The sequence below is a fragment of the Catenuloplanes atrovinosus genome, from assembly GCF_031458235.1.
GTDB lineage: Bacteria > Actinomycetota > Actinomycetes > Mycobacteriales > Micromonosporaceae > Catenuloplanes > Catenuloplanes atrovinosus.
In genome coordinates, this window is the sequence record NZ_JAVDYB010000001.1 from 6,313,565 (window position 1) to 6,425,445 (window position 111,881).

General features: G+C 72.4%; 113 protein-coding genes, 3 tRNA genes and 2 pseudogenes (2 of these 118 running past the window's edge). 75 read left to right on the plus strand and 43 right to left on the minus strand.

What is annotated here, in order from left to right:
- Positions 1-152, plus strand: partial view of an MHYT domain-containing protein gene (locus J2S41_RS27920; RefSeq protein WP_310371973.1) — the final stretch only. 760 nt of this gene lie to the left of the window's left edge; only the last 152 of its 912 coding nucleotides appear in the window; its start codon lies beyond the left edge, outside the window; its stop codon occupies positions 150-152.
- Positions 153-415: 263 nt separating this feature from the next.
- On the plus strand, positions 416-1,621 hold the full coding sequence (locus J2S41_RS27925; protein ID WP_310367110.1) for an IS110 family RNA-guided transposase: 1,206 nt from the start codon (positions 416-418) through the stop codon (positions 1,619-1,621).
- A 416-nt stretch (positions 1,622-2,037) separates the two neighbouring features.
- On the opposite strand, the gene J2S41_RS27930 is transcribed toward J2S41_RS27925, so the two are convergent.
- Entirely contained in the window at positions 2,038-2,532 is a 495-nt protein-coding gene (locus J2S41_RS27930; RefSeq protein ID WP_310371974.1) for a TspO/MBR family protein, read from the minus strand.
- Between the two features lie 29 nt (positions 2,533-2,561).
- Positions 2,562-3,293 carry an HD domain-containing protein gene (locus J2S41_RS27935; RefSeq protein WP_310371975.1) on the minus strand — a complete coding sequence of 244 codons (732 nt, stop codon included), beginning with the start codon at positions 3,291-3,293 and terminating at the stop codon, positions 2,562-2,564.
- A 267-nt stretch (positions 3,294-3,560) separates the two neighbouring features.
- Here J2S41_RS27935 and J2S41_RS27940 point away from each other — a divergent pair, with 267 nt between their 5' ends.
- From J2S41_RS27940 to J2S41_RS27960, 5 genes are all read left to right on the plus strand, one after another.
- Positions 3,561-4,901, plus strand: coding sequence for an ABC transporter substrate-binding protein (locus J2S41_RS27940; protein WP_310371976.1), 1,341 nt, complete (start codon positions 3,561-3,563; stop codon positions 4,899-4,901).
- Positions 4,902-4,995: 94 nt separating this feature from the next.
- Positions 4,996-6,057 (plus strand): carbohydrate ABC transporter permease, encoded by a 1,062-nt coding sequence (locus tag J2S41_RS27945; RefSeq protein WP_310371978.1) that lies wholly within the window; start codon positions 4,996-4,998, stop codon positions 6,055-6,057.
- A gap of 1 nt (position 6,058) precedes the next feature.
- On the plus strand, positions 6,059-7,036 hold the full coding sequence (locus tag J2S41_RS27950; RefSeq protein ID WP_310371980.1) for a carbohydrate ABC transporter permease: 978 nt from the start codon (positions 6,059-6,061) through the stop codon (positions 7,034-7,036).
- A 98-nt stretch (positions 7,037-7,134) separates the two neighbouring features.
- Entirely contained in the window at positions 7,135-8,148 is a 1,014-nt protein-coding gene (locus J2S41_RS27955; RefSeq protein ID WP_310371982.1) for a LacI family DNA-binding transcriptional regulator, read from the plus strand.
- Positions 8,149-8,184: 36 nt separating this feature from the next.
- The gene (locus J2S41_RS27960) at positions 8,185-9,849 is read left to right on the plus strand and encodes a glycoside hydrolase family 13 protein (RefSeq protein WP_310376571.1); all 1,665 of its coding nucleotides are present in this window, start codon (positions 8,185-8,187) and stop codon (positions 9,847-9,849) included.
- 35 nt (positions 9,850-9,884) lie between these two features.
- Here the strand turns inward: J2S41_RS27960 and J2S41_RS27965 are convergent, their stop codons facing one another.
- Together J2S41_RS27965 and J2S41_RS27970 are read right to left on the minus strand one after the other, a co-directional pair.
- Positions 9,885-11,312 carry an MFS transporter gene (locus J2S41_RS27965; RefSeq protein WP_310371984.1) on the minus strand — a complete coding sequence of 476 codons (1,428 nt, stop codon included), beginning with the start codon at positions 11,310-11,312 and terminating at the stop codon, positions 9,885-9,887.
- A 16-nt stretch (positions 11,313-11,328) separates the two neighbouring features.
- Positions 11,329-11,946, minus strand: coding sequence for a GNAT family N-acetyltransferase (locus J2S41_RS27970; RefSeq protein ID WP_310371986.1), 618 nt, complete (start codon positions 11,944-11,946; stop codon positions 11,329-11,331).
- A 156-nt stretch (positions 11,947-12,102) separates the two neighbouring features.
- On the opposite strand from J2S41_RS27970, the gene J2S41_RS27975 reads away from it, so the two are divergent.
- Together J2S41_RS27975 and J2S41_RS27980 are read left to right on the plus strand one after the other, a co-directional pair.
- Positions 12,103-12,960 (plus strand): helix-turn-helix domain-containing protein, encoded by an 858-nt coding sequence (locus J2S41_RS27975; protein ID WP_310371987.1) that lies wholly within the window; start codon positions 12,103-12,105, stop codon positions 12,958-12,960.
- 89 nt (positions 12,961-13,049) lie between these two features.
- Positions 13,050-13,247, plus strand: a complete 198-nt coding sequence (locus J2S41_RS27980) for a DUF397 domain-containing protein (RefSeq protein WP_310371988.1) — start codon at positions 13,050-13,052, stop codon at positions 13,245-13,247.
- Between the two features lie 60 nt (positions 13,248-13,307).
- On the opposite strand, the gene xylB is transcribed toward J2S41_RS27980, so the two are convergent.
- The gene (xylB, locus tag J2S41_RS27985) at positions 13,308-14,705 is read right to left on the minus strand and encodes a xylulokinase (RefSeq protein WP_310371990.1); all 1,398 of its coding nucleotides are present in this window, start codon (positions 14,703-14,705) and stop codon (positions 13,308-13,310) included.
- A 3-nt stretch (positions 14,706-14,708) separates the two neighbouring features.
- Entirely contained in the window at positions 14,709-15,896 is a 1,188-nt protein-coding gene (gene xylA, locus J2S41_RS27990) for a xylose isomerase (protein ID WP_310371992.1), read from the minus strand.
- 75 nt (positions 15,897-15,971) lie between these two features.
- On the opposite strand from xylA, the gene J2S41_RS27995 reads away from it, so the two are divergent.
- Both J2S41_RS27995 and J2S41_RS28000 read left to right on the plus strand, forming a co-directional pair.
- Positions 15,972-17,174, plus strand: a complete 1,203-nt coding sequence (locus J2S41_RS27995; RefSeq protein ID WP_374728176.1) for an ROK family transcriptional regulator — start codon at positions 15,972-15,974, stop codon at positions 17,172-17,174.
- Between the two features lie 38 nt (positions 17,175-17,212).
- Positions 17,213-17,731: a MarR family winged helix-turn-helix transcriptional regulator gene (locus tag J2S41_RS28000; RefSeq protein ID WP_310371994.1), complete on the plus strand. Its 519-nt coding sequence runs from the start codon at positions 17,213-17,215 to the stop codon at positions 17,729-17,731.
- A gap of 325 nt (positions 17,732-18,056) precedes the next feature.
- Here the strand turns inward: J2S41_RS28000 and J2S41_RS28005 are convergent, their stop codons facing one another.
- The 4 genes from J2S41_RS28005 to J2S41_RS28020 all read right to left on the minus strand — a co-directional run bounded on the left by J2S41_RS28005 (position 18,057) and on the right by J2S41_RS28020 (position 23,801).
- Positions 18,057-19,541, minus strand: a complete 1,485-nt coding sequence (locus J2S41_RS28005) for a sugar transferase (protein WP_310371995.1) — start codon at positions 19,539-19,541, stop codon at positions 18,057-18,059.
- A 165-nt stretch (positions 19,542-19,706) separates the two neighbouring features.
- Positions 19,707-21,416, minus strand: coding sequence for a substrate-binding domain-containing protein (locus J2S41_RS28010; protein ID WP_310371997.1), 1,710 nt, complete (start codon positions 21,414-21,416; stop codon positions 19,707-19,709).
- A gap of 293 nt (positions 21,417-21,709) precedes the next feature.
- Entirely contained in the window at positions 21,710-22,771 is a 1,062-nt protein-coding gene (locus tag J2S41_RS28015) for a lactonase family protein (RefSeq protein WP_310376576.1), read from the minus strand.
- A 40-nt stretch (positions 22,772-22,811) separates the two neighbouring features.
- Positions 22,812-23,801, minus strand: coding sequence for an aldo/keto reductase (locus J2S41_RS28020; RefSeq protein WP_310371999.1), 990 nt, complete (start codon positions 23,799-23,801; stop codon positions 22,812-22,814).
- A gap of 71 nt (positions 23,802-23,872) precedes the next feature.
- On the opposite strand from J2S41_RS28020, the gene J2S41_RS28025 reads away from it, so the two are divergent.
- The 4 genes from J2S41_RS28025 to J2S41_RS28040 are packed head-to-tail and all read left to right on the plus strand — an operon-like array spanning position 23,873 to position 27,282.
- Positions 23,873-24,508 carry a GntR family transcriptional regulator gene (locus J2S41_RS28025; RefSeq protein ID WP_310376578.1) on the plus strand — a complete coding sequence of 212 codons (636 nt, stop codon included), beginning with the start codon at positions 23,873-23,875 and terminating at the stop codon, positions 24,506-24,508.
- A gap of 4 nt (positions 24,509-24,512) precedes the next feature.
- Positions 24,513-25,247 carry a (Fe-S)-binding protein gene (locus J2S41_RS28030; RefSeq protein WP_310372001.1) on the plus strand — a complete coding sequence of 245 codons (735 nt, stop codon included), beginning with the start codon at positions 24,513-24,515 and terminating at the stop codon, positions 25,245-25,247.
- On the plus strand, positions 25,244-26,662 hold the full coding sequence (locus tag J2S41_RS28035; RefSeq protein WP_310372003.1) for a LutB/LldF family L-lactate oxidation iron-sulfur protein: 1,419 nt from the start codon (positions 25,244-25,246) through the stop codon (positions 26,660-26,662). Before J2S41_RS28030 ends, J2S41_RS28035 begins: the two co-directional genes overlap by 4 nt.
- On the plus strand, positions 26,659-27,282 hold the full coding sequence (locus J2S41_RS28040) for a LutC/YkgG family protein (protein WP_310372005.1): 624 nt from the start codon (positions 26,659-26,661) through the stop codon (positions 27,280-27,282). The genes J2S41_RS28035 and J2S41_RS28040 overlap by 4 nt, the downstream gene beginning before the upstream one ends.
- Before the next feature lie 70 nt (positions 27,283-27,352).
- On the opposite strand, the gene J2S41_RS28045 is transcribed toward J2S41_RS28040, so the two are convergent.
- A complete protein-coding gene (locus J2S41_RS28045; protein ID WP_310372007.1) occupies positions 27,353-28,147 on the minus strand; it encodes a hypothetical protein in 795 nt (264 codons plus the stop codon).
- 162 nt (positions 28,148-28,309) lie between these two features.
- Between J2S41_RS28045 and J2S41_RS28050 the strand changes: the two genes are divergently transcribed.
- Positions 28,310-29,869 carry an AfsR/SARP family transcriptional regulator gene (locus J2S41_RS28050; protein WP_310372009.1) on the plus strand — a complete coding sequence of 520 codons (1,560 nt, stop codon included), beginning with the start codon at positions 28,310-28,312 and terminating at the stop codon, positions 29,867-29,869.
- Here J2S41_RS28050 and J2S41_RS28055 read toward each other — a convergent pair.
- Genes J2S41_RS28055 through J2S41_RS28070 form a run of 4 tightly spaced genes read right to left on the minus strand, consistent with a single transcriptional unit; the run spans position 29,844 to position 33,907 of the window.
- The gene (locus tag J2S41_RS28055) at positions 29,844-30,446 is read right to left on the minus strand and encodes a GTP-binding protein (RefSeq protein WP_310372011.1); all 603 of its coding nucleotides are present in this window, start codon (positions 30,444-30,446) and stop codon (positions 29,844-29,846) included. The two genes, J2S41_RS28050 and J2S41_RS28055, sit on opposite strands and share 26 nt — an antisense overlap.
- Positions 30,427-30,816: a DUF742 domain-containing protein gene (locus J2S41_RS28060; protein WP_310372013.1), complete on the minus strand. Its 390-nt coding sequence runs from the start codon at positions 30,814-30,816 to the stop codon at positions 30,427-30,429. Before J2S41_RS28060 ends, J2S41_RS28055 begins: the two co-directional genes overlap by 20 nt.
- On the minus strand, positions 30,806-31,216 hold the full coding sequence (locus tag J2S41_RS28065; protein ID WP_310376580.1) for a roadblock/LC7 domain-containing protein: 411 nt from the start codon (positions 31,214-31,216) through the stop codon (positions 30,806-30,808). The genes J2S41_RS28060 and J2S41_RS28065 overlap by 11 nt, the downstream gene beginning before the upstream one ends.
- A 12-nt stretch (positions 31,217-31,228) precedes the next feature.
- Positions 31,229-33,907 (minus strand): sensor histidine kinase, encoded by a 2,679-nt coding sequence (locus tag J2S41_RS28070; RefSeq protein WP_310372015.1) that lies wholly within the window; start codon positions 33,905-33,907, stop codon positions 31,229-31,231.
- A 260-nt stretch (positions 33,908-34,167) separates the two neighbouring features.
- Here J2S41_RS28070 and J2S41_RS28075 point away from each other — a divergent pair, with 260 nt between their 5' ends.
- Both J2S41_RS28075 and J2S41_RS28080 read left to right on the plus strand, forming a co-directional pair.
- Positions 34,168-34,764: a hypothetical protein gene (locus tag J2S41_RS28075; protein WP_310372017.1), complete on the plus strand. Its 597-nt coding sequence runs from the start codon at positions 34,168-34,170 to the stop codon at positions 34,762-34,764.
- 12 nt (positions 34,765-34,776) lie between these two features.
- Entirely contained in the window at positions 34,777-36,600 is a 1,824-nt protein-coding gene (locus J2S41_RS28080; protein ID WP_310372018.1) for a hypothetical protein, read from the plus strand.
- A gap of 295 nt (positions 36,601-36,895) precedes the next feature.
- Here J2S41_RS28080 and J2S41_RS28085 read toward each other — a convergent pair whose 3' ends face one another.
- From J2S41_RS28085 to J2S41_RS28175, 19 genes and pseudogenes are all read right to left on the minus strand, one after another.
- Entirely contained in the window at positions 36,896-38,179 is a 1,284-nt protein-coding gene (locus tag J2S41_RS28085; protein WP_310372020.1) for a LysM peptidoglycan-binding domain-containing protein, read from the minus strand.
- Between the two features lie 23 nt (positions 38,180-38,202).
- A complete protein-coding gene (locus J2S41_RS28090; RefSeq protein WP_310372022.1) occupies positions 38,203-38,643 on the minus strand; it encodes a pilus assembly protein TadG-related protein in 441 nt (146 codons plus the stop codon).
- A complete protein-coding gene (locus J2S41_RS28095) occupies positions 38,640-39,083 on the minus strand; it encodes a TadE/TadG family type IV pilus assembly protein (RefSeq protein ID WP_310372024.1) in 444 nt (147 codons plus the stop codon). Before J2S41_RS28095 ends, J2S41_RS28090 begins: the two co-directional genes overlap by 4 nt.
- Positions 39,080-39,529, minus strand: a complete 450-nt coding sequence (locus tag J2S41_RS28100) for a TadE family protein (RefSeq protein ID WP_310372025.1) — start codon at positions 39,527-39,529, stop codon at positions 39,080-39,082. Before J2S41_RS28100 ends, J2S41_RS28095 begins: the two co-directional genes overlap by 4 nt.
- 8 nt (positions 39,530-39,537) lie before the next feature.
- The gene (locus J2S41_RS28105; protein ID WP_310372027.1) at positions 39,538-39,753 is read right to left on the minus strand and encodes a hypothetical protein; all 216 of its coding nucleotides are present in this window, start codon (positions 39,751-39,753) and stop codon (positions 39,538-39,540) included.
- Positions 39,754-39,782: 29 nt separating this feature from the next.
- Positions 39,783-40,670, minus strand: coding sequence for a type II secretion system F family protein (locus J2S41_RS28110; protein ID WP_310376581.1), 888 nt, complete (start codon positions 40,668-40,670; stop codon positions 39,783-39,785).
- Complete coding sequence (locus tag J2S41_RS28115) at positions 40,670-41,614, minus strand: type II secretion system F family protein (protein ID WP_374728277.1); 945 nt, start codon at positions 41,612-41,614, stop codon at positions 40,670-40,672. Before J2S41_RS28115 ends, J2S41_RS28110 begins: the two co-directional genes overlap by 1 nt.
- Positions 41,575-43,131 carry a TadA family conjugal transfer-associated ATPase gene (locus tag J2S41_RS28120; RefSeq protein ID WP_310372031.1) on the minus strand — a complete coding sequence of 519 codons (1,557 nt, stop codon included), beginning with the start codon at positions 43,129-43,131 and terminating at the stop codon, positions 41,575-41,577. The genes J2S41_RS28115 and J2S41_RS28120 overlap by 40 nt, the downstream gene beginning before the upstream one ends.
- A gap of 484 nt (positions 43,132-43,615) precedes the next feature.
- Positions 43,616-44,392 (minus strand): annotated as a pseudogene (locus J2S41_RS28125) (CpaE/TadZ family protein); the annotation flags it as partial.
- 2 nt (positions 44,393-44,394) lie between these two features.
- The gene (locus J2S41_RS28130) at positions 44,395-45,069 is read right to left on the minus strand and encodes an SAF domain-containing protein (RefSeq protein WP_310372033.1); all 675 of its coding nucleotides are present in this window, start codon (positions 45,067-45,069) and stop codon (positions 44,395-44,397) included.
- Entirely contained in the window at positions 45,066-46,010 is a 945-nt protein-coding gene (locus tag J2S41_RS28135; protein WP_310372034.1) for a hypothetical protein, read from the minus strand. The genes J2S41_RS28130 and J2S41_RS28135 overlap by 4 nt, the downstream gene beginning before the upstream one ends.
- Complete coding sequence (locus J2S41_RS28140; RefSeq protein WP_310372036.1) at positions 46,004-46,582, minus strand: hypothetical protein; 579 nt, start codon at positions 46,580-46,582, stop codon at positions 46,004-46,006. The genes J2S41_RS28135 and J2S41_RS28140 overlap by 7 nt, the downstream gene beginning before the upstream one ends.
- Before the next feature lie 742 nt (positions 46,583-47,324).
- Entirely contained in the window at positions 47,325-48,365 is a 1,041-nt protein-coding gene (locus J2S41_RS28145) for a DNA polymerase ligase N-terminal domain-containing protein (RefSeq protein ID WP_310372037.1), read from the minus strand.
- Positions 48,366-48,436: 71 nt separating this feature from the next.
- A complete protein-coding gene (locus J2S41_RS28150; protein WP_310372039.1) occupies positions 48,437-50,011 on the minus strand; it encodes a methyl-accepting chemotaxis protein in 1,575 nt (524 codons plus the stop codon).
- A 59-nt stretch (positions 50,012-50,070) separates the two neighbouring features.
- Entirely contained in the window at positions 50,071-51,294 is a 1,224-nt protein-coding gene (locus tag J2S41_RS28155) for an SGNH/GDSL hydrolase family protein (RefSeq protein ID WP_310372041.1), read from the minus strand.
- A gap of 45 nt (positions 51,295-51,339) precedes the next feature.
- Complete coding sequence (locus tag J2S41_RS28160; RefSeq protein ID WP_310372043.1) at positions 51,340-52,032, minus strand: L-ribulose-5-phosphate 4-epimerase; 693 nt, start codon at positions 52,030-52,032, stop codon at positions 51,340-51,342.
- Entirely contained in the window at positions 52,029-53,702 is a 1,674-nt protein-coding gene (gene araB, locus J2S41_RS28165; RefSeq protein WP_310372044.1) for a ribulokinase, read from the minus strand. The genes J2S41_RS28160 and araB overlap by 4 nt, the downstream gene beginning before the upstream one ends.
- A 20-nt stretch (positions 53,703-53,722) precedes the next feature.
- The gene (locus tag J2S41_RS28170; RefSeq protein WP_310372045.1) at positions 53,723-54,766 is read right to left on the minus strand and encodes a LacI family DNA-binding transcriptional regulator; all 1,044 of its coding nucleotides are present in this window, start codon (positions 54,764-54,766) and stop codon (positions 53,723-53,725) included.
- 214 nt (positions 54,767-54,980) lie between these two features.
- A complete protein-coding gene (locus J2S41_RS28175) occupies positions 54,981-56,753 on the minus strand; it encodes a glycoside hydrolase family 6 protein (protein WP_310372046.1) in 1,773 nt (590 codons plus the stop codon).
- Positions 56,754-57,197: 444 nt separating this feature from the next.
- Between J2S41_RS28175 and J2S41_RS28180 the strand changes: the two genes are divergently transcribed.
- The 5 genes from J2S41_RS28180 (at position 57,198) to J2S41_RS28200 (ending at position 63,209) form a co-directional block, all read left to right on the plus strand.
- A complete protein-coding gene (locus tag J2S41_RS28180) occupies positions 57,198-57,440 on the plus strand; it encodes a hypothetical protein (RefSeq protein ID WP_310372048.1) in 243 nt (80 codons plus the stop codon).
- Positions 57,437-58,633 (plus strand): cytochrome P450 family protein, encoded by a 1,197-nt coding sequence (locus tag J2S41_RS28185; RefSeq protein ID WP_310372049.1) that lies wholly within the window; start codon positions 57,437-57,439, stop codon positions 58,631-58,633. Before J2S41_RS28180 ends, J2S41_RS28185 begins: the two co-directional genes overlap by 4 nt.
- A 219-nt stretch (positions 58,634-58,852) precedes the next feature.
- Positions 58,853-59,653 (plus strand): FAD binding domain-containing protein, encoded by an 801-nt coding sequence (locus J2S41_RS28190; protein WP_310372050.1) that lies wholly within the window; start codon positions 58,853-58,855, stop codon positions 59,651-59,653.
- A gap of 296 nt (positions 59,654-59,949) precedes the next feature.
- Positions 59,950-62,745, plus strand: coding sequence for a molybdopterin-dependent oxidoreductase (locus J2S41_RS28195; protein WP_310372052.1), 2,796 nt, complete (start codon positions 59,950-59,952; stop codon positions 62,743-62,745).
- Positions 62,742-63,209 (plus strand): nucleoside deaminase, encoded by a 468-nt coding sequence (locus J2S41_RS28200; protein WP_310372054.1) that lies wholly within the window; start codon positions 62,742-62,744, stop codon positions 63,207-63,209. Before J2S41_RS28195 ends, J2S41_RS28200 begins: the two co-directional genes overlap by 4 nt.
- A 371-nt stretch (positions 63,210-63,580) precedes the next feature.
- Here the strand turns inward: J2S41_RS28200 and J2S41_RS28205 are convergent.
- Together J2S41_RS28205 and J2S41_RS28210 are read right to left on the minus strand one after the other, a co-directional pair.
- Positions 63,581-63,955, minus strand: a pseudogene (locus J2S41_RS28205) (class I SAM-dependent methyltransferase); the annotation flags it as partial.
- 53 nt (positions 63,956-64,008) lie between these two features.
- Positions 64,009-64,260: a hypothetical protein gene (locus J2S41_RS28210; protein ID WP_310372056.1), complete on the minus strand. Its 252-nt coding sequence runs from the start codon at positions 64,258-64,260 to the stop codon at positions 64,009-64,011.
- A gap of 120 nt (positions 64,261-64,380) precedes the next feature.
- On the opposite strand from J2S41_RS28210, the gene J2S41_RS28215 reads away from it, so the two are divergent.
- Both J2S41_RS28215 and J2S41_RS28220 read left to right on the plus strand, forming a co-directional pair.
- Positions 64,381-69,066: a diguanylate cyclase gene (locus J2S41_RS28215; RefSeq protein WP_310372058.1), complete on the plus strand. Its 4,686-nt coding sequence runs from the start codon at positions 64,381-64,383 to the stop codon at positions 69,064-69,066.
- A gap of 127 nt (positions 69,067-69,193) precedes the next feature.
- Positions 69,194-70,930, plus strand: a complete 1,737-nt coding sequence (locus tag J2S41_RS28220; protein WP_310372060.1) for a protein kinase domain-containing protein — start codon at positions 69,194-69,196, stop codon at positions 70,928-70,930.
- Here J2S41_RS28220 and J2S41_RS28225 read toward each other — a convergent pair.
- Positions 70,923-71,684, minus strand: a complete 762-nt coding sequence (locus J2S41_RS28225; protein WP_310372062.1) for a GntR family transcriptional regulator — start codon at positions 71,682-71,684, stop codon at positions 70,923-70,925. The genes J2S41_RS28220 and J2S41_RS28225 overlap by 8 nt on opposite strands.
- Before the next feature lie 348 nt (positions 71,685-72,032).
- Here J2S41_RS28225 and J2S41_RS28230 point away from each other — a divergent pair, with 348 nt between their 5' ends.
- The 4 genes from J2S41_RS28230 to J2S41_RS28245 all read left to right on the plus strand — a co-directional run bounded on the left by J2S41_RS28230 (position 72,033) and on the right by J2S41_RS28245 (position 76,625).
- Positions 72,033-73,091 carry a M20 family metallopeptidase gene (locus tag J2S41_RS28230; protein ID WP_310372064.1) on the plus strand — a complete coding sequence of 353 codons (1,059 nt, stop codon included), beginning with the start codon at positions 72,033-72,035 and terminating at the stop codon, positions 73,089-73,091.
- A gap of 120 nt (positions 73,092-73,211) precedes the next feature.
- Positions 73,212-75,032: a lectin-like domain-containing protein gene (locus J2S41_RS28235; protein WP_310372066.1), complete on the plus strand. Its 1,821-nt coding sequence runs from the start codon at positions 73,212-73,214 to the stop codon at positions 75,030-75,032.
- Between the two features lie 38 nt (positions 75,033-75,070).
- Positions 75,071-76,342 (plus strand): serine hydrolase domain-containing protein, encoded by a 1,272-nt coding sequence (locus J2S41_RS28240; RefSeq protein WP_310372068.1) that lies wholly within the window; start codon positions 75,071-75,073, stop codon positions 76,340-76,342.
- A gap of 28 nt (positions 76,343-76,370) precedes the next feature.
- Positions 76,371-76,625, plus strand: coding sequence for a hypothetical protein (locus J2S41_RS28245; RefSeq protein ID WP_310372070.1), 255 nt, complete (start codon positions 76,371-76,373; stop codon positions 76,623-76,625).
- A 325-nt stretch (positions 76,626-76,950) separates the two neighbouring features.
- Here the strand turns inward: J2S41_RS28245 and J2S41_RS28250 are convergent.
- Positions 76,951-77,026, minus strand: a tRNA-Lys gene (locus J2S41_RS28250).
- Between the two features lie 213 nt (positions 77,027-77,239).
- On the opposite strand from J2S41_RS28250, the gene J2S41_RS28255 reads away from it, so the two are divergent.
- The 3 genes from J2S41_RS28255 to J2S41_RS28265 all read left to right on the plus strand — a co-directional run bounded on the left by J2S41_RS28255 (position 77,240) and on the right by J2S41_RS28265 (position 80,196).
- Positions 77,240-78,508 (plus strand): L,D-transpeptidase, encoded by a 1,269-nt coding sequence (locus J2S41_RS28255; protein ID WP_310372073.1) that lies wholly within the window; start codon positions 77,240-77,242, stop codon positions 78,506-78,508.
- A gap of 328 nt (positions 78,509-78,836) precedes the next feature.
- Positions 78,837-80,036, plus strand: coding sequence for a L,D-transpeptidase (locus J2S41_RS28260; RefSeq protein ID WP_310372075.1), 1,200 nt, complete (start codon positions 78,837-78,839; stop codon positions 80,034-80,036).
- Between the two features lie 87 nt (positions 80,037-80,123).
- Positions 80,124-80,196: transfer RNA gene (locus tag J2S41_RS28265), tRNA-Lys, on the plus strand.
- Positions 80,197-80,202: 6 nt separating this feature from the next.
- Here J2S41_RS28265 and J2S41_RS28270 read toward each other — a convergent pair.
- The gene (locus J2S41_RS28270) at positions 80,203-80,754 is read right to left on the minus strand and encodes a hypothetical protein (RefSeq protein ID WP_310372077.1); all 552 of its coding nucleotides are present in this window, start codon (positions 80,752-80,754) and stop codon (positions 80,203-80,205) included.
- A gap of 153 nt (positions 80,755-80,907) precedes the next feature.
- On the opposite strand from J2S41_RS28270, the gene J2S41_RS28275 reads away from it, so the two are divergent.
- Positions 80,908-82,086, plus strand: a complete 1,179-nt coding sequence (locus J2S41_RS28275) for an FIST signal transduction protein (RefSeq protein WP_310372078.1) — start codon at positions 80,908-80,910, stop codon at positions 82,084-82,086.
- A gap of 36 nt (positions 82,087-82,122) precedes the next feature.
- Positions 82,123-84,777 (plus strand): putative bifunctional diguanylate cyclase/phosphodiesterase, encoded by a 2,655-nt coding sequence (locus tag J2S41_RS28280; protein WP_310372080.1) that lies wholly within the window; start codon positions 82,123-82,125, stop codon positions 84,775-84,777.
- A 107-nt stretch (positions 84,778-84,884) separates the two neighbouring features.
- Here J2S41_RS28280 and J2S41_RS28285 read toward each other — a convergent pair whose 3' ends face one another.
- From J2S41_RS28285 to J2S41_RS28295, 3 genes are all read right to left on the minus strand, one after another.
- A complete protein-coding gene (locus tag J2S41_RS28285) occupies positions 84,885-86,099 on the minus strand; it encodes a DUF1996 domain-containing protein (protein WP_310372083.1) in 1,215 nt (404 codons plus the stop codon).
- 306 nt (positions 86,100-86,405) lie between these two features.
- A complete protein-coding gene (locus J2S41_RS28290) occupies positions 86,406-87,551 on the minus strand; it encodes a tyrosine-type recombinase/integrase (protein ID WP_310372085.1) in 1,146 nt (381 codons plus the stop codon).
- Positions 87,551-87,967: a helix-turn-helix domain-containing protein gene (locus tag J2S41_RS28295; RefSeq protein ID WP_310372087.1), complete on the minus strand. Its 417-nt coding sequence runs from the start codon at positions 87,965-87,967 to the stop codon at positions 87,551-87,553. The genes J2S41_RS28290 and J2S41_RS28295 overlap by 1 nt, the downstream gene beginning before the upstream one ends.
- 250 nt (positions 87,968-88,217) lie before the next feature.
- Here J2S41_RS28295 and J2S41_RS28300 point away from each other — a divergent pair, with 250 nt between their 5' ends.
- The 23 genes from J2S41_RS28300 (at position 88,218) to J2S41_RS28410 (ending at position 98,754) form a co-directional block, all read left to right on the plus strand.
- The gene (locus tag J2S41_RS28300) at positions 88,218-88,490 is read left to right on the plus strand and encodes a hypothetical protein (RefSeq protein WP_310372089.1); all 273 of its coding nucleotides are present in this window, start codon (positions 88,218-88,220) and stop codon (positions 88,488-88,490) included.
- Entirely contained in the window at positions 88,487-88,774 is a 288-nt protein-coding gene (locus J2S41_RS28305; RefSeq protein WP_310372091.1) for a helix-turn-helix domain-containing protein, read from the plus strand. The genes J2S41_RS28300 and J2S41_RS28305 overlap by 4 nt, the downstream gene beginning before the upstream one ends.
- A gap of 72 nt (positions 88,775-88,846) precedes the next feature.
- Positions 88,847-89,233 (plus strand): hypothetical protein, encoded by a 387-nt coding sequence (locus J2S41_RS28310; protein WP_310372092.1) that lies wholly within the window; start codon positions 88,847-88,849, stop codon positions 89,231-89,233.
- A complete protein-coding gene (locus J2S41_RS28315; RefSeq protein WP_310372094.1) occupies positions 89,230-89,394 on the plus strand; it encodes a hypothetical protein in 165 nt (54 codons plus the stop codon). Before J2S41_RS28310 ends, J2S41_RS28315 begins: the two co-directional genes overlap by 4 nt.
- Entirely contained in the window at positions 89,391-90,143 is a 753-nt protein-coding gene (locus J2S41_RS28320) for a DUF2786 domain-containing protein (protein WP_310372095.1), read from the plus strand. The genes J2S41_RS28315 and J2S41_RS28320 overlap by 4 nt, the downstream gene beginning before the upstream one ends.
- Positions 90,140-90,583: a hypothetical protein gene (locus J2S41_RS28325; RefSeq protein WP_310372096.1), complete on the plus strand. Its 444-nt coding sequence runs from the start codon at positions 90,140-90,142 to the stop codon at positions 90,581-90,583. Before J2S41_RS28320 ends, J2S41_RS28325 begins: the two co-directional genes overlap by 4 nt.
- Complete coding sequence (locus J2S41_RS28330) at positions 90,580-90,714, plus strand: hypothetical protein (protein WP_310372098.1); 135 nt, start codon at positions 90,580-90,582, stop codon at positions 90,712-90,714. Before J2S41_RS28325 ends, J2S41_RS28330 begins: the two co-directional genes overlap by 4 nt.
- Complete coding sequence (locus J2S41_RS28335) at positions 90,711-90,965, plus strand: hypothetical protein (RefSeq protein WP_310372100.1); 255 nt, start codon at positions 90,711-90,713, stop codon at positions 90,963-90,965. Before J2S41_RS28330 ends, J2S41_RS28335 begins: the two co-directional genes overlap by 4 nt.
- On the plus strand, positions 90,959-91,345 hold the full coding sequence (locus tag J2S41_RS28340; RefSeq protein WP_310372102.1) for a hypothetical protein: 387 nt from the start codon (positions 90,959-90,961) through the stop codon (positions 91,343-91,345). The genes J2S41_RS28335 and J2S41_RS28340 overlap by 7 nt, the downstream gene beginning before the upstream one ends.
- Positions 91,342-92,205 (plus strand): PD-(D/E)XK nuclease-like domain-containing protein, encoded by an 864-nt coding sequence (locus J2S41_RS28345; protein WP_310372105.1) that lies wholly within the window; start codon positions 91,342-91,344, stop codon positions 92,203-92,205. The genes J2S41_RS28340 and J2S41_RS28345 overlap by 4 nt, the downstream gene beginning before the upstream one ends.
- Positions 92,202-93,053 (plus strand): hypothetical protein, encoded by an 852-nt coding sequence (locus J2S41_RS28350; RefSeq protein WP_310372107.1) that lies wholly within the window; start codon positions 92,202-92,204, stop codon positions 93,051-93,053. Before J2S41_RS28345 ends, J2S41_RS28350 begins: the two co-directional genes overlap by 4 nt.
- Positions 93,046-93,213 (plus strand): hypothetical protein, encoded by a 168-nt coding sequence (locus J2S41_RS28355; RefSeq protein ID WP_310372109.1) that lies wholly within the window; start codon positions 93,046-93,048, stop codon positions 93,211-93,213. Before J2S41_RS28350 ends, J2S41_RS28355 begins: the two co-directional genes overlap by 8 nt.
- Entirely contained in the window at positions 93,210-93,470 is a 261-nt protein-coding gene (locus J2S41_RS28360) for a hypothetical protein (RefSeq protein ID WP_310372111.1), read from the plus strand. The genes J2S41_RS28355 and J2S41_RS28360 overlap by 4 nt, the downstream gene beginning before the upstream one ends.
- Positions 93,467-94,021, plus strand: coding sequence for a hypothetical protein (locus J2S41_RS28365; protein ID WP_310372113.1), 555 nt, complete (start codon positions 93,467-93,469; stop codon positions 94,019-94,021). Before J2S41_RS28360 ends, J2S41_RS28365 begins: the two co-directional genes overlap by 4 nt.
- Positions 94,018-94,239 carry a hypothetical protein gene (locus J2S41_RS28370; protein ID WP_310372114.1) on the plus strand — a complete coding sequence of 74 codons (222 nt, stop codon included), beginning with the start codon at positions 94,018-94,020 and terminating at the stop codon, positions 94,237-94,239. The genes J2S41_RS28365 and J2S41_RS28370 overlap by 4 nt, the downstream gene beginning before the upstream one ends.
- Positions 94,229-94,840 carry an ANTAR domain-containing protein gene (locus tag J2S41_RS28375; protein WP_310372115.1) on the plus strand — a complete coding sequence of 204 codons (612 nt, stop codon included), beginning with the start codon at positions 94,229-94,231 and terminating at the stop codon, positions 94,838-94,840. Before J2S41_RS28370 ends, J2S41_RS28375 begins: the two co-directional genes overlap by 11 nt.
- The gene (locus J2S41_RS28380; protein WP_310372117.1) at positions 94,833-95,090 is read left to right on the plus strand and encodes a hypothetical protein; all 258 of its coding nucleotides are present in this window, start codon (positions 94,833-94,835) and stop codon (positions 95,088-95,090) included. The genes J2S41_RS28375 and J2S41_RS28380 overlap by 8 nt, the downstream gene beginning before the upstream one ends.
- Positions 95,087-96,088: a hypothetical protein gene (locus tag J2S41_RS28385; RefSeq protein WP_310372119.1), complete on the plus strand. Its 1,002-nt coding sequence runs from the start codon at positions 95,087-95,089 to the stop codon at positions 96,086-96,088. Before J2S41_RS28380 ends, J2S41_RS28385 begins: the two co-directional genes overlap by 4 nt.
- 101 nt (positions 96,089-96,189) lie before the next feature.
- Entirely contained in the window at positions 96,190-96,528 is a 339-nt protein-coding gene (locus tag J2S41_RS28390) for a hypothetical protein (RefSeq protein WP_310372120.1), read from the plus strand.
- A gap of 83 nt (positions 96,529-96,611) precedes the next feature.
- Complete coding sequence (locus J2S41_RS28395; RefSeq protein WP_310372122.1) at positions 96,612-97,556, plus strand: hypothetical protein; 945 nt, start codon at positions 96,612-96,614, stop codon at positions 97,554-97,556.
- Complete coding sequence (locus tag J2S41_RS28400) at positions 97,553-97,690, plus strand: hypothetical protein (RefSeq protein WP_310372124.1); 138 nt, start codon at positions 97,553-97,555, stop codon at positions 97,688-97,690. The genes J2S41_RS28395 and J2S41_RS28400 overlap by 4 nt, the downstream gene beginning before the upstream one ends.
- Before the next feature lie 70 nt (positions 97,691-97,760).
- Entirely contained in the window at positions 97,761-98,078 is a 318-nt protein-coding gene (locus J2S41_RS28405) for a hypothetical protein (protein WP_310372125.1), read from the plus strand.
- A gap of 25 nt (positions 98,079-98,103) precedes the next feature.
- On the plus strand, positions 98,104-98,754 hold the full coding sequence (locus J2S41_RS28410) for a hypothetical protein (RefSeq protein WP_310372127.1): 651 nt from the start codon (positions 98,104-98,106) through the stop codon (positions 98,752-98,754).
- Positions 98,755-98,795: 41 nt separating this feature from the next.
- On the opposite strand, the gene J2S41_RS28415 is transcribed toward J2S41_RS28410, so the two are convergent.
- The gene (locus J2S41_RS28415; protein WP_310372129.1) at positions 98,796-99,047 is read right to left on the minus strand and encodes a hypothetical protein; all 252 of its coding nucleotides are present in this window, start codon (positions 99,045-99,047) and stop codon (positions 98,796-98,798) included.
- 400 nt (positions 99,048-99,447) lie between these two features.
- Between J2S41_RS28415 and J2S41_RS28420 the strand changes: the two genes are divergently transcribed.
- The 18 genes from J2S41_RS28420 to J2S41_RS28505 all read left to right on the plus strand — a co-directional run.
- Positions 99,448-99,678, plus strand: coding sequence for a hypothetical protein (locus J2S41_RS28420; protein ID WP_310372130.1), 231 nt, complete (start codon positions 99,448-99,450; stop codon positions 99,676-99,678).
- Between the two features lie 186 nt (positions 99,679-99,864).
- Positions 99,865-99,938 (plus strand) — tRNA-Met (locus J2S41_RS28425).
- Positions 99,939-100,045: 107 nt separating this feature from the next.
- Positions 100,046-100,318, plus strand: coding sequence for an HNH endonuclease (locus J2S41_RS28430; protein WP_310372132.1), 273 nt, complete (start codon positions 100,046-100,048; stop codon positions 100,316-100,318).
- Between the two features lie 133 nt (positions 100,319-100,451).
- Positions 100,452-100,676, plus strand: a complete 225-nt coding sequence (locus J2S41_RS28435) for a hypothetical protein (protein WP_310372134.1) — start codon at positions 100,452-100,454, stop codon at positions 100,674-100,676.
- Complete coding sequence (locus tag J2S41_RS28440; protein ID WP_310372136.1) at positions 100,673-102,142, plus strand: terminase large subunit domain-containing protein; 1,470 nt, start codon at positions 100,673-100,675, stop codon at positions 102,140-102,142. Before J2S41_RS28435 ends, J2S41_RS28440 begins: the two co-directional genes overlap by 4 nt.
- A gap of 10 nt (positions 102,143-102,152) precedes the next feature.
- Positions 102,153-102,389, plus strand: coding sequence for a hypothetical protein (locus J2S41_RS28445; RefSeq protein WP_310372137.1), 237 nt, complete (start codon positions 102,153-102,155; stop codon positions 102,387-102,389).
- A gap of 42 nt (positions 102,390-102,431) precedes the next feature.
- On the plus strand, positions 102,432-103,667 hold the full coding sequence (locus tag J2S41_RS28450) for a phage portal protein (RefSeq protein WP_310372139.1): 1,236 nt from the start codon (positions 102,432-102,434) through the stop codon (positions 103,665-103,667).
- The gene (locus J2S41_RS28455) at positions 103,660-104,454 is read left to right on the plus strand and encodes a head maturation protease, ClpP-related (RefSeq protein ID WP_310372141.1); all 795 of its coding nucleotides are present in this window, start codon (positions 103,660-103,662) and stop codon (positions 104,452-104,454) included. The genes J2S41_RS28450 and J2S41_RS28455 overlap by 8 nt, the downstream gene beginning before the upstream one ends.
- Before the next feature lie 91 nt (positions 104,455-104,545).
- Complete coding sequence (locus J2S41_RS28460; protein ID WP_310372142.1) at positions 104,546-105,796, plus strand: phage major capsid protein; 1,251 nt, start codon at positions 104,546-104,548, stop codon at positions 105,794-105,796.
- Between the two features lie 38 nt (positions 105,797-105,834).
- The gene (locus J2S41_RS28465) at positions 105,835-106,239 is read left to right on the plus strand and encodes a hypothetical protein (protein ID WP_310372143.1); all 405 of its coding nucleotides are present in this window, start codon (positions 105,835-105,837) and stop codon (positions 106,237-106,239) included.
- 72 nt (positions 106,240-106,311) lie between these two features.
- Positions 106,312-106,863, plus strand: coding sequence for a head-tail connector protein (locus J2S41_RS28470; RefSeq protein WP_310372145.1), 552 nt, complete (start codon positions 106,312-106,314; stop codon positions 106,861-106,863).
- Positions 106,863-107,342: a hypothetical protein gene (locus J2S41_RS28475; protein WP_310372147.1), complete on the plus strand. Its 480-nt coding sequence runs from the start codon at positions 106,863-106,865 to the stop codon at positions 107,340-107,342. The genes J2S41_RS28470 and J2S41_RS28475 overlap by 1 nt, the downstream gene beginning before the upstream one ends.
- A 39-nt stretch (positions 107,343-107,381) precedes the next feature.
- Positions 107,382-107,708 carry a hypothetical protein gene (locus tag J2S41_RS28480; RefSeq protein ID WP_310372149.1) on the plus strand — a complete coding sequence of 109 codons (327 nt, stop codon included), beginning with the start codon at positions 107,382-107,384 and terminating at the stop codon, positions 107,706-107,708.
- Positions 107,709-107,726: 18 nt separating this feature from the next.
- Positions 107,727-107,993 (plus strand): hypothetical protein, encoded by a 267-nt coding sequence (locus tag J2S41_RS28485; RefSeq protein ID WP_310372151.1) that lies wholly within the window; start codon positions 107,727-107,729, stop codon positions 107,991-107,993.
- Positions 107,993-108,571, plus strand: a complete 579-nt coding sequence (locus tag J2S41_RS28490; RefSeq protein ID WP_310372153.1) for a phage tail tube protein — start codon at positions 107,993-107,995, stop codon at positions 108,569-108,571. The genes J2S41_RS28485 and J2S41_RS28490 overlap by 1 nt, the downstream gene beginning before the upstream one ends.
- Positions 108,564-109,127 (plus strand): hypothetical protein, encoded by a 564-nt coding sequence (locus J2S41_RS28495; protein WP_310372155.1) that lies wholly within the window; start codon positions 108,564-108,566, stop codon positions 109,125-109,127. The genes J2S41_RS28490 and J2S41_RS28495 overlap by 8 nt, the downstream gene beginning before the upstream one ends.
- 77 nt (positions 109,128-109,204) lie before the next feature.
- A complete protein-coding gene (locus J2S41_RS28500) occupies positions 109,205-109,351 on the plus strand; it encodes a hypothetical protein (RefSeq protein WP_310372158.1) in 147 nt (48 codons plus the stop codon).
- 12 nt (positions 109,352-109,363) lie between these two features.
- Positions 109,364-111,881: the 5' portion of a phage tail protein gene (locus J2S41_RS28505; protein WP_310372160.1), read on the plus strand. 740 nt of this gene lie beyond the right edge of the window; 2,518 of the gene's 3,258 nt are visible here — the first part of the coding sequence; it begins with the start codon at positions 109,364-109,366; the stop codon falls past the right edge of the window.

Consider the following 111,881-nt stretch of genomic DNA (forward strand, 5'->3'; position numbering starts at 1 on the left):
CGTCCCCCGGCCGGCACGGCGCCCACGCGGAGCAGACGTGGTCCATCCGCGAGACCGAGCCGGTCATCCCGCCCGCGGCCGCGGTCGACCGGCTCGCCACCTCATCCGCGGCAGCGGCCGCCACCGCCGGCGCCAGCCGCGCCCGCACCTGAACCCGACTCCACCGGCACCTGCCCCGTTACCTTTTTGATCAACCCCTTCGGGGTTGCTTGGTCGCTCGGCCCGGTATGGCTCTTGCCCCCTGTCGTACGCATGATCCGGGGGGTGTTGCCGCCGGTCCGGGTGGCGTCGACGGACCGCTGATAGGGACCCGGCCGCCCCGCACGCCAGGGGTTGGTCTCTTCGTAACGTGGGTGCCGGCAGTTCGACGCCCGACCCGTGACCAGGCTCTGTGACCTGCGGTGGAAGGTAGTCGGTGTTCAACGAGTACGACGTGTTCCTCGGGCTCGACGTCGGCAAGAGCGACCATCACGCGGTCGCTCTCGACCCCGGCGGGAAGCGGCTGCACGACGCGCCGCTGCCGAACACCGAGAAACGCCTGAAGACCCTGTTCGGCAAGCTGTCCAGGCACGGGCGAATCTTGGTCGTGGTCGACCAGCCTGCCTCGATCGGCGCTCTGCCGGTCGCGGTCGCCCGCGCGACCGGCTGCCAGGTCGCCTACCTGCCCGGCCTGGCGATGCGCCGCATCGCCGACCTGCACCCGGGCACCGCGAAGACCGACGCCCGGGACGCCTTCGTCATCGCCGACGCCGCCCGGACCCTCCCACACACCCTGCGCCGGGTCGACACCGGCGACGAGGCCCTAGCCGAACTCGAAGTCCTGATCGGCTACGACGACGACCTCGCCGGCGAAGCCACAAGGGTCAGCAACCGCATCCGCGGCCTACTCACCCAGATCCACCCGCCACTGGAACGCGTCCTGGGCCCGAAGATCGCCCACCCGGCGGTGCTGGAACTGCTGTCACGATGCGGCGGCCCGGCAGGCCTTCGCCGGACCGGCCGCGACGACCTCGCCGCGATCGCCGCGGCCAAGGCACCGCGGATGGGCGACCGGCTCGTCAAGGCCGTCCTGGCCGCATTGGACGAGCAGACCGTCACCGTCCCCGGCACGACCGCAGCCGAGACGGTCCTGCCCAGGCTCGCCGACAACCTCCGTCAGGTGTTGCAGCAGCGTGACCAGGTCGCCGACGAGGTCGAACGGATGCTCGATGCCCACCCTCTCGCCAAGGTCCTGACCTCGATGCCCGGCATCGGCGTCAGGACCGGCGCCCGGATACTGCTCGAAGTCGGCGACGCCACCGCGTTCAAAACCCCAGGCCACCTCGCCTCCTACGCCGGCCTCGCCCCGGTCACTCGGCGCTCCGGCAGCTCCATCCGTGGTGAACACCCGCCGAAGGCTGGAAACAAGCAGCTCAAACGCGCATTCTTCCTCGCCGCGTTCGCGTCCCTGTCCCACCCGCCCTCACGCGCCTACTACGACCGGAAACGGGCCGAGGGCAAGAAACACAACGCCGCGATCATCTGTCTCGCCCGCCGCCGCGCCGACGTCCTACACGCCATGCTCCGCACCAAAACCCCCTACCAGGCGAAAACTTCCGAGGAAGCCAGCCCTGAGGCTTGACGAAACCCATAGGGACACCCCCCCCCGCCCGCCGTGGCCTTGAATCCGTCCCGACCCGACTTTCCCGCTTCCGGCGTGGTCGCGGTCCGCATGCTCCCGCGGGCACCGGTCGGCCGTGGCCGGCCTCCCTGCCGGAGCCGCGGTGGTCCGGAAGAGCGGGCGTGACGCATGCCGGTGTGGTCGCCGTGCGTGAAGGTGGGCGCGGCGGCGAACTCGGGCACCGCGGGAGTCGCGGGGTCTCGGTGACCACACGGACACCGGCTCCGACCGGCGGACCGGAGCGGAGCGCCAGCGGAGTCGGAGGGGAGCCGGAGGTTTGCCCGCGGGAGCATGCGGGCCGGACCACGCCGGGAGCGGGAAAGTCCGGGTCCGGGACGCATGCCGTGGGCCGCGCCGGGTGGGAAGCGGAAGACGGGTTAGTTCATGGACCAGATGGCGGCGTTGAGGGCGGTGGCGTAGGTGACCCAGAGCAGATATGGGACGAGGAGCAGCGCGGCGAGGGTGGAGATGCGGCGGAAGAGGGCGGTCACGGCGGCGATGGAGAGCCAGAGCAGGATGATGTCGATCAGCGCGAGACCGTACTGGCCGGCGCCGAAGAAGAGTGGGGTCCAGACGGCGTTCAGGCCGAGCTGGACGGCGTAGACGGTGAGCGCGGTGGTCCAGCCGGCGCGGCGCCAGGCGAGCCAGCCGGAGAGCGCGATCATGGCGTAGAGCACGGTCCAGACCGGGCCGAAGAGCCAGTCCGGCGGGGCCCAGGCGGGCTGGGCCAGCGAGTTGTACTCGGCGGCGGTGCCCTGGACGCCGAGGCCGCCGATCGCGGCGGTGACGAACGCGGCGGCGGCGAAGCCGGCCAGGGCGAGCCACTGGCCGGGTCCGTGGTGCGTGCGGTGGTGTGCGCTCAGCGTGGACATGAGGACATGGATTCCCGCTGGAGGCGGCGTCAATCCAGGATGGCGGCGAAGCGTTCCTCGGCGAGGTCGAGCTGGTCCATGATGTGCGACTTGGCCTCCGGTTCCAGCGGGGTGTCGGCGCGTGCGATCAGGTCGCGGAACGTGGGGACCAGGGGGCGGTACTTGCGGGCGCTGGACGTCATCTTCGGCCCCGTGGTGTGGATGATGCCGACGCCGTTGTCGGTGAAGTCGCTGACCTTGATGACGCGGGCCCACGGGTCGCGCTCCAGGCTCTCGGCGACGTGCTCGCGGTACTGCTCGTAGCGGTCGCGGCCGGGGTCATACGCCGGGTTGGTGACGGATCGGACCAGGTCGGCGACGCGCTTGTTGAAGCGGCGGGCGACCTCGGCGAGCGCGGCCTCGGTGGCGACGTCGTGCGGCTGCGGCTCGGGCAGGCCGGCCAGTTCGCACGGGTGGTCCTCGACCGCGTCGTGCAGCAGCGCCGCGACCAGCACGTCGACGTCCTCGACGCGGTAGTAGCACATGATCCGCAGCGCGACGCGGAGCAGGTGGTTGAGGTAGGGCTCGCGCACCCGGCGGTCGTCGCGGTGCAGATCGGTGGCGAGCGTGAGCGCGGCGGTGAGCGCGTTGCGCCGTTCGTCGTCGAAGCGCCCGATCTCGTGGAGGAATCGCTGACGGAGGCCGCGCTCGCCGTACACCTCGGTGATGGCGTGCAGCGGCATGGTGCGGAGGATCTCGGGCTTCAGGTTCTCGCCGGGCATGGCGCCCACATATACCCGATATTGCCTGGTCAGGGTAGCCACCGTATCGGCGCGAACCCACACGAAATCCCACGTTTGCGACGAGAATGGCACTGTGTCGCAGAGCGGTCGTGCGCCCTTTCCAGGTTTCTGAATTGTTACCGATCAAGGTTCGCCGACCGCTGGACTAAAGATCCTGCAAGCGCTTACATGTGAGGACGCCCACAGGAACGGGATCCGGCGAGCGGGCTTCGAGTGCCTCATCCGCCGGCTAGGAAGGAGGACGCCATGGCGGTCATTTCCCGACCTCGCCAGGCCCTTGCGGTCGCCAGCGCACTCGGGCTGGTGCTGACCGCCGCCGCGTGCGGCGGTGGAGGAGACGACGACAGCAGCGCCGGCACCGGCGACTGCTCGGTGTACGACGCATACAAGCACGACGGTACCGAGGTGTCGATCTACGCCTCGATCCGGGACACCGAGGCGGATCTGCTGGAGGAGTCCTGGGCCGAGTTCAGCGAGTGCACCGGCATCACGATCAAATACGAGGGCAGCGGCGAGTTCGAGGCGCAGCTGCAGGTGCGGGTGGACGGCGGCAACGCGCCGGACATCGCGTTCATCCCGCAGCCGGGTCTGATCAAGCGCTTCGCCGACTCGGGCAAGCTGAAGGCCGTCGCCGCGGAGACGAAGACCCAGGCCGAGGCGAACTACTCGGCGGACTGGCTGAAGTACGCGACCGTCAACGGCCAGCTGTACGGCGCCCCGTTCGGCTCGAACGTGAAGTCCTTCGTGTGGTACTCGCCGAAGACGTTCACCGAGAAGGGCTACAAGGTCCCGACCACCTGGGACGAGATGATCGCGCTGAGCGACCAGATCGCGGGTGCCGGTGGCAAGCCGTGGTGCGCGGGCATCGAGTCCGGTGACGCGACCGGCTGGCCGGCCACCGACTGGATCGAGGACGTCATGCTGCGCACGCAGACGCCCGAGGTCTACGACCAGTGGGTCAACCACGAGATCCCGTTCAACGACCCGAAGGTCGCCGAGGCGGTCGACCGGGCCGGCACGATCCTGAAGAACGACAAGTACGTCAACGGTGGCTTCGGTGACTCGAAGTCCATCTCGACGACCGCGTTCCAGGAGGGTGGCCTGCCGATCCTCGAGGACAAGTGCACGCTGCACCGCCAGGCCTCGTTCTACGCGAACCAGTGGCCCGAGGGCACCAAGGTGGCCGAGGACGGCGACGTCTACGCGTTCTACTTCCCGGCGATCGACGCGTCCGGCGGCAAGCCGATCCTGGGCGCCGGTGAGTTCACCGTCGCGTTCGCGGACCGGCCCGAGGTCCAGGCCGTGCAGACGTACCTGGCCAGTGGCGAGCACGCGAACACCCGGGCCAAGCTCGGCAACTGGGTCTCGGCGAACAAGAAGCTGGACATCAACAACGTCCAGAACCCGATCGACAAGCTCTCCGTGGGCATCCTCCAGGACCCCACGACCGTGTTCCGCTTCGACGGCTCGGACCTGATGCCGGCTTCGGTCGGCGCGGGCACGTTCTGGAAGGGCATGGTCGACTGGATCAACGGCAAGGACACCGCGGGCACGCTCTCGTACATCGAGGGCTCCTGGCCCAAGTAGGGCACCCCATCCGGGCCGGGCGCGCTGAGCGTCCGGCCCGGATCTCTATTCCGGTACCGAAACACCCCGCACGGGTGAGCTCTGGGGAGCGGTGATGAACTTCGACCTCGCCGATCAAGCCGACAAGTTCGTGATGCTGCTGGGCGGCCTGGTCGCCTTCGTGGCGCTGGTCGGCGGCCTGCTGCTGGTCCTGGACGTGATCCCGACCAGGCTGGCCGAGCGCCGGGAGGCCCGGCTGGCGGCCGCGGCGGACGCCGGCACGCCGATCAGCGTCGCGTCCGTACGCGGACGCGAGGGCTGGCTGGCGTTCGGCTTCCTGGTGCCGGCGCTGCTGCTGCTGGCGATCGGCCTGATCTTCCCGGCGATCCGCACGACGATCCTCTCGTTCATGAACGGGGACGGCAGCGCGTTCGTCGGCTTCGACAACTACACGTGGATGTTCGGGCAGCCGGACATCCAGAGCGTGCTGCTGAACACGCTGATCTGGGTGCTCGTGGTGCCGACGCTGGCCACCACGATCGGCCTGATCTACGCGATCCTGGTGGACAAGGCGCGCGGCGAGGCGTTCGCCAAGGCGCTGATCTTCCTGCCGATGTCGATCTCGTTCGTCGGCGCCAGCATCATCTGGAAGTTCGTGTACGCGTACCGGTCAGGCGAGCAGGAGCAGATCGGCCTGCTCAACCAGATCGTGGTCTGGTTCGGCGGCGAGCCGCAGCAGTGGCTGCTGGAGCAGGGCTCCAAGCTCAACACGCTGCTGCTGATCGTCATCATGATCTGGATCCAGGCGGGCTTCGCGATGGTGATCCTGTCCGCCGCGATCAAGGCGATTCCGGGCGAGATCGTGGAGGCCGCGCGCATCGACGGCACGAACGCGTGGCAGATGTTCTGGCAGATCACGCTGCCGGCGATCCGGGCCGCGGTGATCGTCGTGGTCGTCACGATCACGATCGCCACGCTGAAGGTCTTCGACATCGTCCGCACGATGACGAACGGCAACTACGACACCAGCGTGATCGCGAACGAGATGTACAACCAGTCGTTCCGGTACGGCGAGACCGGCCACGGCTCGGCGCTGGCCGTCTTCCTCTTCGTACTCGTGATCCCGATCGTGATCTTCCAGATCCGGAACATCCGCAAGCAGCGGTCGGAGGCCTGACATGACGACTACCAACCCGCCCGCCGCCGCGGTGCCGCTCGCGAAGGCCGACCCCGACCGGCCGCGCACGTCGGCCGGTCGCGTCCGGCAGAAGCTCTCCACCCGGGTGGCGACCGGCATCGCGCTGGTCATCGCGCTGTTCTGGAGCGTGCCGACGTTCGGGCTGCTGATCAGCTCGTTCCGGCCGGAGAACGACATCAAGACCAGCGGCTGGTGGACGTTCTTCTCCGATCCGGCGCTGACCCTGGAGAACTACCAGGAGGTGCTGTTCGGCGGCGGCGCCAGCTCCGGCCAGTTGGCCGGCTACTTCATCAACTCGCTGGTCATCACGATCCCGTCGGTGCTGTTCCCGATGGCGGTCTGCGCGCTGGCCGCGTACGCGCTGGCCTGGATCGACTTCCGGGGCCGGGACTGGGTCTACATCCTGATCTTCGCGCTGCAGATCGTGCCGTTGCAGATGGCGCTGGTCCCGCTGCTGCGCTTCTTCTCGCAGGGCGTGGAGCTGTTCGGCGTGCAGGTGCTGCCGGCCTGGGGCCTGACCGGTGAGGGCCTCTTCATCCAGGTGTGGTTCGCGCACACCTGCTTCGCCATCCCGTTCGGCGTCTACCTGCTGCACAACTTCATCTCGGAGCTGCCGCGAGACGTCATGGAGGCGGCCCGGGTCGACGGCGCCAACCACCCGAAGATCTTCCGCACCATCGTGCTGCCGCTGATCACGCCGGTGCTCGCGTCGTTCGCCATCTTCCAGTTCCTCTGGGTCTGGAACGACCTGCTGGTCGCGCTGATCTTCGCCAGCGGCGGTGGCCGGGACACGAACCCGATGACGGTACGGCTGGCGGAGCTGGCCGGCACGCGCGGCAACGAGTGGCAGCGGCTCACCTCCGGCGCGTTCGTCTCGATGATCGTTCCCCTGATCGTCTTCCTGTCGTTGCAGCGGTACTTCGTCCGAGGTCTCCTCGCCGGAAGCGTCAAGGGCTAACTTTCTCGACAAACAACAGGAACGGGGCATGACGGCCGGTCGCGGGCAGAAGCGGCCGGCCGTCGTCCTCGGTGCGCCCTTTCGGAGAAGGTGGCGACGTGACCAGGATCGATGATGTGGCCCGGGCGGCCGGTGTCTCCACCGCCACCGTCTCCCGGGCGTTGCGCGGCCTGCCGATGGTGTCCGAGTCCACCCGCCGCCGGGTGCTGGACGCCGCGACCCGGCTGGGCTACTCCGCCTCACCCAGCGCCTCCCGGCTGGCCGGCGGCCGTACCGGCGGGGTGGCGGTGGTGGTCCCGAGGATCACCCGCTGGTTCTTCTCCACCGTGGTCGAGGCGGCGGAGGAGAGCCTGCACGAGGCCGGGTACGACGTGTTGCTGTTCAACCTCGGCGGCAGCGAGCAGGCCCGGCTCAAGCTGCTGCACACCGGCGCGCTGCGGCAGCGCGCGGATGCGGTCATGCTGATCTCCATGCCGCTGCTGGCCGAGGACTTCGCGGCCGTGAGCCAACTGGAGCTGCCCGGCGTGACGGTCAGCTCGGGCACGCCGGTGCCGGGCTGGCCGAGCATCCGGATAGACGACGTGGGCGCGGCGCGGAAGGCGATGGACCACCTGATCGGGCTGGGCCACACCCGGATCGCGCGGATCTGCGGCGAGTCCTCGGACGAGTTGGCGTTCACCACGCACGTGGACCGCCGGCGCGGCTACCTGGAGGCGCTGACCCGCGCCGGGATAACGCCGGACCCGGCGCTGGAGGTGGAGGGCAGCCTGGACCTGGCCGGCGGCGCGGCCGCGACCGAGCAGCTGCTGGCCCGCGACGCCGGGTTCACCGCGATCTTCGCGACCTGTGACGAGGCCGCGATGGGCGCGCTGACCACGCTGCGCCGGCACGGCCTGCGGGTGCCGGAGGACGTGAGCCTGGTCGGCATCGACGACCACGACCTGGCCCCCGCGATCGGGCTGACCACGGTGGCGCAGCCGGCCGCGGAGCAGGGACGCAGGGCGGTGCAGACGCTGCTGGCGCCGGCCGCCCCGCAGCGCGATGTGCTGCTGCCGACACACCTGACCGTTCGCGAGTCGACGGCGGCGCCCGCCCGCACACTTGACGGGTAACGGAACGGAACTCTCAACACCGGAACGGAGAAGGCCCTGAACACGCAGCCGAACAAGCAAACGGGCAGCGAGTGGTGGCGGCACGCCGTGATCTACCAGGTCTATCCCCGGTCCTGGGCGGACAGCGACGGCGACGGCCTCGGTGACCTGCCCGGCATCACCGGCCGGCTGGACCACCTGGTGGAGCTGGGCGTGGACGCGCTCTGGCTGTCCCCGTTCTATCCGTCGCCGCAGGCGGACGCGGGGTACGACGTGGCCGACTACCGCGACGTGGACCCGATCTTCGGGCAGCTGGAGGACGCGGACAAGCTCGTCGCCGAGGCGCACGCGCGCGGCCTGAAGCTCATCGTCGACCTGGTGCCGAACCACACGTCCAGCGAGCACGTGTGGTTCCGGGAGGCGCTGGCGTCGCCGCCGGGCAGCGAGGCGCGCGACCGGTACATCTTCCGGGACGGCAAGGGGCCGAACGGCGACCAGCCGCCGAACGACTGGAGCGCGGTCTTCGGCGGGTCGGCGTGGCAGCGGATCACCGAGGCGGACGGCACGCCGGGCCAGTGGTACCTGCACCTGTTCGACCCCGCGCAGCCGGACCTGAACTGGGACAACCCGGAGATCCGGGCGGACTTCGTGAAGACGCTGCGGTTCTGGCTGGACCGGGGCGTGGACGGGTTCCGGGTGGACGTGGCACACGGGCTGATCAAGCAGCGGGACCTGGCCAACTGGCACTACCCGATCCACGGCGCGACCGGCGACGGCGTCGAGGGGCGGCGCGCGCCGATGTGGGACCAGGACGAGGTGCACGAGGTCTACCGGCAGTGGCGCGCGGTGCTCGACGAGTACGAGGGCGAGCGAATCCTGGTGGCGGAGGCGTGGGTGCAGCCGGCCGAGCGGCTGGCCGCGTACGTGCGCCCGGACGAGATGCACCAGGCGTTCAACTTCGAGTACCTGGAGGCGCACTGGACCGCGCCGGACCAGCGCTCGGTGATCTCCCGCTCGCTGGCCGCCAACGGCGCGGTGGGCGCGCCGACCACCTGGGTGCTGTCCAACCACGACGTGCTGCGGCACGCGTCCCGGCTGGGCCTGCCGATCGGCACGCCGCGCCCGGACGGCATCGGCATCGGCGACCCGCAGCCGGACCCGGCGCTGGGCCTGCGCCGCGGCCGGGCGGCCACGCTGCTGATGCTGAGCCTGCCCGGCGGCGCCTACCTCTACCAGGGTGAGGAGCTGGGCCTGCCGGAGCACATGACGATGCCGGACGAGGCGCGCCAGGACCCGACGTGGGAGCGGTCCGGGCACTCCCGGCGCGGCCGGGACGGCTGCCGGGTGCCGATCCCGTGGGAGGCGGACGCGCCGTCGTACGGCTTCGGGCCGACGGACGCGAGCTGGCTGCCGCAGCCGGAGCTGTGGGCGGAGTACGCGCTGGACCGCCAGCGCGGCGTGCCCGGCAGCACCTACGAGCTGTACCGGGAGGCGCTGCGCCGCCGCCGCGAGCTCGGCCTGGGCAGCGGCGACCTGGCCTGGGACGAGGCGCTCACCGGCGAGACCGCGCTGTCGTTCGTCAACGGCGGCGTGCGGGTGGTGACCAACTTCGGGCCGGGCGACGTGGAGCTGCCGGCCGGCGCCGAGGTGATACTCACCAGCCACCCGCTGGAGACGCCGGGGCGCCTGCCGTCCGACGTGACCGTCTGGCTGCGCGCCTAGGACCGCGACCGCTCGGGGGTACGGACGCGGGGCCGTCAGTTGGAGGCTCTGGCCGTACCCTCGGCGGTCCGTGGGTCCTGGTTCGCGGCGGCCCGGGCCAGGAGCGTGTCGTGCACGTCCGCGATGTCCTTCGGCACGGTCCGCGAGGCCAGCCAGTACATGACGCCGGTCGGCACGAAGAAGAGCTGGAACAGCGCGAGCCCGGCCGCGTAGTTCAGCGGCGGCGGGAACGCGCCGGCCAGTGCCCGCGCGGCCACGCCGATCAGCACGTTGCCGCCGGCCCGGCCGAGGCTGTTGACCAGGTTGCCGATGGAGTAGACCGTGCCGCGGTGCTCCGGCAGATTGACGTCGCCGATCAGCGCGAACCAGTTCGGCGAGTTCGCGGACGTGAACGCCAGCGCGGTGAACGCGGTGAGCAGGCTCAGCGCCACGGTCGGCTCGGTGACCACGCTGGACAGCACGGCGGCGGCCACCGCGCCGCTGGAGCCGCCGTTCGGCACGTCGATCCGCATGGGTACGTAGAACAGGATCGCGTAGAACGGGAGCGCGCCGAGCACGCCCACGGCCGCGACCAGCGCCCGGCCGCGCGGGGTGCGCCGCTGGAGGCGGTCGCCGATCACGCCGCCGATGATCGACAGCGCGCCGCCGAGCTGGAACAGCGTGGTGAAGATGGTGCCGACCACGACCGCGGTGCTGTCGTCGTACCCCTGCGCCCTGGCCCGCTCGGTGAACAGCACCGGCAGCCAGACCAGCGAGCCGAACGCGACCTGCGCGGTGAGCCCCTGCGCGACCAGCCAGACGTTCGACCGGTTGCGCAGGATGCGGGGCAGGTCGCGGCGGGAGATGCGGTAGTCGTAGTCGGCGGTGTCGGCCAGCTCCGGCTCCGCCTCGCCGCGCCGGATGTCGTAGGTGAACAGGTACGCCACGGTGGCGACCAGCCCGGCCACGGTCAGCACCACGAACGGGCGCCGCCAGTCCGCGTTGCCGACCAGGCCGCCGAGCAGCGTGCCGGTCAGCGACCCGACGCCCTGCGCCAGCCCGAAGAACGCCATCACCAGGCCGCGCCGGCGCGGCGTGATCAGGTCGGTGACCACGGAAAAGCCGACGGAGGAGACCGCGCCGAGCCCGGCCGCCGCCACCAGTTGGGCGAGCGCGAACATGACGAAGTTGGCGGAGAGCGCGGTACCGGCCGTGCCGGCGGCCCAGACCAGCGTGCCGGACATCAGCAGCCGCTTGCGGTCGGTGCGGTCCCCGCTGTACGCCCAGGCGACCGACGCCACGGCGCTGGCCAGGTACGCCACCGAGATGACGCCGGCGATCTCGCCCCGGCCGACGCCGAGCCCGTCGCCGATCCGGCCGTAGAGCGGCGGCGCGATGCCGATCACCACGTTGTCCAGCGAGGCGAGCACGACGAAGACGACCACGCTGTACGAGCGGTGCACTCGCCCGCCGCCGCCCCTCATGACTCGGGAGGGTAACTCAGTTCCTGGTCGTTTCGGGCGTTCCGGGACGGCTCGGTCGCCACATCGGCCAGAACGGCGCGCCGTCCGGGAGCAGCAGCGGATCGGCCGCGCGGTACCCGTGCCGGGCGTAGAGATCGCGGGCGGCGGGATTGCCGGAGACGAGGTAGGCGGGAATGCCCTCCGCGTCCAGCCGCGCGTGGTGCGCCCGCAGCAGCGCGCTGCCCAGCCCCTCACCGCGCCGGTTCGGCTCCACGGCCATGAACAGCAGGTGGTGGTGCGGCTCGGCCGGGTGGTGGGCGGCGAGCAGCGTGGCCAGCCGGCCGAACCGGTCGCGGAACTCCGCGGTGATCGCGTCGACCCGGGCGTCCCACCGGCCGGGCAGCGTGGGCCAGGCGTCGCCGGCGCCGTGCGCCAGCCAGACCGCGACCGCGTTCCGCTCCGGCGTGCACAGCACCTCGCCGTGGACCAGCGCGGCGTCCACGGCGGTGCGGATCGCCCTGCTCAGGATCGCGTGCCGGCGGTCGCGCGGCGGGATCAGCCAGACCGCGGGCGCGTGCCCCTCCAGCGCGCGGGTGATCAGATCGGTCGTCCAGGCCGCGTCGGACGCCTCGGCCCTCGTGATCGTCGGATGCACGCCCGCTCGCCTCCCCGTTGTCGGCAGCTAGCAGATTCGCACCTGTGAACGCGTCCTGCAACTCCCACTATGGAGGAACTTCCAAGCATGGATCTTCTCCGAAATGTGCGGGAGGCGGTTACCCGCCCATGACCTGCATCGGCGAGACTCTGCGCTATGGGAACCCATCCGACGGTGCGGCGGCGCCGGCTCGCATCCGAGCTGCGGCGGCTGCGGGAGGCGGCGGACCTGACCATCGAGCAGGCCGCCGCCGAGGCGAAGGTCAGCAAGTCCACGCTGTCCCGGATCGAGACGGCACAGATCCGGGTCCAGCCGCGCACGGTCGGCACGCTGCTGCGCGTCTACGGCGTGGGCGGCGAGGTGCGCGCCGCGCTGGTGCAACTGGCGCGGGACGCGCGCGAGCACGGGTGGTGGGTGGACTACTCCGGCTCGATGCCACAGTGGTTCGCCGGGTACGTGGCGTTCGAGGACGAGGCCTCCGGCTTCCAGATCGTGGACATCCAGCTGGTGACCGGCCTGTTGCAGACGCCGGACTACGCGCGGGCCGTGATCGCCGCGGAGTTCCCGGAGGACTCGCCGGAGCGCATCGACGAGCGGGTGGAGCTGCGGCTGGCGCGGCAGGCGATCCTGCGCCGGGAGACGCCGCCGAAGCTGTGGCTGATCCTGGACGAGTCCGTCACGGAGCGCGTCATCGGTGGGCCGGAGGTGATGGCGGCGCAACTTCGGCATCTCGCGGACACCAGCCAGTTACCTAACGTGACGATTCAGGTCCTACCCTTCAACCAGGGGCCATATGCCGGGATGGGGGTTGGTTTCACCATTATGGAATTCGCCAACCCCGGCGATCCCACCGTCGTCTACCTGGAGAATCTCTCCGGAGCGTTGCTTTTGGACAGTCCGGAGCACGTCGCCACGCATGCCACCGCATATGACCATATGCGGGCGATTGCGCTCTCCCCCGTGGACAGCGTTAAACTACTAAGCGTGAAGGCGGACGCGTTCGCTCCCAGGTGAAGACTGCCTGGGGACGGGCGACCTCTGTTGATCTCTGTCCGGCTTCACAGCACAACGTCGGCGAGATCAACAGAGTAGGAGGGCGCACTATGGCTGCGCCGAATCCGTCCGAGGCCACGTGGCGCAAGAGCAGCCGCAGCAACGGCCAGGGACAGTGCGTGGAGTTCGCCCGGCTCGGCGACCAGGTCGTCGGGGTGCGTGACTCGAAGGACGCGCAGGGGCCGATGCTGACGTTCGCCCCGGCGAGCTGGCGGACCTTCCTCACCAGCGACCTGATCCAGCGATAACGACTTACGAGAGGGCCCGCCGTCCGTGTTCCGGTGGACGGCGGGCCCCTTCGTGCGTGCTCAGTGGCGGTCGACGGTCAGCTCGCGGGCCGCGGCGTACTGCTCCCGGATGGCGGGGACGGGCGTGCCGCCGTACTCCTGAGTGTCCTTGACCGTCCACTGCGGAGCGGTGCCGGTGGCCACCCAGGCGGCCTGGCGCGCGGCGCCGTCCGCCACGTACTCCCCCGGCGGCGGGACCACGACCGGCAGCCCGAAGACCTCCGGCGCGATCCGGCGGACCGCCTCGGACCGGGCACCGCCGCCGACCAGGATCACCCGGTTGACCGTGGCACCCTGCGCGCGCAACGCGTCCAGCCCGTCCGCGAGCGCGCAGAGCATGCCCTCCACCGCGGCGCGGGCCAGGTGCGCGGGCGTGCCGGTGCGCAGCGTCAGGCCGTGCACCGCGCCGGACGCGTGCGGCTTGTTCGGCGTCCGCTCACCCTCCAGGTAGGGCACCAGCACCAGGCCGTCCGCGCCGGCCGGCGCGTCCAGCGCCAGCTCCGACAGGCGGTCCACGTCCACGCCGAGCATGGCCGCGGCCGTGGTCAGCACGCGCGCCGCGTTGAGCGTGCAGACCAGCGGCAGGAACCGGCCGGTCACGTCCGCGAAGCCGGCGACGATGCCGCTCGGGTCGTTCGCCGGCGTGTCCGCCACCGAGAAGACGGTGCCGGACGTACCGATGGAGACCAGCACGTCACCGGGGCGCGCGCCGGCGCCGAACGCGGCCGCGGCGTTGTCCCCGGCGCCGGGACCGAGCAGCGCGCCCGCGGCGGTCGTGCCCGCGCTCTCGGCCGGGCCCAGCACGACCGGGACGATCGGCTGGTGGCGGTCGTGGAAGGCGAGCCGCAACAGGTCCGTGCGGTACTCCCCGGTCGCGGCGGCCCAGTAGCCGGTGCCGCTGGCGTCGCTGCGGTCGGTGCGCAGGCCGTCCAGGCCCGGGCTGCCGGCCAGCCGCCAGGTCAGCCAGTCGTGCGGCAGGCAGACCGCGGCGGTCCGGGCCGCGTTCCCCGGCTCGGCGTCGGCCAGCCAGCGCAGCTTGGTGACCGTGAACGAGGCGACCGGCACCAGGCCGACCGCGTCCGCCCAGGCCTGCGGGCCACCCAGCTCCCGGGTCAGGTCCTCGGCCGCGCCCGCGGACCGGGTGTCGTTCCACAGCAGGGCGGGGCGGACCACCTCGCCCTGCTCGTCCAGCGCGACCATGCCGTGCTGCTGCCCGCCCACGGAGATCGCGGCGACGTCGTCCAGGCCGCCGGCCTGCTCCGCCGCCTCGGTGAGCGCGCTCCACCACGCGTCCGGGTGCACCTCGGTGCCGTCCGGGTGGGCCGCGCGGCCCTCCCGGACGAGCGCGCCGGTCTCCGCGTCCCGGATCACGACCTTGCATGACTGGGTCGAGGAGTCGACCCCGGCGACGAGAGGCATGTGTTATCGGGCTCCCAGCACGTGCTCGACCGCGAGCTGGTTGAGGCGGACGAAGCCGAAGCCGCGCTGGGCGGCCGCGTCCACGTCGTACTCGTCGAAGCTGCCCTTGTCCGCGAGCAGGTCGGCGAGCGTCTCGCCGTCGTTCAGCGTGGACCGGTTCAGCTCCGCGACGCCGCTGGCCGCGATCGCCTCCTGCACCTCCGGGTCCGCCCGGAACGCGGCGGCGCGCTCCTTGAGCAGCAGGTACGTCCGCATGTTCGCCGCGGCGGAGGCCCAGACGCCGTCGTAGTCCTCGGTGCGGCTCGGCTTGTAGTCGAAGTGACGCGGGCCGGAGTAGGCCTCGCCACCGCCGGGCGCGCCGTTCTCCAGCAGGTCGACCAGCGCGAACGCGTTGAGCAGGTCGCCGTGGCCGAAGACCAGGTCCTGGTCGTACTTGACGCCGCGCTGGCCGTTGAGGTCGATGTGGAACAGCTTGCCGTGCCACAGCGCCTGCGCGATGCCGTGCGCGAAGTTGAGGCCGGCCATCTGCTCGTGGCCCACCTCGGGGTTGAGGCCGACCAGCTCCGGCTTGTCCAGCTCGTTGATGAACGCGATCGCGTGGCCGACCGTGGGGAGCAGGATGTCGCCGCGGGGCTCGTTCGGCTTCGGCTCGAGCGCGAAGCGGATGTCGTAGCCCTTCTCGGTCACGTACTGCGTGAGGAGGTTCAGGCCCTCCTTGTAGCGGTCGAGCGCGGCGCGCACGTCCTTGGCCACGTCGTACTCCGCGCCCTCACGGCCGCCCCACAGCACGTACGTGTTCGCGCCGAGCTCGGCGGCCAGGTCGACGTTGCGGAGCACCTTGCGCAGCGCGTAACGCCGGACGGAGCGGTCGTTGCTGGTGAAGCCGCCGTCCTTGAACACCGGGTGGGCGAACAGGTTGGTGGTGGCCATCGGGACCTTGAGGCCGGTCTCGTCCAGCGCCTTCTTGAACCGGCTGATCTGCTCGTCCCGCGCGGCGGTCTCGGCACCGAACGGGATCAGGTCGTCGTCGTGGAACGTGATGCCGTACGCCCCCAGCTCGGCGAGCTTGTGGACGGCCTCGACGGGGTCGAGCGGGGCCCGGGTGGCGTCGCCGAACGGGTCACGGGCCGTCCAGCCGATCGTCCAGAGGCCGAACGTGAACCTGTCCGCGGGAGTGGGCTGAGCGGCCATGCGATACCTCCACGTAACATCCGCGATTTGTTTATTGGTTGAATTATTTGAGGGGCGTGTGGCATTGTCAACCCCGTGATTTCCGGGATCTCCGCCGCCGCCGGCGCGCCGGTGCGGCAGGCGAGCCTCCGCCAGCACAATCTGCGTCTCGTGCTGGGACAGGTCGCCTCCGGCGCGCCGCTGTCGCGCGCCGATATCGCCGCCGCCACCGGGCTGACCCGCGCCACGGTCTCCACTCTCGTCGACGATCTGGTCTCCGGCAGGCTGTTGCGCGAGGTCTCGCCCACCCCCCGCGGCGGCGCCGGCCGGCCCGGCGTCGGCCTGGTGCTGAACGACGCGGACGGCCCCGCCGGACTCGGCCTGGAGATCAACGTCGACTACCTGGCCGCGTGCGTGCTGGACCTGGCCGGCGCGGTGCGGCACCGGGAGATCCGGCCCGGCGACCGGCGCGGCGTCGAGCCGTCCGCGGTGCTCGCGGAGGCGGCCGCGCTCGCGTCGCGCGCCGCGCTCGCCGCGGAAGATCAGGGACTGACCATCGCGGGTACGGCCATGGCCGTGCCCGGCCTGGTCTCGCCGGACGGCACGATCCGCCTCGCGCCGAACCTGGGCTGGCGGGACGTCGACACGTCCGGCTTCACCCCGGGCCCGCTCACCGGTCCGCTCACCGTGGAGAACGAGGCGAACCTGGCCGCGCTCGGCGAGCTGTTCCACGGCGAGCCCGGGCTGTCCAGCTTCCTCTACGTCTCCGGCGAGATCGGCATCGGTGCGGGGATCGTGCTCACGGGCAGCCTGTTCCGCGGCGCGCGCGGCTGGAGCGGCGAGCTCGGCCACGTCGCGGTCGACCCGGACGGGCCCGCCTGCCGGTGCGGCGCGCACGGCTGCCTGGAGCAGTACGCCGGGCAGGAGGCCCTGCTACCGCCCGGCGTCTCCCTCGCCGACCTGGTCGCCGCGGCCGACCGCGGCGAGCGGCCGGCGCTGGACCGGCTCACCTCCGCCGCCTCCGCGCTCGGCGTCACCATCGCCGGCGTGATCAACCTGCTGGACGTGGACACCGTGGTGCTCGGCGGCGTCTACGCACCGCTGGCCCGCTGGCTGTCCCCCGGCATCGAGCAGCAGATCGCCTCCCGCGTGCTCACCGCCGGCTGGTCTCCGGTCCGCGTCCGGCCCGCGCGGCTGGGCAGCGACGCCGCCGTCGTGGGCGCCGCCGGCGCGATCATCCGCGCGGTGCACGACGAGCCCGCGGCCTGGCTGCTTCCGGCTTCGGCCGGTACGCCATAGAGACACGACACACATCGCGGGGGTACTCTCGGCGGACGATGGCCGTACAGCATGGGCCAAACCGGCCGGATTCCACCGTCGCGACCGCCGTCTCCCCGACCGGCGCCGTCTCCGCCGACGCCGCCGCGATCGACGAGGCGGCCGAGGCGCTGCTGGGCGTGTGGGACACCGCGCGGGAGAAGGCCACCAACCGCCTCTCGGGCTCGCAGCTGCGAGCCTTGCTGGTCGTGGAGCAGGACGAGGGCATCAACCTGGGCCGCCTCGCCGGAAACCTCGGCATGATCCTCTCCTCCGCCAGCCGCCTCTGCGACCGCCTGGTCGCCGCCGGCATGCTGGAACGCGAGCCGGGCCGGGCGGACCGCCGGGAGATCGCGCTCACGCTCACCCCGGCGGGGCGCGCACTGCTCGACGAGGTCCGGGCGGAACGCCGCGACCAGCTGTCGGTCGTCCTGTCACGGATGTCGCCGGCGGCACGGGCGGCGCTGCTGGCCGGGCTGCAGGCCTTCACCACCGCGACCCGGCCGGCCGAGGAGTCGACGCCGGCCCGCACGGCGTGATCTTCTCCTCCCGCGTCCGGCGTGGTGGCGGCCCGCATGCTCCCGCGGGCACCGGTCGTCGCTAGCTAGCGCTCCTTCCTGCCGGTGCCGTGGGTGGCCTGCCGGTCACGCGTGCCGGGTCGGCGCGATGCACACGCGACGACGCGGACCGGCGGGCTGGCCCGGCTACGGAACGGTGGGGCTGAGACCCGCCCGAACCGGCGTGGCCGCGGGACCGGCGGGGCTACGCAACGGTGCGGCGGGGAACCGGCCGGGCCGCGGAACCGGCGCGGTCACGCAACGGTGCGGCGGGAAGCCGGCGGCGGGACGGTGGGCCGTGTCGGGGTCAGTAGGCGCCGCGGGAGCGGATGACGGCGCCGACGGTTTTCCAAAGGATCGTGAGGTCGGCGGCGAGGGACCAGTTCTCGACGTAGAAGAGGTCGAGCCGGACGCCGTCCTCCCAGGAGAGGTCGGAGCGGCCGCTGACCTGCCAGAGGCCGGTCATGCCGGGCTTGACCAGGAGGCGCCGGGCGAGGTCGCCGTCGTAGCGGGCCACCTCGGAGGGGAGTGGGGGGCGGGGGCCGACCAGGCTCATGTGGCCGAGGAGGACGTTGAAGAGCTGGGGCAGTTCGTCCAGGGACCACTTGCGGAGGAAGCGGCCGACGCGGGTGACGCGCGGGTCGTTGCGCATCTTGAACATCAGGCCGTCGGTCTCGTTCTTGGCCTTGAGCTCGGCGAGCAGCGCGTCCGCGTTGGTCACCATGGTGCGGAACTTGAACACGCCGAACTCGCGGCTGTCCAGGCCGACGCGGGTCTGCCGGAAGATGACCGGGCCCCGGCTGTCGATTTTGATGGCGAGCGCGATGGCGATCATCACGGGCAGCGCGACCAGCGTGGCCAGCAGGGCGATGCTGCGGTCGATCAGCTCCTTGATGAGCTTGCGGCCGCCGCGGAACTCGGGGGACTCGACGTGGATCAGCGGGAGGCCGGCGACCGGGCGGGTGTGGATGCGTGGGCCGGCCACGTCGGTGAGCGCGGGCGCGAGGACCAGGTCGACGTCGGTGCCCTCGAGCTGCCAGCCGAGGCGGCGGAGGCGGCCGGCGGTGAGCTCCCCGGAGGCGGTGACCGCGACCGTGTCGACGCCGGTGGCCGCGACCGCGTCCAGGATGCTGCGGAACGAGCCGACCACGGGCACGTCGCCGAGGCGCTGCGGGACCGGGGCGAGCAGCGCGTCCGGGATGCAGGCGCCGACCACGTGGTATCCGGCGTACGGCTCGCGGCGCAGCGTATGCACCAGTTCCAGCACGTGCGGGGCGTCGCCGACCACGAGCACCCGGCGGGCCCAGCCGCGGCCGTTGCGGCGCTGGCGGTGCAGGCGCTTGCGGGCCGCCCAGCGCGCGGTGATCAGCAGGACCGTGCCGAGCGCGAAGGAGATGGCGAGGAAGCCGCGGGCCACGCCGATGTCGACGGCGTACCCGGCGATCGCCACGCCGCCGGCGACGCGCGCGCTGGCGGAGAAGATCCGGCGGTACTCGTCCGCGCCGTAGCCGAGCACGCGGTCGTCGTAGCAGCGCAGGCCCTTGAGTGAGAGCAGCCAGACGACGGCGAGGACCGGCAGGATGACGTAGTACGGCACCTGGACGCCGATCACCGGCGTGTCGTAGAAGCGCCCGATGTAGCCGGCCAGCACCGCGGTGGCGACCACGGCGGCGTCCACGACCACGAGGGTACGGACGTAGCGGTGCTGCCGGAGGCGGAGCGTGGCGACGGAGGCGTCCGGCCGGGTGTCCGGCCGCGTCCCGGACGACGGCGCTAGCGTCACGGACGTCATCGGCCCTCCCCACCCGTTGTTCCCGCGGAAAAGGCGGGGAGCCCATGATCGCTGAGTAGGGCCGGTCGCAGAATATCCGCGACGCATTACCGTCAGCTCCGCCATCCGGCGGAATTTCCGCTGGCCGGACGGCTTGCCGCGCCGCGGCGATCGCCGAGCGTGAGTTCAGCCGACCGTCGCGGCGCGGGAGGCGATGGCCTGGAGGAAGATCTCGTCGATCCGCGCGGGGTCCTGCGCGACGAACGCGCCACCGCCACCGGCCGCCGCGATGGTCTCCAGCTCCTCCTTGTTGACCTCGTTGCCGATGCCGATGAGGATGACGCGGACCGGCCGCTTGGCGTCGGCCTTGTCCTTGAGCTGGGCGACCAGTTCCTCGCGGCTGATGCTGTTGGCGTCCTCGTTCTGCCCGTCGGTGAAGAGCACCACCGAGTTCACCTTGTCGGCCTGGTAGCCCTCCTGGACCTCCAGGTACGACGCGAGGACGGTGTCGTAGAGGCCGGTGGCGCCGTTCTCCACCGGGACGACCTCGCCGAGCGAGGCCTGGAGCGCGTCCCGCTGCTTGCTGATCTGGCCGATCGGGACCAGTTCGCGGTAGTCGCGCTGACCGTCCAACTCGGTGGAGAACGCCCAGACGCCGAGCCACCACTCGTTGTCCAGCAGGCCCAGGCCACGACCGGCCGCCTCGACCATCACCTCGTTACGGGTCTTGTCGCCGGCCGTGGGGACCGGGCTGAGCATCGAGCCGGACACGTCGAAGACCACGAGCATGCGGCCGGGCGAGGTGATCGCGGTCCAGCTGGCCAGCGCGCGGCCGATCGCGGTCGCGTCTAGCCCGTTCGCCGCGGCGCCGCCGCTGCTGGCCGGCGCGGACGCGGCGATCGCCTCCGGGCTGGGCGCGCCGGTCGGCGCCGCGAAGCCGCCGCCCGCGGCACCGTCGGAGCCGCGCAGCCCGGCCTTGGCCAGCGAGTCACGGTAGCCGGGGCTCGACACCAGCTCACCGAAGAGCAGGTCGGCGGCGTTGCCCTTGACCGCGTCCGCCTCCGGCATGACGGCGAACGGGTAGTCCAGCGCGACCGCGGCCGGCTCGACGTAGAGCGCGGCCAGCGACACCGGGGGCTGGGTCGCGTTGTACGCGATCACGTCCTCCTCGGAGAGCGCGGCCAGGCCCACGCCGTTCGCCAGCGCGGCCGGATCCTCCGACTTCGGGAACTTCGCCACCAGGTCGGCCCGCAGGTTGGACCGGTTCAGTGCGAGCGTGCGAAGCACGGCCACCCGGGCCGCCTCGTTGGCGGTGCCGTTGCCGGACGAGGCCTGCCCGAGCGCGAGCAGCGCGGACAGGCCGGACGCGTCGCGGGCCGGGTCCACGATGCCGGTCTTCAGCGGGGAGTCGCTGCTGGTCATCTGCGCGAGCAGGTCGGACCACTGCAGCTTCTTGTCCGGCCAGCCGACCATGGTCTTGGCCAGCGGCTCCGGCATCGCGACCACGACCGGGCTGGTCGCGACGGACGCGGCGTTGAGCGGGGAGAAGCCGGGCGCGGCCTGCTCGAGGCGCTGCAGCCAGGTGGAGGAGTCCGGCACCCAGACGTCGGGGAGCACGGTCGCACCGCTGCCCTGGCCGACGCCGGTCAGCGTGGTGGCGTGCTTGGTGGCGATCGCGGCCGCGATCTCGACCGGGTCGGCGGCCTGCACCGTCACCTCGAGACAGCGGCCGTCGACGCCGGCGCCGGCCGACATCTTCGCGTCGGCGGCGGCCTTGATCGGCTCGACGATCTCGGGCGCGGCCGCGACCACCAACGGCACCGACCCGGTGCAGCTGGGCTGCGACAACTGTCGGTAACCGAGGTAGGAACCGGAGACGACGGCGACCAGTGCCATCGCCGCAGCGATGGCACCGGCTCCACGAAAGCTGCTGTTCATGCGATGGCGGCCTGGCACACGCCAATACTCCGCACGTTCGACGCCGAATGCCACAGACGTTCGGTCGAAAGTTACGGAGACGAAACCGATCTATACCAGCATTATTACGCTTCGTAATTGATCAGTGCCTGCGCGTCGGCAAAATGGGTAGGACCGGCACAATAGTTTAGGAAAGCTTTAAGGTAGTCGTCCATACCCATCGCGGAGGTCATTCGGCGAATCGGACACCGCGCGAACCCTCCCCAGTGGAATCAGGCGCGGATAATGCACGTGGGTGTGCCCAGCTCCAGCACGGGAGCGCCGGGAGCGGGGATTCCGGTCTCCGGGTCCAGGCGGAACGTGATCACTGAGTCCGATCTCTCGTTCGCCACGTAGAGGAACTCGGGGCCGGCCGGATCGACACTCGGCATGAGCGAGAAATGGCGCGGCCAGACGCCGCCGGACGGCACCTCACCGCGCAGTACCGGAATGCCGGATGTCTCATCCAGAGCGAAAACGGCGATCGTGTCCGGGCCGCGGTTGGCAACGTACCCGAAACGTCCGTCCGCGCCGATGCCGATCTCGGACGGCTGCACCGGGCCGTCCGACTCGCTGGCGCCGGCCCGGCCGAGCTCGGTCAGCGTGCCGTCCGCGGCCGCGTCGTACCCGGTGACCGAGCCGTCCAGCTCGCCCACCACGTAGAGGCGGCCGCCCGCGCGGGTCAGGTGCCGCGGGCCGGTGCCGGGCCGGGTGCGGAACGGCGCGGGCGGCGGTTCCAGCCGGCCGGTCTCCGGGTCCAGCCGGTACCCGAACAGCGCGTCCAGCCCCAGATCGATCACCCACACCCGGTCGCCGTCCGGGTCCGGCGTGGCCATGTGCGCGTGCGGCCCCTCCTGCCGGTCCTCGACCGGGCCGGAGCCCTCGTGCCGGCGCAGGTCGGTGCGCTCGCCCGGCACGCCGAGCAGGTCCAGCGGGTGCACGGCGACGCTGCCGCTGCCGTAGTTGGCGGTGACCAGGTGCGCGCCGTCCGCGGTGACCGCCACGTGGCACGGGTGCTCGCCGCCGGTGGGCTGCTCGCCGAGCAGCGTCAGGTCGCCGTCCTCCGCGATCGCCCACGCGGTGACCCGGCCCTCGGCCAGTTCGCCGGCGGCGTACAGCACGGGCAGGCGCGGGTGGCGGGCCAGGAACGACGGGGACGGCGTGGCGGCGGCCAGGCGCGGCGCGGAGAGCTCTCCGGTGCGCGGGTCGCGGCGGGCCACGGAGATGCCGTCGCCGCGGCCGCCCGCCTCCGAGGTGTAGCAACCGATGAATACGAGTTCGCCGTCGCTCATGATCCGATGAAACCAGAGCGGTGGTCGTTCCGCGCGCCGGGGCCTACGGCGTGGGCACGGACGCGGGGAGCAGTCCTTCGCCCTTCAGCGCGGTCCACAGCTCGGCCGGGATCGGCAGCGCGGCCATGTCCACGTTGTCGTCCACCTCCTCCGGGGAGCGGGCGCCGCACACCACGGCCGCCACCGCCGGGTGGCCGCACGCGAACTGGATCGCCGCGGCGCGCAGCGGTACGCCGTACCCCCGGCAGATGTCCTTGATCTTCAGCGCCCGGTCGAGCATCGCGCGCGCCGCGGGCGCGTAGTCGAACCGCGCGCCGGGCCGCGGGTCGGCCAGCAGGCCGGAGTTGTACGGCGCCGCGGCCAGCACGGAGATGCCCCGGCGGGCCGCGAGCGGCAGCAGGTCGTCGAGCGCCGACTGGTCGAGCAGCGTGTAACGGCCGGCCACCAGCACCGCGTCCGGGCCGGGCCCGCCCATCGCGCGGATCAGGCCGGCCGGCATCGGCGCCTGATTCATCCCGATGCTGATCGCGCCGACCGCGCCGGACCTGCGCAGCTCCACCATGGCCGGCAGCGCCTCGTGCAGCGCGGGCAGGTAGTGGTCGTCCGGGTCGTGCAGGTGAAGCAGGTCGATGCGGTCCATGCCGAGCCGGCGCAGGCTCTCCTCGACCGAGCGGCGGATCGCGGCGGCGGAGAAGTCGAAGCGGATTCCGGCGTCGCCGGACAGCTCGGTCCAGAGCGTGGAGCGCTCCGCCGTGCCGTGGACGACCAGCCGGCCGGCCTTGGTGGAGAGCACCAGCTGGTTGCGCGGCCGGTCGCGCAGTGCCGCGCCGGTACGCCGTTCGGAGAGCCCGTGCCCGTAGAGCGGCGCGGTGTCGAAGAGGCGGATGCCACGCTCCCAGGCGCGGTCGAGCACGGCGCGCGCGGTGGCGTCGCCGACCGGGGCGTAGAGGCCGCCGATCGGGGCGAGGCCGAGCCCCAGGCGGGTGACCAGGACATCGCTGCCGCCGAGCCGGACGCGGGCCGCCGGGTCCATGGACTTCTCCCCTGTTCGTAGATCCTATAGGATTCGCCGTGCCGTCCTTCCCTCACCCAGGTTAGGTGCAGATGCGCCCGGCGCGGAGACTCACGCTCACCGATGACGTCTACACGTCGGTGCAAACGCTGATCATGGATCACGAGGTGGCACCCGGCGAGAAGATCAACATTGACGCGCTGGCGCGCCGGCTGGAGGTCTCCCCCACGCCGGTGCGGGAGGCGCTGGCCCGGCTGGAGTCCGACGGGCTGGTCCGCAAGCGGGCGCTGGCCGGATACACGGCGTCGCCGCTGCTCACCCGCGCCGAGTTCGAGGAGCTGATCGAGATGCGGCTGCTGCTCGAACCGGCCGCGGCGGCGAAGGCCGGCTACGTCGACGACCTGCGCGCCGTGGCCGACCTGCCCGCCTCACCGGAGGCACCGGGCTTCACGGGCATCGCGGCGTTCACCGCGCAGGACGCCCGGTTCCACCACCGGATCGCGGAGCTGTCCGGCAACGGGATGCTGCGCGACGCGATCGTCCGGTTGCGCGCGCACCTGCACCTGTTCCGGCTCAACTTCCCGCAGAGCCACTACGGGACCAGCGCCGCCGAGCACCACCGGATCGTCGACGCGATCGCGGCCGGGGACGGTCCCGCGGCCGCCGAGGCCATGCGCGACCACATCACCGCCGCCCGCGCGCGGCACCTGACCTACTTCGGGAGCTGACGCCATGCGGATAGCGCTCTTCATCACCTGCGTGAACGACCTGATGTACCCGGACACCGGCCGGGCCGTGGTGTCCGTCCTGGAGCGGCTCGGGCACACCGTCGACTTCCCGGAGGCGCAGACCTGCTGCGGGCAGATGCATGCGAACTCGGGCTACCGGGCCGAGGCGATGCCGATGGTGCGCGGGTTCGTGGACACGTTCCGGGGGTACGACGCGGTGGTGGCCCCGTCCGGCTCCTGCGTGGCGATGGTGCGGGACTCGTACCCCCGGCTGGCCCTGGGTGATCCTGATCTGGAGAGCGGCGTGGCCGAGGTGGCGCCGCGCACCTACGAGTTCGCCGAGCTGCTGGTCGACGTGCTGGGCGTGACCGACGTGGGCGCGGTCTTCCCGCACACCGTGACGTATCACCCGACCTGCCACGGGCTGCGCATGCTGCGGCTCGGCGACAAGCCGCTGACCCTGCTGCGCGCGGTCGGCGGCCTGGAGCTGCGGCCGTTGGCGAGCGCCGAGGAGTGCTGCGGGTTCGGCGGCACGTTCGCGCTGAAGAACGCCGGTGTCTCGGCCGCGATGCTGGCCGACAAGTGCGGCGCCGTGGACGCGACCGGCGCCGAGTACGTGGTGGCCGCGGACAACTCCTGCCTGACCCACATCGGCGGCGGGCTGTCCCGGCGCGCCGCGTCGACCGCGAAGCCGATCCACTACGCCGAGATCCTCGCCAGCACCGGGAGCGCATCGTGAACGGAACCGGGAACATCGTCGCCCTGCGCCCCTTCCCGGACGCGGCCCGGCTGGAGCTCAACGATCAGCAGTTGCGGACCAACCTGCGCCGCGCCACGCACACGATCCGGGACAAGCGGCTGCGCGTGGTCGGCGAGGTCGACGACTGGGAGGCGCTGCGCCGGGCCGGCGCGGCGATCAAGGACGACGTCCTCGCCCGCCTGCCCGAGCTGCTGGAACGGTTCGAGGAGTCGGCGACCCGGGCCGGCGCCGTGGTGCACTGGGCGCGCGACGCGGCGGAGGCCTGCGAGATCGTGACCCGGCTGGTCACCGGGACCGCCGCGCGCGAGGTGGTCAAGGTCAAATCGATGGCCACCCAGGAGATCGGGCTGAACGAGGCGCTGGAGGCGGCCGGGATCGAGGCCACCGAGACCGACCTCGCGGAGCTGATCGTGCAGCTCGCGGACGACACGCCGTCACACATCCTGGTCCCGGCGATCCACTACAACCGCAGCCAGATCCGGGACATCTTCCGCTCCCGCATGCCCGGCGTCACGGACGGGCTCACCGACGACCCGCCCGCGCTCGCCGAGGCCGCCCGGCGGCACCTGCGGGCGAAGTTCCTCAGCGCCACGGTCGGCATCTCCGGCGCGAACTTCGCGATCGCGGAGACCGGCACGCTGGTGGTGGTGGAGTCCGAGGGCAACGGGCGGATGTGCCTGACGCTGCCGGAGACGCTGATCTCCGTGGTCGGCATCGAGAAGATCCTGCCGACCTTCTCCGAGTTGGAGGTCTTCCTGCAGCTGCTGCCGCGCTCGTCGACCGGTGAGCGGATGAACCCGTACACGTCGATGTGGACCGGCGTCACGCCCGGCGACGGGCCGCGGACCACGCACATCGTGCTCGTCGACAACGGGCGCACCGCCACGCTCGCGGACGAGATCGGCCGGCAGGCGCTGCGCTGCATCCGCTGCTCCGCCTGCCTGAACGTGTGCCCGGTCTACGAGCGGGTGGGCGGGCACGCGTACGGGTCGGTCTACCCCGGGCCGATCGGCGCGATCCTGTCGCCGCAGCTGACCTCCTCCGGGGCGAACAGCACGCTGCCGTACGCGTCCTCGCTCTGCGGCGCCTGCTTCGACGCCTGCCCGGTGCGGATCAACATCCCCGAGGTGCTGGTGCACCTGCGGCAGAAGGGCGTGGACGCCAAGCGCGGCAAGCCGTCCGCGGAGCGTGCCGCGTTCGTCTCGCTCTCCTGGATCATGCGGGACCGCCGCCGGTACGCCGCCGCGCTGCGCGCCGCCCGCCGGGGCAGCGCGCCGCTGCGCGGGCGGGGACGACTGCGCCGGCTGCCCTGGCCGGCCTCCGCGTGGACGGACAGCCGCGACGTGCCGCTGCCGCCGAAGCAGACCTTCCGGGAATGGTGGGCCAAGCGATGAGCAGCGCGCGTACGGAGATCCTGGCCCGCGTCCGGGCACACCGGCCGGCGTCCGCGCCCCCGGTGCCGCGCGACTACCTGCCGGACGTGCCCGGCATCGACGTGGTCGAGGTGCTGGTCGACCGGCTCGCCGACTACCGGGCCGGCGTGCACCGGGCGTCCGCCGCGACGCTGCCGGGCGTGCTCGCCGGCCTGGTGGCCACGTCGTCCACCGTGGTCGCACCGCCCGGCCTGCCCGCGGAGTGGCTCGCCGAGGTGGCCGGCCCGGTGCTGCGCGACTTCCCCGGCGCGCCGATCTCGGTCGCCGACCTGGACCGGCCCGGCGTCACCGTGGTCACCGGCGCCGCGGTCGCGATCGCGGTCACCGGCACGCTGATCCTGGACGCCGCTCCCGACCAGGGTCGCCGCGTGCTCAGCCTGGTCCCGGACCACCACGTCTGCGTGATCTGGACCGACCAGATCAGCGGTGGGGTGCCGGCCGCGCTGGCCCGCCTGGCCGACCCGTCCCGGCCGATCACGCTGATCTCCGGCCCGTCCGCCACCAGCGACATCGAGCTCAACCGCGTCGAGGGCGTGCACGGCCCGCGCCGCCTCGACGTTGTCGTCGCCGCCCGGTCCTGATCCGCCTGCCTCCGGCCGGTGCCGCGCGGCCCCCGTCGTGTCTCGCCGCGCGACCCCGGCCGGAGGGGCATCAGGCGGCGAAGAGGTCGTAGAGCAGGTCCGGCGTCTCCGCGGTGTCGGGCGCGGCCGGGGCCTCGACCGGTGCGGCGGTGCCGTAGGCGTACGTGACCTGGTAGGAGAAGGCCTGGACCTCGCCGATCGCCGGGATCTCGACGGTCAGCGCGGTCAGCCGGCCGGTGCCGTCGACCGAGGCGGTGAACGGGACGGACTTGACCGCGTCGCCGGCCGCCGCGACGTCCACGAGTTCCCAGTCGCTCGCCCGGGTGAGGTCCATGGTGCCGGCGTACGCACCGGTGCCGGTCTCGGTGACCGCGACGGCCGTGGAGATCAGCGCCGCGGTGGTGCCCGGGTCCGCGTCGGCCGGCGTGAACGCGGTGGGCAGCGCGTCGTCCTCGTCACCGGCGCGGGCCGGGTCGACCTTCAGCCACTTGTCCGGCAGCTCCGGCAGACCCTGCACGTCCTTCTCCGCGTCGAACGTGACGCGTACCCAGGAGGCCGGCCCGACCACCCGGAACCGCAGGTTCATGGTGAAGCCCGCGTCCCGATCGGTGTAGGACGTGGCCAGGTCGTAGCTCTGGGCCGCCGGGCTGACCACGCCCTTCAGGTCCTGCGGGACGCCCTCCGGGTCGACGCCCAGGATGGTGTACGCGAACGGCGGCGACTCCAGGCCCGGCGCGGACGCGGCCAGCACGTCCCGGGGCGTCTTCGCGGCCTCCGCGATCTCCTCCGGGAGGCCGCACCCGGACAGCCCGGCGATCATGACGAGCGCGAGACCGGCGGTGCGGGACGCTACTGCAGCAGACATGTCGAACAGCTCTCTGTCGAGACGGGAAGGTGTGCCGGGGAACCGTCCCGAGGTCCGCTGCCGGACGGCTGCCGTGCCGCTGCCGCCGCTGCCGATCCGCTGCCGTTCCATTGAAATGTGCTGCTAGAGTCTCGTCCGCGAAACCCGGGGAGGAGACGCGTCATGCAGGTCCGGTACGCGGTCCTGGGCCCGCTGACGGCGACGGCCGACGGCGCCGAGGTGGACCTCGGCCCGGCCAAGCAGCGCGCCGTCCTCGCGCTGCTGCTGCTGAACGCGAACCGGCCGGTCTCCGCCGCCGCGATCGTGGACGCGGTCTGGGCCGACGATCCGCCGGAGAACGGGACGAACGTGGTGCAGAAGCACGTCGCCGGGCTGCGCCGCGCGCTGGAGCCGGACCGCTCGCCCCGCTCCCCCAGCACCGTGCTCGCGCTGGACGGCGCCGGATACCGGCTGCACGTCGAGGCCGGCGCGCTCGACACGGACACGTTCGACTCGTCGGTACGCGGCGCGCGCGCCCTGCTGGCCGGCGACGACCCGGGCGCGGCCGCCACCGCGCTCCGCTCCGCGCTGCTGCTCTGGCGTGGCGAGGCGCTGGCCGGGCTGGACGGCCGGGTGTTCGCCACCGCGCGCCGGCGGCTGGACGACGCGCGCGGCGCGGCGTGGGAGCTGCTGGCCGAGGCGGAACTGGCGCTGGGCCGGCACGCGTCGCTGGGCGCGGAGCTGGTCCGGGTGATCGAGGAGTTCCCGGCCCGGGAGGAACTGCGCGGCGCACTGATGCTGGCGCTGTACCGGCAGGGCCGGCAGGCGGAGGCGCTGACCGCGTTCCGCGAGGCGCGCGACTACCTGAGCGACGAGTTCGGCGTGGAGCCGGGCGAGCGGTTGCAGGACCTGCACCGGCGCATCCTGCGCTCGGATCCGTCACTCGGTCTCGCCGCCCCGCCGGTCACGTCGCCCGCGGCTGCCCCGCCCGTCGCCGCCGCGCCGCCGCCTCCTCCGACTCCGACTCCGGCTTCGGCTTCGGTGCCGGTGCGGACCGGGCGGCGGCTGGACCTCTCCGCCAAGGCGTGGGCGAAGGCGGTGCTATTCGGCGGCGTCGCGGCCGGATCGCTCGGCATGCTCACCTGGCTGGTGATCGGCGTGCTCGCCTTCGCGCGCCGTAGCTGGGCGCAGGGCGCGGCCGCGGCCGTCTACGGCGTGCTCACCATGGGCATGTTCGTGCTGATCGGCTCCGGCGAGATCGACCCGGAGCGCGACCTGGGCACCACCTGGGACCTGCTGTTCTCGCTCTGCCTGTTCGTGCCGATGCTGGTGGGCGCGCTGCACGCGGTGCTGCTGGCGTTCTTCCCGCGCTCCCCCGCGCCGGTCGCGCCGGCCGGCGACCCCTTGCGGGAGGCGCATCGGGAGCAGGCGCGGCAGATCCTCGCGTACCGGCCGGACATCGCGGCGGAGTTGGGCATCGGCCGGCCGGACCTGTTCCGGTGGTACGACGACGGCGGCCTGGTCGACGTGAACGCCGTACCGGAGGCCCAGTTGGCCGCGCTGCCCGGCCTGAGCGCGGAGGCCGCGCGGACCGTGGCGGCGGAGCGGGCCCGCGGCGGCCCGTTCGGCTCGCTGCACGACCTGGTGGCCCGCGGCGCGCTGCCGCCGGACGACGCCTACGCCCTGCGGCAGCTCCTCGTCTTCGGCGCCGGCCTGGCTACGACGGCGCGCCCGCCAGGCTGAGCCCGCGGCGCTCCGCCACGTGCTCGACCAGCGCGATCAGCACGCTCTTGCCGGAGCGGCGATCGCGGGCGTCGCAGAGCACGATCGGCACGTCCGGGTCCAGGTCGAGCGCGGTGCGCAGCGCGGCCTCGGTGATCTGCTTGTGGCCGTCGAACATGTTGACCGCGACCACGAACGGCGTGCCCCGCTGCTCGAAGTAGTCCACGGACGGGAAGCAGTCCGCCAGGCGCCGGGTGTCGGCCAGCACCACCGCGCCGAGCGCGCCGAACGCCAGCTCGTCCCAGAGGAACCAGAAGCGGTCCTGGCCGGGCGTGCCGAACAGGTAGATCTGCAGATCCTCGCTGATCGTGATGCGCCCGAAGTCCATCGCGACCGTGGTGGTGCCCTTCTGCTCGACGCCGAACGTGTCGTCCACGTCCAGGCCGAGGCCGGTCAGCACCTCCTCGGTCTGCAGCGGGCGCACCTCGCTGACGGAGCCGACCAGCGTGGTCTTCCCCGCGCCGAAGCCGCCCGCGATCAAGATCTTGAGAGCCGTCGGTACGGAGACCGACTCGTCGTCATAGCGCACGGAGCCCATTAACAACCGCCTTGAGGATGTCTTCGTCATGCCGGCGAGCCGCGGGCGGCTCGTACATGGAGATCAGGTCGGCGGCCAGCAGGTCGCCGAGGAGTACACGGATCACGCCGAGCGCCAGGTTCAGCTTCGCGGCGATCTCGGCCACGGAGATCGGCTCGCGGCAGGCGGCGAGGATGGCCCGCTGTTCCGGGCTCAGATGTGACGGCAGCTCGTCCTCCGTCACGCGGCAGACCACGAACGCCACCAGGTCGAAACCGCCGGCGACGGGGCGCACCCGGCCGCCGGTCACCGCGTAGGCGCGCACCACCGGCCCGGCGTCGTCGTCCATCCAGTGCATCTCCGGCAGCTCGTCCGGTGGTCTATCCGGCATCCGTATGCACTCCCGGGGTTCGTTGGGTGGCGCTCATGGTCTGCCCCACCCGGGTGACGAGCATGGCCATCTCGTAGGCGATCAGCCCGATGTCGGAGTCCGACGCGGCGAGCACGGCGAGGCAGGCGCCCGCCCCGGCCGCGGTCACGAAGAGGTACGCCGCCTCCATCTCGACCACGGTCTGCCGCACCGGCCCGGCACCGAAGTGCCGGCTGGCGCCCTTGGCGAGACTCTGGAAGCCGGCCGCCATCGCGGCCATGTGCTCCGCGTCCTCCCGGCTCAGGCTCCGCGAGGCGCCCATCAGCAGGCCGTCGGAGGAGAGCACCACCGCCTGGTGCGCCGTCGGGACCCGGTTGATCAGGTCGTCGAGGAGCCAGTTGAGGTTGGCGGAGGAGGTCATCTGCTGTGCCACTTATGCGTCCCTGTCTGCTTCCTGGTGCATGTCGTGCCCCGCCGCGCCCTGCTCTGCCGTCGCGGCGGACTTCTCGGCCGCCGCCGCGGACTGCACGGTCGTCGGCGTGCCGACCGCGGGGATCTCGGTGCCCGGCGCCGGCGTCAGCACCGCGCCGGGCGGCGGCGTGGCGGTGGCGCGCACCGCCTCGCTCCGCTGCTCCGGCGCCGGCTTCCCGGCGGCGGACTCGGGGGCCGTGGTCATCATGGCCTCGGCCGCGCGCCGGCCCCGGTTCGTGCCCGCCTGGAGCGCGGACATCAAACTGCGGACCTGATCAGGGGTACGCGGTGCGGCCTCCGCCGGCGCGGGCTGCGCCGGCTGGCGCCCCGCGCGCAACTGCGGTGCCAGGCTCGCCTGGCGAACGCGCTTGGGCAGGCCGTCCATCGTGGTGGTCTCCTCCGGGTCGTCCCCCGGCTCCGCGTCCGTCGCCTCCCGCCCCGGCTGCGGCATGGCGAGCGTCGGCGCGTCCTCGCCGTCCTCTGTCTTTACATTCTCCGTGTCCGATGTGGCGGACGCGACCGGGGTCGCCTTGCGCCGCTTCGTCGACCGGCGGCCGGGCAGCTCCATCCCATCGACCACAACCGTGCCGATGGTCTCACCCGCCGGCCGGGCGCTGCGCGCGGGTTCGATCTCCCGCGGCGTGACCGGCCGGGCCTCGACCGCGTGGCCGTTCGCCGGAGTGGCCGGCTGCACCGCCGGCTGCGTGGCCGGCTGCGCCACGGCGAACCGGGGCAGCGACGGCTCGACCACGGTGACCAGCTCGCTCGGGATGAGCACGACCGCGGTCACGCCGCCGTACGGTGAGACGCGCAGGCTGACCTGGACCTGGTGGCGCGCGGCGAGCTGGGCGACCACGAACAGGCCGAGGCGGGCGCTGTTGGCCGGATCGAACTCCGGCGGCTCGGCGAGCCGGCGGTTCGCGTCGGCCAGTTCCTCCGGCGTCATGCCCAGGCCGCGGTCCTCGACCTCGATCGCGTACCCGTTCGGCACCGGCTCGCCGCCGACCTTGACCCGGGTGTGCGGCGGGGAGAACGACGTGCCGTTCTCGATCAGCTCGGCCAGCAGGTGGATCACGTCGCCGACCGCGCGGCCGACGACCGCGATGTCGTCCGCGACGCCGATGTCGACCCGCGCGTAGTCCTCGACCTCGGAGACCGCGCCGCGGACCACGTCGATCATCGGGACCGGGTTGCGCCAGCCGCGGCCCGGGACCGCGCCCGCGAGGATCACCAGGTCCTCCGCGTGGCGCCGCATCCGGGTCGCCATGTGGTCGACCCGGAACAGGTCGGCCAGCTCGTCCGGGTCGGTGACCCGGCGCTCCATCCGGTCCAGCAGCGCGAGCTGGCGGTGCAGCAGCGTCTGGCTGCGCCGCGCGATGTTGAGGAAGACGTCGTTGAGGCCGCGGCGCAGCGCCGCCTCGTCCACCGCGGCCTGCACGGCCGTGCGCTGCACCTCGGTGAAGGCGTTGCCCAGCTGGCCGATCTCGTCGGTGCCGAACGCCAGGCTGCGCGTCTCCGCCGCGACGTCCACCTCGTCGCCGCGGCGCAGCCGGCCGACCACCTCGGGGAGCCGGTGACCGGCCAGGTCGGTGGCCTCCGCGCGCAGCTCGGAGAGCCGCTTTATCAGTGACCGGCCGACCTTGACGGAGATGACCAGCGACAGCACCATCGCGGCGAGGCCCAGCAGGCCGGCGACCGCGAGCAGGCCGAGGGTACGCACGGCGAGCGGCACCGCGTCCTCGGCCGCGCGCTCGGAGGTGAACTGCTCGAACCCGCGCAGTTGCAGCGCGACCTGGTCGTAGGTGCGGGTCCACTCGGTCAGGCCGATCGGCACGGCCTTGCCGTCCGCGCCGGACGTTATGAGCGCGTTCTCCATGCTGTTCATGCGCTCGAAGACCGGCGACTGGATCAGCAGGTTGTAGCGCTGCCGCGTCTGCGCGTCGAGATCGGCCACGGCGGTGTCGTACAGGTACCGGTACGTACCGATGATCTGGACTAATTGACCGTGCTCACTGATGCCGAACTGCCCCGCGGTGGAGGCGCCGGCGACGAGCGCGTCCACCTGGCCGAGCACCTCGCGGGCGTGACCGAGCTGGGCCATCGCGCTGGCGCGGCGGCTGAGCACCGGGTCGTCGTACTGGCTGAGCAGGTCGAAGACCTTGAACATGTCGCCGATCACCGCGCTGTAGAACCGCAGCGCGCCCGGCTTGTCGACGTCGCGCGAGTCGATGAAGTCCCGCTGCCGGGCGATCGCGTCCAGCGAGGTGTAGGCGGTCGCCAGCCGGCGGTCCAGTTCGTCGCCGATGTCCGCGTGGTCCGCCGAGCGCTGCCGGAACTCCGCCATCGCCGCGTCCGTCCGCTTGCGCTGCTCGGTGAGCGCCTCGCTGTCCCTGCGCGCGGTGGGGGTGCTCGCGTTCCCGGCCAGGTAGACCAGGGACAGCCGGCGCTCCTGCTGCAGATCCGCCACCAACTCCTCGCCGGGACGGCCGACCTGGTCGAGCACGTCCTGCGACGCCAGCAGGCGCATCGCCGGATCGATCGTCAGCACGGTGGCGAAGACCCAGAGGGCCAGCAGTGCCACGAGCGGCACCGACACCAGCGCGATGATCTTCGATCGGATCGACCAGTTCCGGATGTTCATCAGACCTCGTCCGCTGAGGGGTTCGGCAGGGCCGACTCGGCGCCTTCCCCGCTGGGCAGGATACGTAATCGACGGCGCGCGCACTACCTCGCCGGTGGCCCAAGTAGACGGACCGGGAATGCGACATGGCTCGCTGACCGGGAGTGATCAGGCATTGACCGATCTTTCGGTCAGCCCGCGCGGCCGGTCGCGAAGAAACCCCGCGAAGGTGGATTGGCGATCACCGTCCGCCGGGCATTAGCCGGGGGAAGGAGGAAACCATGTCCGGTACGCAGATCGCCGTCCTCATCGTCGTCGCCGTCATCGTCCTGGCCGTCGCGGGCGTCGCCGTCTACCTCGGCCGCAACCGCTCCCGCCGCCGGCTCCAGGAACGCTTCGGGCCCGAGTACGACCGCACCGTGGAGGAGTCCGGCAGCCGCGAGGCCGCCGAGAAGGACCTGCTCGATCGCGAGCGCCGCCACGCCGAGCTGACCCTGATCCCGCTCAGCGACGAGTCCCGTACCCGCTACACCACCGAGTGGGAGCGGATCCAGGCCATGTTCATCGACTCGCCGGTCGCGGCGGTGGCCGAAGCTGATGAACTTGTGACCCAGCTGGTTGCCGAGCGCGGATATCCTACGGAGAACTACGACGAGCAGCTCCGCCACCTCTCGGTCGAGCACGCCAACACGCTCGGCCACTATCGGGACGCGCACGAGATCAGCGTCGCCAGCGCCCGTGGTGAGGCGAGCACCGAGCAGCTCCGCAAGGCCCTCGTTCACTACCGCGCACTCTTCGGCGAGCTGCTGGAAGCCGACCCGCTGCCGCCGAACTCTCCCGCCAGTTCCACCGAGAACACCCACACCAGCCACCGGTGAGGAGATCGTCCGATGCGTTTCTTCCAGAGCGAGTCCCACCCCAAGCCTGACGACACGACCGACGACAACGACCACGGCACCGACACCGTCCGCTCCGAGCCGGTGCCGGTGCCACGCGGCTCCGAGGAGAACGACGTGGCCGACGGCGGCACCCACCGCTCGCCGGACACCGACCTCGACGGACGGCCCGGCGACGGTACGGACGCGACCGCGGCCGACCGGCCGCACATCTCCACCGGATTCACGGACTCGGACCCGACGGACACATCGGACCTCTCGGACACTACCCGCCGGGATGACCCGGGCGCGGACGACTCGACGGCCGCGGACCGGCCGCACTTCTCCATCGGCGCGGTCGACCAGGACCCCGCCGGCCCGGACTCCACCGACCTGGACCGGGACGGCGACGACAGCTCGGTGCGGACCGGGGAGCCGGTCGACGCCGAGGTGGTCCCGGCCGGGACCACGGACGACGAGCCGGTGTTCGTCGAGCCGGTGCCGCAGGAGACCGCGTTCGGCGCGGCCACGGTGGGCGGCGCCGTGGCGGCGTCCGAGCTGGCGGCGCGCCGCGAGATCGACGACCCGGACGCGCCGGCGGTGGCGACCGCCCCGGTGCCGCAGACCGGCGCCGAGCGGACGGACGCGTTCGGCACGCCGGTGGCGGCGGAGTCGCCGTCGGAGTTCGGCCGGGAGGGCGATCTGGCCGAGGAGTCGCCGTGGGACTCGCACCGGACCGGGGACGGCCCGGCCGGCACCGACGAGGCGGCCGAGGACGAGGCCGCGCAGTCCCCGCACGATTTCGGCCGCGTGGGCGACACCGACGACGAGGCCGCGCAGTCCCCCCACGAGTTCGGCCGTGCGGGCGACGCGACCGGCACCCACGACGCGACCGACACCGACGGCGCCGACGCGGATCGGGCCGAGGATTCCGGGACCGCGGCCGACCGGGACCCGGGCCACGTCGAGGGGTTCGGCACGGCCGACCGCACCGATGACGAGGGCTTCGGCACGGCCGACCGCACGGATGAGGACGAGGGCTTCGGTGCGGCGGACCGCACGGACGGGGACAAGGGCTTCGGTGCGGCGGACCGCACGGACGGGGACGAGAACGACAAGCCGCTTCGGGCCGAGAGCGTCGGGGAGCCCGCGCACATCGAGGGGTTCGGCGCGGCCGGCGCGACCACCACCACCGATGAGACCGCCGCGAGTGAGCGGCTGGCCGAGGAGGACCGGCCCGGGGACGAGGCGGACACGTCCGGTTCCGGACACACCGCGGCGCTCGGCGCGGCGGCGGCCGGTGCCGTGGCCGGGGTCGCCGCCGCCGGTGCGGTCGGCGCGGCGCGGGCCGCGCGATCGGCGGACTCCGACGACCACGACACCCCGACCGGCACGACGGACCGGGACCGGGACGGCGACGGGCGCGTCAACGGCGAGCCGGCCACGCCGGTCACCGGCGCCGCGGTGCCGATCGAGCCGATCCCGGCGCCGGCCGACGCGGAGACGCGGGACGCGACCACCGTGGACGAGCCGGTCGAGCTGCTCCCCGGCGACGTGCCGGAGCAGCCCGCGCTGGCCGCGTTCTTCAGCGAGAGCGCGGCGAGCGACTTCCGCGACCGGTGGCGCGAGGTCCAGCTCCGCTTCGTCGACGACCCGGCCCAGGCCGCGGCGGACGCGGGCACGCTGGTCGACGAGGTGGTGGCCGCACTCAACGCGGCGATCGCCGAACAGCGCGAGGCACTCGGCGGCGCGCACGCCGGCGGCCAGAGCGACACCGAGCAGCTGCGGGTCCTGGTCCGCCGCCAGCGCGACTTCCTGGACCGCATCCTCGGCCTCTGAACCCCCACACCTCGCGGCCGCCCCGATCCCGGGGCGGCCGCTTCCGTTCCCGCGGAACGCGGTAGCCGCTCACCGCCGCGCTTGCCATGCACAGTGCGAGAGCCGCGCACGGGCGCGGCCCCCACACGCGTGCGGCCCCCACACGAGCGCGGCCCCCACACGAGCGCGGCCCCCACACGCGTGCGCCCCTCACACGCGTGCGGCCTTCACACGTGTGCGGCAGCCGCGCACGGTGTGCGGCAGCCGCACACAGGTGCGCCGGACGGGGGTGACGGCGCGGCCCCTGGTGGATCGGTCAGTGGCGGGACGGGCGGCGGCGGTCGCGGAGGCCGAGCAGTGCGCCGACCTGCGCGCCCACCACGGCGGCGGCGGCCAGTACGGCGGAGACCGCGAGCGGGAGCGGGCCGCGGTCGTTGCCGTCCAGCCCCTTGGCGCCGTTGAGTCCGCCCAGCGGGTCCTCGCCCTGGTGCGGCGCCTCGGGCGCCCCCTGGCCGCCGGGCGCGGGAGCCTGGGTGGACGGCGCCTGGGTGGCCGGGGCCGGGGCGGGAGTCGGTGCCGAGGTGGACGGTGCGGACGTGCCGGGTGCGGGGGTGGCCGCGCCGCCGGGTGCCGCGGGCGTGGGGTCCGTGACGTCGGGGGCGGTGCCGGGCGGCGTGGCGGTGACCGGCGGCGGCGCGTCGACCAGGCCGGTCGCGTGCTCGCGTACCCCCCGGTCCTTGGCGTTCTCCGGCAGGTGCAGGAAGTCGCCGGCCCGGATCACGTCGGGGTCGTCGATGCCGTTGAGCTGCGCCAGCTCCGGGTAGCGCTCGAAGTCGCCGAGGTAGCGGTCCGCGATCGCGCCCAGGTAGTCGTCCTGCTCGACGCGGTAGACCGGGTCGCCGGGCAGTGCCTCCGTGGCGGGCGCCCGGTAGGCCTGGCCACCGGCCTCGCCCGCGGTGCCGCCCGCGGCCGCGTGCGTCGGGGCGCTCCCCGGCGTACCGCTCCAGGGGCCTTGGTCCCAGGCGCCGCTCGCGGCGACCAGGTCCGGCCGGGCCGGCGCGGCGCCGAATCCGGCGGTGTACGTGGGAGCGGCGCTCTGGTAGCCGACGTGCAGCGGCGTGTCGCCGGGGATGCCGATGCTCGGCGCCGCCGCGGCCGGCGCGACGCCGCTGGGCACGGTCTGCGCGGCGCCGAGGCCGAGCGCGGACGCGGAGGCCGCCGCGCCGGTGGAGACGATCAGCGTGACGGACGCGATCAGCGCGGTCGCCATCCGCTGCTGGGTGCGCATGCCGGGCAGGTGCGGCGCCGGTACGCGCAGCACCAGCGCGACCAGTTCGACCAGCACGGACAGCGTGAACGTGAGCCAGCCCAGCCAGCCGACGAGCGCCAGCGCGCGCAGGAAGAGCTGCCCGTCGTCCGGGCTGGTCAGCGTCGCGACGGCCGCGTCCAGCGTGGGCAGCCGGTCCGGGATCGGGTTGCCGGCGACCGCGTAGAGCGCGATCGGCGCGCCGGCCAGCAGGCCGACGAGCAGCACGAGCCCGGCCAGCCCGGTCGTGATCCGCCCGATCCTTCGCGGTACGGAGATCCGTGTGCTCGTCATACCCTGTCGCCTTCTCTCGTAGGTCAGATGTCCTCGTCGGTCAGGAGTTCCGCGGTGGCGCTGCCGTTGACCGTGACCTGCTGCGGGAAGCCGAAGATGGGCAGCATCACCATGTCGTACGTCATCTGCACGTCCACCCGCAGGCAGCGTGCGGTGTCGGCGCAGCCCTCGCCCTGGGTGACCCAGGTCGCGTCGCCCTCCACCCCGGCCCGGTCCAGGTAGTCGACCGCGGCGTCGGCGGCGGCGGCCATGTCGACGACCTTCAGGCCGGCGCTCATCGCCTGCGCGACGTCGATCTGCTGGCCGCCGGCCCGGGCCGCCTCCGCTGCGAGGTTGTCCGCGCGCTGCTGGGTGCGCAGCCGGCCGGCCGCGTCGAACGACAGGCCGATCATGACGAGCACCGCGAACAGCGCGATCGCCAGGAAGATGCTGACCCGGCCGCGGTCCCGCTCGGCCCCGGTCATGACCGGCTCCGGTACGTGTCCAGCACCGACTCGTAGGTGGCCTGCTTGGTCCGGTCGCCCGGCACGCCCGGGAACCCGAGATCGGCGAACGAGATCACGCAGGTGACGGTGACGACCACGGACGCGGGCTGGCCGACCGGCGTAGCGAAGGCCCCGAGCAGCGAGTTCGGCGTGCCGTAGCTGATCACATTGCTGTTGGTGCACGTCACGTCCTGTTGCGCGAGCGCCTTCTCGGCGGCGGCGCGCGCGGCCGTGTCCGCCGAGGCGGCGTCGCGGGCGATCGAGGCGGCGCGGGCGGCGTCGTGCGCGGCGAGGTCCACCGCGTTCGTCGCGGTGGCGGTGCGGCCGACCACGAACGCGGTCACGATGAGCGCGATGAACGCCGGCGTCAGGATGGCGACCTCGACGGAGACCGACCCGCGGTCGCGGCGGCGGATCATCCGGCACCGCCCGGCTGGGTGAGGCGCTCGCGCGGCGCGCTGGCGGACTGGGTGACGGTGAGCGTCCAGCCCGGGATGACGGAGAGCGCGTTGCCGGTGACCACGCAGCTCACCTCGGTGTCCGTCTCGGTCACCGTGATGGTGGGCTGGGTGAGCCAGTCGCCCGCGGCCTTGATGAACGCGTCGGCGCGCTTCCAGCCGGAGCCGTCCTGCGCCTCGAACATCCGCTCGGTGGCGACCGCCTCCTGCGCGGCGGAGAGCGCGGTGGCGCGGGCCACGTAGACCGCGGCGATCTGGATGGCGCCGAACAGCATGAAGAAGATCACCGGCATCAGGACGGCCAGTTCGACCGGCGAGGCGCCGCGGTCGGGGCGAGGCGCGCGCGCCGGCCGCGCACGGTCCTCGGCGGACCGTGCGCGGCGTGCGGAGGCGTGTCCCGTCCTCATCGGCGGTATCAGTTGGGGACGGCCGGGATGTTGCCGGTGTCGTGGTCCATGAACAGGTTGGCCTCGTTGAAGGCCCAGGCCAGGACCGCGACCGCGAGCGCGGCCAGACCGGCGATGATGATGACGGTCGGCACCGGGCTGTCGCCGCGATCCCGGTTCTCGGGCCGGTTGAGGTCCGTCAGCCGGGCGGCGACGGCGGCATATGCGTGCAGGAACAGGGTCATGGTGCGGCCTCCCTTCGGGGGTTGTGGGGTCAGACCCTTGCCATGAACGGATAGATGACGAAGCCGAGCAGGATGAAGACGAGCAGCGCGCCGGGAATGTCCAGCCGGCTCGTGATCCCCTCGGCGCGGGCGAGCGACTCCGTCCGAATCTCGTCCCGGAGCGCGTCGGCACGGCTGCGCAGGGTGTCGTGCACCTGGGCGCCCTCGGTGCCGGAGGACTGCATGATCGCGCCGACGTCGCCGAGTTCGGGCACGCCGATGCGCTCGGAGAGTTCGCGCAGTTCCTCCCAAGGGGAGCGCATCTGCAACTGGGCGATGTGCAGCGCCTCCCGGATGCGCTCGAACACCCAGCCGTCGCAGATCTCGGCGGCCTGTTCGAGGGACTGGACCGGCCCGTGCGCCGCGGAGATCTGCAACGCGACCAGGTCCAGGTACGTGCAGACCGCCCGGCTGAACTCGCCCCGCGCGCGCTCGGCCCGGGACAGCACGTCGTGGTGGGCCACCCAGGCGGCCAGCGCCGCGAGCACCAGGCCGGCGAAGACCGGGACGACGAAGGGCAGCGGACGCCCGGCCAGCGCCAGCAGCGTGACCACCAGGACCGGCGTGATCAGGCCAACCAACGCGGACAGCAGGATGGAGAGCGCGTACTGCTCCGGGGTACGGCCGAGCAGGTCCAGCTCCCGCAGCGGCGGGCGGAGCCAGCGGGCGAAGCCGCCGAGCCACTCCAGGCCGCGCCGGCGGCGCACCTCCGCGATCGGCATCCGTCGCTGCTGGTGCAGCCGGCGCAGCGCCGGGGCCAGCGCGGGTGTGGCCGGCATCAGCTCGCGGACCGCGATGAACACGCCCGCGCCGACGGCCGCGCCGCCGCTGACCGCGATCGCGAGATCCGTGTTGAGGACGAGCCCGAACGGCGCGATCACCGGAACGCCTCCTCGGTCCGCGGCGGGTTCAGGAAGCGCGGCACCGGCGGCGGCATGCTCATCCCGCGCACCCAGGCCAGCAGCGCCACGAACCCGGTGCCGAGCGCGGCCATGATGAGCTGGCCGACCGGCGACGCGTACGGCCGCATGTACTGCGGGTTCAGCAGGCCCAGCACCAGCACGACCAGCGTGACCACGGTGAGGAACCGGACCGCGAACCGCGGCTGGGTGCGTTTCGCCTCCACCTCGCGGCGCGTGGCGACGTCCGCGGCGGCACCGGCCGCGATCGAGGCCAGCACGTCGCTGAGCCGCTCGCCGCGGTCGGTGAGGTGCAGGATCAGCGCGGCGACCACCTGGTCCGCGACCGGGTCGCCCATCTCGTCCGCGAACAGCAGCAGCGCGTCCGCCGGGTTCTCGCCGGCGCGCAGGCGCCCGGCGAGCGTGCGTACCTCGTCGCTGATCGTGTCCGGCGCGGTGGCGGCGGTGCTGACGATGGCCTGCTGCAGGCCCTGGCCGATGTTGGAGACGTCCTTGAGCCGTCGCGTCCACTCGCCCAGCGCCTCCACCCGCGCGATGCTGCGCTGCTCGGCCCGGCCCACGGTGAACAGCCAGGGCGCGCCCGGGATCGCGATGCCGACCAGCACGCCGATCACCGGCAGGCCGGTGAGCAGCCAGGCGAGCGCGGCGGCGGCGAACGCGAGGATGATGACCGCGTGGTGGCGGCGCCGGCCGGCCGCGCTCGGGTCGCTGCCGTTCCAGATCCGCCGCAGCCGGAGGGTCAGCCGGGAGTCCGGCCCCGACGGGCCGGGCCGGCCGAAGACCGCCACGGCGGCCAGGATCAGGCCGCCCACGATCGCTGCACCGCCCAGCGCCGCGATCAGCGAGATGCTCGCCGTCTGGTTCATGCCGGCCTCAGCAGACTGACCCGGGGCCGGCGCCAGGCGCCGGTCTTCGCGTCGATATAGCGGCTGAGCATGCGCGCGTCGTAGCCGACCCGCAGCAGTTGGTCCCGGACCCGCTCGGGCAGGTGCATCGGGATCGCGCGGCCGTCCCGCCCCGGCCCGAAGACCGTGGTGGTGGCGAGCCGGCCGCCCTCGCCCACGCCGATGACCTCCTCGACGTGCGAGACGAACCGGTGCTTGCGGCCGCCGATCGCGGTCTCGTCCTCGATCGTCACGTAGACGATCAGGTCGAGCGCGTTGCCGGCCATCCGGCGGGCCATCTCGACCGTCATCTCGCGGCCGTGGGAGAGCGCCAGCTCGATGATGCGTTCCAGCACGCCGGTGGACGTACGCGCGTGGATCGTGCACATCGAGCCGCGGCTCGTGGTCATCGCCTGGAGCATCGGGACGATCTCCCGCGACCGGACCTCGCCCACGATGATCCGCAGCACCCCCATCCGCAGCGAGAGCGGGATCAGATCCGCGATGGTGACCTCACCGGCGGGGCGGCCGTCCGGCCCGCGCTCGCCGTGCCCCTCGCGCGCCTCGAAGCTCATCACGGCCCGGTGGTAGCCGTTCTCGTCCCGGGCCGGCAGCAGCTCGCGGCTCTCCTCCAGCAGCACGAACGGCTCGTCCGGCGCGATCTCCCGCATCAGGGCGCGGATGACCGTGGTCTTCCCGGCGCCGGCCAGCCCGGCGACCATGATGTTCAGCCCGGCGCGGATGGAGGCGCGGAGGAAGTCGCGCAGCAGCGGGTCGAGCATCTCGTCCAGGTCGCCCCGGCCGCCGGCGATGTCCTCCAACGTCACGTCGAGCGTGTTGTGACGCCGGATCACCGCGTACGGACGGCGGCTGACCAGGTAGACCGCGGCGAGCCGGCTGCCGTCCGGGAGTTGCAGGTCGAGCGTGGGCTTGGAGGTGGACAGCGACCGCTCGGTGGCGCCGGCCCGGCGCGCCGCCGCCTGGATCGTCTCGATCATCTCCTCGTCGCTGTCCGCGATCGGCTCGCCCCAGTCGACGCCGCCACCGCGCCGGGTGATCCGCACCCGGTCGCAGCCGAGCACGTGCACCTCCTCGATGGACGGATCGTTGAGCAGCCGCTGGAGCCGCCCGAGGCCGACCATCTCCGCGGTGACCAGGTCGAGCAGCAAGCGCTCCTCGGCCGCGGAGATCGGCGTGCCGGTGCGGCGCTGGGTGTCCGCGTACTCCGCGACGACCGCGACCGCGACCCGGTCCCGCTCGCGCCGCTCCTGCTCGGGCGTGAGGTTCTGGCCGCGCTCGACGATCGTGATCCGCTCGCTCAGCCGCCGGCGCAGCTCCTTGACCACCGCGTAGTCGCGGCGCGGCACGCCGGCCGGCGCGGGCGGTGGCTCCGGCGGCGCCACGGTGGCACCGGCCGGCTGCGGCGTCAGGTGGAACGCCTGGGCCGGGAACGCCGGGGGCGCGCCGTTGGCCGGCGGGTGGCCGTTGGCGGGCGGCGCCGGGCGGGGGTCCTGGGACAGTGGCTCAAACCGCACGCGGCAGCTCCTCCGTGATCGGCCCGTCCGGGGCGGGCGACTGCCCGTTCCGGACGGATTGAGCCGGCGGCGGTGCTGGCTGGGTCTGGTGCGGAACGTGTGGGGCCCGCCATGAGACGGGCGGGTTCTCCTGGGTCGGCGGCGCGGGCTGCTGCCGGGCGGGCGCGCCCTGCTGCGCGTCCCGAGGCGTCTGTGACTCCCGCGCCGCCTGACGCGGCGGCACCGACGGCTGCTGCGGCGCCGCCGGAGACTCCGCGGCCGGCTGAGACGGCCCTGCGACCTGCTCGGCGGCGGAGGCCTGCTGCGGTACCGGCGGGGGCGCCGCCGGCCACGCGTGCTGCGGCGGCGCACCGTGCTGAGGCTGTGCGGTGTGCTGAGGCTGGGCCGTGTGCTGCAGCGGTCCGGCCGGCGCGGCGTGCTGCGGTGCCGGGTGCGCGTGCTGCGGCGCGGACGTCTGCTGTGGGACGGGTGGCATCGGCGGCGCGGTCGTGTTCCACGTGGCCCGCGCTCGGCGCCGGTCCACCATGGACCGGATCGGCACCTCCAGCGCCGCCGCCGCGCGCATCAGCGGTCGCCGCCCGCGGACCGTACCCCCGTAGCTGAGCACCTGGGCGGTCTGCCGGTCGATCGGCAGGTGCGCCGCGACCGGCACGCCGAGCGCGCGGCTGATCTCGCCCTTGCCGTGCCCGCCGCCGACCACCACGAGCCGCACCGTGCCCGGCGGTACGCCGTTGTCGCGCAGGTCGCGGCCGATCGCCTCGAGCGTGGCCGCCGCGTTCGACAGGTCCGGCAGCCGGGCGGACGTGACCACCAGCACCGCGGACGCCGCGCGCAGGATCGGCCACGGCGGGTTCGCCACGTGCAGCCGGCCGCAGTCGGCCAGCACGTCGAAGCCGGGGTTCTCGTGCTCCAGCCGGGTGAAGAAGTCCGCGAACCGGCCCCAGAGCGGCGTCAGGCTGCCGGCCTGTGCCGGGTTCGCCAGGCCGGGCAGCAGCAGCCGCTGCCGCTTCGGCGCGTCCAGGTCCACGAGCTGGCCCCAGAAGTCCTGCTCCAGGCGGCCGTCCCGCAGCTCGGAGACGGCCAGCTCGCCGATGCCACGCGGCCCCTCCAGCGCGCCGCCCAGGTATCCCGCCATGAGTGAGCCGCCGGCCGGGTCGCACTCGGCCAGCACGACCCGGCTGTGCCAGGAGAGCGTGCAGGCCAGGGCCGTGGTGGTCACGCCGGGCGAGCCCTTCGGCGAGACGAACGCGATGATCGCCACGATCAGGATCCGCTCTGCAGCACGACCGAGATGCGTCGCTGCGCGTGCAGCAGCACCACGGCGGCGGCGTCCTTCTCGGCGACGGAGACGTAGACGACGGTCATGTCGCTGGGCACCGCGGACTCCTGCTGCGGCGTGACGGTGTCGACCACCACGCCCTGGAACCGGGTGGCCTCGGACGGCGCGGCGTCCTGCCGCGCCGGCGCGCCGACCAGGAGCACCTTGTCGCCGGGCCGCAGCGCGCGGGCCGGGATCTCCTGCGGTGACAGGCCGAGCGCGACCTGCTGCTGACCGGCGCCGAGCAGCTGCTTGTCGGTGATCTGGTCGGGGGTGAGCAGGCTGCCGGCCGACAGCGCCACCGCGGCCCGCTTGCCGACCACCTTGTCCGCGTCCGAGGCCGCGATCGGGGTGAGGCCCTGACCGCCGCCGAGCTGCACGATCATCAGGTCCTCGGGCACGATCTGGGCGCCGACCGACACCGGGCGCGCGACCGCGATGTACTGGCCGGTCGCGCGCACCGAGTTCACCGCGTACGCCGCGGCGAGACCGCCCAGCGCCACGAGCAGCAGAGCGAGACCGAGCAGCCCCGGCCGGGTACGACGCTGGCGCACCACCTTGGGCGGGGCGACCGGGGCATCGGCCGGTCCGGGAGCGGGACGCGTCTGCGCCACGGTCATCGGTTCACCACCTGAAGCTCGTTGACGACGTAGGCCGTCGTGCTGTACTCGGTCGTCACGCCGGGCAGCACGCCCGACCCGCTGGTCGTGGTGGTCCAGGCGAGGTCCCACGACGTGCGCACGCGGACCTGGTAGGGGGCGCCGCCCGGGTTCGTGTTGCTGGCGCGCTGGTAGCCGGGCAGGCTGCTGCCGGCCATCGGGTATCCGCAGGACGGCGAACGGCCGGTGCCCTTGTCCGTGCTCCACGCCTCGCCGCGACCGGTGCAGACCACCGTCCCGACTCCGTCGCCCATGTCCCACTCGGCCCGCACCGGCGTCGCGGTGACGGTGACGGTGAGCCCGGCGACGGACTCGGTCCTGCTGATCGGCGCGTCCGGCCACGCGGTGTCCTGGCGGATGCGCATCCAGACCGGCAGGCCGAGCACGCCCGCGCCGGCGGGTGACAATTCGGCTTCGGGAACGGGGATCACGATGCGGGTGGCGATGTCCGCAGCGACCGCGGCCGGGTCCGGCACGAACACGTCCGGCGGGGCATCGAGGTCCTCCTCCGACTGGGCGCCGGGATTGTCCAGGCAGGACTTGAGGTAGCGCGTCTTGCCCTCCGGCACGCCCGCCGGCTGCGGCTCGGCCATCCGGTAGTAGCAGCCGTCGTTGCCGTTGAAGTAGCCGGCGCCCTCGACGTAGCAGTCGACCTCCTGGCCGCGCCAGGAACAGGTGCCCGTTCCGCCGCCGCCTCCGCCGCCGGGGTTGTTGCCGTTGCCGTCGCCCGGGATGGTGGTCTCGTCGCCGATGCTGCACTCGGTGGAGTCCGGGGTGTTGTGGCACTCCGGCGGCGCCGCGTAGACATCCGGGCCGCGGACCAGCATGAGGCCGGTCGTGGCGAGCACCCCGGCGAGCAGCGTGGCGAGCGCGAGGCGCACGCGCGTCCGGCGGGTCAGCACGGCTGGTCCTCGTGTGAGAGCCCGTCGCTGACCAGCCAGCTGGCCTGCACCGGGTAGTACGTCACGGTGGCGGTGGCGACGTAGCGGACCTTCCGCTTGCCGGGGACCGCGGATCGCGTCGTTTCGTAGACCATTTCGTAATCCGTCCCGTCGACACAGTCCTGGATCTGAACCGTCTTGGGCGTGCTTTCTAGATCAACAAGGGTGACCGTCGGATTTATGATCAGCCGCCCCTGCCGGATCGCGCCCTCCTGCCTGAGGTCGCTGATTCCGGCCTGCACCCGCGCCAATAGTGGATCAGCGAGGAATTCCCGGAGGCCGTCGTATTGCGGATCCGGGATCGCCGATGCCTTTTGCGCGGCATCCATATAGCCCTGGTACGCGGCGAGCGCTGCGTCGGCCGCCTTGGAGCGCTCGGTGTCCCCGGTCGGGGCGGCGGACGGGGTGGCGTCGAGCGAGACCGGCGTGGGGCCCTCCAGGCCGCTTCCGCAGGCGCTCACGGCGACCGCCATCGCAAGGGTGGCAAGGATCGCGGGGACCCTTCTCGTGGTGTGCGGCTGCACCCGGTGCATCGATGAAGGACCTCCTTCCGCACATCGCAGGCGCCGATGGACGGACGTGCTCAGGCGGCGCCCGTTTTGCGCAGGGCGCGCGTTTTCTTACGTGATCCCGATATGCGATTGAGTCGCGCTGCGCTCCCGTTCCCGCGCGGCCCTCCCCAGGGGCCGTCGCACTCCGCGCCCCGGTCGCCGGGACGGTTCGCCGGCGGTGTTGCGCCGACAAATGGGGAGCATAGGCTCAGCGACGCCGATAGAACAGAGGCAATCCAAGTCCGTACTAAGAGTGACGATCTCCAGCTCACGGCCCCGATCTTGCGCTCTCAGTGCCGTCAATGTTCCCGACATCTCGCGCCCGGCCGCCCGTCATCCGCCCCGGACCGCGCCGCGACGAGCGGGATTCCCGGTCGGAGCGTGTAAACGCAGCGGGCGACACGCCGACGCGGATGCGGCCGACCGGGACGCGATGGTGGTAATCGATCCCCGCCCGCGCGGCCCTCGATCGTGGAATCGGCCGGCACACCGGCCACATCGAGCACTTCCGCAACATGAAAAATACTCTGCGTAGTTAAGGCCCCGCACTCACTCCGTACCCCTTATGGGGGTTTTAACCCTTTACTGCCTCAAGTTTCGCTTAAGTGCGGCGCGGCCGCCTTTCCCGTATCGGACAAGATCGGCATCATGGCAGCCGATCGACCCGAGGCTCGCCACACGCGTCGAGCGGGGCCGGCTGCCACCGGCTCCGCTCCGCGGCGCCTCAGACCGACACTCGCAGCCAGGAGCCGGGCCGGTAAGGGGCGTCGAGCCGTTTGGCGATGACCGCCGGCAGCCCGTGCGCGCGCGCCGCGTCGATCGCGTAGCCACCGCCGCCGGAGAAGTACGGCGGCGTCTGCCACGACTCCCCCGACACGTCCAGGTCGGCCAGCAGCGAGCGCCGGTCCGCGTAGCCGAGCTCCTCGGTCGACCGGCCCTCCAACCACAACAGATCGAAGACCAGCAGCTGTACGGGGATCCGCCCGGCCCGCCGCCGCCCGCCGCCCTCGATCCGCGAGCGCAGCGCGGCACGGCTCACGTGCCCCTCCCGGTCGAACGCGACCACCACGCCGTCCAGCACGCACTCGATCGGCGCCAGCGCCTCGGCCAGCCCGCGCAGCTCGCCGAACGCGCCGGTCAGCTCGTGGCCGTCCACGTCCAGCAGCCGCACCCGGCCACCGTCCACACAGGCGATCGCGCGGGCGCCGTCCCACTCCATCTCATACGCCCAGTCCCCGTCCCCGGCCGGCAGCCGCGCGGCCGGGATCGGGCGGACCGGCAGCACCTGCTCCGGCATCGGCGTCCAGCCCGGCTCCGGCGGGTCCATCCGGTGGATCATCCAGTCCCGGTCCCGGGTGTGGAACAGCGCGTACCGCCCGGACACCCGGTCGCCGCGGAGCACCACGATCACCTCGTCGTCGCTCCACTTCTCCACCTCGTACCGGCCGCGGTCGAAGATGGTCATGGTGCCGCCGCCGTACTCGCCGCGCGGGATCTCGCCGGAGAACCCGGCGTACTCCATCGGATGGTCCTCGGTGTGCACCGCGAGATGGTTGCGCCGGGGGTCGCGCGGCAACCCGCGCGGCACCGCCCAGCAGACCAGCACGCCGTCCCGCTCCAGCCGCAGGTCCCAGTGCAGCCGGCGGGCGTGGTGCTGGTGGACCACGAACGCGTCGCCGGTGCCGAGCCTGATCCGCTCCGGAATGGGTTCCGGGGTACGCCGCGCATCGCGCTTGCCACGATAAGCGTCCAGTCGGTCACCCATAGCCACATTGTGCGGCGGATTAGCGCGAAACATCCGCTGATGAACGTGAATGAAACGGTCTCGTTACGGCGTCAGAATCTGAAGTGCTCCGCGACCCGCACCAGCTCCGTGGCGACCTCGGTGAGCCGGTCCGCCTCCTCCCGGGTGGCCGCGGACTCCTCCAGCGTCACCCGCACCGCACGGGACACGTCGGCCATCGTGCCCGCGATCTCCTCGCCCCGGCCGGACGCCTCGGACATGTTCCGGTTCATCTCGCCGGTGGTCGCCGACTGCTCGTCCACCGCACCCGCGATCGTGGTCTGGAACTCGTTGATCCGCTCGATGATGCCGGTGATCTGCGCGATCGCCTCGCGCGCGGCCAGCGTGTCCGCCTGGATCTCCTGCACCTGGCCGACGATGCCCTCGGTGGCCCGCGCCGTCTCCTGGGCGAGGTCCTTCACCTCGCCGGCCACCACCGCGAAGCCCTTGCCCGCCTCGCCGGCCCGCGCCGCCTCGATCGTCGCGTTGAGCGCCAGCAGGTTCGTCTGTCCCGCGATGGCCGTGATGCTGCGGACCACGTTGTCGATCTCGGCGCTGGACGCGCTCAGCTTCGACATCGAGTCGTTCGTGCGCGCCGCCGCGGCCGCGGCCTCCGTGGCCACCCGGACCGCCTCGTTCGCGCTCTGCGAGATCTCCCGGATGGACGCGCCCATCTCCGTGCTGCCCTGCGCGATCGTGCCGATGTTCGCGGACATCTGCGCGGAGGCGTCGGTGGCGCCGACCGCCCGCGCGCTCGCGCTCTCGGCCGCCGCGGTGATCCGGCCGGACGCGTCCGACATCCGCCGCGCGGTCGCGCCCACCCGTTCCGCCGAGCCGGCGAACGCCTCGACCGCGGTACGCACGCCGTCGATCGCCTCGTTCACCGCGCCGGCCATCCGGCCCAGTTCGTCCCGGGAGGTGACGGTGGCGCGCCGGGTCAGGTCCCCTCGGGCGAGCGCGCCCAGCACCTCGCAGACCTCCACCAGCGGGCGCCGGATCGCGCGAAGCACGAACCAGGCCAGCGTCGCCAGCAGGACCGCGCACGCGGCCTGGGAGAGCCCGACCTGCCACTGCGCCGCGGAGCGCTGGTCGCGGACCGCCGCGGAGGCCGTGGCGGCGTCCGCGGCCAGCGCGTCGCTGACCGTCGGCAGCCCGTCCTCCACCGCGCCGAAGCTCTCCAGGAAGTCGGCGTAGCCGGGCGGCGTCCGGCCCGGCTCGGTGATCGCGCCCAGCGTCCGCGTGGCCAGGGTGGTGTAGTTCTCGATGTCCGGGAGCACGGCGTGCGCGGCCGCCCGCACCTCGGCGCTCTCCTCGGTGCCGGTCACGAAGTCCGCGACGTTCCCGCTGATCGTGTCGATGTGGCCGGCCAGATCGTCCGCCGCCTCCTGCCGCTCCGCCGCGGTGGTGGCGAGCAGCGCGCGCTGGACGTCGCCGCGGATGGCGTCGTGCGCCATGTCCGCCTCCAGCGCCTGCCGGGTGGAGGCGGACACCTGCTCGAGCTGGCGGGCCCGCTCCGCCACGTCGTCCAGCGCGGCCATCGCCATCCCCGCCGTCACCAGCAGGGAAACGAGCGCGAACGCCACGATCGACCCGATCTTGGTCCCTACCGAGCGATCCCTGATCCCCATGACTTCATCGTGCGGGCCGATCGCGGTTCAGCAGCGGAAATGGCCAAATCGCGCCCGGGTCAGGTCAGCGGAACGGAGGCGACCACGGCGTCGGCCATGGCGCGCATCCCGGCGTCGGTCAGGTGCAGGAAGTCGGTGTGCGCGTAGGCGGGCAGCAGCGCGGTGGGGTTGGCCGGGTCGCGCAGGGCCGCGTCGAAGTCGACGACCGCGTCGAACGCACCGGAGGTACGAATCCAGCCGTTCAGCGCGGCCCGGGTCGCCTCCCGCGCGGCCGTGTGCCTGTCGAACCCGGCGAACGGCAGGATCGTGCCGCCGTAGACCGCGACGCCGCGCGCGTGCGCCCGGTCGATCAGCGTCTGGTACGCGGCCCGCAGGTCCCACGACGTGACCGGCACGCTGCCCTCGCGGAGGATGTCGTTGACGCCCTCCAGCAGGATCACCGCGCGCACCTCCGGGTGGCCGAGCGCGTCGTGCTCGAACCGGCTCAGCGCGCTGAGCCCGGCCTCCGGGCCGGCGTCGAAGAGCACCGAGTTCCCGGCGATCCCGGCGTTGACCACGCCGAACCGGGGCGCGCCACCGGTGTCGGCGTGCAGGCGGCGAGCGAGGTAGTCGGGGTAGCGGCGGTTCGTCAGCGGGGTCGACGAGAAGCCGTCGGTGAGCGAGTCGCCGAACGCCACGACCGTCCCGGTGGCGCTCGCGCTGACCACGTCGATGCCGCCGAGGTAGTACCAGGCCCCGTGCCGGATCGGGTACGCGTCGCTGGTGTCGTCGGCGGCGTGGTTCCCCGGGTCGGAGACGTACGTGTTCATCAGCGCGTTCGGGTGCCGCACGGACGGCCCGGTCGTGCCCGGCAGGTAGAGGCTGACCAGCAGGTTCACGCCGATCGGCACGGTCATGTCGACCGGATCACTGATGATCTCCCGACCGGCCGGGACGACCACGCTCCCCTGCCCGCCGAACGTGACCCGCCGGTGGCTGCCGGCCCGGGCGATGCCGCCGAGGCTCTGCTCGGCGAGGTCCACGTGCCCCACGGTCAGCGGCGTGGTGCCGCGCAGGTTGGACAGCCGCACCCGGGGCGCGGTCCCGCCGCCGGACGCGTACACCACCTGGCGCAGCGTCCGGTCGGTGAAGCTGGGGCCGCCCCCGTTGAGCGACGGCCCCCAGATGCCGACCCGCCCCGGCGCCGCGGACGCGGTCCCCGGCCCGATCGTCACCGCGGCGGCGGCGAGCGGGACGGCGCTCAGCACCGCGCGCCTGCTGACGTTCCTCACGCTACGAGACATCGGCAGATGATCTCACAACCGCCGATGTCCCGGGGTACGCGCGGGTCAGGCCTTCGGCGCGGGCCGCTGGCCGTAGACGTTCTGGTAGCGCTCGTAGAGCGAGTCGATGTGGTGCTGCGGGAGCGGCTGCACCGGCCCGCGCAGCGTGGCGAAGTGCACCGTGCGCGCCACGTCCTCGCACATCACCGCGGCCTTCACCGCCGCCTTGGCGTTCTTGCCGATGGTGAACGGGCCGTGGCTGCGCATGAGCACGGCCGGGGACCGGTGCCCGGACAGCGTCTCCACGATGCCCTTGCCGATGTCGTCGCTGCCGATCAGCGCGAACGGGCCGATCGGGATGGGCCCGCCGAACTCGTCGGCCATCGCGGTGATCACGCACGGGATCTCCTCGCCGCGCGCGGCCCAGGCGGTCGCGTACGGGCTGTGCGTGTGCACGACGCCGCCGACCTCGGGCATCGCGCGGTAGACGTACGCGTGCGAGTCGGTGTCACTGGACGGTGCGTGCGCGCCGTCGACCACGGTGCCGTCGAGGTCGCACACGACCATCGACTCGGGCGTCAGGTCCTCGTAGGACAGTCCGCTCGGCTTGATCACCATGAGGTCGGCACCGGGGACCCGGGCGGAGACGTTGCCGCTGGTCCAGGTCACCAGGCCCCAGCGGGTGAGTTCGGAGTGCAGCAGGCACACCTCGGCCCGCAGCTTGTTCACGATCTCGAGGTGCTCAACGGGGATGGTCATGAGTTCACCGCCTGGTTACGGATGGCGCGAAGCCGGTGGAGGGACTTACTGCTCCGGCCGAACTGCTCGTGCAGCTCGGTGTAGATCTCGAAGAGCGCGTCGTACGCGTCCGCGCGCGCCGGGTCCGGCGTGTAGACGTTCCGGCGCACCTTGCCCATGGCCGCGGCGGCGGCGCGGATGTCCGGGTACGCCCCGGCCGCGACCGCGGCGTGGATCGCGGAGCCGAGCGCGGGCCCCTGGTCGGAGTCGATCAGGTGCAGCGGCCGGCGCAGCACGTCCGCGTAGATCTGCATGAGGAACGCGTTCTTCAGCAGCCCGCCCGCGACGATGAACTCGTTCACCGGTACGCCGGACCGCTCGAACGCCTCGACGATGGTCCGGGTGCCGAACGCGGTCGCCTCGATCAGCGCGCGGTAGACGTCCTCCGGCCGGGTGGCCAGCGTCTCGCCGATGATCACGCCGGACAGATTGTGGTCGACCAGCACGGACCGGTTGCCGTTGTGCCAGTCGAGCGCCACCAGGCCGTGCTCGCCGACGGCCTGCTTCGAGGCCAGCTCCGTCAGGTAGCCGTGCAGCGAGATGCCGCGCTCGGCGGCCTCGGACGCGTACGACGCCGGCACGAAGTTGTCCACGAACCAGCCGAAGATGTCGCCGACGCCGCTCTGCCCGGCCTCGTACCCCCACAGGCCCGGGATGATCCCGTCCTGGACCACGCCGCACATGCCCGGCACCTCGGCGAGCGCGTCCGAGCTCATGATGTGGCAGGTGCTGGTGCCCATCACCGCGAGCAGCTGGCCGGGCTCGACCGCGGCCGCGGCCGGCGCGGTGACGTGCGCGTCGACGTTGCCGACCGCGACCGCGATGCCCTCGGGCAGGCCGGTCCAGGCGGCCGCCTCCGCGGACAGCCGGCCGGCCAGCCCGCCGAGCGGCGACAGGTCGAGGCGGAGCTTGTCGACGAAGCCGCCGAAGCCCGGGTTCAGCGCCTCCAGGAAGGCGGTGGACGGCCAGTCCCCGTCCTGGTAGATGCCCTTGTATCCGGCGGTGCAGACGTTGCGCGTCTCGACGCCGGTGAGCTGCCAGACGATCCAGTCCGCGGCCTCGATCCAGCGGTCGGCCCGCGCGTAGATCTCCGGGTCCTCCTCCAGCACCTGCAGGCCCTTGGCGAACTCCCACTCGGAGGAGATCTTCCCGCCGTACCGGTTGATCCAGGGCTCCTTGCGCTCGTGCGCGAGCGCGTTGATCCGGTCGGCCTGCGGCTGGGCCGCGTGGTGCTTCCACAGCTTGACGTAGGCGTGCGGCCGGTCCGCGAAGCCCTCGACCTCGTTCAGCGGCGTGCCGTCCGCGAGCGTGGGCAGCACGGTGCAGGCGGTGAAGTCGGTGGCGATGCCGATCACGCTCTCGGCCGGCACCCCGGCCGCGGCCAGCGCGGCGGGCACGGTCACCCGCAGCACCTCGCGGTAGTCCTCGGGCACCTGCAGTGCGGTGTCCGGGGCCAGTCGCACGGACGAGCCGGGCAGCGTGCGCTCCACGACCGCGTGCGGATATTCGTGCACGGCGCTGGCCAACTCGGCACCGTCGGAGACGCGGACCACGACGGCGCGCCCGGAGAGCGTGCCGTAGTCGACACCGATCACCACGCGCTCGTTGTTAGCGCTCACACCATCGGTCATGGCGAGGAGTCCTTCACTGGTTAGAGAAAACGGGCGGTGCTGGATCGGATCACCAGGCGCGCGGGCACGATGTCGCGCAGCGCGTCGGGTGACTGGTCCGGCCGGGCGGCGTCGATCTGCCCCAGGAGCATGCGCATGCTGCGCCGCCCGACCTCGGTGAAGTCCTGGGTGACGGTGGTCAGCGGCGGCGGGAAGAACTCCGCCTCCGGGATGTCGTCGAAGCCCACCACGCTGACGTCCTCGGGCACCCGGATGTCCGCCTCGCGCAGCGCGCGCAGCGCACCCAGCGCCATCTGGTCGTTGCCGACGAAGATCGCGGTTATCCGGCCCGGCTCCGCGCGCGCGATCGCGGCCAGCTCCGCGCCGGCCTGGTAACCGGAGCGCGGGCTCCAGTCGCCGCGGATCGGCGGCGGCACGGCCGCACCGGCGGCGGTGAGCGCGGCCTCCCAGCCGCGCACCCGGGCGTCCGCCTCCAGCCAATCGGCCGGGCCGCCGATGTGCCAGACCGTGCGGTGGCCGAGGTCCAGCAGGTATCGCGTGGCGAGCGCGGCGCCGCCCGCCTGGTCCACCGCGACGATCGGGACGTCCCCCGCGTTCGGCCCCTCGACCGCGACGACCGGGGAGCCCTGCGGCAGGTCGAGGATCGCCTCGATGGCCGCCTGCTGCGGCGCCAGCACTATGTATCCGTCGACGGACTGGGCGGCCAGGTAGTCGAGCGCCTCCCGTACCGTCTCGTGGGTGATGGCCTTGAGACTGACGATCGAGACGAAGTATCCGGCCTCGCGGGCCGCCTGCTCGATGCCGTAGAGCGTGCTGGCCGGGCCGAACAGCGTGGTGTCGAAGGCGACCACGCCGAGCGTCTGGGTGCGGCTGGTGACCAGCGCGCGGGCGGAGTAGTTGCGCCGGTACGCCAGCTCCTCGATGGCGGCCAGCACCCGGTCGCGCGTCTCGGCCCGCACGTTCGGATGCTCGTTGAGCACGCGGGAGACCGTCTGGTGGGAGACGCCCGCCAGGCGCGCCACGTCGGCCATGATGGGCGGGCCGGACGTCCGTCTGCGCGGCATGCGCGGCTCACCGCCTCCCGAAATTTGCCGTTCACAGCGCCGTGATGTGGGGAACATTGTTAGCGTTAACATCCGAGGTCGTCAAGGGCGGGTTTTACGACCGGCACGCATCCTGCGACAACGGATCAAATTCACGATCTTCAAATCTCGGCGGTACGCGAGAAAAGCCCCCGGCCCGGCGGGCGGCCGGGCCGGGGGCACCCCAGCGAAAGGCTTACAGCGCCGGATAGGCGTTGTTCATCAGCTCGGTCAGCTGCGCCGGGAAGAACGCACCGGAGATCGGGGCGTTCGGCAGCGCGCCGCTCGGGTTGTTGCCGTTGCGGGCGTTACCGGTGTAGGTGGGGTCACACATGCGGTCGAAGCCCTTGCCCTCGGTGTTCGGGATCAGCTCGCTGGAGCCGTCCGACTCACCCGGCGGCTTCACCCACACATAGGCGTCGATGCCCGGCTCCGGCGCCGCCTTCGGGCGCTCACCCAGGCCCGCACCGGACTGGTTGCACCAGTTGCCGGCGTGGATGCGCCGGTCGACCCGGGACTCGTTGACGAACGTGTTCACGTCGGTCGACGTGCTGGCCGCGGTCGGCCGGTCCGGGCCGCCCCAGCCGTTGCGGCTGGTGTCGATCAGCATGCCGATGTCCGAGCGGAAGCCCTTGGCGACCAGCTCGGTACGGAACGCCTGCGCGAACGACAGCTCGTCCACGTAGAAGTTCCAGTCCACCCACTTCGACTGGCGCACGGACTGGCCGTTCACCGTGGTGCCGGCGTTGAAGAACGGCTCCTTCAGCGCGGAGTAGTTCGCGGTGTTGGTGATGAAGCCGTGCACGTTGTTCACGGTGCTGCCGGAGGCGTTGGCGGCCTGGGCGAACAGCGTCGCCGACGGGCCGAAGTTGGTGTCCCAGCCGATCCAGCCGTGGTGCGCGGCGTCGATGTAGTTGTAGACGTTCGCGATCGGGCCCAGCTTGGCCAGCGCGTAGCCGACGCCGTCGACGTACCCGTTGTTGGCCTTCATCGTGCGGCACATCTCGGTACCGGCCGCGCCGTCGACGTTCGTCACCAGGTTCGGCAGCGAGTCGATCTCGATGATGTTGATGATCCGCAGGTTCCGGTACTTCGGGTCCGCCTGGATCGCCGCGATCGGGTCGATGTACTGCGCCTTGTACTTCGGCAGCTCCGTCGGGCCGAGCTCACCGTTGGAGGCCAGCGCCGCGCAGTCCCGGCCGGGCAGGTTGTAGATCACGAACTGGATGTAGCCCGCGCCCTGCGCCAGCGCCGCGTCCAGGTGGTCGCGCACGCCCATCGAGCCGTTGGAGCTGCTGCCCTCGGTGCCCTCGATGGCGGCGATCCGGTCCAGCCAGACCGCGGTCGGCTGGTTGGAGATCCGGTTGCCGCCGGCCACCGACTCCGCCTTCGCCTTCCACTCCGGGTTGACGTAGCCCTGCGCGCCGACGTACGGGTTGTCCACCTTGGAGCCGGGGTTGCCGGTCGGGCCCGGGGTCGGCGTGGTCGGGCCGGGCGTCGGGGAGCCCGGGTCGCCCGTCGGCGAGCCGGTGGGGCCCGCCGCGCCGGTGCAGACCGTGCCGTTCAGCGAGAACGAGGTCGGCGCCGTGTTGGTGCCGGAGAAGGTGGCCTGGAAGCCGGGGGTCACCGACGCGTTGGTGCCCAGCGACGTGGCCCAGGACGGGTTCCGCACGGTCACCGCGGTGCCGGACTGACTGAAATCGCCGTTCCACCCCTGCGTGACCTGCTGGTTCCCGGCCCAGGTCCAGGTGAGGTTCCATCCGTTGGTGATCGGGTCACCGAGGTTGGTGACCGTCAGGTTCCCGGTGAAGCCGGTGCTCCACTGGTTCACCGAGTAGGTGACCCTGCAGCCGGCGGCCGCGCTGGCCTGCGAGGCGGCCACGACGATGCCGGTGGTGCCGAGCGCGAGCGCGGTGACGGCGGTCAGGCCGCGGCGCCAGCGCTGCGAAGGACTCGAGCCGAGTCTCATGCTGGATTCTCCTAGGTTGTCGCAGATAGCCGAGGGCGCACTGGTTTCCGCTCGGCGCGGCGTGATCCGTCCGCGGGACAGCGAGGACCCACGAAGGACACGCCGGATGACGGCCCGCCCGACCCGGACGGCGAGCAACGCGAAGAAAGAGGGGTGTTTCGGCCCGCCTCGCGATCGGTGAGACACCGCTCGCGTGCCCTGTGGCGGCCGTGCGCATCGGCTCCGGATGCGACTGCGGTGAGTTTTGCATGGGAGGGCTCCCATGCACAAGGGATGACGAAACGATTACCGCATCGTTGCACGTCAACGCGTCGAAATGGACGAACGTGCATTTCAACTGGCAGCGGGCCCGTGTCACCTGGCGGGGATCTCCTTGTGGCGCGCCGATTCCGTACACTAATTTCGATGCCGGTCGGATTTTCCGCACAGCCTCTGGGAGGCGGCGTGAACTCGGGGGGTGACGTGCGGGCGGGACCGCTGGTGATACCGCCGGGCACCGTGCTCCGGCTGGCCAAGGACGACCAGCGGGCCGGCGTCTGGCCGATCTGGATCCGCATCGACCGGCTCGGCCTGCGTGAGGACCGCTGGCAGCTGGTCGAGGGCCATCAGCTGGCGGACGACGGCACCCCGATGGGCCGCGTGCAGGTCTGGGCCGCCCTCGACGCACTCCGGAAGGGACTCGCATGACCACCGCGCTCCACGGACCCGTGTTCCGCGCCGACCCGCACGCGGTCTACCGCGCCATGCGCGAGGAGGCGCCGGTGCACCGCGTCGAGCTGGCCGGTGGGGTGGAGGCCTGGCTGGTCACCCGGTACGACGACGCGAAGGCCGCGCTCACCGATCCGCGCCTGGTCAAGGGCGTGCTGCACCCGCCGCGGCGGATGGACCTCCCGGACGACGTGCACTCCTCGATCACCCACCACATGCTCTCCGCCGACCCGCCGGACCACACGCGGCTGCGGCGGCTGGTCTCGGCCACCTTCACGCCGCGGCGGATCGAGGCACTGCGGCCGCGGATCACCGCGCTGACCGCGGAGCTGCTGGACGCCATGGACGGCCTCGGCGCCGCGGACCTGATCGAGACGTTCGCGTTTCCGCTGCCGATCGCGGTGATCAGCGAGCTGCTCGGCGTGCCGATGGAGGACCGGGAGGCGTTCCGCTCGTGGTCCAACCTGGTCACCTCGCCCGGCGACCGCCGGGCCGAGGCGCCCCGGGCCGTGATCGCGCTGCACGGGTACGTCCAGGAGCTGATCACGCAGAAGCGGAAGGCGCCCGGTGACGACCTGCTGTCCGCCATGATCGCGGTGCGCGAGGGCGGCGACCGGCTGACCGAGGAGGAGCTGTCCTCCACCGTCTTCCTGCTGCTCATCGCGGGCCACGAGACCACGGTCAACCTGATCGCCAACGGCGTGTACCGGCTGCTCTCCGAGCGCGACCGGTGGGAGGAACTGCGCGCCCGCCGCGAGCTGCTGCCGTCCGCGATCGAGGAGTTCCTGCGCTTCGACAGCCCGGTGCAGACCAGCACCGTACGGATCAGCGCGCAGCCGCTGACCATCGGCGGCGTGGACATCCCGGCCGGCCGGGTGGTGATGGTCAGCCTGCTCTCGGCGAACATGGACGGCGCCCGCTACCCCGACCCGGAGCAGCTGCGGCTGTCCCGCACCGGCACGCCGCACCTGGCGTTCGGCCACGGCATCCACTACTGCCTGGGCGCGCCGCTGGCCCGGCTGGAGGCGCAGATCGCGTTCACCGGCCTGTTGGACCGCTTCCCGAACCTGCGGATGACGGTGTCGCCCGCGGAGCTCACCTGGCGGCCCGGCACGCTCATCCACGGGCTGGAGGCGCTGCCGGTGACCGGCCTCACCTCGCGTCACACCTGAAGCCCGTCCGGGCGGGCGGCCGCGCCCGCCCGCGGGCAGCTCACGAGCGGGGGCGGCGGGCCGACCTTCGCCGAGTGGCTGGCCGCGCCCGGCAAATGACCTAGGGTGGATACGCCGGGTCCGTAACACGACGGCGACAAGCGGTATATCTGGACGATACCTGCCCACGACAGCCTGAAACGCTCATCAACGACGTGGGCGGACGGGAGCACAGCGGGCGTGGATCTCAATACGATCTCCGAGGTCGTGGCGGTGCGCGAGGCGCCGGACACGGCCGGGTGGCGACCCGGCGACGCCTGGCTGGGCGGCGGCACCTGGCTCTTCTCCGAGCCGCAGCCGCGACTGCGCCGGCTGATCGACCTGCCGAGCCTGGGCTGGCCCGCGCTGACCGTCACGGACCAGGGCCTGGAGATCGCGGCGACCTGCACGCTCGCCCAGTTGCACGCGTTCGCGGCGTCGGACGACTGGCTCGCGGCCCGGCTGTTCCCGCTCGCCTGCCGCGCGCTGCTCGGCAGCTTCAAGATCTGGAACGCGGCCACGGTCGGCGGCAACATCTGCCTCGCGTTGCCGGCCGGGCCGATGATCTCGCTGACCGCCGCGCTGGACGGCGTCTGCACGATCTGGGGGCCGTCCGGGTCGCGCGCGCTGCCCGTGCGCGAGATGGTCACCGGCCCGCAGCGGAACGCGCTGGCCCCGGGCGAGCTGCTGCGCTCGGTGCACCTGCCGGTCGCGGCGCTGCGCTCGCCGGCCGCGTTCCGGCAGACGTCGCTGAGCCCGGTTGGCCGGTCCGCGGCGCTGCTGATCGGGCGGCGCACCGCCGGGCTGGAGCTGACCGTGACCGCGTCCGTGATCCGGCCGCTGCGGCTGTCCTTCCCGGCGCCACCCACCGCGGCCGAGCTGCGCGACGCCATCGCCGCGGTCCCGGCCGACACCTACCACGACGACGTGCACGGCACCCCCGCCTGGCGCCGCCACATGACGTTCGAGCTCGCCGAGGAGATCCGGGCGGAGCTGGCATGAGCGAGCTTGCGAGCGAATCATCGGCTCAGCGCCGACCACCCGCCGACCGCACCAACCCACCCCAACCCGGCACCAGTGAGCTTGCGAGCGAATCATCGGCTCAGCGCCGACCACCCACCCACCGCACCAACCCACCCCAACCCGGCACCAGCGAGCTTGCGAGCGAATCATCGGCTCAGCGCCGACCACCCACCCACCGCACCAACCCACCCCAACCCGGCACCAGCGAGCTTGCGAGCGAATCATCGGCTCAGCGGCGTCCCGGGCCGGAACCGCAGCGTGGAGGGCCGGCCAGCATGAGGATCGACGGGAGGGATGCGGCCGGGGTGCCGCGGCCGGGGCAGTGTCTGCGCACGTTCCTGCGGGAGCAGGGGGCGTTCGGTGTGCGCAAGGGCTGCGACGCCGGTGACTGCGGCGCCTGCACCGTGTGGCTGGACGGGACGCCGGTGCACAGCTGCGTGACGCCCGCGTTCCGCGCGGAGGGCCGCGAGGTCACCACCGTCCAGGGCCTGGCCACCGGCGACGAGTTGCACCCGGTGCAGCGCGGGTTCCTGGAGGCGCAGGGCTTCCAGTGCGGGTTCTGCACCAGCGGCATGATCATGACGGCGGCCGCGCTGGACGAGGCGCAGCGCGCCGACCTGCCGCACGCGCTCAAGGGCAACCTGTGCCGGTGCACCGGCTACCGCGCGATCGAGGACGCGATCAACGGCGTGCGGCACGTGGAGGAGCCGGAGCCGGGCGAGGCCGCGGGCCGCAACCTGCCGGCCCCGGCGTCGCGCGCGATCGTCACCGGCACCGCGCTGTTCACGCTGGATCTGCCGCCGGACGGGCTGCTGCACATGAAGCTGCTGCGCTCGCCGCACGCGCACGCCCGGATCGTGGCGATCGACACCAGCGCGGCGCTGGCCGTACCGGGCGTGCGCGCGGTCCTGACCCACGAGGACGCGCCGAAGCGGCTGTTCTCCAGTGCGCGGCACGAGCACATGACGGACGACCCGGACGACACCCGCGTGCTGGACGACGTGGTCCGGCACGTCGGGCAGCGGGTCGCGGCCGTGGTCGCGGAGACCGTGGCCGCGGCCGAGGAGGGCGTGCGCGCGCTGGTCGTGGAGTACGAGGTGCTGCCCGCGGTGTTCGACCCGGAGCTGGCGATGCGGCCGGGCGCGCCGGTGATCCACGCCAAGCCGGCCGAGGAGTCCCGGATCGCGTTCCCGGAGCGCAACACGGTCGCGGAGATCCACGGCAATCTGGGCGACGTGGCGGCCGGTTTCGACGAGGCCGACGTGATCTACGAGCAGATCTTCCACACCCAGCGCGTGCAGCACGCCGCGATGGAGACGCACGGCTGTGTGGCCTGGGTGGACGAGCGCGGCGCGCTGACCGTGCGGACCAGCTCGCAGGTGCCGTTCCTGACCCGGCAGGCGCTGTGCGCGGTGTTCAACCTGCCGCCGGAGCACGTGCGGGTGCTGACCGTGCGGGTCGGCGGCGGCTTCGGCGGCAAGCAGGAGATGCTGGTCGAGGACGTGGCCGCGCTGGCCGCGCTGCGCCTGGGCCGGCCGGTGCAGCTGGAGCTGACCCGCGAGGAGCAGTTCACCGGCACCACCAGCCGGCACCCCATGGCCATCTGGGTACGGGCCGGCGCGCGCGAGGACGGCACGCTGACCGCGCTGCAGCTGCGCGTGGTCTCGGACACCGGCGCGTACGCGAACCACGCGGTGGGCGTGCTGCACCACGGCTGCGGTGAGTCGATCGCGGTCTACCGCTGCCCGAACAAGAAGGTCGACGCGTACGCGGTCTACACGAACACGGTGCCGGCCGGCGCGTTCCGCGGGTACGGGCTGAGCCAGACCATCTTCGCGGTCGAGTCCGCGATGGACGAGCTGGCCCGCATGCTGCACCTGGACCCGGTCGCGTTCCGGGAGCGCAACGTGGTGCGGCCGGGCGACCCGATGGTCTCGGTCAGCAACGAACTGGACGACGTGGAGTACGGCAGCTACGGCCTCGACCAGTGCCTGACGCTGGTCCGGGACGCGCTGGCGGACGCGCCGGAGGAGGCGCCGGGCCCGGGCTGGCTGACCGGCGACGGCGTGGCGCTGTCGCTGATAAACACGATCCCGCCGCGCGGCCATCACGCGGAGGCGGACGTGCGGCTGCTGCCGGACGGTACGTACCAGCTGATGGTCGGCACCACGGAGTTCGGCAACGGCACCTCCACCGTGCACCTGCAGCTGGCCGCGACCGCGCTGGGCACCACGCCGGACCGGGTCGCGATCGCGCAGTCGGACACCGCGCTGGTCGCGCACGACACCGGCGCGTACGGCTCGACCGGCGTGGTGGTGGCCGCCCGCGCGACGTTGCTGGCCGCGCGGGCGCTGCGCGAGCGTCTCCAGGCGGCGGCCGGGCTGCTGACCACGTTGCCGCCGGAGGAGTGCGAGCTGACCGCGGACGGCGTGGTCTGCGGCTCCGGCACCATGCTCGGCCTGCCGGAGCTGCACCGGCGCGCGACCGAGGGCGGCTTGCCGACCGGGGCGCACGCGGTGACGGACGGCACGCCGCGCTCGGTGGCGTTCAACGTGCACGGCTTCCGGGTCGCGGTGCGCCCGCGTACCGGCGAGATCAAGATCTTGAAGAGCGTGCAGGCCGCGGACGCCGGCGTGGCGATGAACCCGATGCAGTTGCGCGGGCAGATCGAGGGTGGCGTGGCACAGGCGCTGGGCGCGGCGGTCTACGAGGAGATGCGGATCGGGCCGGACGGCCGCGTGGTCAACCCGGCGCTGCGCGGCTATCACGTGCCGCAGTTCGCCGACGTGCCGCGCACCGAGGTGCTGCTGGCCGAGACGGAGGACGCGCTGGGCCCGCTGGGCGCGAAGTCGATGAGCGAGAGCCCGTTCAACCCGGTGGCGCCCGCGCTGGCGAACGCGGTCCGGGACGCGACCGGCGTACGGCTGACGTCGCTGCCGCTGGCCCGCGACCGGGTGTGGGAGGCGCTGGCGCTGGCCGGCGTGACCGCGGACGACCCGGCCGGCGGCCCCGCGCACGCGGTCTCGCTCGCGGCCGGGCTGCCCGAGGAGACGGCGGTGGAGCGGCGATGACGGACCGGGCGTTGCTGGACCTCGCGGTGGCGGCCGCGGTGGAGAACGTGGCCGCGGGCGGCGGCCCGTTCGGCGCGCTGGTGGTGCGCGACGGCGAGGTGGTGGCGACCGGCGTCAACCGGGTCACCGCCACGCTGGACCCGACCGCGCATGCGGAGGTGGTGGCGATCCGGGCCGCCTGCCGCGCGCTCGGCACGTTCAAGCTGGACGGCTGCGTGCTGGTCAGTTCGTGCGAGCCGTGCCCGCTGTGCCTGGCCGCCGCGCTGTGGGCCCGGGTGGACCGGGTGGTCTACGCGGCGGACCGGCACGACGCGGCGGAGGCGGGCTTCGACGACCGCGCGTTCTACGACCTGTTCGCCAAGCCGCGCGAGGAGTGGGAGGTGCCGGTGGTCCAGGCGGAGGCGGGCGATCGGGTGGCGCCGTTCACGGCCTGGGCGAGCCGGCCGGACCGGGTGGAGTACTGAGCGCCGGCCGGGTCGCGGCGCAGCACCACCACGTATTCGGTGCGGGCCGCGTCGAGCCGGCCGAGGCTGAGCGCGCGGACCAGGCCGCGGACCAGCGACCAGCGCCGGCCGGTGATCCCCAGCCGGCGGCGGAACCGCGCCTGCTTCTCGTCCTCGAAGTAGCCCTCGAAGACCGGCGCCAGGCCGTGCCGGGCGACCAGCGCGGCGATCGCGGCCGGTGCGATGGAGCGGCGCAGCGTGGTCGGGTACGGGCCGTAGCCGGGCTTGCCCGCGTTGGGGAAGCCGAGCACGTGGCGGCGGAACCAGACGTGGAACGCGTGCGGCGTCAGCTTCGTGAACAGCGACTTCGGGCTCCACAGGTGTGGCACCGCGAGCACGACCAGGCCGCCCGGGGCGATCATGCGGGCGAACCGGCCGATCAGCACCTCGGGCCGCTCGACGTGCTCCAGCACGTACCAGCAGGTGATCAGGTCGAAGGAGTCCGGCGGCGCCGCGTAGTCGTGCAGGTCGCCGACGACGCGCTCGTGCAGCCGGGGGTTGAGGCCCATCGCGGTGCCGTCGGTGTCCACGCCGACCAGGTAGGCGTCGTCCGGCACGTCGAGGCGGATGCGCTTGCCGGCCCCGGCCTCCAGCGCGCGCAGCGGCGCCCCGGCGGGCGGGCGGAGCAGGGCGGTCACCGTGCTCCGCAGCGCGCCCGTCACCTCGTCGGGAGTACCCAGGACGACCTTGTCCGATTGTTCCGACATGGGGGCATTATTCACATGTGGCGGGCGGGGCGGGGCGAGGCACGCCCGAGGGGTCAGTCGAGCGGGCGCTTGAAGTGGTAGCGGTGCACCTCGGTGGTGCCCTGGAGGTTGTTCACGTCCTCGGACGCGGAGATCATCTCCCAGCCGGCGGCACCGGCCTGGTTGAGCTGTGAGATGACGGCGGTGCCGTACATGGTCACGTCCTGCACGGTGCCGTCCGGCGCGTACCAGGCGAACGTGATGACCCACTGACCTCCGTCCGGGACGCGGCGGCGGATGAGCAAGGCGTACTCCCACTTGACCATGTGGACATTATGCGGACCGAATCACCCGTTCGGTGGTCCGGCGGCACGAACCGGGCGGCGGGTACGCGAGGGCCGCCGGCGGAAATGCTGAAGACCCCCGTTCGGGTGCCGAATGGGAGCATGACGGGTGCTGTCGCGCCCCGGTCCACGTCCGCTGGAGGCACGGCCGCGATGGTCCTGGTCGACGAGGTGCTCTACGAGAGCGAGCGCACCCTCGTGACGCGCCGTGCCACGGACCGGATCGTGTTCAAACGGCTGCGCGGCCCGGGTGCGCAGGAGCGGGCCCGGCACGAGCGCGCGATGCTGGAACGCGCGGCCGGCGTGCCCGGCGTGCCCGCGCTCGCGCCACCCGGCGATGGCGACGGCGACGTGCTGGCGCTCGCGGACACCGACGGCGGCCGGACGCTCGGCTCCCTGGTCGCGGCCGGGCCGCTGCCGATGCCGGACGCGCTGCGCCTGGCCACCGGCCTGGCCGCCACGCTGGCCGGCCTGCACCGGCGCGGCATCCTGCACCGCGACATCACGCCCACGAACGTGCTGCTCGGCCCGGACGGCACGCCCACGCTGATCGACTTCGGGCTGGCCACCGCGCAGGTGGAGGGCCCGGACGCGGGCCGGCTGGTCGGCACGCTCGCCTACGTGGCGCCGGAGCAGACCGGCCGGACCGGGCGCGGCGTGGACCAGCGCGCCGACCTCTACGGGCTGGGCGCGACGCTCTACGCGGCGCTGACCGCCCGCCCGCCGTTCGGCGAGGACGACCCGCTGCGGCTGGTGCACGACATCCTGGTGGTGATGCCGGAGGAGCCGGCCGTGCTGAACGAGCACGTGCCGATCGTGCTCTCCTCGATCGTGATGCGGCTGCTGGAGAAGGAGCCGGACCATCGCTACCAGAGCGCGGAAGGGCTGGCGCACGACCTGGAGCGGGTGGCGCGGCGTGAGCTGACCGGCTTCACGCTCGGCGAACGCGACTTCCCGGCCCGCCTGGTGGCGCCGCCCCGGCCGGTCGGGCGGGTCGCGGAGATCGCCGCGCTGCGCACGGCCGTGACCTCGGGCGTGCCGCTGATCACCATCGGCGGGTCACCCGGTCTCGGCCGGACCAGCCTGCTGGCCGAGGTGCGGTCGCTGGCCGAGGACGCGGGCGCGCGGTACGTCGGCGGCCGGTGCGACCCGCGGCACGCGGACACCGACGGGGACGGGCTGCGCGAGGCGCTGAGCGCGCTGGGCGGGCTGCTGCTGACCGAGCCGGAGGCGGTGCTGTCCGGCACGCGGGACCGGCTCCGGCACGCGCTCGGCGAGCACGCCCCGGTCGTCTCCGCGCTGGTGCCCGAGTTCGGCGTGGTGCTGAGCGACGACACCGCGCCGGGTGTGTTGCCCCGGCTGGACCCGGCTCAGGTGGAGAGCGCGCTGGTGCAGGTCACCGGCGCGCTGCTGCGGGCGGTGGTCGCCGAGTCGTACCCGCTGGTGCTGGCCCTGGATGATTTTCACCTGGCACCGCGGATCGCGGCGCGCTCGGTCGAGGCGCTGGTGACGGCGGACCCGGTGCCGGGACTGACGCTGGTGGTCACGCACCGCGACACCGCGCCGGTGCTGACCGACGCGAGCGTCGAGACGCTGCGGCTGCGGCTCGGCGTGCTGCCGCTGGACGCGGTCACGCAGTTGGTCACGGACGTGCTGCGGGTGCCGGTGAGCGACCCGGCCGGGCTGGCCGCGGCCGTGCACGAGCGCACCGGCGGCCTCCCCGCGGAGGTGCTGGCGCTGCTCAACGAGCTGCGGACGACCGGCACGCTGCGGGTCGGCCCGGACGGCTGGGTGTGGGACGCGGCGGCGCTGCACCGGCACCTCGGCGAGGCGGACACCGGCCGGCGGCTGGTGGACCGGGTCGCGGGGCTGCCGGACCGGACCCGCGCGCCGCTGCTGGCGCTGGCCTGCCTCGGCGGGGAGGCGACGCCGGAACTGCTCGGCGCCGCGTGCGGGCAGCCGGCCGGCGAGGCCCTGGAGGCGCTCGCACCGGCGCTGGACGACGGGCTGGCCGTGTTCGCCGGCGAGACCGTGCGGGTCCGCCACCGGGTCCGGCAGGCGCTGGGGAACGAACCGGACACGGTACGACCGGCGATCGCGCGCCGGCTGGCGGAGACGCCCGCGTACCGGGGCGTGGCCGCGGAGGTGTTCCTGGCCGCGGGCGCGCCGGCCGCCCCGGACCGGGAGCTGGCCGCGACGCTGTTCACCGAGGCCGCGGAGGCGAGCCGGGTGCTGGACCCGGAGCGCTCCGAGCGGTTCCTCGCCGCGGCCATCGGCGTCGCCGACGGCACCGACCCGCTCGCGCTGCTCATGCTGCACGTCCACCGGCACGCCGCGCTCTGCCGGCTGGGGCGGCTGGAGGAGGGCGACGAGGAGTACCGGTACATCGAGGAGAACTGCCCGGACCCGGTCGGCCGGGTGCCCAGCGCGTGCGTGCAGATCGGCGCGCTGAACCGCCGGATCCGGTTCGCGGACGCGCTGGAGCTCGGCGCCGACCTGCTCGACCGGATCGGCGTGCCGGTCGTCCGGTCGGCGGAGGAGGCGCGCCCGGTGGCCGAGGCGGGCATGGAGCGGCTGGCCTGGTGGGCGGCGACGCTGCCGGAGAATGGCGATCCGCGGCCGGAGAACCGGGGCCGCGCGCACCAGGCGCGGGCCGAGCTGATCAACGCACTGATGCCGAACGCGCTGTTCGCCGGGCCGATGGTGATGGCGTGGCTGCAGGTCACCGCGCACCGGCTGTGGCTGACCGACGGCCCGGCCGAGCGGCTCGCCGGACCGGTGGCCGCGGGCGGGTTCGGGCTGATCGCCGCGCGCGAGGACTACCACAGCGGCTACCGGATCGTCCGGCACCTGCTGGCCGAGGCGGAGCGGCGCGGGTGGGAGCGGACCGCCGCGGAGCTGCGGTTCGTCTTCATCACCTGGGCCGGTCACTGGCACGAGCGGCTGGAGGACCTGCTCCCGGTCGCACGCACCGCGTTCGCCGGGCTGGTGCGCGCCGGCTCGACCACCCAGGCCGGGCTGGCCTGCAGTGGACTGGCCGCGTACGTGCTGGACAGCGGCTCGCTCGGGGCGCTGGACGAGCAGGTCACGTCCGCGCTCGGGTACGCGCGGCGCACCGGGCACGCGCAGGCGGGGCTGATCCAGTCCGCGTACCGCCGGTTCGGGTGCGCGATGCGGGACGAGCCGGCCGAGGACTTCGACGAGGCCGCGGTGGCCGGGAACGCCCCGGCCGCGCACACCGCGCAGGCGCTGCGCGGGCTGGCCGCGCTGATCACCGGCGACCGGGAGACGGCCCGGGCCGCGGCCGCGGCGGCCGTCGCGCTGCTGCCCCGCAACCCCGGTTTCTACCTGGTCACCACCACCCGGCTGCTGAGCGTGCTGACCGGCGTCGACGTGGACGGCGGCGCGGCGTGGCTGGCCGAGCGGGCCCGGGACTCGCCCGGCAACTTCTCCCACCTGGCCGCGCTGGCCGCGGCGGAACGGGCGCGCCGGGACGGCGACCGGTGGGCGGCCACGGCCGCGTTCGACACGGCGCTCCGCGAGGTGAGCCGCCGGCGGCGCCCCTGGCACTACGCGGTGATCGCGGAGCGGGCGGCCGAGTTCCAGCTCGCGGAGGGGAACGAGTACGCCGGCAACGGGCTGCTCGGGCTGGCCCGGGACGCGTACGTGGAGTGGGGCGCCACCGCGAAGGCCCGCGCGCTGGAGGCCGAGCACCAGTGGCTGCGCGGCCGGCGCGCCGACCCGGACCGGCTGCACAGCGGCAGCGCCTCGCCGGGCAGCGGCCTCAACAACACGGACATCGACCTGGTCGGCGTGCTGGACGCGACGCGCACGCTGAGCTCGGAGACGCGGGTCGGCGCGCTGCGCGAGCGGGTCGACGAGGTGCTGCGCGCGCTGACCGGCGCCACCGACGTGACGCTGCTGGTCACGTCCGACACCGACTCCGGCCCGCGCTCCGTGGTCCGGTACGTGCGCCGCACGCGCGCGCCCGTGGTCAGCGAGGACGCGGTGCGCGACGACCGGTTCGCCCGCGACCCGTACTTCGCCGGCGTGGCCCGGTGCGCGCTGCTGGCCGTCCCGGTGGTGGCGCGCGGCGAGAACATCGCGGTGCTGATCCTGGAGAACCGGAGCAGCCGTAACGCGTTCACCGCGGACCGGCTGGACGCGGTACGCCTGGTCACCGGCCAGCTCGCGGTGTCGCTGGAGAACGCGCAGCTCTACGCGTCGCTGGAGGCGAAGATCGCGGACCGGACGCGGGAGCTGGAGGAGGCGAACCGGCGGCTGGAACAGCTGGCCGTCACCGATCCGCTGACCGGCCTGACCAACCGCCGCCGGATGGACGCGCTGCTGGAGAACGAGTGGCGGCGGGCGACCCGGCCCCGGCACCCGCTGTCCATCGCGATGATCGACATCGACCACTTCAAGGGGTACAACGACCACTACGGCCACCAGGGCGGCGACCGCTGCCTGACCGCGGTCGCCGCGGTGGTGGCCGCCAGCGTGCGCTCGACCGACCACGTGGCCCGGTACGGCGGCGAGGAGTTCTGCATCATCCTGCCGGAGACGCCGCTCGCCGAGGCATTGGTGGTGGCCGAACGCGTACGGTCCGCGGTCGAGGGACTGCGCGAGGCGCACCCGCTCTCCCCGCACGGCGTGGTCACCGTCAGCATCGGCGTGGCCGCCGCGCTCCCCCGCCCGGACGTGCAGGTGGACACGCTGGTGAAGCTGGCCGACGAGTGCCTCTACGACGCCAAGCGGTCCGGCCGGAACCGGGTCTCCGCCGCGTGATCCCACCGCTCCGGAGCGCGCTGACAGAGATCCGATAGTGGTGTATGGGCCGGTCGCGGGGCGTGTGGGCGATCGCATGACGCACCGGGTGGCAACTCACTGGTTTCGTCCGGGTACGGTCCACTTCGTGTCCGACACCCCGCAGCGCGAGATCGCCGGCCGCTACCGACTCCTCCGCCCCCTCGGCCAGGGCGCCATGGGCCGTGTCTGGCTGGCCCGCGACGAGATGCTGGAACGCGACGTCGCGCTGAAGGAGATCGTGCCCCCGGCCGGGCTGACCGGCGACGAGGTGCAGGAGCTCCGGGAGCGCGCGCTGCGCGAGGCGCGCGCCATCGCGAAGGTGAGCCAGAGCAACGTGGTCCGCATCTTCGACGTGCTCCGCACGGGCGAGGAGCCGTGGATCGTGATGGAGTACGTACCGTCGTCGTCCCTGCAGAAGGAGATCGCGACGAACGGGCCCATCTCGCCGGCCCGGGCCGCGGAGATCGGGCTGCGGGTGCTGGGCGCGCTGCGGGCCGCCCACGCGGTCGGCGTGCTGCACCGGGACGTGAAGCCGGCCAACGTGCTGCTCGGCGCGGACGGCCGGGTGGTGCTGACCGACTTCGGCCTGGCCACCGCCACGGACGACCCCGGCATGACGCGCACCGGCGTGGTGATGGGCTCGCCCGCCTACCTGGCGCCGGAGCGGGCCACCGGCGGGCAGGTCGGCGCGTCCGCGGACCTGTGGTCGCTGGGCGCCTCGCTCTACGCCGCCGTGGAGGGGCGCGCGCCGTACACCCGGCCGTCCTCCATAGCCACGCTGGCCGCGCTCGCCACCGAGCTGCCGCCGATGCCGCAGAACGCGGGCCCGCTGCTGCCCGCGCTGGAGGGCCTGCTGCGCCGCGACCCCGCGCGCCGGGTCGACGCGTACGAGGCGGAGCGGCTGCTGCGGCACGCGCTGTCCGGCGCGCCCGCGCACGCCGGCGCCGGGATGCCGTCCGGCACCTGGGCGGCGGCCTCGGGCCCGGCCGCGTCCGGCGCGAACGCCGCGTCCCCGTCCGCGCACCAGCAGGCCGTGCCGGTCGGCACGCTCTCCCGGGCCCGGCACCGGCACGCGGCACCGACCACGATGCTGCCGACCGCGACCACCCGCCCGGACGGCGGCCCGACCGTGGAGATCCCGCCGAGCCCGTCCGTGCCGCTGCCGCCGTACCAGGACCCGCGCCCGCGCTCACGCGGCGAGTACGGCTCGCTCTACCTGCTGATCGGCGCCCTGGTGGTGGTGCTGATCCTGGCCGTGATCCTCGGCATGCGCGTGTTCAACCCGCCGTCCGGTGTGGACATCCGCAACGAGCCCGAGTTCACGCTGCCCACCGTGACCACGACCGCGCCGCGCTCCGCCACGCCGGCCCCGCCGTCGCCCACGCCCAGCCGCACCCGTACCGCGCCGACCACCGCGCCGCCGGTCCCGCCCTCCGCCGCGCCGCAGGTGATCACGCCGGTGGCCGCGGACCGCTCGCTGGTCAACGTGGGCAGCAACCGGTGCTTCGCGGTGCCGGGGAGCAACCCGGCCGCGCCCGAGCCCATCCACATCTGGGACTGCGACGGCACACCCGGCACCAAGTTCACGCTGCCCGGCACCGGCGCGCTTCAGGTACTCGGCGGCTGCGTACAGGCGGACAGCCCGAACATCGGCAGTCAGCTGCACGTGCGGCCGTGCACCGGCGACCTGTCCCAGACGTTCGGCCTCAGCGACGCGGGCGACCTGATCAGCATCCAGACCGGCAAGTGCCTGGACGTGACCGGCGGCGGCACCACCAACGGCGTGCCGATCCAGATCCACGACTGCAACGGCACGCCGGCGCAGAAGTGGGCGCTCAGCTGAGCGGCTCGTCCGCCCGCCACCGCCGCTCGAAGACGATGCGGTGGCGGTCGCCGGGCAGCACGTTCACCGTGCACTGCACCGGCCGGTCGTCCGCGGTGTAGCCGGTGTCGTAATGCACCGCGACCGGCGTGCCCGGCCCGAGCCCGAGCCGCCGGATCTCGTCCGGCGTCGGCATGCGGACGAAGATCTCGTCCACCGCGCGCTCCTGCCGGTGGCCGAGGTCCGCCAGCACCCGGTCGGTGCCGCGCGGGATGTAGGCCGGCGACATGATCTCGGAGTCCTTGATCAGGTCGAGCGGGAAGTGCGAGTCGTTGATGTTGACCGGCTCACCGTTGATGAACCGCACCCGCCGCCGGATCACGATCGTCGCGCCCGCCTTCACCCGCAGCCGCTCCGCCAGGTCCGGCGCGGCCTGCGCCAGCGCCACCTCGATGTGCATGCTCGGCACCCGGCCCTCGTCGCTGATCTGCTGCGAGAACCGGTCCATCGTGGACCCGTCGGGCATCGGCCGGGACTTCTCCTGCGGCCGGTAGAGCATCCGCTCCCACTCCCGCACGAAGTAGCCGTGCGGCCGCCGCGCCACGATCAGCCCTTCGGACACCAGCACACCCAGGCCGCTGCGCACGGTCTGCCGCACCACCCCGAACTGCTCGGCGATCTCGTGCTCGGTCGGCAGCCGCACCCCGGGCGCCAGCTCCCCCGACGCGATCTTGTCCCGGTAGACGGCAGCGATGCGCCGATAGGCCGGCTCCATACCCCTCCTCAGATCGTCTAGACAATCTAAGCGCGTCCGCTCGCGCGGTCCAGCAGCCGTCGCGTCGCGTCCGATTCCGGCGTGGTCGCCGAGCCGGCCACGGGCCCCGCTTTCCCGCTTCCGGCGTGGTCGCGGCCCGCATGCTCCCGCGGGCCAACCTCGCGGCGGCTCCGCCGCCGCTCCGCCGCCGCATCGGAGCCGGTCCCGCCGCTGGTCACCACGAACCCCCGCGAGCGCGCCGGCACCCCTCGTCCCGGCCGCGCCGACCGGTCCTTGACCCGCCGCACTGTCTACCCACATCATATTGTCTAGTCAATCTGACCTGGAGGCGTTGTGGACGTACGGGAAATGACGGATGACCTGGCCACGCTGGTCACGGTGGAGTCGCCGTCGGTCGACGAGCGGGCGCTGGCCGCCAGCGCGCACGTGGTCGCCGCGCTGGGGACGCGGCTGCTCGGCACCGCGCCGGGCCGGCACGGCCACCACCTGGTGTGGCGGCACGGGCCGACCCGGGTGCTGGTCGCCGGCCACCACGACACGGTGTGGCCGGTCGGCACGCTCGACCGCTGGCCGTTCACCATCGACGGCGACCGCGCCACCGGCCCCGGCGTCTTCGACATGAAGGCCGGCCTGGTCCAGCTCTTCCACGGGCTGAGCACGCTCGGCTCGCTGGACGGCGTCACGGTGGTCGTCAACGCGGACGAGGAGATCGGCTCGATCGGCTCGCGCGACCTGATCCACCGCGCCGCCGAGGGCGCCCGCGCCGCGCTGATCTGCGAGCCCAGCGCCACCGGCGGCGCACTCAAGACCGCGCGCAAGGGCATCGCCCGCTTCCGCGTCGAGGTCACCGGCCGCGCGGCGCACGCCGGGCTGGAGCCGCACCTCGGTGTGAACGCCGCCGTCGAGCTGGCGCACCAGACGCTCGCCGTCGCCGCGCTCGGCCGCGGCGACACCACCGTCACGCCCACCCTCGCCACCGCCGGCACCAGCGACAACACGGTTCCGGCCGGTGCGGCGCTGACCATCGACATGCGCGGGTTCGACCCGGCCGAGTTCACCCGCGTGGCGGGTGCGCTGCGCGCGCTCCGGCCGGTCCTCCCGGGTGCTGCGGTCACGGTCACCGGCGGCGTCTCCCGGCCCCCGATGCCGCCGGGCGCGTCCGCGGACCTGCACCGGCTGGCGCACGGCGCGGCCACCGCGCTGGGACAGTCCCCGCTCCCCGGCGTCGCGGTGGGCGGAGCCTCGGACGGCAACCTGACGGCCGCGCGCGGCGTACCCACGCTGGACGGGCTGGGCGCGGTCGGCGGCAACGCGCACGCGGAGGGCGAGTGGGTGGATCTCTCGGCGATGCCGGCCCGGGCGGCGCTGCTGACCCGGTTGATCTCCGACATCCTCGCCCGCGGGTGAAGCCATACCGTACCGTCGCGATCACGCAGCGTTTTTTCCCGTACCGGCGTGAACCTCGGCACATCCGCGCTCGTTTCCGATGCGGATTTCGGCCTAGAAGGGTTCGACGCTGTGCCTCAGATGAGCCTCCGGAGACTGGCCGATGCCGGCCGCGGCGCCACCGGCATCGTCCTCACAGGACTTGCGATCGTCACGATGACCGCCGCCACCGTGAGCTGGGGCGTGGCGATCGCCGCCAACAACGAAGACCTCACCGGCGGTACGGTCGACGACCACCAGCTCGCCGCCATCCTGGACGCCGCCCACTCCTGCCCGATGCTCTCCTCGCACCGGATCGCCGGCCAGCTCATGGCCGAGTCCGGGCTGAACGAGAGCGCCACCGCCACCGAGTCCGGCGGCACCGGCCTGGCCGGCCTGGACGACGCCGACTGGAAGCAGTGGGCGCCGTGGCCGGACGCGGCCCGCACCGACACCCAGGCGACCGTGCTCGCCATGGCCCACAAGATGTGCGCGCTCAGCGGCGAGCTGCGGCTGGCCGGCGTCACCGGCGACTCGTGGCGGCTGTCGCTGGCCGCGTACCGGTCCGGCACCGAGGCCGTGGTGGCCGCGAAGGACGTGCCCGAGGCCGCCACCGACTACGTCGACCGCGCCACCGGTTACGCGTCCTACTACGAGAAGCTTCCGCAGTTCGCCGGCGCGGGCGCCGCGGCCGCCGAGATCAACGGTGCCATGGCCGACCCGATGGCGCTGCCGGAGGAGTACGTGGACCTGGTCGCCACCGCGGGCAAGCGCTGCCCGGAGATCGACGCCGCGACCGTGGCCGGCACGCTGATGGCCTCCTCCGCGTTCAACCCCAGCCGGCTCGGCGCCGCCGGGCGCGAGGGCATCGCGCAGTTCCGCGACGACGTGTGGGAGAAGTACGGACCGAAGGGCGCCTCCGCCTGGGAGCCGTCCGTGGCCGTCCCCGCGGTCGGCACCGTGCTGTGCATCCTGGTCGGCGAACTGTCCGGCGTCGAGGGCGATCCGTACCAGCTGGCGCTCGCCGCGTTCCACTCCGGCCCGGACACGGTCCGCCGCGCCGGTGGCATCCCGGACGCGATGGCCCGCGCACACCTGGAGAAGGTGGCGCACTACACGTCGTACTACCGGCTGGACACCCGCATCGGCGGCACGCCCGGGTCCGCCTCGCCGTCCCCGTCCCCCTCGCCGTCCGCGCCGGCCGCCACCGCCTCCCCGACCCCGGCCGCGCCCACCGGCGCCCCCGCCGCCCCGGCGAAGCCGGACCAGCCGGTCCGCTTCGACTACCCGAGCTTCTCCGCCACCGGCGGCCTGAAGCTCAACGGCAACGCCCAGGCGAACGGCGGCCGGCTGGCCCTGACCAGCGGCACCAACCAGGTCGGCAGCGCGTACGCGACCACCGCCGTCGACCCGTCCGCGTCGTTCAGCACCACGTTCACCGCGGTGATCAGCCAGCCGACCGACGGCATGGCGTTCCTGCTGCAGAGCGCCGGGACGAGCGCGATCGCGGCCGGCACCGGCGGCTCCATGGGCTACGGCGGCGTCAGCCCAAGCATCGCGGTCGAGTTCGACACCTGGGACAACGCACCCGACGGCTACGACCCGGCCGGTCAGCAGCACATCGGCATCATGGCCGACGGCGACTACAAGAACCACCTGGCCTGGGCCGACCCGCACTTCGACATGCGGTTCGGCACCCCGTTCACGGTGTGGGTCGACTACGACGCCGGCGCCAAGAAGCTGTCCGTCTACGCCAGCCAGGGCGGCGGCAAGCCCGGGTCGGCGATGGTCACCCACTCCATCGACCTGGCGGCGAAGTTCGGCGCCGCGAAGGTCTACGCCGGGTTCGCCGGCGCGACCGGTAACACGAACCTGACGGACTCCAGCGAGGCCGTGTTGAACTGGACTTTCACCGAGAAGTAGGACTGTGACCGGCCCGGCGGCGTGCCATCATCGTCGTCGTGCCGGTCACCCGCCGTACCGTCCTCCGATCCGCTCTTCTGACGGGCGCGGCCGCCGGCCTCGGTGGCTGCGCCCGTCCCGCCCCTCCCGCCACGACGGCGGCGCCGGGCACCTGGGTCGTCCCCTCCGCCGCCCCGTCCGTTGCCGCCCCGCCGTCTCCCACGTCCGCGCCCGCTCCCGCGCCCACCGCCGACGCCGCGCTCGAGGCGGTGCTGACCACCCACCTGTCGCCCACCCGCGACAACCCCCACCATCCCGGGTACGCCGGCGCGGTGGCGCTGGCCTGGCGGGACGGGCTGCCGCTGGCCGGCGCCACGGTCGGTGACGCGCTGCGCTACCGGGCCGGCCCGGTCGAGCTGCCCGCCGCCGACCGCGTCCCGATGCGCCCCGACTCGATCTTCGATCTGGCGTCGATCACCAAGGTCTTCACCGCGATCCTCACGCTGCGCCTGGTCGACGCCGGGACGCTGGACCTGGACGTACCGCTGAGCCGGTTCCTCCCGGCGTTCACCACGCCCGACGTGACCGCCGCGATGCTGCTCACCCACACCGGCGGCATGCCGGTCTCGCCGCGCACCGCCGCCACGTTCGTGACGACGCCGCCGGTGGCCCCGCCCGGCACCGTCTTCCGCTACTCCGGCGTCGGCCCGATGGTGCTCGGCCACCTGATCGAGAAGCAGACCGGCATGCCGCTGGACCGGGCGCTGCGCGAGCACGTCACCGGCCCGCTCGGCCTCGCCGACACCGGCTACCTGCCACTGACCTGGGTGCGCGACGTGGACCGGATCGCCGCCACGGACGCGCGATCGTCCCGTGGCCTGCTGCGCGGGCGCGTCCACGACGACATCTGCGACACGCTCGGCGGCGTCGCCGGTCACGCCGGCGTCTTCGCCACCGCCGCGGACGTGGCCGTGATCGGCCAACTGCTGCTCGACGGCGGCACCTACCGCGGCACCCGCATCCTCTCCCCCGAGCTCGTCACCCGCCTGCGCACGAACGCGAACGAGAACGTGCCGGTCGCCGCCGGTGAGCGCCCCGGCCGTACCGCCGCCTACGGCCTCGGCGTGGTGCTGAACCAGCCGTGGTTCATGGGCCGTCTCTCCTCCCCCGGCACGTTCGGTCACACCGGCTTCAGCGGCACCTCGCTGCTGGTCGACCCGGTGCGCCGGCTGGTCGTGGTGCTGCTGACGAATCGCGCCCACCCGAACTGGTCCTGGGCCGAACCCGACCCGTACCGCGTCGCCGTTCATGACCTGGTTTCAGCTTTTTAGCCCCGGGTACCGACATACAGGTAGACAGATGAACGTGACGATTGCCGGAGGAGACTTTTCGATGGCAGGCAATGAGCACGAGGTCAACCGCAGCACCAAGAGCGGCCGTTTCGTCAAGCAGAGCACGGCGGAGCGCCAGCCCGACACCACCGTCACCGAGCAGGTCGGCGGCGACCACACCGGCGGCGACCGCGAGGTCAACCGCAGCGCCAGCACCGGCCGTTTCGTCCGCGAAACGACCGCCGAACTGCACCCCGCCACCACCGAGACCCAGCGAGTCTAGCTCCACTCGGGAGCAGGGCGCGGGCCGAATCTCGGCCCGCGCCCTTTCGCATTCCCGATTCACCGTCACCGCTTTCACGACGGAATGCGGTGACGGCAACCCCGGATCGCATACGACGCGCTTCTCATTCACGTCCGGCGTCCGCGGAATTCGCGCACACGGCCGTTGTCGCCACGCGGAAGAACCGATGCGCGGCCTCTCGCCGGCGAGGCTGGGCAGGTCATACGCGGCGAGGTCAGCCTCCGCCGGGAGACCATGACGATGACGCGAAGTCGCCACAACGAAAAGTCCCGGAATCGATGAGGTCGATTCCGGGACTTGAAGCTGGTGCGCCGCGTAGGACTTGAACCTACAACCCGCGGATTAAGAGTCCGCTGCTCTGCCAGTTGAGCTAGCGGCGCTCGTCGGCAACGGTGAGAACACTAGCACGGCCGTCAGGCGCACTTCCAATCGGTTAGCGGGGGACGGGCCGGACTGTGGCATACGCAACGTGACCGGTCGCGGCGAGGCTGCGGGGATTGCGATCGTCGGGCAGGATGGTGCCGTATCTCGGCAGGTCAGCGGATCTTCCGCCCCGAGACACACCGCATATCGGGGCATACATGAATAAAAGGATGGGCCGGATGAGGCGTACCGCGTTGGTGGCGGCGCTCGCGATCATGATGCCGCTGGCGCTGGCGGCCTGCGGCAGCGAGGACGAGCCGGCGGCGGAGGCCGCACCGTCGGCGGCATCGGTGCCGGCACCACCGGTCGCGACCTCGACGGTGCCCGCGGTGCCGCTGAAGCTGGAGGTCACGCCGAAGGACAAGGCGAGGAACCAGCCGGCGAGCGTGGAGATCGGTACGACCGTGGCCGGCGGCACGGTGGAGACCGTCACCCTGGTGGACGGCGCGGGCCGGCAGGTCGCGGGCTCGATGCGCGCGGACGGCACGTCCTGGGTGCCGGCGAAGACGCTGTCGTTCGGCGCGTCCTACACCGCGACCGTGACCGCCAAGAGCCCGGCCGGCGAGTCGATCACGCAGACCACCAGCTTCTCGACGATGGGCCGGCCCGGCAAGGAGACCGGCACCGGGCTGTACATGTTCGACGGCCACACGTACGGCGTGGCCATGCCGGTCGTGGTCGAGTTCATCCCGGGCGTACCGGAGAGTCATCGGGCGGCGGTGGAGAAGCGCCTGTTCGTGCAGACCGACCCGCCACAGCCGGGCGTGTGGTCGTGGGTGAAGGGCGGCACCCAGGCGTACTACCGGGCACCCGAGTTCTGGCAGCCGGGCACCAAGCTGACCGTCCGGATAGGGATCGGCGGCCTGGAGACCGCGCCGGGCACCTATGGGAACACGGACCGCACCGCGACCGCGGAGATCGGGCGCAAGCTCGAGATGAGGGTCGACAACTCGGACAAGCAGATGAAGGTGTACGAGGACGGCACGCTCACCCGCACCTTCCCGGTCAGCCTCGGCCGGAAGAAGATGCCGTCGGCCAGCGGCGTGATGGTCGTGATGGAGAAGAAGGAACAGACCGTCTTCGACACGTACGAGCAGTTCGGCCCGGTCGAGGGTTACCGGGTGGACGTGGAGTTCGCGCAGCGGCTGACCTGGAGCGGCCAGTTCATCCACGCGGCGCCCTGGTCGAACGCGTCGCAGGGCCGGGAGAACGTCTCGCACGGCTGCGTCAACGTCTCCCAGGAGGGCGGCGAGTGGCTGTTCGGCAAGACGCTGATCGGCGATCCGGTGACGGTGACCGGCACCGAGGAGAAGCTCACCGAGGGCAACGGCTGGACCGCCTGGAACGTGAGTTGGGCGGACTTCATGAAGGGTTCCGCGCTGCCGATTCCGGACAGTCTGCGCACCGCCACGCCGTCCCCCGCCAACAGCCCGTCTTGAGATCCGGCGGGGCGACCAGCCGCGATGACCATGTGTAACTGATCGCCCCGCCATTACGTTGCTGTCCCGACGGTCGGTTCGTCCGTTCGGCTCTGTGTGATCATGTCTGCCCCGGGTATCTTTACGGGCCTGGTGGGCGGTGCGACGCCGCACTTCCCGCCGCCCGAAGGGCCCGGCCGCCACGTGTCTCCTCTGCACGGGGTGCAACCGAGGCCCGCCGTTCCACGTGTTCAAGGCAGCAAGTGGCGTCGGGATCGAGACCTGGGGTTAGGGGACAATGCACGCTACCCGTTCCGAGCGGGCACCTTGGGGTGTGCCCGGCTCACGTATGGGGCGTCGCGCGTTCGGCGCGCTCGCCCTCGCCGGGGTCATAGGCTTCGGCACCGCCTGCAGCGGCGACTCGTCGCCCACCTGGCAGAGCAACGATGCCGGGGCCTCCGCGGCTCCGGCGGCGACGAGCGAGAGCCCGGTGCCGATCGGCGCGACGCTCAAGTCGCCGGCCGAGGGCAGCAAGGACGCGCCGATCACCACCGACATCTCGTTCGACCTGGTCAATGCCGTCTCCGGCACGGTCACGGTGACGAACGGGAAGGGCGAGGAGGTGCCGGGCAAGCTGTCCGACGACTCCAAGACCTGGGTGCCGGACAAGAAGCTGGCGTACGGCACGACCTACACCGCGGAGTACACCGGCACCGACTCGGCGGGCCGGACCGGCACGATGACCGGCACGTTCACCACGATGGGCGAGCCGAAGAACACGGTACGCACGGTCAGCTTCATGGGCGACGGCGCGGTCGTGGGCGTCGGCATGCCGCTGATGCTGTCGTTCAGCCGGGAGATCCCGGAGGAGTACCGCGACGAGGTCGAGAAGCACCTGACCGTCACGACCGACCCGCCGCAGGACGGCTCCTGGGGCTGGCTGAGTTCCGACTCGATCCAGTACCGCCCGGTGGAGTACTGGAAGGCCGGCACGAAGATCACCTACGGCGTCGACCACGCCGGCCTGGAGATGGGCGACGGCTGGTACGGCAAGACCGACTACGAGGTCAACGTCGAGATCGGCTCCCAGCTCATCATGGAGGTCGACAACAAGACCAAGCACATGACCGTGATCAAGGACGGCAAGAAGGTCAAGGACTTCCCGGTCAGCCTGGGCCAGCCGAAGTTCCCCTCGGTCAGCGGCACCATGCTGATCATGGAGAAGCTCCGCAAGACGGTCTTCGACACGTACGGCCAGTTCAGCGACGAGGACGCGTACCGGGTCGACGTCGAGTACGCGCAGCGCCTCACCTGGGGCGGCCAGTTCATCCACGCCGCACCCTGGTCGAGCGCCGCCCAGGGCCGGGAGAACGTCTCGCACGGCTGCGTCAACGTCTCCCAGGACGCCGGCAAGTGGCTCTTCGAGCAGACCAAGCTCGGTGACCCGGTCGTCGTCAAGGGCACCGGGGTGCCGCTGGTCAACGGCGACGGCTGGACCGTCTGGAACATGAGCTACGACGAGTTCACGAAGCTCAGCGCGCTCGCCTGACGGTGGAGGCCCCGGGTCGGCCCCGGGGCCTCCGCCGATTGGAAGCGCGGCCGAGCCGCGTGTTAAGGTGCTCCCCGTTGCCGACGAGCGCCGCTAGCTCAACTGGCAGAGCAGCGGACTCTTAATCCGCGGGTTGTAGGTTCAAGTCCTACGCGGCGCACAGGTGTCATTCGACGAACGGGACGGTCCGCAGCCCCGTCCGGCCCTCCGCACCGGTGGTGATCAGGCCCTGGTCGTCGACCGTGATGACCTTCCACCGGCCGTGCAGCTCGAACAGGCCGGTGTCGCCCGCCGGCACCACTCGCCAGCTGTGCTCGGCGCGGCCGGGGACGCACACCTCCAGCTTCACGAGCCGGAACGGGCTGTCCGCGGCGCAGTAGTCCTCACCCGGGTTCTCGCTCCAGAGCGGCGGCCCGATGACGACACTGTTCGCCTCCTCCGTCTCCGCGGGCCGCAGCGTCATCATCGTGTTCTCGTTCCGCTCGGTGCCGGTGAACTCCAGCGCGCCGCGGAGACGGATCTCGAGGAAGCTGTTCCTGTCGTCGTCCGCCACGTCGATGACGACGGGCTCGCCGATGACGATGCCGGCGTCCTCGAGCTGCGAGACGTCCGACAGGACGGGGGCTTGCGGCTCAGCCGCCGCGGCGCTCCCGGCGGTGGTGGCGACCGACAGGGCGACGGCGGCCACGCCGAGGCTGACGATGCGAGAGTGACGCATGTGTGACTCCTTTCGATGTCTACCTATATAGACGGACGAGAAGCACATCGGTTGCCACCGAAAAGATCACAGTCACGCCCTGGCAGATCAGAACGGGCGGCGACGGCGTCACGTAAGGCTCAGCTTCACGGTCGCACCGCCGATGGCGGCGGCATGACGCGTTTGCCCGTGGGCTCGGGTTTCAGCAGGTCGCACGACTCCGCCGCCGCCGGCGCGGAGGCCGCCCGGGCGGCCCTCGCCGGCCTGGACGGTGCGGAGCCGGGCCTGGTCATCGTCTGTGCCGCCATCCGGTACGACCACGCCGCCCTGCTCGCCGCGGTACGGGAGATCACCGGTGACACGCCGCTGATCGGGGCCAGCACCTCCGGCCAACTCGTCGACGGCGACTACCTGCCGCCCGGCGAGTCGGTGAGCGTGCTGGTCCTCGGCGCGGGCGTCTACACCTTCGGCGCCGCCGTGACCACCGGGATCGGCGCGGACGTCGTCGCCGCGGGCCGTGACCTGGCCCGCCGCGCACTGGAGGCGGCCGGCGACGGCCGGACCCCGCACAGCGCGCTGCTGGTCCTCGCCGACGGCATGGCGGGCGACATGCAGGCCATGCTCGGCGGCATGTACCGGGTCACCGGCGCCCGCGTTCCGGTGGTCGGTGGCGCCGCCGCCGACGACCGCAGCTTCGCCGGCACCTCGGTGTTCTTCGGCGACCGGGTGCTGAGCGACGCCGCCGTCGCCGTGTGGATCGGCTCCGACCATCCGCTGCACGTGGTCTCCGGCCACGGCTGGCGGCCGCTGACCCTGCCGATGCTGGTCACCCGCGTGAACGGGCTGGTGGTCGAGGAGATCGACGGTCGTCCGGCGGCCGAGGTGTTCACCGAGATCGTGCGGAAGGACTCGACCGCGCGGGCGGAGTACCACGAGGGCGCCTGGGAGGGGTGGCACACCGGGCACTCGTTCGGCCTGATCGAGCCGGACGGCACGCAGCTCATCCGCGGCGGCTTCATCGACGAGGCGGGCGCGCTGCGCACCTTCCTGCCGCTGCCCGAGTACTGCGCCGTGCAGGTGGTCTCCGCCGACCAGGACGACCTGCTCAACGCGAGCGAGGGCGTGGTGGACGACGCCCTGGAGGGTCTCGCCGCGCCGGCCGTGATGCTGACGTTCAGCTGCGTCGCCCGCAGCGACCTGCTCAGCACGCGCGCCCCCGAGGAGGCCGCCCGGCTGCACGGGGCCGCGGCAGGCCGGGTCTCCCTGTTCGGCTTCTACACGTACGGGGAGTTCGCCCGGAGCGTCGGCGTCGCCGGCTACCACAACGCCACCATCGCGGCGCTCGCGCTCTGACCCGGACGACCGCACCAGGACCCCGAGGGGAGCCGCATGCCCGCCACCCAGCACCAGGTCGATCAGCTCCGCGCGGAGTTGGCCGCGGCCGTGGCCGCCACCAGCGATGCGTACCGGCAGAGCTCACGCCTGATCCGGGTGCTGACCGTGCTCGGCCAGCCGTCGTCGCCGGCCGAACTGGTCGACGAGACGCTGTCCGTGCTGTCCCAGCTGTACGCCGCCGACGTGACCGCGATGGCCCGCGCGAGCGGCGGCCAGTTGCGCCTGACCAGCGCCTGCGGCATCCCCGAGGGCGACCCCGCGTACGTCGAGGGATGGCCGCTGGCCGGCGGCGCGGCGGAGGCGCTGAGCCTGGGCCGGGTGGTGGCGCGTAACGGCGACGCCCTGGAGGAGGCCGACCTGCCGCCGTCGATGGCCGGCCTGGCCGCCGCGTCCGCGGTGTGGGTGCCGGTCGGCGAGGCGGGCGCCGGTGCCGAGCTGCTGGTCATGTACCGGATCAGCCCGGGCGGCTTCCCGGGCGTGGACCTGCCGGTGCTGGCCTCGGTGGCGGCCCGGCTCGGGCTGGCCGTGGCGGACCGCCGCCGCGGCGCCGCGGTGGAGAGCCTGGCCACCTTCGGGCACCGGCTGACCAGCCGGCTGGACCTGCCGTCGCTGTTCGAGGAGGCGGCCCGCCTGCTGCCGCCGCTGGTCGACGCGGACGCCGCCGGGGTGGTGCGGGTCGAGGGGGACCACGCGTACCTGAAGGCGGCGACCACGACCGAGGGCATGCCGGAGGCCGACCGGCCCATCCAGGTCTCCGATCTGCCCGGCTGGCACGCCGTGCGGGCCGGGGAGATGTTCGCCGGGCATCTGGACCACCCGCGCCACGGCGGTTCGCTGCTCGCCATCCCGATCATGCGAGACGACGCGCTGGTGCTGGTGGTCTACGCGCACCGGGGCGAGCACCGCCCGTTCCGCCGGGACGCCGTCGACTCCGCGGCGATCTTCGCCACCTACGTCGGCGCCGCGATGTCCAACGCCGAGCTCTACCTGGCGCTGCGCAGCAGTGAGAACAGCCTGCGCCTGATCACCGACTCGATCAGCGACCTGATCGCGGTGGTCGACTGCACCGGCCGGTTCGTGTACGCCTCGCCGTCGCACGGCCGCGCGCTCGGCATCGCGCCGGAGCGTCTGCTGCGGCGCGAGGTGACCGGCCTCGTGCACCCGGACGACCGGGCCATCGTGGCCGCCGCGCTGGCCGGGCCGCCGGACGCCGCCACGGTGGAGTACCGGCTGCGTACCGGCGACGAGTCCTGGGTGTGGGTGGAGAGCGCGCTGCGCCCGGTGCCGGAGGACGGCACGCTCGTACTCTCGTCCCGGGTGATCGACGAGCGGCGGCGGCTCGAGGACGAGCTGCGCCGGCGCGCCACCCACGACCCGCTGACGGAGCTGGCCAACCGGGCCCTCACCGCGGAGCGGCTGGAGGCGGCGCTGAGCCGCGGCGACGACGACGGCGTGGGCCTGCTCTTCTGTGACCTGGACAAGTTCAAGGAGGTGAACGACCGGCTCGGCCACGAGGCCGGCGACGACCTGCTGATCCAGGTCGCCGACCGGCTGCGCGCCTGTGTCCGCCCGGCCGACCTGCTCGCCCGCTTCGGCGGCGACGAGTTCGTGATCCTGCTGGACGGCATCGCCGGCCTGGACGAGGTCACCGAGATCGGCAAGCGGGTGGTCCGCGCGCTCGAGGCCCCGTTCTGGCTGCACGGCGAGTGGGTGGACATCTCGGTGAGCGTCGGCGGCGTGCTCGGCGCCCGGGGCGTCGCCCAGTCGAGCAACCTGCTGCGCGACGCGGACGCGGCCATGTACGCCGCCAAGAACGCCGGCCGCGGCCGGGTCGAGGTGTTCGACGAGGACGCCTCGAAGCACAGCCTCGGCCGGCTCGAACTGCGCTCCGACCTCTCCCAGGCGCTGGCCCGCAACGAGCTGACCATCCACTACCAGCCGATCGTGGAGCTGGACGGCGGCCAGGTGGTCGGCTTCGAGGCGCTCTGCCGCTGGACCCACCCGCGCCGCGGCCCGATCCCGCCGGACGAGTTCATCCCGCTGGCCGAGGAGACCGGCGCGATCGTCGGCATCGGCGAGTGGGTGCTGGGCGAGGCCTGCCGGCGCCTGGTCGAGTGGCAGCGGCTGCGCGGCAACGAGCACCTGCGGATCAGCGTGAACCTGTCGCCGGTCCAGCTCGCGCAGCCGGACGCCGCGGCCCGGACGCTCGACGTCATCACCGCGGCCGGCGCCGTCCCGTCGGACGTCTGGCTGGAGATCACCGAGCACAGCTCGATCCGCCAGGACGTCACCGGGTTCGTCACCGCGCTGCGCGCGGCCGGGGTGCACTTCGCGCTGGACGACTTCGGCATGGCCTACTCGAACCTCAGCCACCTCAAGCGCCTGCCGGTGGAGATCCTCAAGATCGACAAGTCGTTCGTGGCCGGCCTGCCGGCGAAGGACACCGACCGGGGCATCGTCCGTGCGGTGCTGGCGATCGCCGACTCGCTCGGGCTCACCGTGGTCGCGGAGGGCATCGAGTCGGCGGACCAGCGGGCCGAGTTGCTGGCGCTCAACTGCCGGCAGGGCCAGGGCTACCTGTTCTCCCGCCCGATCACCCCGGAGGCGGCCACCGCCCTGCTCCGTGCGGGCACGCTGATCCTGGCCTGAAGATCGGAATTCATCGACCCGCTTCCGGCGGGCCGGTGCCCGCATGCCCGGAGCGGGCGCCGGTCGTCGCCGGCGCTCCTCCCTGCCGGTTCCGTGGCCGCACGGGTCTACTTCAGGTAGCCGTGGTTGTCGCAGGTGCGGCGCTGCTCGACGCAGTTCTTCGTGCGCGTGTTCATCACGTCGACGTCCCACATCACGAACGCGTCGCCGTGCATGGAGGAGGCGCTGCGCACGTCCTTGTCCGAGGCCAGGTAGTAGCCGGCCGCGCTGCCCTGCACGCCGTACTGGATGTCGAACGTGATCGCCGGGATCTTCACCGGGTGGCTGGCCGGGCAGGCGTTGTTCCAGCCGTGCGCGACGTGGTCCTTGTGGTTCGGGCTGTCCAGGTGCTTGCCGTCCCAGCAGTCCGGGAACTGCAGGATGTAGTGCAGGTACGCCTGCTTCTCGCAGATCGGCCAGTTGCCGTTGGTGCTCCGCGCGATCCCGTCCGCGTCGTGCCCCGGCTCCCAGTACGCGCAGTAGAACTGCCCAGTCGCGCCGCGCGGCGTCGGCGTCTTCTTCTTCGCGTCCCCGGCGATCATGCGCAGCCCGTTCGGCATCGGCAGCTGGCCCGCCGAGTCGCTCATCAGCGATCGGTAGTAGACGCGGAACCCGGTCGGCTCGGCCGGCTTGTCCGTGGCGGCGTCGTAGAGCGTCGGCACCCAGTACGACGAGTGGTCCTGCCGCGGCTCGCACGTGGTCGCCGTGAACCGCACCAGGTCGTCCGCGCCGGTCCCCGCGTCCACGCCCTCGTTGCCGAAGAACGAGTGCATGTGCGATGCGCCCGGCAGCCCCGGCGCGACGATCGGGTCGTCCGGCAGCGAGTGGCTGTACTCGCAGTCGGCCCGGAACTCCGGCAGGTTGCCGACGCCGGCCGGCACCGGCTCGTACGACAGCGCCTTGTACGCGGCGACCTGCGCGTTCCACGCCGCCTGGTCCACCGCGATCCACCCGGTCTTCGGCACCACCGGCTCCGGCGCCGCCGCGCCCCGCTCCGGCCCCGCCGTGCCCGGTTTCGACGCGTCCGCGGACGGCGAGGCCGGCGCCGACGGCGAGGCGGACGGCGACGCACTCGGCGCGCCCGAGGCCGCGGCCACCGCGGACGGCGCCACCGCGACCACGTCCGCCCGATCCGGCCCGGCCGACGCCTCGGCCAGCGACACGGCCGCCACCGCGACCGCGATCACGACGACGGCCACGCTGGCGCCGGTGGCGACCAGATTCCGCTTGTTCCCGCCGAACCGGCCCAGCGACCCGGAACGCGACGGCATGGTGTCAGACACGAACACTCCCACCAGGAGGACATGACGAGCTGCCGGGGATCGTAGGCGGCTCCGGCCCGTACCGGTTAGGCCTTTAGACCCAGGCCGCTCCCGGCAGCGGACCCGTGAACGACGAAGGGCCCGGCCGCTTTCGCGGCCGGACCCTTCGGACTGCATTTCACACTGGGGTGACTGAGGGGATTTGAACCCGTACCTACCTCCTGCTGGTAGGGCCAACATGCAGCCTGAGCTGCTGGCTGCGCAGGGTAGATAGTCGTTGCTCCGGGTTGTTCCGGAGACGGTTCCCCTACCTCTCCCCTATGTCGATCATGCTGCGATGCCAACCTCATCGGCCACCTCAGCCTCCACCAGCTCCAGTTCCACCGCCGAGAGAGCTGCCGTGACGGCCGCCATGATGCCCTCGTCGACTACGGGGAGTAGATGCCCGTATAGGTCCGACGTGACCGCGATCGAGCTGTGCCCCAGGCGTCGCTGGATCGCTGTCAGCGGCACCCCGGCCGAGATCAGCAGTGCGGCATGCGTATGGCGGAGGTCATGAATGCGCAGTCCGTCGAGCCCAGCTACCGAGACCCACTTGATCCAGCCGCGCCGGAAGTTGCGGGTCCGGACCTCGCTGCCCCGCGGCGAGCGGAACACCAGTTCCCCCCGCGCGCGGGTCGCCACTGGCCCGGCCAGAACCTCCCCGACCGGGCGCTGCGGAAAGGTAACCGTCCGGCGGGAGCGCTCCGTCTTCGGTTCGGTGAAGACGATCGCGCCCGTCGACGACAGCTCATGCATCGCGCGCACCACCGTGAGCTTGCCGCCCAGGACGTCGATGTCCTGAGGTCGCAGCGCGATCGCCTCACCCCAACGCAGACCAGTCGACACCAGCAGCACCACCAGCGGGCGCCAGTGCTCCGGCACCGCTCCGAGCAGCCGCCCGATCTCCGGCTCGCTCAGAAACCGCATCTCGTGGTGGGGCGCCTGCGGCAGCCGGGTCTCCGAGCAGGGGTTCGAGCGCATCTTCCGCGCCACGACCGCGGCGCCAAGGATCGTGTGCAGCACGCCGTGGCAGTTCCTGACGCTCTTCGGCGCGAGCTTTCGTCGACCGGCAGCCGGGTCGCCCGCAAGCAGGTAGGCGATCCACCGCTGGATGGCCAGGTTGTCGACCTCGTCTAGGGCGAGGTGCCCGAGCACCTGCTGGACGTGCCGGCGAGCACGGCGCCCTTCAGATATCTGGGCAGTCGGCTTGAGACCGGCCTCGTAGGTCGGCCACCAGATATCGATCCACTCCCCCAACAGCAGCTTGCCGTCGCGGGGGTCGATGAACTCGCCGCGCATCTTGTCCGCCCTGAGAGCGGTCATGCGCGCCTTCGCGGCCGTCTTGGTCGGGTAGCCCGACTCCAGGGTGACCTTCTTGCCGTTTATCAGGTCGCGGATGCGCCAGGCCGGACCGTTCTTCTCGACCCACATCAGCCAGCCGCCGAGGATGGCGGACGCTGCTGGTCCAGGAGGTAGCGGAGATCGTCCAGTCGGCGTTCCCGGTCCCGCTGGCGCATCTCGTCGAGGCGCTGGATCATACGGCGCTTCATGTCGTCGTCGACCGGCGCGGAGAGAATCAGCTCCAGTTCCTCGTCCCGCTCACCCTCGGGCTCCAGCATGTTGCCGGCCGCGCGGATGGCGACGCTCGGGTGGTCACCGAGCGCCTCCGCGATGCGACGCACGTTGTCGACGGCGACGCTGCCGCCAGCGCCGTTGATCCACCTGAAGATGGTCGACCGGTGCACGCCAGCCTCTCGTGCCAGGCGTGCGGCGCTCCAGCCCGGTCGCTTGGTGGCGTTCCGGATGTACTCCGCCCAGCTCGTCTTGCCGTCTGCACCGTCGCTCACATGCACACGGTATGCGTCGTGCCACCAGGCAGGATAGCTCGCTGGACGTCGCATCTCTGCGACGTCGGACGGACGCGACCTGCGCCGTCGAGCGCGGAGCGCCTGAGCGGTGATGGTCGATAGGTAGCGTTGCATGAGCGCAACAGTAGGCAACTTCGGTTGATCCCTGCACTCATACTTTCGGTCAGATCCGACGCTTGAACGCGACGGTTGTTGCGTCTTATGAATGCGACGGTCTAGCGTGATCGTCGTGATACAGACGCAAACATGCGACACAGAGTCGCACGAATCCGACGTACCTCCGTCGGTCCGGTTGCGCGTCGAGGTCTTTGACGCACTGATGGCCGGCAGGGGGCACCGCACTGTGGCGGCCCAGGCCGACGCGCTCGGCGTCAACCGTTCCACGCTCTTCCGGCTCCGTGCCGGTGAGACCGTTCCCAACCTCGACCTGGCCATGACTATGGCTGCCGTTGCGGGCACGAAGGTCGAGGCGCTGTTCGAGCGGGCGGAGTCCTCGCGATGACCGGCCGCCTGCTGAACATCGCCGAGCTGGCCGAGCACCTTGGCGTGCCCCGTAGCTGGGTTCGCGACAAGGTGACCGAGCACGCCCTCCCCCACCGTCGAGTGGGTCGGCACGTGCGGTTCGCGCCGGAGGACGTCGCGGCCATTGAGACCTCGTTCTTCCAGCCCGCGCTCACTGGGCCGCTGGCGGTCACGCCGTTGCGCACCCACCCGCCGTCGGGCCCGTCGAACCCGCCGCCGCCGCCTGGGCCGCGCGTGCCTACGCGCCGCCGGACAGCCGCTTAACCCCCGGAAATGCCACAGGCGCCCCGCACAGCCGTCCAGAGCATCGGGGCGCCCAGACCAAGGGAGTATCCCATGACCCAGCCCGTCCCCACCACGGCGCTCATGCCGCTGGCCGACCGGTACCGCGTCCCGTCCGTGCCCTTCGATGCCCCCGACGTCGACCAGCGCCCGGCGGTCATCGCCGGGCTGCGGGCGCTCGCGCAGATGCTGGAGGACCACCCGGCCCTTCCGACGCCGTACATCATCACCGCGCAGGGCGGCGACTTCCGCGACCCGGCGGACGACGCCGAGTGGGCGGCTCAGCGCGGCATTGTCACCGCCGCCGCCGAGACGCTCGGCGTGCCCCTGCACCGCGACAGCAAGTACCGGGCGGACGTCACCGTCAACCTTGCGCACAGCGTCCAGTACACGGTCCTGGTGAGCCGCCCGGAGCCCGAGGCGACCGGCGGCGCGGCATGACCCGGCCAATCCGAACCATCCTCGCGGCCGCGCTCCGCGCGCTGGCCGACCGCCTGGACGCGGTGAACCGGTCCGCGGTCGATCGCGACCTCCGCGAGCCGGTCGGCGGCCGGCTGCCGGACGGCGTGGTCGGCTACGCGCTCGGAGGGCACGCCCGATGAGCGCCGACTCGATGCTCGGGAAGGTGCGGGCGCTGCTCACGAAGGCCGAGGACCGGGCCGCGACCCCGGCGGAGGCTGAGGCGTACACCGCGAAGGCGGCCGAGCTGATCGCCCGGTACGGCCTGGAGGAGGCGATCGCGCATGCCGCCGCGTCCGAGCCCGTGCGGTTCGAGGTGGCTGACCGGATCATCACGGTCCCCGCCCCCTACGCACGGATCAAGGCCGGCCTGCTGCACGCGGTCGCCCGGTCCGCGGACGCCGTGCGCGCCGTGACGATAACCGGCAAGGTGGCCAACGGGGGCGTGCGCGTCCACCTCTTCGGCACCACCGCCGACCTCGACCGGGTCGAGCTGCTGTTCACCAGCCTGTTGGTCCAGGCCGGCCAGCAGGTCGCCGCCGCCTGGGCGGACGCGAAGTGGTCGACCGACGAGGGCGTGCGGTCGTGGAAGGGCGACTGGCTGGAAGGCTTCACCCGGGCCATCGCGCAACGCCTCAAGATCGTTCGATTGCGGGCCAAGGAGGACGCGGGAGTCACCGAGGGCAGCGGCGCGGAGCTGGTGCTGCTCAACAAGGACGCGCTGGTCAAGCAGTCCGTGGACGCGACCTACCCGAGGTTGCGGGCTATTCCCGGCCGCAGGATCACCACGCGCGGCTTCGACGGCGGCTATGCCGCCGGGCAGCGCGCCAACCTCGGCGGAACCGAGGTCTCCCGCGCGACCGGCCGCGCGCTGTCGGGCGGTGCCCGATGAGCCTCGCCAACGCCTTGCGCCGCGGTGCGCGTGACCGCCAGGAGCGGGCCGCGATCGGCTTGCTGCTGGCCATCCCCGGTGCGGTCGCCGGGATGCGGGTTCGCGAGCACATCGTGGAGATCACCGCGGCCAGCACGGACGAGCCCGACGGGATCTCCGTTGTGGTCTGGTCCCGGCTCTACATGGAGATCATTGACGGCGGCGTCCGCCTGTCGCCGGCGCATCGGCAGATGCTACTCGTCGCGTGCGCGCTGGGTGACGCGTGCCGGGTCAACCTTCGGGACGCGGTGATCGGGCTGGACGCGGCCGAGGTCCGGCCGCTGCTGACCGCGATCGCCGCGGCGTGCGGGATCGAGCGCACGAAGGCGGCCGCCATCGGCGACGCCGCGTACGCGGCCGCGATCGTGACCGCGGTCGAGTCCGAGCAGGTCGTGCCGTGATCCAGGTGCCCGTGATGCCGTGCTGCGGCGAGCTGCCGGACGCGTGCGAGTGCGCGGAGGTCTGGGCCGAGGTGTGGGCCGCGCCGGTCATCGACCGGCGCGGCCCCTCCGGGGCGGAGGTGCTCCGGTGACCGCGGGCGGCGCGCTCGGGCTGGTCGTCGGCGCGCTCGTCATCGCCGCGCTGCTCGTCTCCGCGCTGGTGATGGCTGGCGGCGCCTGGCTGTTCGAGCGGCGCCGGGCCCGGGTGCTGCGGGCGGCGCTGGACGCCGCCCGGGTGGAGCTGGCCCGGCCGGTCGCTGACCGCGAGGCGGCGCGGCTGCTCGCCGTTCTGGAGTTCCCGCGCGATGAGGTCGCGCAGAGGGAGGAGCGTCCGCCGTGCTGATCGCGATCTCGATGGTGTCGTTCGGCGCGCTGGCCGCGATCGGCGGCGGTGCCCTCGTCCTCGTCATCCAGGCGAGGTTGGCGCTCCGCGCGGCCGCGGCCGAGGACGCGCAGCGGACCGGTCGGCACCGCGTGCCCGACCCGGACCCGGCGCCCGAGCTGGAACCGGTGCCTGCGGAGCAGGCGTGGGCCGACCTCGGCCGCGACCTTCCGGCGGAGGAACGCGCTCGGGATGCGCTGCGCACGCCGACGGACGAGCGGGTCCGGATCGGCGGTCCGGTGCTGAGCACTGCGGACACGACGACGCTCCCGCGGGTCGGCGCTCAGGCGCAGCCGGTCGTCGGGGAGCCGGTACTCGAGTACCGCGAGGGCCCGGCGTGAAGGCTTTCGTGCAGCCGCAGCTCGGCGTCTTCCCGCTCACGGCCGAGGAGTATCACGCCGACCCGGTGCCGGGTGGCTCGCTCTCCTCGTCCGGCGCGCGGCGCCTGCTGCCGCCGTCCTGCCCGGCGCTGTTCGACCACGAGCGCCGGGCCGGGCGGTTGCCCAAGCGAACGTGGGACTTCGGACACGCGGCGCATCAGCGGGTGCTGGGCGCGGGCCCGGACATCGTGGCGGTGCCCGCGGACAACTGGCGGACCAAGGCGGCGCAGGAGGCCGCCAAGGACGCGCGCGCCGCGGGCAAGGTGCCGGTGCTGGAAAGCGAGGCGGCCGTCATCGAGGAGATGGCGGCGGCCCTGCGCGCGCACCCGATTGCGTCCGTGTTGTTCCGGCCGGGCGGCGGTACGCCGGAGCAGGCGCTGATCTGGCAGGACCGGCAGACCGGCGTCTGGCTTCGGGCGCTGGTCGACTGGCTGCCCGACCCGGGCCCTGGCCGGCTGATCGTGGCGGACTACAAGACCACGCGGTCCGCGGCGCCGGCGGACCTGGCCAAGGTGGTCTACGACTACGGCTACCACCAGCAGGCCGCCTGGTACCTCGACGGCGTCCGCGCGCTCGGTCTGGCCGGTGAGCTGCCACCCGCGTTCGTCTTCGTCGCGCAGGAGAAGACGCCCCCGTACCTGGTCACGGTCTTCGAGCCGGACCTAATGGCCCTGCGCATCGGCGCGTACCTCAACCGCCAGGCCATCGACCTCTACGCCCAGTGCGTCGCGACCGGCCGGTGGCCGGGCTACAGCGACGACGTCGAGTTGATCTCCCTCCCACCGTGGGTGGAGTCCCGATACGCCGAGGAGCTTTCGTGACCACGTCGCACGTCACGGTCAACCTGCCCGCGCAGCAGCGGGTCAGCCAGGCCACCGCGATCGAGCAGTCCCGGGCCGCCGCGGAGGTGCAGGCCGCGGTCGTCGTCGCCCAGCAGTGCCCCCGCAGCGTGCAGGCCGCGCTCGCGCAGATGGCGGAGTCCTGCAAGCAGCAGGCCCTCGCCGAGCGCGCGTTCTACCGCTACGGCCGCGGCGGGTCCACGGTCTCCGGGCCGACGATCCACCTCGCCCGCGAGCTGGCCCGCTGCTGGGGCAACGTCCAGTACGGCATCGCCGAGCTCTCCCGCGACGACGCGGCCGGCATGAGCGAGATGCAGGCCTTCGCCTGGGACCTGCAAACCAACACCCGCAGCGCCCAGGTCTTCATCGTCCCGCACATGCGCGACAAGAAGGGCGGCGCCGAGCGCCTGACCGACCTGCGCGACATCTACGAGAACAACGCGAACATGGGCGCCCGCCGACTCCGGGAGGCGATCTTCGCGATCCTGCCGCCCTGGTTCACCGAGCAGGCCAAGGACCTGTGCTCGCAGACCCTCGCCCACGGCGGCGGCAAGCCCCTCGCCCAGCGCATCGCCGAAGCGGTCAAGGGCTTCGAGGGCATCGGCGTCGTCGCCGACCAACTGGAGCAGAAGCTCGGCCGGACCCGCGACCGGTGGACCGAACACGACGTCGCGCAACTCGGCGTCGTCTACAAGTCCATCCAGCGCGGCGAGGTCACCGTCGCCGACGAGTTCCCACCGGCGCGCGTCACCGCCGCCGAGATCACCGCCGGACCCGCGCCGGTCACCACCGACTGGCCCGAGGTCGCCCCGGCAGGTGGCGATGAGTAACACCGACACCCCGGCCGCCGAACTGGTCGAGCTGGACATGCAGCGGCCCGGCCGCGACCGCGTGCTGCTCGACGAGCGCACCGGCGACGTCGTCTACCTCTCCGCGGACTGGTGGACGCTCGTCGACCAGCTCGCCGCCGAGGGCGGTGAGCCGGCGTGAGCCTCGCCTACATCCGCCGCCGGTACGCCGTCCCGGCCCGGCGCGGCGCCCGAGTGCTCGTCGACGGGCAGCCCGGACGGATCACCCGCTCCGAGGGCGCCCGGCTCTACGTCCGCCTGGACGGCCGCAAGACCAGCGTGGTCACGCACCCGACCTGGCGCGTGGAGTACCTCGGCCAGTCCCCGGCCGCGCGCCGGGCCGACCAGCTCGCCCACCGCGAGATCGAGACCGTCACGGTCGCCGGAGGTGCGTTGTGAGCAAGATCGACGTCGCCACGACCCGGCTCAGCCGCCGCTGCGGTGCCATCGCGCCCGCCACCGACCGGGACGCGCTGCGCGCGCTGGAACAGCTCGGCCCCTCGGTGTACGAGCCGACGCCGGAGAAGAAGCGCGACGCGGCCGCCGTGCTCGACCGGATCGCGGTCCGGCGCGGCGAGACCGCCGAGGCGCTGGCTGAGGTGCTCGACGCCCTCGGCGTGCGCTCCGGTGCCGCCGACGCGCTGGCCGTCCGCCAGGCGCGGGCAACGGCCGTCGCTGCGGCGCCACAGCCGGAGGCGGCCTGGCCGATCGCGCACTGCCGGACGTGCTCCGCCGAGATCATCTGGACCGTCACCGCCCGGCAGGGCAAGCCCATGCCGGTCGACGCGGGGCCGGTGCCGGACGGCAACGTGCGGCTCACCGCTCGGCCCGGACAGCGGCCCCTCGCGGAGCTGCTGCCCGTCGACGAGCGCTCCGGTGTCTCCGGGCTGCGCAAGTCGCACTTCGCGACCTGCGGCCAGGCCGGCACCTGGCGGAGGCGGTCGCCGTGACCGTCAAGACCAAGCCGTCCGCGCCGCTGCACCCGTTCGCGGCGGACCCGGAACTGCGCGCCGATCACGCCGGCCGCGGCACGTGCGGCAAGTGCGGCAAGCCTGGCCGGCCCGGCGACGCCCAGCACCCCGAGCCGCGCGATCTGCCCCCGGCACCGGACGCCCAGCGCGTCATGGATGCCCGCTACGACCCCCAGGAGGCAGGCGATGACGCCTGAGCCCACCACCAGCCGCGCGAAGGACACGCTCATGCGGCGCTTCGCGATCAGCGAAGCGGCTGCACACCGACTCATCCAGCGTCTCGCCATGGATCTGCGCCTGGACGCCGCGAAGGCCGGCGAGATCCTGCGGCTCGGCGTCGCGGCGTGGTCCGAGGACCCGGTGCACGTCATCGAGTTCCGCGAGACCACCTGGACGCTCAAGCACCCGGTCGCCTGCCGGCCGAACCTCTTCGAGTGCCCGCTCAACCCGCTGGCCGAGGCCATGGTCGACGCCGACGGCTGGCCCCTCGCGCTCGGCCGGTACGAGTGCGACATCAACGACCTCGGCGACCGGCTCCTCATCGGCGACCGGATCGAGGAGGACACCAAGCGGCAGCCGATTCCCCTAGCCAACCACCCGTACATCAGGTGCGAGTGCGACTACTTCGAGCACCAGAACGAGACCACCGACAACGGCCTCCCGCTGTGCGACTGCGGGCACCTCGCCGAGCAGCACGAGGACGACCAGCACGCCTGCCGGATGCAGGACGGCGACCCGGTCGACGTCGAGTACCACCCGCTCGTCACCGCCGCGCTCCAGGGGGGCACCGATGACTGATCTCCACACCCTCAACCCTGACCAGGCCGACGCAGCACCGGTCCGGAGCTGGCTCGTCGACGTGCTGGCCGCGTCTCGCGTGGACGGATGCGCCGACTGCGGCCCGGCCAGCATCTGCCCCGGGCACGCGGCCGATGCGGTGCTGGACGCAACCCGCCGCGAGGAACTCTTCGTGATGCCGAAGGCCTTCGCCGACCAGATGATCGAGCGGGCCCGCGAGCAGGGCCGGGCGGAGGTGCTCGGCCGATGAAGATCAAGTACGAGGACTGGCAGCCCGGCACTGATGCCCGCCTGGACATCCGCCGCGCCGACGCGGTGTGCCGACAGTACGCCGCCGACGGCTATGACCTGACCCTGCGGCAGCTCTACTACCAGTTCGTCGCCCGCGGCTGGATCTCGAACACGGACAAGAGCTACAAGCGGCTCGGCAACATCATCAACCGAGCGCGCATGGCTGGACTCCTGGACTGGGACTACATCGTCGACCGGACCCGGAACCTCCGCGGCACCTCGCACTGGACACAGCCGGGTGCAGTCATCGACTCGGCCGCGTGGTCGTACCGGCTGGACAAGTGGGCCGACCAGCCGCGCCGGGTCGAGGTTTGGGTAGAGAAAGAGGCCCTCGCCGGCGTCGTGGAGCGCGTCGCCGGCGAGCACGACGTCGACTGGTTCTCCTGCCGCGGCTACGTCTCCCAGAGCGAGCAGTGGGGCGCGGCCCGCCGATTCCTGCGCTACCTCAAGGGCGGACAGGCCATCACAGTGCTGCACCTGGGCGACCACGACCCCAGCGGCATCGACATGACCCGCGACATCCGCGAACGCATCGAGGCGTTCGTCACCCAGGACTGGCTCGACGAGCACCGCGCCTGGTTCGACGGCGAGTCGGTCAAGGCGAGCGAGATCCTCGCGCACATGCGCGACCGGATCGGCGACGTGCAGCCCATCGAGGTCCGCCGCATCGCGCTGAACTTCGACCAGGTCCAGCAGTACGACCCGCCGCCGAACCCGGCCAAGCTCACCGACTCCAGGGCCAGTACCTACGTGCGAGAACACGGCTATGAATCCTGGGAACTCGACGCGCTACCGCCCGACGTGCTCGCCCAACTCATCCGGGACAACATCGGCACGATCCGCGACGAGGACGCCTACGACGCCATCGCCGACCGCGAGGCCCGCGAGCGCGCGCTGCTGCGCGCCGCGGCTGGCCGCTGGGACGACCTGGTCGCGTTCCTGGACGGCGCCGCATGACGCGCCGCCTGCCTCTCGCGCTCGGGGCGGCTGCTGGACGCGCTGATCCTCGCCGCCGCGCTGCTGGCCTACCCGCTGCTCGCCCTCATCCGGAGGCCCCGATGACCACCGAACACCTCACCGGCCCGTGGCGGGCGATCCTGGCCGACGCCGACGGATTCGTCTACCCCGACTTCGCCACCGCGCTCCTCGAACTCGGCGCGGAGTCCGAGGAGGAGATGCAGATCCGGGTCGCCCGCGGTACCGCGCTGCCGAACGACCGCGGAGGCAAGACCGGCACGCTCCTGCGGCTGCCCGGCAGCTACACCGTCGGCGATCAGGCCTACGAGATCGAGGCGTACCTCGTCGACGAGGACGACCCGTCCATCGGCGCCGAGGCCCGATACGCCCAGGCGCTCGCAATGGCGGACGGGCTGAACGCTGCGGCCGCCCGTTCCTGACCCTTCTCCGGCCCGGCCCCACTTCCCCGGGGCCGGGCCGCTGCGCAACTTCCCCATGATCGACACACATAGATGGAGGTGCCATGGTCGGCCAGCCCGACATCGGCGTCTCAGTCGGCGCGTGGAACAGCCTCGTGCGCCGCGCGCGGATCGGCCGCGAGCGCAAGGCCGCGGCCCTGGTCGTCAGTTCCTACGCCGACAGCGACGGCACCCACATCCACTGCGGCGTCGCCCGGCTCGCCGTCGACCTGGAGATCGGCTACAGCACCGCGCGCCGCTACCTTGCCTGGCTGCGCGACGTCGGCCTCATCCAGCTCGTCCGCGCCGGCACCCGCACGGGCCGCTCCGATGAGTACCGGCTGACCCTCGGCCCGGACGTCTTGGAGCACATGGAGGTGCTCACGCCGAGCGAGTACGACGCCGCTCGCGACGCGATCCGGGACGCGAACCGTTCCGGCCAAAAGGCCCGGCGCGAACGCGTTCAGCGCTCAGTCAGGGAGAGCGCTGAAACCACCGATGAGCGCTCACCCACTGCGAGCGCAGATGAGGCCGATGAGCGCTCGGTCAAGGCGAGCGCAGATGAGGTGGCACACGAGAGCCCTCAGCGCTCACCCAGTGAGAGCGCTGAAAACCTCGATCAGCGCTCATTTGGGACGCAATCAGCGCTCACCCAGGATGAGCCCCCACCTTCCATACACACCTCCCCGAAAGAACACACCTCCCCGAAAACCTCTGTGGCTGATCTTGATCTAGAACTCGCGTCTCCCGCGCGCGAGGAAGATGAAGATCCGGCGGATTCCGCTGAGGTGGCGTGGCCGCCGCTGCGCGCCATCCCGGGCGAGCGGCAGAACGCCGGATCGGTCGAGCGCGGCATCTTCCCGGTCGCTGTACCCGATCCCGAGCCGCGCCGTGCGCCATCGACCGCCGGGCTCGGCTTCTGCCTCGACTGCTACGCGGCCGGACAGGTCGTTCTGGCCATCGCGGACGACGCCTGCCGGACGCACCTCGTCGCCCGGAACAGCGCATGACCCGGCGACTCACCGGCCGCGAGCACGCCGCTCAGGCCTCCGCCCGGGCCGCCGTCGAGCGCGCCCGTGCCCGGGCCGGGCTCGCACCCGCCGACCGGCCGTCCGTGCCGCTGCTGGCGGTGGCACGTGGCTGATCGCGACGCAGGGCGCGCTGAGAGCGCCGCTGAGGGCTCGAAGAGTGGATCTCCGGGTTCGGAGCCACGCGTGGGCTGTGCGACGGCTCAGCGAGGCGCTCAGGCGATCGCCGAACGCATTCCGTACGACGCCCTCTGGCCGGACGCCCGTGACGCGCTGATCGCGTGGCTGGAGCAGCACCACGTCGACCCGCGCCACACGCCCGTCGACGCGGCGATCGCGCTGGACGAGAACACCGGCGAGTGGCGCATCGAACAGCACGCCACGCGCGACGAGCGCCTCGTCGTCGACCCGGCGACCGGCGACGTCCCGCGGATCGTGATCCGGCGCCTCAGCCGCGCCCCGCTGCCGTGGCCGGAGTACCAGCCGACCGAACTCGCCGCCTGACCCACCGAACAGGAGCACCACGCCCGTGACCCACCCGCACCGACTGCACGCCACCGCCGCCGTCTGGTCACTTCGCGCGGCCTGGCCCCACCTCGCCCACGCTGCCAACGCCGAGCGCCGCGAACTCGTCCAGGACGACGCCGGCACGCTCCGCGCCCAGGTGTACGGCACCATCGGCGGCGGCAAGACCCACCACTCCAACGGCATCCTCAACGCGCTGCTCATCGCGGAGCGGCGCGGCGGCCACGACCGCTACCAGCGGCTCGCCGACAGCACGCGCGAGACGATGGCATGGCTCGCCGGCCGCATCCTCGACGACCGGTACCGGCCGGGCGATCCGGTGCTGACCCGGCTGCTCGATGAGATCCCGCGTATCCCGGCGGCGGCCGCGGCGGAGGTTGCGAAGTGGGCGGCGGAGGCGGACGCCGCGGTGCGCTCCGCACTTGACTTCGGGACCGACCACGAGCCGCTTGTCGGCGTGCCCTGCCCGGCGTGCGGGAGCCGGCGGCTGGCGGTCCGCATGTCGGCGCCAGCCGACCGGCCCGTGGTGTGCGCGGCCGGCTGCGCGTGCGCGGGGGTTGGCTGCGGGTGCGGGATGCCGGAGCGCGTGGAGGGCGTGGGGCATATCTGGCTGTCGGCGATCCTTACCGCCAAAAGAGCGGGGAGCCCTACGTGACCGGTGCGGGGGCCGGTGTACGCGGGCCCCCGCCGCAGGCCTTACCTCCGGGCCCTCGCCCTCAACCGCGTCTTCCGCTGCGGCGCCGCCGCCGTAACGAGCGCCGCGCCGAGCGCGTAGTAGCCGGTGACGCAGGCAGCGGTGATCGCACCGGCCGCAAGGATGGCCTGGCCCAGCACCGGCGGGTTCCACAGGCCCAGGGCGAGTATGCACCCGGTCATTGCGCCAGCCAGGACTAGAGCCTTGGCCTGCACAGGGGCGTCGATCAGCGCTACTCTTGCGATGACGTTCATCGCTCCTGCCTTTCGGGATTGATGGTTCATTGCGATCTCCTTGAGTTGATGCCTTGGGGTTGGTCAGGTGAATCAGGTGGACGTTTTAGCCCGGGGTCGGAGAGTGGGTCTCCGCCCTGGGCCTCTCTTTACGATACCGCCTGAAATCCTCATCCAGACTATCGCCAACGGGGGCCTGACCTGGTCTTCCTTTATAACAGAGAGCGAAGTCAATCGATTGGGTATCGGCTTCCATGCGACGCGAGAATCCGATTCTTCGACACCACTGCTTACGCATTCCCAGGTCACGCGATCGAAGGCTGCGGAGGATCACGTCGGCTGGCACCCCGGCCCATGCGTCGCTGGAAGCCGCAGCGGCCGAGCATGCAAGTAAGGGTGATGTTCGTCACGGGATGCGTGCATGATTCTGCTGAAGGGTGAGGAGTGGGGAACGGCTGCGGAGGTTGCGAACCGCTTGGGGGACGACGTCACCGTCGCCATGATCCGAAACTGGAGCCGGCGAGACGGGCTCAGCAGCGCCACCGTGACCGGCGCGAACGGACGTCCGGCGGTGCACTACCCGCTTCGGATCGCCGCCGAGATCGAGCGTGCCAAGCGGCAGGGCGGACGCGGACGACGCCGCGCCGCTTGACGGCATCCGTCCTGCGCAGCATGATTTGATCACGTCAGGTGTTGGCAGACCCTGCCCGAAAACAGGCCCACCAGCAGCCCGGAGCGCTCAGCGCCCGGGCTGCTGCCGTTCCGGTCGGGTACGCGAGCCCGGGGGCGGGACGGAACGGATGGGAGCGGCCAGGCACCCCCAGGGCCTGGCCGCCGGTGCGGAGTAGCGCAGAGGTAGCGCGCCGGGCTCATAACCCGTGAGGTCGCAGGTTCGATTCCTGCCCTCCGCCACGAACAGGACCTCCGAGGGCGACAACTCGGTGGGCACGGTGGAAGGCCGGGCGGCGGTATACCGGGGCGTCGTCCGGCCTGTGCCTCGACATCACGAGGGAGGCGCGGTGGGCAAGCCCGGCCCGCGAGGATCACGCTACCGACGCGCGCGCAACGCCGTGCTCGCGCAGAGCACGATCTGCCACCTGTGCGGTCACGCCGACGCAGACCAGGTTGATCATGTGCGGCCTCGCAGCCTCAATCCGGAGCTGGACGACGCGGACCACACCAATCTCGCGCCAGCACATGGTGTCAACGGCTGTCCGACGTGCGGCGAGAAGTGCAACCAGGCGAAGGGCAACCGCACGGTGAGCAAGCCGGTTCGGTCGCGGAACTGGTGACATCTCACGCTCCGTATTCACATTGCGGGGGGCGGGTCAGAAGTTCAGGGGGATGTGGCCAGCAGGTCCGCCGCCAGTCTCCAAATCTCCCTCCGACCGAGTTTCGGCCCGATCACACAGGGCGGTGATGACTGTGAGTGACCGCCGGAAGCGGCTGGTTTGGCTGCGCGACCGCCTCGACACCGAATTGGAGAGCGCCGAGGGCCGCGACGTCGCCGCGCTGTCCCGCGAGCTGCGCGCCGTCCTCGTCGAGATCGACTCGATCCCGGACGCGGCCAGCAACGCGCCGGCCGACGAGATCGCGAAGCGCCGGGAGGAGCGTCGGCGCGCTGCCGCGCAGAGGGCCGCGTCCGAATGACCGTCATCGACCTCGCCGCGGCCGAGCGCCCGCGGGTGCTGCACGTGCCCCGGTTTAGCACCTCCGCCGGCGAAGAGGCGATCGACCTCGCCGCCCAGGCCGGGCTCTTCCTCGACCCGTGGCAGGCCTTCGTGCTTCGCAACGCGCTCGGCGAGCGCGCGGACGGCCGTTGGGCCGCGTTCCAGGTCGGCCTGATCGTCGCCCGGCAGCAGGGCAAGGGGTCCGTGCTGGAGGCGCGCGAGCTGGCCGGTCTCGTGTTGTTCGGCGAAGAGCTGATCGTGCACACCGCGCACCAGCTCAAGACGTCCATGAAGCACTTCCGGCGCCTGGAGCGCCTGTTCGACGGGTCCGACGATCTGCGGAAGCGGATCAAGAAGATCACCCGGTCGAACGGCAAAGAGGGCATGGAGATGGCTAACGGCGCCATCCTGGAATGCATCGCGCGATCGAAGGACTCCGGCCGCGGCTACACCGGCGACTTGGTAGTCCTCGACGAGGCGTACGCGCTCACCGAAGAACAGATGGACGCCACCATGCCGGTGATGCTCGCGGTCGACAACGCGCAGGTCTGGTACACCAGCTCGCCGCCATTGGACGCGGTGTCCGGTCAGGTCCTGATGGGCATCCGCGACCGCGCCGAGGCCGGCACCGCCGACCGGCTCGCCTGGTTCGACTACGGCCTGCCGGGCAGCCTCGACCAGCTGGAGACCGTCGACCTCGACGACCGAGCGGCCTGGTACGCCGCGCTGCCGTCGCTGCGGTCCGGACGCATCCGCGAGGAGAACGTCCAGGTCATGCGGGACAGCCTGACCGACAAGGGCTTCGCCCGGGAGATCCTCGGCATGTGGCCACCCGGACTCGCGGGCGGCTTCCAGATCATCTCTGAGGCGAACTGGACCGCGGCGCTCGACCCGGGCTCGGTCATCGAGGGCCCGGTCGCGCTCGCCGCCGCCGTGTCGGTGGACCGTCAGCGCGCCTCGATCGCGGCCTGCGGCGCCCGCGCGGACGGCCGGCTGCACGTCGAGCTGACCTCGACACCGCTGCGGGTCGACAACCGGGCCGGGACCGGCTGGGTCGTGCCGCGGCTGGCCGACCTGGTCTGCAACAACGACGTCGTGTCCGTCGTCATGGACGAGTACGGACCGACCGGATCGCTGATCCCCGCGGCCGAAGAAGCCGGGATCGAGGTGACCCGGATCGGCACCGCCGCCGCGGCCCGCGCCTACGGCATGTTCTACGACGGCATCGCCGGCGTCGACCCGGCCTCCCGGGTCCTCAACCACATCGGCCAGCCGGAGCTGACGGCGGCGATCGCCGGCGCGAAGAACCGTCGTCTCGGCGACGGATACGCGTGGGACCGGCGGTCCCCCGACGTCGACATCACGCCGGTCGTCGCGGCCACCAACGCGCTGCTCGGCTGGGCGACCAGACCTCAGGTCGACGACCAGCCCTTCAACATCTGGTGAGGAGCACTCCGTGCTGAACGACGCCGCCGAGCTGGTCGGGTACGGCCTGCTGCTCGGCTTCCTCTGGTTCGTGTGGCCGCCCTTGGTGCTGCTCGGCGCCGGGCTGCTGCTCGTGCTGTGGGCGAACACCCGCCCGGCCGGGAGCGGCCGGTTCGGCACGGCCGTCGGTGCCGCCCTCGCCGCGGGCCGTGCGGCCTACCAGGCGACGAAGTCCGACAAGCCGACGGAACTGCGGTCGGTCGCGTAGCCGATCCAGCTCACGACCTACCGCTGCGAGAGGAGGTGCCCGATGCCGCTGTTCCGCAACGCCCTCCGTGGGATCCGCGCGGCCAGTATCGAGTCCCCGGCGCTGCCGCTCACGTCGCAGACGCTCGTGGAGTGGCTGGGCGGCGCCCCGACCGCGTCTGGGGTGGCGGTCACCGAGCGCTCGTCGCTGGGCATGCCGGCCGTGTGGCGGGCCGTGAACCTGATCGCGGGCACCTCCGCCTCGCTCCCGCTGCACGCCTACCGGCAGGGCGACGGCGTCCGGATGCGCGTCGCGGCCAGCTCGCAGGCCGCGCGCCTGCTCGACACCCCGCACCCGGACCTGACGTCGTTCGAGCTGTGGGAGATCGTCTACGCGCACATCGCCCTGTGGGGCAACGCGTACCTGCGCGTGCTGCGTAACCAGCTCGGCCAGATCACCGAGCTGTGGCCGATCCACCCGGGACGGGTACGTGTCGGCCGCGAGACCGAGACCGCGACCAAGGTGTTCAGCGTGGACGGCGGCGAGGAAGAGCTGACCGAGCGCCAGATCTTGCACATCCCCGGGTTCGGGTATGACGGCGTGTGCGGCGTCTCGCCGATCCGGCTGGCCCGCCAGGGCATCGGCTTGGCGGTCGCGGCCGAGGAGTTCGGCGCCCGACTGTTCGGCTCCGGCTCGCTGGCCACCGGCATCCTGCAGACCGAGCAGCGCCTGGAGCCGAAGCAGGCCGACGCGCTCAAGGCACGGTGGAAGGCCAAGGCGTCCGGCCTGGCCAACAGCCACGAGGCGATCGTCCTCGACGCCGGCGCGAAGTTCCAACAGCTATCGATTCCACCCGAGGACGCGCAGTTCATCGAGTCCCGGAAGTTCCAGATCGACGAGATCGCGCGCATGTTCGGCGTGCCCCCGCACATGCTGATGCAGACCGACAAGTCGACTAGCTGGGGCACCGGGATCGAGCAGCAGTCCATCGGGTTCGTGGTTTACACGCTGCGCCCGTGGCTGACCCGCGTCGAGCAGCGTGTCTCGCGACTGCTCAACCCCCATGCCGTGTACGCGCGCTACTCCGTCGAGGGCCTGCTGCGTGGCGACTCCGCCCAGCGATCCGCGTTCTACCGCGAGATGTGGGGCATCGGCGCCTTCTCCACCAACGACGTGCGCCGGCTGGAGGACGAGCCGCCGGTCGAGGGTGGCGACGTGCGCTACCGGCCGCTCAACATGGGCGTCCTCGGCCAGGACGACGCGCCCACCATCGCCGAGGAGGCACCCGTCGATGCCTAAGCAGTACCGGTTCCGCGGCTCCATCGAGCCCACCGCCGCGGTCAAGCGCCCGGTCCGCGCCGAGGTGGTCACCTCCACCGAGGGCGCCGTGGGCAAGATGCACCTCGACGACGTCATCGACTCGTGGGGCGGGTTCTGGGGCGTCTCCGCCAAGGAGGTCAACGCCGCGCTCGCCGAACTCGGCGACGTCGACGAGATCCACCTGCACATCAACTCCCCGGGCGGCGAGGTCTACGAGGGCGTCGCCATCCTCAACGCGCTCCGCCGGCACCCGGCCACGGTCACCGCGATCGTCGACGGCCTCGCCGCGTCCGCCGCGAGCTTCATCGCCGTCGGCGCCGACCGGACGATCATGGGCCGCAACACTGAGCTGATGATCCACGACGCGTGGGGCATCGAGATCGGCCCGGCCGCGGACATGCACGCCATGGGCGACCGGCTCGACAAGCTCTCCGACAACATCGCCTCGATGTACGCGGAGAAGGCCGGCGGCGACCTGGCCGCCTGGCGCGCGCTGATGCTCGCCGAGACCTGGTACTCCGCCGAGGAAGCGGTCGCCGCAGGCCTCGCCGACGAGATCGAAGGCACCGACACCGCCGACAACGAAATCGTGGCGGCCGCGTTCGACCTCTCGGTGTTCAAGCGCACCGGCCGGGCCGCAGCCCCGGCGCCCGCCCCAGCGGCCCCCACGCGAACCGATCCGGCCGCCGACGCGAGCGACTACGCGCGCCGGCACGCCCAGCACCGGCACCAGCTCGCCGCCGGTCGCCACCGGCTCCCCGCCTGACGCACTCCCAGCGTAAGCACCACCACTTCAGCAGCCGCTGCCCGACGTGGGCCGGCGGCTCTTCCGCATGCCCACGGAGAGGAACACGAGCATGCCGACACTTCAGGACCTCCGCGAGCAGCGGGCGAACATCTGGTCCCAGATGACCGAGATCATGGACCGGACCGGCAACGCGCCGTCCGGCGAGGACGCCGCCGCGTACGACCGCGCCGAGAAGGAACTCGACCAGATCGGCGCCCAGATCGAGCGCGGCGAGCGCCACGAGGCGCAGGCCCGCAGCCTCAACCGCGTCGACCGCACAGGCGTCGTGCCCGCCGGCGGCGACGAGTCCGAGGACGGCGAGGGCGACGTCGAGCGGTACACCAACGTGTTCCGCGCCTTCCTCCGCGACGGCCTGGACGAAATGCCGCGCGAGGACCGGCAGTTCATGCGCTCCCGGTTCGTCGCCAACCCCAAGAACGCCGCCGGAGTCGGCACCGGCTCGGCCGGCGGCTACGCGGTCCCGCCAGCGTTCCGGGACATCTTCATCGAGACGATGAAGATGTACGGCCCGATGCTCAACGAGGCCGAGATCATCGAAACGGCGACCGGCGCGAACCTGCCCTGGCCGACCAACGACGACACCGGCAACGTCGGCGCGCTGCTGGCCGAGAACACCCAGGTGACCGAGCAGGACGTCACCCTCGGCACCGCCAGCCTCGACGCGTACATGTACACGTCCAAGCTCGTTCGCGTCAGCCTTCAGCTACTTCAGGACCGGCCCGACTTCGACACGTGGCTCGCCCGCAAGCTCGGCGAGCGCATCGGCCGGATCCTCAACGCCCACTTCACGACCGGCACCGGCACCTCTCAGCCGGACGGCATCGTCACCTCCGCCACCGTGGGCGTGACCGGCACCGGCAGCTTCGCCACCACGGGCGGCATCGCCGGCGACAACCTCATCGACCTCGTCGAGGCGCTCGACCCGGCCTACGGCGCGTCGAACAACCTGAAGTTCATGGGCAACCAGTCCGTCCGCAAGGCGGTCCGGAAGCTCAAGGACGGCCAGGGCCGGTACATGTGGGAGATCAGCCTCCAGAACGGCGTCCCCGACTCGCTGCTGGGCTACCCGTTCCTCGTCAACAACGACATGGCCGCGCTCGCCGCGTCCTCGAAGTCGCTGCTGTTCGGCGACATCCGCGAGGCGTACGTCGCCCGGATCGTCCGCGAGCTGACCACCATGCGGCTCGCCGAGCGGTACGCCGACTACCTGCAGGTCGGTTTCCTGGCGTTCGAGCGCGCCGACGGCACCATGCAGAACGCCAACGCCGTCCGGGTCTTCCAGACCACCGCCACCGCCTGAGCCAGCCCGACCGGCTCCGTCTGAGAAAGGACGGCACGATGCCCGAGACCCCGAGCAAGTCCACGACCGCGGCGAAGACGACCACAGCCCCAGCCGCTGCCGGAAACACCGCCGTACCGGCGCACGGCGACCGTGACCGCGTCGCGATGCTGTCGCTGCGCGCCGACGGCACCCCCGACCAGCACCGGCCGGAGATCATCGGCGATCGGGAGTTCGCGCTCGCCGCGACCCGCGAGCAGTTCACCCAGCAGGCGGTCTCCGCCGTCGACCAGCGCGAGCGCGCCGCAACCGACCCGGTCGCCGAGACTGTCGAGCAGGACCCGGCCATCGCGAAGCTGCAGGAGGCGCACCAGGCCGCCGCCACCGCGGCCGAGGCCGCCGCGCAGGCCACCGTCGACGCGCTCCTCGTCGGCGGCGACGCGCCGAGCAAGACCAGCAAGTAGCAGCGGCGGGCCGGCGCATCCGTTCGCCGGCCCCGCCGCGCACATCCGCATCGAGACCACGAAGGAGTGCGGGTGGCCGCCGTAACCCTCGACGCCGTCAAACGGCACCTCAACATCACCGGCGACGCGGCCGACGCCGAGCTGCCCACGTTCATCGCGACCGCGCAGGCGATGGTCGAGGAACTGGTCGGCCCGATCTCGCCGGTCGAGATCGTCGGCGAGCGCCACACCAGCGGCACCTGCCAGGTATGGCTGCACCGCACCCCGGTGCTGACGGTCGTCTCGGTCGCCGAGCGCACCGGCGGCACCTCGACGCCGCTCGACCCGGCCGCCTACTTCCTCGACCCGGACGACGGCTCCCTCACGCGCGAGGGCTACGCCGGCGCGCGGTTCGGCGGGTCGCTGCTGCTGGTCACGTACGAGGCGGGCCGCGACCCGGTCCCGCCGGGCCTGCAGTGGGCGATCATGGAGCTGACCGCGCACCTGTGGCGCTCCACCCAGGCGCAGCGCGGCGGCCGGGCCCGGACCGACACGCTCGACGCCACCACCGGCGCCGCGTTCGGCATGCCGAACCGCGTCAGGGACGCGCTCACCCCCTGGCTGCTGCCTGCGGCGGTGGCCTGATGCCTGCCGCGTTCACCACCGTCCCGGACGTGCTGCTCGCCCTGGTCCAGCTCGGCCAGACCGTCCTGCCGGCCGTGCACGTCTACGACGGCGCGCCCGAGTCCGAGACCGACGAGGACGAGTTCCTCTCGGTCGGCTTCTCCCGCGACGAGGACGACGCGTCCGTCGACGGTGAGTCCGTGGACGCCGGGAACCGCACCTCGGCGGAGACGTACGCGGTGCACTGCATCTTGTCCGTCGCGACCGGCGACAGCGGGCCCGCGGCGGTCGCTGACCGGCGCGCCCGGTGCGCGCAACTGTTCGGCGCCTACGCCTCCGCGATCCGCGCCGATCCGTCGCTCGGCGGTGTGCTCGTCGCCGGCGCCCGCGCGGACGTCGCGTCGTTCGCCTGGATCTACGGGCCGACGCAGACCGCCGGCACCTACGCCGAGGTGGAGTTCGACATCGCCGTGCAGGCGTCTTACCTCGGCATGCCGTAGCCCCGGCGCCCGGCGGCGCCGTTCCTCGAGGAGCCGTCCGTGGCGTCCAGGTTCGACGTGCGAGACACCAGGTCGATCACCCGCTACTACCGCCGCGAGCTGCTGCGCGAGATGCGCCGGGAGGCCCGGCGGGTGCGCAAGGCCGTGGTCGCCGCGGCACCGAAACGCACCGGCACCCTCCGCCGCAAGATCAAGATCCGCGCCGGTTGGGACGCGCATGGACCGTTCGCCCGGATCACGACCACGGCCCGGCGAGACACGACCTCGGCCCGCACCGGCCGCCGCACCCGCTTCCGGTACGGACTCGCGATCCAGCAAAAGGACCACTACCTGCAACGCGGCTTGCAACGCACGCCGCGGCGATGACACACGAAAGGAACTGGGATGACGCAGCCCACCGGCGCCACGCCGACGGCGCCCGCCCCTGACGCCGCGGCACGCGAGCACCTGGCGGAGCAGGCCAAGGAATACGGCACCTACGTGGCCACGACCGACATCTACGTCGGCATGGCGCTGGCCTACCGGGAAGGAGACCCGGTCCCGGTCAGCAACGTCGAGGCCCACGGCTACGAGAAGAACGGCCTGGTCGCCAAGACCGGCACGAAGGCCGCCGCGGTCGCCGCGGGCACGGCCGAGAAGGGCGGTAAGTGATGCCGACGACCGCAACCCCGAACGTCCTCACCGACCCCGGCTACCTGTTCTGGGCGCCGCTCGGATCGTCTGAGCCGACGAACACCGTCGCCGCGTCGAAGTTCACCGACTCCTGGCCGGTCGCGTGGGTCAGCCTCGGCGCAACCGAGGACGGCTCCGAGTTCAACTACGAGACCTCGGTGGAGCCGGTCACCGCAGCCGAGTTCTTCGACCCGATCAAGTACGCGACCACCGAGCGGTCCGGCAACATCAGCTTCACGCTGGTCGACTGGACGCTCGCCAACCTCAAGCGGGTCCTCAACGGCGGCACGCTGACCGTCGTGTCCGGCACCGGCGCGACCACGCTGTCCAGCTACACGCCGCCCGCGCCCGGCTCCGAGATCCGATCGATGATCGGCTGGGAGTCGCTGGACAACACGGTCCGGGTGATCTGCTACCAGACGCTCAACTCCGGGTCGATCGCCTCGGCCTTCAAGAAGGCGCCGGACAAGGCGGGTTTCGCCTGCCAGTTCAACTTCGAGACGCCCGCGGGCGGCAACCCGTTCAAGATCTACACCGCGGGGGTGGCCCGTGGCTAGCCTCGGCAGCTTCGGGCGCAAGCGCGAGCCGCTCGACCTGGACTTCGACTTCTTCGGCGAGACCATCCGGGTCCACCCGATGTCCTCGGACCTGGTCGAGCTGGACTTCCTGGAGAAGGCGCAGAGCCTCGACCTCGCCGACCTCGACCTGACCGCCGAGCTGACGCCCGAGAACATGGCCCGGATGTCGCAGGCCGCCCGCGTCGCGGCCGACATGGCGATGGGTTCGGTGCGCCAGATCATCCACCCGGACGACTGGGAGCTGTTCAAGGCGACCGCGATCGCCAACGGCCAGAACCTCCAAGACCTCATGGAGGTGCAGCGAGGGCTCGTGGAGGCGATCGCGGGTTTCCCTACTGGGCCGTCGTCCGGCTCTTCCAGTGGTGCCGAGACCACTGGGCCGAAGTCCGCGGCCGACTCATCCTCGCCGGCACCGACGGCGCCGACGCTCTCCCAGCCGGCTATCCAGGCCCTGCGCCAGCTAGGCGACCGGCCGGACCTTCAGGTCGCGGTGCTGCACGCGGACACCGCCCGCGAGGTTCCGGCCTCGGCATAGCCGCGCTCTGCGCGATCGCCTACGTCATCCAGCTCGACGAACTCAAGAGCCAGGTCGGCACGGCAACGCTCGCCGCCGTGCTGGCCCGCGCCAACGGCGGCACCGTCGACATCCCGGACCTCGACCAGGCCATCGCCAGGTTCAACACCGCACTCGCCGCAGTGCCGGAGCAGGTCGCCGACCGCGACCGACACACCCTGCTCACGGCCCTCGGGCTGCGCTAACGGAGGTGACCCGTGGGGAAGACCCTTGCCGACGGATACCTCGAACTGCGGCTCGACGAGGGCAAGTTCGACCCGGAGCTGCGCGCGGCGCTCAAGAAGGTGCCGTTCAAGGCTCACGGGCAAAAGGCCGGCCGCGAACTCGGCGACGGCCTGGTGAAGGGCTTCGGCGACCGGGGCAGCGCGCTCGCCACGGTCGCCGCCACCACGGCCGCGCGCCTGACCCTGATGGGCTCCGCGGCCGCCGCGGCAGCGCCCGGCCTCGCCCAGCTCACCGCGGCGCTGCTGCCCGCCGCCGGCGCCGCGGCGGCGCTGCCGGCCGCGCTGCTCGCGGTCAAGGCCGCCACCGCCACGGTGAAGGTCGCCGTCATGGGCGTCAGCGACGCGATCGAGGCCGGCTTCACCGGATCCGCCGAGGACGCGAAGGAGGCGCTCGACAGCCTTCCGCCGGGCGCCCGCACCTTCGCCGCCAGCATCCTCCAGGTCAAAACCCAGCTCGTCGGGTTGCAGGCGACCATCGCCAACCGGTTCTTCCAGCCACTCAACGACGACATGACCACGGCGACCCGCACGCTGACCCCGCTCGGCCAGCAAGTGGTGCCCGGCCTGGCCGGCGCGCTCGGCGGCCTGGCCGAGGAGGCGCTGCGGGCGTCGGTGAGCGGCCGCGCACTGGCCGGGCTGCGCGCGCTGTTCGACAACACCACCGCCGGCGTCAACGAGCTGCGCGCCGCGATCGGCCCGCTGACGGCGTCGTTCGGCGCACTGCTGTCCTCCACCTCCCCGATCCTCAAGCAGCTCAGCGCGGACGTCGCCGCAGTCGGCATCCGGCTCGCCACCCTCGTGACGTCGGCGGCCGACACCGGCCGGCTCGCAGAATGGCTGCAGGGCGGCCTGGACACGCTGAGCGTGCTCGGCGGCATCGTCCAGAACGTCGGCGGGATCTTCACCACCGTCTACGCCGCGGCCACCGCGGACTCCGGCGGCCTGCTGCAGAACATCCAGGCCCTGACCGGGCAGACCGCGACGTTCCTGCAGTCGGCCGAAGGACAGACCGGCCTGGCCACCCTGTTCAGCACGCTCGGCATCCTGGGCGACGCGCTACGGACCTCTCTGGTCACGGTGCTCCCCGCGGTCGCCGAGTCCGCGGCCACGGCCGCACCGGCAGTCGCCGGGCTGGCACCGTCGTTCACCAACCTGGTCATCGCGGCCACGCCCCTACTGACCCTCTTCACCGAGCTGGCCGTCTCCGCCCTCACCTCCGTCACCCCCGCGATCCAGAGCCTGACGCAGTGGATGCGGGACAACGAGACCGCGGTGAAGGCGACCGCGATCGCCGTGGGCACCGCGGTTCTCGCGATCAAAGGCTACGAGCTGTGGACCAAGGCCGCCACGATCGCGACCACGGCATGGACCGTCGCCCAGAACATCGCCGCCGCGGCGTCACGGATCTGGACCGGCGTCCAGTGGGCGCTCAACGTCGCCATGGCCGCCAACCCCCTCGGCCTCGTGGTGGCCGCAGTCGTCGCGCTGGTCGCCGCGATCGTCATCGCGTACAAGAACTCCGAGACGTTCCGGAACATCGTCCAGAAGGCCTGGGAAGGCATTCAAGCCGCGGTCTCGTGGGCCTGGAACAACGTGATCCAGCCCGCCGTGCAAGCCATGGTCTCGTTCTTCCAGACCCACGTCATGCCCGTCGTGATGTCCCTCTGGAACAACGTCTTCAAGCCCGCCTTCGAGGGCATCGCCTGGGCCGTCCAGGCAGCCTGGGTGCTGATCCAGATCTACCTCGGCGCCATGCGCATGTACCTCACCAACGTGATCATCCCGGTGATCAAGTTCCTGTGGGAGAACGTCTTCAAGCCGTACTTCGGCTTCATCGCCGCCTACGTCCGGTTCGTCTGGGAGAACGTGATCAGGCCGACCTGGAACGCGATGAAGAGCGCCTGGTCCGCCCTCGGCGACGGCATCAGGTGGGTCTGGGAGCGCGGCATCCGGCCGGCCTTCGAGGCGCTCGGCGGCTTCATCCAGGACAAGGTGAAGCCCGCCTTTGACAAGGGCGTCGAGGGAATCCGGGGCGCCTGGGACAAGGTGAAGGAGGCCGCGAAGGTCCCGGTGCGGTTCGTGGTCAACAGCGTGATCAACCCGCTGGTCAGCGGCATCAACAGCGTCGCGCAGTTCGTCGGCGTGAAGGACCGGATCCCGCTGATCCAGGGCTTCGCCGACGGCGGCCAGATCCCCGGCGCGCCGAGCCGGCGTGACAACCGGCTCGCGGTCGGCCCGAACGGGCTGATCAAGGTCGCGTCCGGCGAGTTCATCACCAACACCGCGAGCACACTGGCCAACCTGCCGATCCTGCGCGCGATCAACGCCAAGCGCGGCCGGGTCACCCGCCGCGACCTCACGCCGTACCTCGACGGACGCGAGGACGGCGGCCCGATCGGCTCAGGCGTCGGCGACTTCTTCAAGAGGATCGTCGATGGCGCGCAGGGGATCGGCGAGTTCATCAGCAACCCGCGGGCCGCACTGCAGTCGC

What these genes read in the sequence shown, in the direction of transcription:
- J2S41_RS27930 (WP_310371974.1), bottom strand. Translation starts at nt 2,532, where the DNA reads ATGTCCACGCTGAGCGCACACCACCGCACGCACCACGGACCCGGCCAG.
- J2S41_RS27935 (WP_310371975.1), bottom strand. Translation starts at nt 3,293, where the DNA reads ATGCCCGGCGAGAACCTGAAGCCCGAGATCCTCCGCACCATGCCGCTG.
- J2S41_RS27940 (WP_310371976.1), top strand. Translation starts at nt 3,561, where the DNA reads ATGGCGGTCATTTCCCGACCTCGCCAGGCCCTTGCGGTCGCCAGCGCA.
- J2S41_RS27945 (WP_310371978.1), top strand. Translation starts at nt 4,996, where the DNA reads ATGAACTTCGACCTCGCCGATCAAGCCGACAAGTTCGTGATGCTGCTG.
- J2S41_RS27950 (WP_310371980.1), top strand. Translation starts at nt 6,059, where the DNA reads ATGACGACTACCAACCCGCCCGCCGCCGCGGTGCCGCTCGCGAAGGCC.
- J2S41_RS27965 (WP_310371984.1), bottom strand. Translation starts at nt 11,312, where the DNA reads ATGAGGGGCGGCGGCGGGCGAGTGCACCGCTCGTACAGCGTGGTCGTC.
- J2S41_RS27975 (WP_310371987.1), top strand. Translation starts at nt 12,103, where the DNA reads ATGGGAACCCATCCGACGGTGCGGCGGCGCCGGCTCGCATCCGAGCTG.
- J2S41_RS27980 (WP_310371988.1), top strand. Translation starts at nt 13,050, where the DNA reads ATGGCTGCGCCGAATCCGTCCGAGGCCACGTGGCGCAAGAGCAGCCGC.
- xylB (WP_310371990.1), bottom strand. Translation starts at nt 14,705, where the DNA reads ATGCCTCTCGTCGCCGGGGTCGACTCCTCGACCCAGTCATGCAAGGTC.
- xylA (WP_310371992.1), bottom strand. Translation starts at nt 15,896, where the DNA reads ATGGCCGCTCAGCCCACTCCCGCGGACAGGTTCACGTTCGGCCTCTGG.
- J2S41_RS28000 (WP_310371994.1), top strand. Translation starts at nt 17,213, where the DNA reads ATGGCCGTACAGCATGGGCCAAACCGGCCGGATTCCACCGTCGCGACC.
- J2S41_RS28005 (WP_310371995.1), bottom strand. Translation starts at nt 19,541, where the DNA reads ATGACGTCCGTGACGCTAGCGCCGTCGTCCGGGACGCGGCCGGACACC.
- J2S41_RS28010 (WP_310371997.1), bottom strand. Translation starts at nt 21,416, where the DNA reads ATGGCACTGGTCGCCGTCGTCTCCGGTTCCTACCTCGGTTACCGACAG.
- J2S41_RS28020 (WP_310371999.1), bottom strand. Translation starts at nt 23,801, where the DNA reads ATGGACCCGGCGGCCCGCGTCCGGCTCGGCGGCAGCGATGTCCTGGTC.
- J2S41_RS28025 (WP_310376578.1), top strand. Translation starts at nt 23,873, where the DNA reads ATGCGCCCGGCGCGGAGACTCACGCTCACCGATGACGTCTACACGTCG.
- J2S41_RS28030 (WP_310372001.1), top strand. Translation starts at nt 24,513, where the DNA reads ATGCGGATAGCGCTCTTCATCACCTGCGTGAACGACCTGATGTACCCG.
- J2S41_RS28040 (WP_310372005.1), top strand. Translation starts at nt 26,659, where the DNA reads ATGAGCAGCGCGCGTACGGAGATCCTGGCCCGCGTCCGGGCACACCGG.
- J2S41_RS28045 (WP_310372007.1), bottom strand. Translation starts at nt 28,147, where the DNA reads ATGTCTGCTGCAGTAGCGTCCCGCACCGCCGGTCTCGCGCTCGTCATG.
- J2S41_RS28050 (WP_310372009.1), top strand. Translation starts at nt 28,310, where the DNA reads ATGCAGGTCCGGTACGCGGTCCTGGGCCCGCTGACGGCGACGGCCGAC.
- J2S41_RS28055 (WP_310372011.1), bottom strand. Translation starts at nt 30,446, where the DNA reads ATGGGCTCCGTGCGCTATGACGACGAGTCGGTCTCCGTACCGACGGCT.
- J2S41_RS28060 (WP_310372013.1), bottom strand. Translation starts at nt 30,816, where the DNA reads ATGCCGGATAGACCACCGGACGAGCTGCCGGAGATGCACTGGATGGAC.
- J2S41_RS28065 (WP_310376580.1), bottom strand. Translation starts at nt 31,216, where the DNA reads ATGACCTCCTCCGCCAACCTCAACTGGCTCCTCGACGACCTGATCAAC.
- J2S41_RS28070 (WP_310372015.1), bottom strand. Translation starts at nt 33,907, where the DNA reads ATGAACATCCGGAACTGGTCGATCCGATCGAAGATCATCGCGCTGGTG.
- J2S41_RS28075 (WP_310372017.1), top strand. Translation starts at nt 34,168, where the DNA reads ATGTCCGGTACGCAGATCGCCGTCCTCATCGTCGTCGCCGTCATCGTC.
- J2S41_RS28080 (WP_310372018.1), top strand. Translation starts at nt 34,777, where the DNA reads ATGCGTTTCTTCCAGAGCGAGTCCCACCCCAAGCCTGACGACACGACC.
- J2S41_RS28085 (WP_310372020.1), bottom strand. Translation starts at nt 38,179, where the DNA reads ATGACGAGCACACGGATCTCCGTACCGCGAAGGATCGGGCGGATCACG.
- J2S41_RS28090 (WP_310372022.1), bottom strand. Translation starts at nt 38,643, where the DNA reads ATGACCGGGGCCGAGCGGGACCGCGGCCGGGTCAGCATCTTCCTGGCG.
- J2S41_RS28095 (WP_310372024.1), bottom strand. Translation starts at nt 39,083, where the DNA reads ATGATCCGCCGCCGCGACCGCGGGTCGGTCTCCGTCGAGGTCGCCATC.
- J2S41_RS28100 (WP_310372025.1), bottom strand. Translation starts at nt 39,529, where the DNA reads ATGAGGACGGGACACGCCTCCGCACGCCGCGCACGGTCCGCCGAGGAC.
- J2S41_RS28105 (WP_310372027.1), bottom strand. Translation starts at nt 39,753, where the DNA reads ATGACCCTGTTCCTGCACGCATATGCCGCCGTCGCCGCCCGGCTGACG.
- J2S41_RS28130 (WP_310372033.1), bottom strand. Translation starts at nt 45,069, where the DNA reads ATGACCGTGGCGCAGACGCGTCCCGCTCCCGGACCGGCCGATGCCCCG.
- J2S41_RS28140 (WP_310372036.1), bottom strand. Translation starts at nt 46,582, where the DNA reads ATGCACCGGGTGCAGCCGCACACCACGAGAAGGGTCCCCGCGATCCTT.
- J2S41_RS28145 (WP_310372037.1), bottom strand. Translation starts at nt 48,365, where the DNA reads ATGGGTGACCGACTGGACGCTTATCGTGGCAAGCGCGATGCGCGGCGT.
- J2S41_RS28150 (WP_310372039.1), bottom strand. Translation starts at nt 50,011, where the DNA reads ATGGGGATCAGGGATCGCTCGGTAGGGACCAAGATCGGGTCGATCGTG.
- J2S41_RS28155 (WP_310372041.1), bottom strand. Translation starts at nt 51,294, where the DNA reads ATGTCTCGTAGCGTGAGGAACGTCAGCAGGCGCGCGGTGCTGAGCGCC.
- J2S41_RS28160 (WP_310372043.1), bottom strand. Translation starts at nt 52,032, where the DNA reads ATGACCATCCCCGTTGAGCACCTCGAGATCGTGAACAAGCTGCGGGCC.
- araB (WP_310372044.1), bottom strand. Translation starts at nt 53,702, where the DNA reads ATGACCGATGGTGTGAGCGCTAACAACGAGCGCGTGGTGATCGGTGTC.
- J2S41_RS28170 (WP_310372045.1), bottom strand. Translation starts at nt 54,766, where the DNA reads ATGCCGCGCAGACGGACGTCCGGCCCGCCCATCATGGCCGACGTGGCG.
- J2S41_RS28175 (WP_310372046.1), bottom strand. Translation starts at nt 56,753, where the DNA reads ATGAGACTCGGCTCGAGTCCTTCGCAGCGCTGGCGCCGCGGCCTGACC.
- J2S41_RS28185 (WP_310372049.1), top strand. Translation starts at nt 57,437, where the DNA reads ATGACCACCGCGCTCCACGGACCCGTGTTCCGCGCCGACCCGCACGCG.
- J2S41_RS28195 (WP_310372052.1), top strand. Translation starts at nt 59,950, where the DNA reads ATGAGGATCGACGGGAGGGATGCGGCCGGGGTGCCGCGGCCGGGGCAG.
- J2S41_RS28200 (WP_310372054.1), top strand. Translation starts at nt 62,742, where the DNA reads ATGACGGACCGGGCGTTGCTGGACCTCGCGGTGGCGGCCGCGGTGGAG.
- J2S41_RS28210 (WP_310372056.1), bottom strand. Translation starts at nt 64,260, where the DNA reads ATGGTCAAGTGGGAGTACGCCTTGCTCATCCGCCGCCGCGTCCCGGAC.
- J2S41_RS28215 (WP_310372058.1), top strand. Translation starts at nt 64,381, where the DNA reads ATGACGGGTGCTGTCGCGCCCCGGTCCACGTCCGCTGGAGGCACGGCC.
- J2S41_RS28225 (WP_310372062.1), bottom strand. Translation starts at nt 71,684, where the DNA reads ATGGAGCCGGCCTATCGGCGCATCGCTGCCGTCTACCGGGACAAGATC.
- J2S41_RS28230 (WP_310372064.1), top strand. Translation starts at nt 72,033, where the DNA reads ATGACGGATGACCTGGCCACGCTGGTCACGGTGGAGTCGCCGTCGGTC.
- J2S41_RS28235 (WP_310372066.1), top strand. Translation starts at nt 73,212, where the DNA reads ATGAGCCTCCGGAGACTGGCCGATGCCGGCCGCGGCGCCACCGGCATC.
- J2S41_RS28245 (WP_310372070.1), top strand. Translation starts at nt 76,371, where the DNA reads ATGAACGTGACGATTGCCGGAGGAGACTTTTCGATGGCAGGCAATGAG.
- J2S41_RS28255 (WP_310372073.1), top strand. Translation starts at nt 77,240, where the DNA reads ATGGGCCGGATGAGGCGTACCGCGTTGGTGGCGGCGCTCGCGATCATG.
- J2S41_RS28260 (WP_310372075.1), top strand. Translation starts at nt 78,837, where the DNA reads ATGGGGCGTCGCGCGTTCGGCGCGCTCGCCCTCGCCGGGGTCATAGGC.
- J2S41_RS28270 (WP_310372077.1), bottom strand. Translation starts at nt 80,754, where the DNA reads ATGCGTCACTCTCGCATCGTCAGCCTCGGCGTGGCCGCCGTCGCCCTG.
- J2S41_RS28275 (WP_310372078.1), top strand. Translation starts at nt 80,908, where the DNA reads ATGACGCGTTTGCCCGTGGGCTCGGGTTTCAGCAGGTCGCACGACTCC.
- J2S41_RS28280 (WP_310372080.1), top strand. Translation starts at nt 82,123, where the DNA reads ATGCCCGCCACCCAGCACCAGGTCGATCAGCTCCGCGCGGAGTTGGCC.
- J2S41_RS28290 (WP_310372085.1), bottom strand. Translation starts at nt 87,551, where the DNA reads ATGTGGGTCGAGAAGAACGGTCCGGCCTGGCGCATCCGCGACCTGATA.
- J2S41_RS28305 (WP_310372091.1), top strand. Translation starts at nt 88,487, where the DNA reads ATGACCGGCCGCCTGCTGAACATCGCCGAGCTGGCCGAGCACCTTGGC.
- J2S41_RS28310 (WP_310372092.1), top strand. Translation starts at nt 88,847, where the DNA reads ATGACCCAGCCCGTCCCCACCACGGCGCTCATGCCGCTGGCCGACCGG.
- J2S41_RS28315 (WP_310372094.1), top strand. Translation starts at nt 89,230, where the DNA reads ATGACCCGGCCAATCCGAACCATCCTCGCGGCCGCGCTCCGCGCGCTG.
- J2S41_RS28320 (WP_310372095.1), top strand. Translation starts at nt 89,391, where the DNA reads ATGAGCGCCGACTCGATGCTCGGGAAGGTGCGGGCGCTGCTCACGAAG.
- J2S41_RS28325 (WP_310372096.1), top strand. Translation starts at nt 90,140, where the DNA reads ATGAGCCTCGCCAACGCCTTGCGCCGCGGTGCGCGTGACCGCCAGGAG.
- J2S41_RS28355 (WP_310372109.1), top strand. Translation starts at nt 93,046, where the DNA reads ATGAGTAACACCGACACCCCGGCCGCCGAACTGGTCGAGCTGGACATG.
- J2S41_RS28375 (WP_310372115.1), top strand. Translation starts at nt 94,229, where the DNA reads ATGACGCCTGAGCCCACCACCAGCCGCGCGAAGGACACGCTCATGCGG.
- J2S41_RS28380 (WP_310372117.1), top strand. Translation starts at nt 94,833, where the DNA reads ATGACTGATCTCCACACCCTCAACCCTGACCAGGCCGACGCAGCACCG.
- J2S41_RS28385 (WP_310372119.1), top strand. Translation starts at nt 95,087, where the DNA reads ATGAAGATCAAGTACGAGGACTGGCAGCCCGGCACTGATGCCCGCCTG.
- J2S41_RS28390 (WP_310372120.1), top strand. Translation starts at nt 96,190, where the DNA reads ATGACCACCGAACACCTCACCGGCCCGTGGCGGGCGATCCTGGCCGAC.
- J2S41_RS28395 (WP_310372122.1), top strand. Translation starts at nt 96,612, where the DNA reads ATGGTCGGCCAGCCCGACATCGGCGTCTCAGTCGGCGCGTGGAACAGC.
- J2S41_RS28400 (WP_310372124.1), top strand. Translation starts at nt 97,553, where the DNA reads ATGACCCGGCGACTCACCGGCCGCGAGCACGCCGCTCAGGCCTCCGCC.
- J2S41_RS28415 (WP_310372129.1), bottom strand. Translation starts at nt 99,047, where the DNA reads ATGAACGTCATCGCAAGAGTAGCGCTGATCGACGCCCCTGTGCAGGCC.
- J2S41_RS28420 (WP_310372130.1), top strand. Translation starts at nt 99,448, where the DNA reads ATGATTCTGCTGAAGGGTGAGGAGTGGGGAACGGCTGCGGAGGTTGCG.
- J2S41_RS28440 (WP_310372136.1), top strand. Translation starts at nt 100,673, where the DNA reads ATGACCGTCATCGACCTCGCCGCGGCCGAGCGCCCGCGGGTGCTGCAC.
- J2S41_RS28450 (WP_310372139.1), top strand. Translation starts at nt 102,432, where the DNA reads ATGCCGCTGTTCCGCAACGCCCTCCGTGGGATCCGCGCGGCCAGTATC.
- J2S41_RS28455 (WP_310372141.1), top strand. Translation starts at nt 103,660, where the DNA reads ATGCCTAAGCAGTACCGGTTCCGCGGCTCCATCGAGCCCACCGCCGCG.
- J2S41_RS28460 (WP_310372142.1), top strand. Translation starts at nt 104,546, where the DNA reads ATGCCGACACTTCAGGACCTCCGCGAGCAGCGGGCGAACATCTGGTCC.
- J2S41_RS28465 (WP_310372143.1), top strand. Translation starts at nt 105,835, where the DNA reads ATGCCCGAGACCCCGAGCAAGTCCACGACCGCGGCGAAGACGACCACA.
- J2S41_RS28475 (WP_310372147.1), top strand. Translation starts at nt 106,863, where the DNA reads ATGCCTGCCGCGTTCACCACCGTCCCGGACGTGCTGCTCGCCCTGGTC.
- J2S41_RS28485 (WP_310372151.1), top strand. Translation starts at nt 107,727, where the DNA reads ATGACGCAGCCCACCGGCGCCACGCCGACGGCGCCCGCCCCTGACGCC.
- J2S41_RS28490 (WP_310372153.1), top strand. Translation starts at nt 107,993, where the DNA reads ATGCCGACGACCGCAACCCCGAACGTCCTCACCGACCCCGGCTACCTG.